The sequence below is a fragment of the Hydrogenophaga sp. genome (genome assembly GCF_050250835.1).
Lineage (GTDB): Bacteria > Pseudomonadota > Gammaproteobacteria > Burkholderiales > Burkholderiaceae_C > Hydrogenophaga.
This window is the reverse complement of record NZ_JBFWNX010000001.1, coordinates 281,441-394,178: the sequence shown is the minus strand read 5'-3', so window position 1 is coordinate 394,178 and position 112,738 is coordinate 281,441. Positions and strand designations below refer to the sequence as shown.

Here is a 112,738-nt window from a genome sequence, read left to right as displayed (position 1 = left end):
GAGCAGGCTGTTCCATTCGATGCCGATGGCGCGCAGGGCGTAGGAAATGACGCCAATGGAAGGCGCCAGCATGAACAGCCACAACACCCCCGCGACCGCAGGCGCCACGGCGTACGGCCAGATCAGCAGGGTCCGGTAGATCAGCGTGGCCTTGACCACCCGGTCGGCAAACACCGCCAGCACCAGCGAGATGCCGATGCCCAGGCTCGCAACCAGCACGGAGAAAACCGCTGTCGTCTTGAACGAAGCCAGGTAGGTGTCGTCATCGAGCAGATTTCGGAAATTCTGCAGACCCACCCACTCGGTGGAAATGCCGAATGCATCCGACTGCTGGAACGATTGCAGCAGCGCCTGGCCTGCTGGCCAGAAGAAAAACACCAGGATGACGAAGACCTGGGGCGCGAGCAAGGCCCATGGCAACCAGCTGGAACGGAAAACGACGCGTTTTTCAGAGGCCATGCGTGCCAATGGCGGTGGGTGGGAGCGGACTCATGCGCTGCGCGCGCAAAACGGGGCGGCATGTGAACCATGCCGCCCCGGCAAGCATACTCAGTTCTTGTTGGCGGCCTCGAATCGGACCAGCAGTTCGTTGCCGCGCTTGACCGCGCTGTCCAAGGCCTCCTTGGCGGATTTCTTGCCAGCCCAGACCTGCTCCAGTTCTTCGTCCTCAATGGCCCGGATCTGCACGAAGTTGCCCAGGCGGATGCCGCGCGACTTTTCCGTGGTCTTGCGGATCATCTGGTTCACGGCGACGTCGGTGCCGGGATTCTGTTTGTAGAAGCCCGACTTTTCGGTGGCTTCGAACGAAGCCAGCGTGATCGGCAGGTAGCCGGTGCGCTGGTGGCTCTTGGCCTGGATCTCGGCATTGGTCAGATAGTTGAAGAACGCGGCCACGCCCTTGTATTCAGGGGCTTTCTTGCCGGCCATCACCCACAGTGAAGCGCCACCGATCACCGTGTTCTGAGGCGCACCGGCCACGTCCGGGTAGTAAGGCAGTGGGGCGATGCCGAAGTCGAACTTGGCGTTTTTCTTGATGCTGGCGTAGGTGGACGAAGACGCCGTGGCCATGGCGCACTCCCCCGAGTAGAACGGCGCGTCGCCCGAGTTGCCCCGGCCTCGGTACACGAACAGTCCCTGCTTGGCCATGTTGGCCAGGTTCTCGATGTGGCGCACGTGCAGCGGGCTGTTAAAGGTGAGGCGCGAACTGGTGCCGCCAAACCCGTTGCCCTTGCTGGCGAACTCGGTGTTGTGCCAGGTGGAGAAGCTCTCCAGCTGGGTCCAGCCCTGCCAGCTCGTGGTGAAGGGACAGCTCACACCGGACGCCTTGAGCTTGGCGGCGGCCAGCACCACCTCCGGCCAGGTCTTGGGCGGCTGGTTGGGGTCGAGGCCGGCCTTCTTGAACAGGTCTTTGTTGTAGTTGAAGATGGTGGTCGAGCTGTTGAGCGGGAAGCTGAGCATCTGCCCGTTGGGCGCGGTGTAGTAACCGACGACCGCGGGAATGTAGGCCTTGGAATCGAATTTGTAGCCCGCATCCGCCATCACCTTGCCCACTGGCACGACCGCACCCTTGGCGGCCATCATGGTGGCGGTGCCCACCTCATACACCTGAAGAATGTGGGGCGCGTTGCCGGCACGGAAGGCCGCCACCGCGGCCGGCATGGTTTCGTCGTAGGTGCCCTTGTAAGTGGGCACGATCTTGAATTCCTTCTGGCTGGCGTTGAAGCCGTTGGCCAGGTCGATCACCCAGTCGTTGAGGCCGCCGGTCATGGAGTGCCACCACTGAATTTCCGTCTGGGCATGGGCGGGGCCGCTCATCAAGGCGGCGAGCGCCAGGGCGCCGGACAGGGGAAGAAGTCGCTTGTGCATGAATGCTCCTAGAGGGGTGTCGGGAACGGGGTAGCGTATGAGTCTTGTGTGACGAAACGATTGCAACGGCGTTTCCTGGCCATGACAACAGGGGTTTCCATAAGAGGGGTGGGTGTATGTTGCGCTGCGGTACCATCCTGGGTTCATCCCTGTCATGCTGGCGACTGCCACACACATGAACGCACCCACGCCGCTCTCGCTGATCGCCACACCCACCGACGAAGCGCCGCGCCTGCGCGAGATTCCCTACAACTACACCTCCTTCTCGGATCGTGAAATCGTCCTGCGTTTGCTGGGCGAGCGCGCCTGGTCGCTGCTGGATGGACTGCGTGGCGAGCGCCGCACCGGGCGCTCGGCCCGAATGTTGTACGAGGTGCTTGGCGACATCTGGGTGGTGCAACGCAATCCCTACTTGCAGGACGACCTGCTGGACAGCGCCAAACGCCGCCAGCAGCTGGTGGAAGCCCTTCACCACCGCCTGGGCGAGGTGCAGAAGCGCCGCACGCCGCAGGACGATGGCGCGCGCGATGCGCTCGTGGCCGAGCTGTTGACCGCGGCCCGCGCGGCAGTGGACCGTTTTGCCCGCTCGTTCGAAGACATGGCAACCCTGCGCCAACGGGCCAACAAGGTGCTGCGCAGGCTCACCGCGCGCGACAACATCAAGTTCGACGGACTCTCGCGCGTCTCCCACGTGACGGACGCGACCGACTGGCGCGTCGAATACCCCTTTGTGGTGCTCACACCCGACACCGAGGGCGAGATGGCCCTGCTGGTCAAAGGTTGCTTCGAACTCGGCCTGACGATCATTCCGCGCGGCGGCGGCACCGGCTACACCGGTGGTGCCATTCCATTGACGTGGAAGAGCGCAGTGATCAACACCGAAAAGCTCGAAGCCATGACCGAGGTCGAATGGGTCGCGGTGCCCGGCCACGACCAGCCGCTGCCCACCATCTGGACAGAGGCAGGCGTGGTCACGCAACGGGTGTCGGATGCAGCCGAACGGGCCGGGCACGTGTTCGCGGTGGACCCGACCAGTGCCGAGGCATCGTGCATCGGAGGCAACATTGCCATGAATGCGGGCGGCAAGAAGGCCGTGCTCTGGGGCACTGCGCTGGACAATCTGGTGAGCTGGCGCATGGTGACGCCCCAGGCGCAATGGCTGGAGGTCACGCGCACCGATCACAACCTGGGCAAGATACATGATGCCGAGGTGGCCAGCTTCGAGCTGAAGTACTTCGAGGCCGATGGCACCACGCCTGTGCGCACCGAACAATTGGCGATTCCAGGCAGGACCTTCCGCAAAGAAGGTCTGGGCAAGGACGTCACCGACAAATTCCTGAGCGGTCTGCCCGGCATTCAGAAAGAAGGCTGCGACGGTCTGATCACCAGCGCGCGCTGGGTGGTGCACCGCATGCCGCAGCACGTGCGCACGGTGTGCCTGGAATTCTTTGGCAACCCGCGCGACTGCGTGCCCTCCATCGTCGACATCAAGGACTTTATGTTCGGCGAGATGAAGCGGCCGGGCGGGGCGATACTGGCCGGCCTGGAACACTTGGACGACCGCTACCTCAAGGCGGTCGGCTATGCCACCAAGAGCAAGCGCGGCACGCTGCCCAAGATGGTGCTCGTTGGCGACATCGTGGGCGACGACGCCGACGCCGTGGCCCGCGCCACCAGCGAGGTGATCCGCCTGGCCAACTCGCGCAGCGGCGAGGGCTTCATTGCCATCAGCCCTGAGGCGCGCAAGAAGTTCTGGCTCGACCGCAAGCGCACCGCGGCCATCAGCAAGCACACCAACGCCTTCAAGATCAACGAGGACGTGGTGATTCCGCTGCCACGCATGGGCGAGTACACCGAAGGCATTGAGCGCATCAACATCGAACTCTCGCTGCGCAACAAGCTCAAGCTGTGCGAGGCACTGGAGAACTTCTTCACCAAGGGTCATCTGCCGTTGGGCAAGACCGACGACGCCAGCGACATTCCCAGTGCCGAACTGCTGGAGGATCGTGTGCAGCAAGCCCTGGCTTTGGTGCGCGGGGTGCGCACGCAATGGACAAGCTGGCTGCGCGACGTGGAAACCCTGTTCCCTCAGTTGCAGGACCACCGCCTGCGCGCGAGCTGGAAGACACAGATCCGCGCACCGCTGCAGCAGATCTTTGCCGGCGCCGCCTTCGGGCCCTTGCTGGCCGAATGCAATGCCATCCACCAGCGCGTGCTCAAAGGCCGCGTGTGGGTGGCGCTGCACATGCACGCGGGTGACGGCAACGTGCACACCAACATCCCGGTCAACAGCGACGACTACGAAATGTTGCAGACCGCGCACGAGGCTGTGGCCCGCATCATGGCGCTGGCGCGCCGGCTTGACGGCGTCATCTCGGGTGAGCACGGCATTGGCATCACCAAGCTGGAGTTCCTCACCGACGCGGAGTTGCAGCCGTTTGCCGAGTACAAGGGCCGCGTCGATCCCGACGGGCGCTTCAACAAGGGCAAGCTGCTGCGCCACGGGCCGGCGGGGGATGCCAACCTGCGCAGCGCCGACCTTTCCAACGCCTACACGCCGAGCTTCGGCCTGATGGGCCACGAATCGCTCATCATGCAGCGCAGCGACATCGGCGCCATAGCCGACAGTGTCAAGGACTGCCTGCGCTGCGGCAAGTGCAAGCCAGTGTGTGCCACGCACGTGCCGCGCGCGAACCTGCTCTATTCGCCGCGCAACAAGATCCTGGCCACCTCGTTGCTGATCGAGGCATTCCTGTACGAAGAACAGACGCGTCGAGGCATCAGCATCAAGCACTGGGAAGAGTTCGAGGACGTGGCCGACCATTGCACGGTCTGCCACAAGTGCCTCTCGCCGTGCCCGGTGAAGATCGACTTCGGCGACGTGACGATGAACATGCGCAACCTGTTGCGCAAGATGGGACAGAAGAGCTTCCGGCCCGGCAACGCCGCTGCCATGTTCTTCCTCAATGCCACCAACCCCGAAACGATCAAGCTCATGCGGGGTGCGATGGTAGGCGTGGGCTTCAAGGCCCAGCGCCTGGCCAACGACCTGTTCAAGCGCCTGGCGCGCAGACAGACCAGCGCACCGCCGGCCACGCTGGGGCCTGCGCCCGTCAAGGAGCAGGTGATTCATTTCATCAACAAGAAGATGCCGGGCGGCCTGCCCAAGAAGACCGCGCGCGCCTTGCTCGACATCGAGGACAAGGACTACGTGCCCATCATCCGCAATCCGGTGGCCACCACGGCCGAGACCGAGGCGGTGTTCTATTTCCCGGGCTGCGGCTCCGAGCGCCTGTTCAGCCAGGTGGGCCTGGCCACGCAGGCCATGCTGTGGCATGCCGGGGTGCAGACCGTGCTGCCGCCGGGCTACCTGTGTTGCGGCTACCCGCAGCGCGGCAGTGGGCAGTTTGACAAGGCGGAAAAGATCATCACCGACAACCGGGTGCTGTTCCACCGCGTGGCCAACACGCTGAACTACCTGGACATCAAGACCGTGGTGGTGAGCTGTGGAACCTGCTACGACCAGCTTCAGGGCTACGAATTCGACAAGATTTTCCCGGGCTGCCGCATCATCGACATTCACGAGTACCTGCTGGAAAAGGGCATCACGCTGGCGACGGGGCAGGGCGGGTACCTCTATCATGACCCCTGCCACACGCCCATGAAGCTGCAGGATCCGATGAAGACCGTCAAGGGCCTGATGGGTGACAACGTGGTTGAAAGCAAGCGCTGCTGCGGGGAATCGGGCACGCTGGGCGTGACCCGGCCCGACGTCTCCACGCAGATTCGCTTCCGCAAGGAAGAGGAAATCCAGAAGGGCGAGGCCGCATTGCGCGAGGCCGGCACCGTGGGCGAGAAAGACAACGTCAAGATATTGACCTCGTGTCCCAGCTGCCTTCAGGGACTGTCCCGTTACACCGATGACCTTCAGAACGGACTGCTTGAGGCCGATTACATCGTCGTGGAGATGGCGCGCCAGATCCTGGGCGAGCAGTGGCTGCCCGAGTACGTGGCCAAGGCCAACGAAGGCGGCATCGAGCGCGTGCTCGTCTGACCACGTCGACAACGGAGACACCCATGGCTGGACTGGACAAAAACACCCCCACACCGGAATCGATCACCTTGCATCAGCAGTCGCGCGTGCTGGAGGTCGGGTTCTCCGATGGCAGCGAATACCGCATTCCCTTCGAACTGATGCGCGTGTTCTCGCCCTCTGCCGAAGTCCAGGGCCACGGCAAGGGCCAGGAAGTGCTGCAGACCGGCAAGCGTGATGTGGATATCGTCGCGCTCGAGCCCGTGGGCAACTACGCGGTGCAGCCGACCTTCAGCGACGGCCACAGTTCCGGCATCTTTTCCTGGGACTACCTGCATTTCCTGGGGTCGAAACAGGCGGAGTTGTGGGCTGATTACAACGCACGCCTGGTGGCCGCGGGCGTGGAGCGCGATGCGCCCATGCCTGAAAAAGGCGGCCACGCCTGTGGAAGCCACTGAGCAGACGGGAGCACCTCATGGCATCGACACATTTCGGGTTCAAGACCGTGGACGAGGGCGAGAAGGCGCGGCACGTGCGCAGCGTGTTCGATTCGGTCGCACCCAGGTACGACGTGATGAACGACCTCATGTCGGCCGGCCTGCACCGCCTGTGGAAGCGTTACACGATCGCGGTGGCCCATCCGCAGCCTGGCGATCAGGTGCTCGACATTGCGGGCGGCACCGGTGACCTGGCGCTGGCTTTTGCACGCAAGGTGGGTGAGAAAGGCCGCGTGGTCCATACGGACATCAACGAAGCCATGCTTCGAGAGGGGCGCACCCGGTTGCTCGATCATGGCGTGGTGCTGCCGACCATGGTCTGTGATGCGGAACACCTGCCCTTCGCCAGCGGCTCCTTTGATCTGGTGTCGGTGGCCTTCGGCTTGCGCAACATGACGCACAAGGAACTTGCGTTGCGCGAGATGTATCGCACGCTCAAGCCGGGGGGCAAATTGCTGGTGCTGGAGTTTTCCCGGGTGGCGAAGCCCCTGGAAAAGGCCTATGACTGGTATTCATTCAACGTGCTGCCCAAACTGGGCAAGCTGGTGGCCAACGACGAGGCCAGCTACCGCTACCTCGCCGAGTCCATCCGCATGCATCCAGGGCAGGAAGCCCTGCGTCAATTGATGCGCGACGCCGGCTTTGGTCATGTGGACGTGCACAATCTGTCGGCGGGCGTGGTGGCGCTGCACGTGGGCATCAAGTGTTGAGTCGAATGTGATATTTCGTTTTCGTAATTTGAAGGGGGCAATGGCATGAACAAGTTGTGGTCGATGGTTCTGGTGTGCGCCATGGCGCTCGGGTCGCAGGACGTGTGGGCCAAGCGCATGGGCGGCGGGCTGTCTTTCGGCAAGCAGTCGGGGAACGTGACGCAGCAGCGCAGCACCACCCCGCCGGCCCAGCAGCAGGCCACACCGGCGCCCGCGCAGAATGCAGCGCGTCCTGCCACGGCCAACCCGGCCGGGGCGGCTGCCACTGCACCGAAGCGGCCCTGGGGTGCCATGCTGGGTGGCTTGGCCGCCGGCCTGGGTCTCGCCTGGCTGGCCTCGGCGCTGGGTTTTGGTGAGGCCTTCGCCCAGTTCCTGCTTTTCGCCTTGCTGGCGGTGGTGGTCATGGCGGTGATCGGCATGGTCATGCGCCGCCGAGCTGCAGGCTCTCAGGGCCTGGCTTACCAGGCCGCTGCCCAGGCCGGCAACTCGCAGTACGACCCGGCCACACCGCGCAGTTACCTGCCACAGAACGTGGGCAACGACGCCTCGGCCCGGCCCTGGGAGCGCAGCGGCCCGGTGGCGCTGGACAACCGGGACGCGCATGGCGGCGGCTCTCTGATCGGCTCCGCGCTCGGTGGCAGCCAGTCCTGGGGTATCCCTGCGGGCTTTGATGTGGAAGGCTTCCTGAGTGCGTCCAAGAAGAACTTCGTGAACCTGCAGGACGCCTGGGACCGCTCCGACATTCCCAGCCTGCGCGCCATGATGACCGACGGCATGCTGGAACAGATCCGAAGCCAGCTCGCCGAGCGCGAGCAAGCCAGCGCTGGCGTGCAGAACAAGACCGAAGTCGTCATGCTCGACGCGCAATTGCTGGGCATCGAGGAAATGGACGACGAATACATGGCCAGCGTTGAATTTTCGGGCCTGATCCGCGAGGACGCTTCTGCTGGCCCCAACCCGTTCCGCGAGGTCTGGAACATCACCCGTCCCAAGAGCGGTTCGGGCGGCTGGCTTGTCGCTGGCGTGCAGGCGCTCCAGTAAGACCATCAAGAGGTGTCAGAATCGGGTGGTCATGAACCATGAACCACCCGTTCCTCCTCCTGCGTCCGGTGCCGGGCCGCTGAACTTTCTGCAGTCGCTGCTGGGGGCCATCCGGCCACCTGAGTGGGTGGTGGACGAACTGCAAAACCGGCTGGTGCTCTTCCTCAACCATGTGTTGATGCAGGAAAAAGCAGCGCAGGAACGCCTGCGTCGCCAGAAGGGCAAGCCCGTGCGCATTCAGTGGGGCGACTTTCACCTCACGCTGGCGCCCACCGCAGCCGGCTTGCTGGAGCGTTGCGCTCCCGACACCAAAGCCGAACTCAGCATGACGCTGACCCAGGCCTCGCCATTCGACCTCGCTCAGAGTCTGCTGGCTGGAGACAAGCCTGGCGTGGACATTCAGGGCGATGTGCAACTGGCGGCCGAAGTGGCCTGGCTGGTGGACAACGTGCGCTGGGACCTGGAGGAAGACCTCTCCCGCGTGCTGGGCGACGCCACCGCCCATACCCTGTCGCGGTTTGCGCGTTCGGCAGCCCAGGCCGTCAAGTCCTTTGTCGACCGATTGCCCGAAGGTTTCCCTCCTCGGTCGCCGAACGCTGCTGCACCTGCCAGCCAACGCCCCGACGGTCCTTCCGCATGACGCGTCTCTTTCGCGGCGCCTTCATCGTCTGGGTGGTGTTGCGCTACGGGCTCGACGAACTCGTGCTCTCCAGCTTTCAGAGACCGGCGCTGCGGCTGCTCACGCGCATCGTCTCCATCGGGCGCAACCTCGATGCGCCGCGCGGCCAACGCCTGCGCGAGGCGCTCGAACGCCTAGGGCCCATCTTCGTCAAATTCGGCCAGGTGCTCTCCACTCGCCGCGACCTGCTTCCGAGCGACATCGCCGACGAACTCGCCCACTTGCAGGATCGGGTGCCGCCCTTCCCCAGTGAGGTGGCCGTGGCGACGATCGAACGCGCTTTCGGCAGGCCATTGTCCGAAGTGTTCACCGATTTCGAACAGGTTCCGGTGGCCAGCGCCTCCATTGCGCAGGTGCACTTTGCCACCCTTCGTGATGGCCGCCACGGTGGACGCGAGGTGGCGGTGAAGGTGTTGCGCCCTCACATGCTTCCGGTGATCGACAAGGACCTGAGCCTGATGCGCATGATGGCCGGCTGGGTCGAGCGCCTTTCCGCCGACGGCAAAAGGCTCAAGCCGCGCGAAGTGGTGGCGGAGTTTGACAAATACCTGCACGACGAACTCGACCTGCTGCGCGAGGCCGCCAATGCGGCCCAGTTGCGCCGCAACATGCAGGGTCTGGACCTGGTGCTCATTCCCGAGATGCTGTGGGACTACTGCCACACCGATGTGATGGTGATGGAGCGCATGCATGGCATTCCGATCAACCGTGTGGACGAGCTGCGTCGCCAGGGGGTGGACATCCCCAAGCTGGCGCGCGATGGCGTCACCATCTTTTTCACGCAGGTGTTCCGCGACGGTTTCTTCCATGCCGACATGCACCCGGGCAACATCCAGGTCAGTACCGAGCCGGGCACCTTCGGGCGTTACATTTCGCTCGATTTCGGCATCGTGGGAACGCTCACGGAGTTCGACAAGGAGTACCTGGCGCAGAACTTCACGGCGTTCTTCCGTCGCGATTACAAGCGCGTGGCCGAGCTCCACATCGAATCCGGCTGGGTGCCTGCCGACACCCGCGTGGACGAACTGGAATCGGCCATCCGGGCGGTGTGCGAACCCTACTTCGACCGGCCGCTGAAAGAAATCTCGCTCGGTCTGGTGCTCATGCGCCTGTTCCAGACCTCTCGGCGATTCCATGTGGAAATCCAGCCGCAACTGGTGCTGTTGCAGAAAACCCTGCTCAACATTGAGGGTCTGGGGCGCGAGCTGGATCCCGAACTGGACCTCTGGAACACCGCCAAGCCCTTCCTGGAGAGCTGGATGATCGAGCAGGTGGGGCCCAGGAAGTTGCTGCAGCAGCTCAAGGCAGAGGCACCGCAATATGCCAAGCTGTTGCCGGCGCTGCCACGCCTGCTGCACGACTATCTGCATCACAAGCCTCACGAACTGCGTCGGGAGATCGACCAGCTCTTGGCTGAACAGCGCCGCACCAACCGGCTGCTGCAGGGTCTCCTCTACGCTGGGCTGGGATTCCTGCTGGGCCTGCTGGCCATGCAGTTCCTGGTGCGCGTGCAACTCTGGTAGCGCCCGACACCCGGGAAGGCGGGGGCAAGGCCCTCAATTTATAATGACGGGTTTTGTTCCACGCCCCGTGCGTGGGGCGTCTGGCGCCGATCTGCGCCCCCATCCTCGTCGCGGGGCTCCCGCTCCCAACCGGTTCACGTCATGCCCATCTATGCCTACAAGTGCGAGTCCTGCGGCCATGCCAAGGACGTGTTGCAGAAAATGTCGGACGATCCCCTCAGTGTCTGCCCCGCGTGCGGGCAGTCCACGTTCCGCAAGCAATTGACCGCCGCCGGCTTCCAGCTCAAGGGCTCGGGCTGGTACGTCACCGATTTCCGCGAGGGGCAAAAGCCGGCAGCGCCAGCCGCTGCCCCGGCGGCCGAGCCCGCCAAGGCCGCGGCGGAACCTGCACCGGCTTCCGGGACTGCGCCTGCGCCTGCGCCTGCAGCGGCCGCCGCGCCCGCGGCGGCACCGCCAGCCGCTGCCCCGGCACCACCGCCTTCGACCACCTGAGCGCGCCCATGCCCTCTTTTCGCAAGTGGCTGTTCTCGGGCCTGCTGGTGCTGGTCCCTCTGATCGTCACCCTTTGGGTGCTCGAGTGGGTGGTCAGCACGCTCGATCAGACCCTGCGCATCCTGCCTTCGAGCTGGCAGCCTGACCAATTGCTGGGAGTGCACATCCCGGGCCTGGGCGTGTTGTTCGCGCTGGTGGTCGTGTTGTCCATCGGCGCGCTGGCCTCCAACATCATCGGCAACAAGCTCGTGCACTGGTGGCACGCGCTGTTGCATCGCATCCCGGTGGTGCGCTCCGTCTACTCGGGCGTCAAGCAAGTGTCCGACACGCTGTTCTCCGAAAAAGGCAACGCGTTTCGCAAGGCGCTGCTGGTGCAATGGCCGCACGAGGGCATGTGGACCATCGCCTTCCTCACCGGCTCGCCCGCGGGCGACGTGTTGCACCAACTCAAGGCGCAGCCCGGTGGCCTGGGCGAGTTCGACGAATTTCTCAGCGTCTACGTGCCGACCACACCCAACCCCACCGGAGGCTATTTCGTCATGGTGCGAAAGAGCGCCTGTGTGGAGTTGCAGATGAGTGTGGACGAGGCGCTCACCTACATCGTGTCCATGGGCGTGATCGTGCCCGGCGGGCCGAGGAATCCGCACTTCCCTGTGGTAGCCGACGGCACCAACCGACCCCTTCCCTGATGTTTCCCGGCAGGCGTGGCCTGCCAATCTGTTGAAAGCAAAATCAAATGGCCATGCGTTCCCACTATTGCGGTCTGGTGACCGAAGCCCAGCTGGGTGAAACCGTCAAGCTCTGTGGCTGGGTCAACCGTCGGCGCGACCATGGTGGCGTGATCTTCATCGACCTGCGCGACCGCGAAGGCTATGTGCAGGTGGTCTGCGACCCCGACCGTGCCGAGATGTTCAAGACCGCTGAAGACGTGCGCAACGAATTCTGTGTTCAGGTCACCGGCCTGGTGCGCGCGCGTCCGGCGGGCACCACCAACGACAAACTCAAGAGTGGCCAGATCGAGGTGCTCTGCCACGAGCTCAAGGTGCTCAACGCGTCGGTTACGCCGCCCTTCCAGCTCGACGACGAAAACCTTTCCGAGACCACGCGCCTCACGCACCGCGTGCTCGATCTGCGCCGTCCGTACATGCAGAACAACCTGATGCTGCGCTACCGTGTGGCCATGGAGGTGCGCAAGTTCCTGGATGCCAACGGTTTCATCGACATCGAGACGCCGATGCTCACCAAGAGCACACCCGAGGGCGCGCGCGACTACCTGGTGCCCAGCCGCGTGCATGCGGGCCATTTCTTTGCATTGCCGCAATCGCCACAGTTGTTCAAGCAGCTGCTCATGGTGGCCGGCTTTGATCGGTACTACCAGATCACCAAGTGTTTCCGCGACGAAGACCTGCGCGCAGACCGCCAGCCCGAGTTCACGCAGATCGACATTGAAACCTCCTTCCTCACCGAAGAGGACATCCGCGACATGTTCCAGGGCATGATCAAGACGGTGTTCCAGAACACGCTTGGGGTCGATCTGGGCGAATTCCCCGTGATGGCCTATGGCGAAGCCATGCAGCGTTTTGGTTCGGACAAGCCCGACCTTCGCGTTCGGCTTGAGTTCACCGAGCTCACCGACGTGATGGCCGATGTGGATTTCAAGGTCTTCTCCGCACCCGCCACCATGAAGGGCGGCCGTGTGGTCGCGCTGTGCGTGCGCGGCGGCGGCGACATGAGCCGCAGCGAGATCGACGCCTACACCGAATTCGTGAAGATCTATGGTGCCAAAGGCCTGGCCTGGATCAAGGTCAATGACCCCGCCAAGGGCCGCGACGGTCTGCAGAGCCCGATCGTGAAGAACCTGCACGACCAGGCGCTGACCGAGGTGCTTTCGCGCACCGGAGCCAAGGCCGGCGACATCATCTTCTTCGGCGCCGACAAGGCCAAGATCGTCAACGACGCCATCGGCGCGCTTCGCTTGAAGGTCGGGCACAGTGAACTTGGCCGTAAGAATGGCTTGTTCGAAGACCGCTGGGCCCCGATGTGGGTGGTGGACTTCCCGATGTTCGAGCACGACGAGGAAGCCGACCGCTGGACGGCGGTGCATCACCCTTTCACGGCACCCAAGGACGGACACGAGGACTGGATGGTCACCGCGCCTGAACGCTGCATTGCCAAGGGATACGACATGGTGCTCAACGGCTGGGAGATCGGTGGCGGCTCGGTGCGGATCCACACCGCCGCTGTGCAGCAGAAGGTGTTCGACGCGCTCAAGATCACGCCCGAAGAAGCCCAGCTCAAGTTCGGCTTCCTGTTGGACGCGCTGCAGTACGGTGCTCCGCCCCACGGCGGCCTGGCGTTCGGCCTGGATCGCATCGTCACCCTCATGACCGGCGCCGAGTCCATTCGCGATGTGATCGCGTTCCCCAAGACGCAGCGCGCCCAGTGCCTGTTGACCCAGGCGCCCAGTCCGGTGGACGAAAAGCAATTGCGCGAGTTGCACATCCGCCTGCGCAACGTCGAGGCCGTCAAGTCCTGACGCACCGCGCGGGAGCAGGACAGAAAGGGCGCAGAAATAGCGCCCTTTTTGCTGGTATCGCACCAGTCTGCGCGGTTATCTTCCGGCAATTTCATTCATCTGAGCGGGTTTGTTAGGATGGCCCTTTAAAAGGAGTCCGCCATGAGCACCCGCAAGACCGAATCCGCCGACCCCAAAGAAAAGCTCGTTGCCGATCTCCAGCGCGTGATCGCCGATGCCGAGGAGCTGATGCAGGCCACCGCCCACCAGACCGAGGGCAAGGTGGCGGAATTGCGCGATCGAATCAACGAGAACCTTCGCGCCGCGCGCCACAAGCTGGCCGATGCGGAAGATGCGATCAAGGAAAAGACCCGCGAAGTGGCGCGGGCCACCGACGACTACGTACACGAACACCCCTGGCGCGCCATTGGCACGGCCGCTGGCGTGGGACTGGTCATCGGTCTCCTGATCGGGCGCCGCTGAACCCGTCACCAGAAAGCCCCATGGCCTCGCCGCAACGCCTCTCGTCGTCGCTGCGCGGTCTCGCCAGCACCGTGCTTGAACTGCTTCAGGTGCGCCTGGAGCTGTTCAGCGTAGAGGCGCAGGAAGAAATTCTGCGCGTGGGCGCGCTGATGGTGTATGGCGCCATCGCCGTGACCTTTCTCAGTCTGGGACTGACATTCCTGGCGCTGCTCATCACCGTGGCCCTTTGGGACAGCCACCGCCTGCTGGCCCTGGGCATCTTTACCGCGCTGTTTTTGTTGACCGGAGGCGTCGCGGCCTGGCTCGCGAGACAGCGGGTCCGGAGTGGCACGCGCCTGTTTTCGGCCAGCATCGAAGAGTTGCGGCAGGATCGGGAGGATTTGGGATCATGAACGCGCGCGCCCGGGTGCTGGCTCGGCGCCGCGAACGTCTGGTTCAGCACTCGTCGCATCTGCGGCGGCAGGCCGGAGCGGAAGTGCGAGACCTGCAAGGTGCCTTTATCTGGATCGAAAGGGCGCAGGACGCGTGGCATTGGGTGCGCGCCAATCCGCTGGTGGTGGCCGGTGCCGTGGGCACGCTGGCACTGTGGCGTCCGCGACGGGCATTGGGATTGGGCGTTCGCGCCTGGTCCCTGTGGCGCTTGGTGCGCCGCGTGATGGCGCTTCGCGCCGCCTTCATTCCCCCGCGCTGAGCGTGCCATGAAAATTCCCCAGTCAGTGCTGGTGGTGATCCATACGCCGGCGCTCGACGTGTTGCTGATCGAGCGGGCTGATGCGCCGGGCTTCTGGCAATCGGTCACAGGCTCCAAGGACACCGAGTCAGAGAGTTTCGAAGCGACGGCCGTGCGCGAGGTGCGCGAAGAAACAGGGCTTGATGCCCGCGCACCCAGCCACGTATTGAGCGACTGGGCACTGGAGAACGTGTACGAGATCTACCCCCAGTGGCGCCACCGTTACGCGAGCGGGATCACGCACAACACCGAACACCTGTTTGGCCTGTGCGTGCCGAAAGCGGTGCCGGTGGTACTCAGTCCGCGCGAGCACCAGGCCCAGATTTGGCTGCCCTGGGCCGAAGCGGCCGAGCGTTGCTTTTCGCCATCCAATGCCGAGGCCATCACCTGGCTGCCTCGGTTTGCCAGGGCGTTCGCCGTGGGTTGACGTCGTGGTGGCATGATTTGCTCATGAGCATTCTGCGTGTCGCCACCTACAACATCCATAAAGGCGTTCAGGGCCTTGGGCCGGCGCGTCGGCTGGAAATTCACAACCTGGCGCATGCGGTGGAGCAGTTCGATGCCGACATCGTCTGCCTGCAAGAGGTGCGCCGCCACCACCGCAAGCTGGAAAAGCGATTCACCCGCTGGCCCGACCTCGATCAGGCCAACTACCTCACGCCTGATGGCTATGAGTCCGTCTACCGCACCAATGCCGTCACCCGCCACGGAGAGCATGGCAATGCCTTGCTCTCACGTTGGCCGGTGCTCGACAGCAAGCATTCCGACGTCTCCGATCACCGCTTCGAGCAGCGAGGCCTGTTGCACGTCCAGCTTTTCATCGAGGGCGTCGACGTGCATGTGGTGGTGGTGCACCTCGGGCTGATCCACGCCAGCCGCGAACGCCAGGTCCAGCGCCTGGGCCAGTACATTGCCACCGAACTCCCCGAGACCGCGCCGCTGATCGTGGCGGGTGACTTCAACGACTGGGGTGCGCAACTCCTGCGGCCAATGGCCGACCTCGGACTGCGCACCTTCGAGGGCATCCGGCTGCCCACCTACCCTTCGCGCCTGCCGCTGCTGCACCTGGACCGCATCTTCGTCCGGGGACTGCGCCCGCTCTCGGCCCAGGTGCCTCATGGCAGGGTGTGGTCCCGCATGTCCGACCACCTGCCGTTGATTGCCGAGCTGGAGCTGTGAGCGCCGACGATCCCGATCGCCCGGCTCGCCGGGCCGCCCCAGGCTCCATGCGGGGTGGCCACCAATTGCTGCTGCTCCAGGGCGGGGCGGAGTTCTTTCCCGCCCTGGTCGAGGCCATGGACGCTGCGCGACAGGTGGTTCACCTCGAAACCTACATCTTCGAATTTGCGGGCTCGGCGCTCACCGTGGCACACGCGCTGGAGCGGGCGGCAAAGCGCGGTGTGGTGGTGCGTCTGGTGATCGACGGCGTGGGCTCTCCCACCATTCCCGCGGACTGGCGCTCGCGTCTCGAGCGCGCGGGCGTGATGCTCTACATTTATGCGCCGCTGGGCCGCTTTGGCCTGCTGTTGCCCAGCCGCTGGCGCCGCCTGCACCGCAAGCTGTGCGTGGTGGACGGCACAGTGGGTTTCTGTGGCGGCATCAACATCATCGACGACCAGGACGACGTCGCGCTGGGCCGCCTGTCCGCGCCCCGGCTCGACTTCAGTCTGCGCGTGGCCGGCCCGCTGGTGCAGGACATGGTGGACACCATGGAGCAACTCTGGTGGCGCCTGCGTGCCGCCAACAAGGCCCGCCAGCGCGAGTTCAAGGCGGCGTGGGATGCGCTGCGCGAGTCGCGTCCGGCCGGCGACTTTTCACGCCTGTTGCGCAAGATCGAAGCTCATGCTGGCGCGGCGGTCGGGCGTGGCTTCCCTGGCCAGAGCGGCGAAACTGCGCCCGCGCCGCTCGGGGTGGACAGCGCGCGCGCCTGCCTGCTGTTGCGCGACAACGTCGGCCACCGTCACGATATCGAACGCGCCTACCTCAAGGCCATCGGCGAGGCGCGCCACGACATCGTGATCGCCAATGCCTACTTCATTCCCGGCCGCAAACTTCGCAAGGCCCTGATGATGGCCGCCGCGCGCGGCGTGCGCGTGCGTCTGCTGCTCCAGGGCAAGTACGAACATTTCCTGCAGTACCGTGCGGCACGGCCGGTGTACCAGCCCTTGCTGGAGGCCGGCATCGAGATTCACGAATACGCTCCCAGCGCGCTGCACGCGAAAGTGGCGGTGGTCGACGAGCGCTGGTGCACCGTGGGCTCCACCAACCTGGATCCCCTGTCGTTGTTGCTGGCCCGTGAGGCCAACGTCATGACGACGGACCGGCGTTTTTCCAGCCTGCTGCAAAGCTACCTCGATGGCATCGTGCTCAACGCGGGGCACACGCTGGAGGTGAAAGCCCTGACCAGCCGACCCTGGCACCAGCGCCTGCTCGACCGCGTGGCCTTTGGCATCATGCGGACCACGCTGTTCCTGACCGGGCATCGCTATTGAAAGCCCACCCACGCCTGAGCCTGAAAACCCCTGAACGTAGGGCGCCATTTCCCCTATGAGGTGTGCCGCCGGGTCCGGTGTTAGCATGCGCCATGCTGATGAAAGCCGAACCCGACATGACCCCCGCCGCCCCTCCAGACGACGACATCGGTGTGCCCGTTTCCGTCAAGATCCGCGAGCGCGTCAAGGCCGCCCGCAAACGCTTCCACTCCAACGACAACATCGCCGAGTTCATCCAGCCCGGAGAGCTGGACAAGCTGCTCGATGAAGTGGCCGAGAAGATGCAAGGGGTGCTCGATGCCATGGTGATCGACACCGAGAACGACCACAACACCAGCGACACCGCGCGCCGCGTGGCCAAGATGTACCTCAAGGAGGTCTTCAACGGGCGCTACGTGAGCGGCCCGAGCGTCACCGAGTTCCCCAACGCCGAGCACCTCAACGAGCTGATGATCGTGGGCCCGATCACGGTGCGCAGTGCCTGCAGCCACCATTTCTGCCCCGTCATCGGCAAGATCTGGATCGGTGTGATGCCCAACGAGCACACCAATGTGATCGGACTGTCCAAGTACGCCCGTCTGGCCGAATGGATCATGGGGCGCCCCCAGATCCAGGAAGAAGCCGTGGTGCAACTGGCCGACCTGATCCAGGAAAAAACCCAGCCCGATGGCCTGGCCATCGTGATGGAGGCCAGCCACTACTGCATGGCCTGGCGTGGCGTGAAGGACATGGACAGCAAGATGATCAACTCGGTCATGCGTGGCGTGTTCCTCAAAGACTCCAACCTCCGGCGAGAATTCCTCGCGCTCATCCCCCGCTGAAATCCACCCCTCGAAGAAGAATCCCATGCTGGTACGCCTGCTCTATGTCAGTCGCGCGGTCGGTAACGACGCCAAGGCCATTGAATCCATTCTGGAGGCCTCGCGTTCGCACAACATGGGCAACGGCATCACCGGCGTGCTCTGCTACGGTGGCGGCGTGTTCCTGCAAGCCATCGAGGGTGGCCGCGGCGCGGTCAATGCGCTCTATAGCCACATCGTGGCCGACCCGCGCCACACTGGTGTCGAGCTGTTGCACTATGAGGAAATCTCCGAACGCCGCTTCGGCGGCTGGACCATGGGGCAGGTCAACCTCTCCAAGCTGAACACCTCCATCGTGCTGAAGTACTCCGAGCGGCCGGAGTTCGATCCCTACGCGGTTTCCGGCAAGGTCTCGCTGGCGCTGCTCGAGGAGCTGATGGCCACCGCCAGCATCATCGGCCGCGCCTGAGCGGTGACGAGCCGGCTCTTGCTGGGCTGCGATTTCACCAGCGCACCCAGCCGCCGAAAACCCATCACCATGGCCGTGGGCCGTGTCGACCGCGGTCGTGTGCTGCTCGATGCCGCAGAGCGGTTCGAGTCCCTCGATGCATGGCGCGACCGGCTGGCTGAGCCGGGCGAATGGGTTGGCGGATTCGACCTTCCCTTCGGCCTGCCGCGCGAACTCGTCACCGCGCTGGGCTGGCCCACCCACTGGGGCGCCTGCGTGGCGCACTACGCAGCGCTCTCACGCCCGGCCATTCGCGACGCCTTCGCCGCTTTCTGCCACGCCCGTCCGGTGGGCGGCAAGTTCGCCCACCGGGCCACGGATGGTCCCGCCGGCTCCAGTCCGAGCATGAAATGGGTCAATCCACCCGTGGCCTTCATGCTGCACGCCGGGGTGCCGCGCCTGATGGCCGCAGGCGTCACCTTGCCCGGTCTTTGGCCGGGCGATGGCACGCGGGTGGGGCTGGAGGCGTATCCGGGCCTGCTGGCGCGCAGCGTGCTCGGCACGGTGTCCTACAAAAGCGACGAAAAGGCCCGCCAGACGCCCGATCGCCTGATCGCGCGCAAGACCCTCGTCAACGCGCTGGAGAACGGGCAGACTCCTCTGCTGGTCGCGTGCGGCCTGCGCCTGCGGCTCACGCATGCCCAGCGCGATGCCCTGGCCGACGACGCCAGCGGCGACAGTCTGGACGCCGTGCTGTGCCTGCTGCAGGCAGCCTGGGCCCTGCACCGGCACGAGGCGGGTCTGCCGCGCTGGGGGCTGCCCGAATTCGACCCGCTCGAAGGCTGGATCGTCAGCGCCTGAAGGCCTTTTCAACCCGCGTGTCTGCGGGGTTGAAAGCCCCTGCCTACAATTTGCTTCGTTCGGCTTCCGTGCCGGACGACAGCGTTCTCAGGGCGGGGTGAGATTCCCCACCGGCGGTGATGGCGGCGTGGCAACACGCCAGCACGAGTGCCGCGAGCGCCCGCGCGCCGGCCTCAGGCCGGCGGGTGGGGTCAGCAGACCCGGTGAGATCCCGGGACCGACGGTAAGGTGTCTGGCAGCAGACACCAGAGTCCGGATGAAAGAGAGCGCGAGCCGTGTGCCTTGGCGGTGCTTGTGCGCCGTTGGCTGGCATTCGTGCTTGTGCGCCCTGATTTTTTGGCCACTCCGGTATGAGGACACCATGAATCAGTCAGAAGCTTCCCCCATCCCTCCCATCGTTCAATTGCCCGGCGGGCTGCGCTTCGCCTTTGTCGAAGCCTCCTGGCACGCCGACATCGTTCACCAGGCGCGCGATGCCTTTTTCGCCGAAATGGAGCGAAATGGCTTTGGTGCCATGGCCATCGACGTGTTCGATGTGCCCGGCGCGTTCGAAATACCGTTGCACGCGCAGCGCCTGGCCCGCTCCGGCCGCTATGCCGCCGTGGTGGGAAGCGCGCTGGTGGTGGATGGCGGCATTTACCGGCATGACTTTGTATCCCAGACGGTGGTGCAGGCGCTCATGGACGTGCAGCTCGATACCGGCGTGCCCATGATCTCGGCGGTGCTCACACCACACCATTTCCACGAGCACGCCGAGCACCGCAAGTACTTCCTGCGTCACTTTGCCGTGAAGGGCACGGAAGCCGCGCAGGCCTGCCTGCAGACCGTGGCCGGCTTGCATCGGCTCGACGCGCGCCTGAGCGCCTGATGCGCTTGCGCCTCCCAGGGTTGATGCCGCTGTCCGCGACCCGTTTGGCCATGGCATGGAAGACGTGAGTTCGGACAACCTGCTGTGCATGCATTCCGGCTCCCCGGGTGCTGGCGGATGATTCAACAGGCATTTGATGCATCATCGGCACTGCGCTGCGTGGCGCCCATGTCGGGTGCTCGACGGAAGTGCATGAATCGAGAGGGACCCTCCCATGAACACAGCCAAGTTGGTCGGCATCATCCTCATCGCGGCCGGCGTCATCGGCCTGGTCTATGGCAGCTTCAGCTACACCAAAGACACATCGGCGGTGAAGCTCGGGCCGGTTGAGCTGACCGTGAAAGAAAAGGAAACGGTCAACGTTCCCGTGTGGGCCGGCGTTGGTGCGATCGTGGTCGGCGGCCTACTGCTCGTGATGGGTGGCAAGAAAGGGTGATGGCGTTGCGCGGGCGGGTGCTGTGCTTGCTGGCCTTCATCTGCGGGGCGGTCGGCGCACAGGCCAGCGAGCGCGATGACGATGTGTACGTGGCGCGCGTGAGTCGCGTGTTCGATGGCGACACACTTTGGGTGAAACCGCTGGCAGGCGGGCGCTACCGCAAGCTGCGCCTGGACGGCATCGACGCGCCGGAAATCTGCCAGGCTGGCGGCACGGTGGCGCGCGATGCGCTCGCCGCTCGCGTGCTGGACCAGGTGGTGCAGGTCAGTGTGCGCCGGTACGACGACTACGGCCGAGGCCTCGCGCGAATCACCCACCAACAAGAAGACGTGGGAGGCTGGCTGGTGGCGCGCGGTGTGGCCTGGTCCTACCGGTGGGGCCGCAGCCTGGGACCCTACGCTCGCCAGGAAGAGGCTTCGCGAAAGGCGGGCCGGGGCGTGGTGGCCGACGCAGCTGCCGAGCTGCCGCGCGATTTTCGCCGTCGGCACGGCCCCTGCGCCTTGCCCTGACGGGCAGGCCTCAGGAGCGGGTTGCGCAGACTTCGCAATGCGGATTGCGGGGCAACGCGATCTGGTGGGAGGCCATGTCCCTGGCGTCCAGCATCAGCAACTGGCCTGAGAGACGCGAGCCCAGACCGGTGAGCAGCTTGAGCGCCTCGGCCGCCTGCATGCTGCCCACGATGCCCACCAGCGGTGCAAAAACGCCCAGAGTCGCGCACCGGGTCTCCTCCAACCCGGCGTTCTCGGGGAACACGCAGGCATAACAGGGCCGATCGGCTTGACGCGTGTCGTACACGCTGAGCTGCCCGTCCATGCGAATGGCGGCGCCCGAGACCAACGGCCTGGCGTGCTTGACGCAAGCGCGGTTGATGGCGTGGCGAATGGCAAAGTGGTCGGTGCAGTCCAGCACCACATCGGCCTCTGGCACCAACTGGTCAAGCAGGACATCGTCGGCGCGTTGCACCAGCGGTGTGACCCGCACGTCTGGGTTGATGGCTGCGATGGCTTCTCGCACCGATTCGGCCTTGGGGTGGCCTATGCGCGCAAGGTTGTGCGCGATCTGACGCTGAAGGTTGGTTTCATCGACCACGTCGTGGTCCACCACTGTGATGCGGCCGACGCCAGCGCTGCCCAGGTACAGTGCCACCGGTGAACCCAGGCCGCCCGCGCCAATGATCAGTGCGTGCGAAGCCAGCAGCCTTTCCTGGCCTTCGATACCGAGTTCATTGAGCAGGATGTGGCGCGAATAGCGCAGAAGCTGGGCGTCGTCCAAGGCAATGCTCCAGGGCGGGCCGGTGCGCGGCCGCCCTGTGTGTGCGTCAGTTTTCTTTCTTCTCGGGCGAACGCACTTCCAGCGTCTTGCTCACCAGCACCGGGCGACCCTTGAGCTGGTTGAGTGCCTGCTGGAGCTGGAAATCCTTGTCGCTGCCGAATTCGGGCACCAGACGCTGGCCAGGGTTCTTGCGGGCTTCCTCTTCCACCCGCTTGCGTGCGGCCTCGCGGGCTTCGTCGCGCTGCTGCTCTTCGGCGCGCCGCGCGTCGGTCATCGGTGCCTCGACCGGGTCCTTGCCATTGCCCAGGTGCTTCTGAAGGTCGGCCTCGCGCGTGCGCAAGGCTGCAAAGACATTGCCTTCGACCGTCTCGTCCACCATCACGTCCGGCACGATGCCCTTGGCCTGGATGGAATTGCCCGAAGGCGTGTAGTAGCGCGCGGTGGTGAGCTTGAGGCCGGTGTCCGCGGTGAGCTGGCGCACCGTCTGCACCGAGCCTTTGCCAAAGGTCTGGCTGCCCAGGATGGTGGCGCGCTTGTGGTCCTGCAGGGCGCCCGCAACGATTTCGCTGGCTGAAGCGGAGCCTTCGTTGACCAGCACCACCAGTGGCACTCGCTTGAGCGCGCCCTTGGTGTTCTCCGTCAGGCGTTTGATGGGATCGGTGCCACCCCTGCGAAGGTAGTGCTGCGGGATCGCCTTATAGATGAACTTGCTGTCCTCGAGCTGGCCGTTGGTGGAAACCACGGTCACGTTCTCCGGCAGGAACACGGCGGACAGAGCCACGGCCGCGTCCAGAAGACCACCCGGGTCGTTGCGCAAGTCCAGCACCAGGCCCTTGAGGTTGGGTTCGGTCTTGTAGATGTCTTCGAGCTTGCGGGCGAAATCTTCGATGGTGCGTTCCTGGAACTGCGAAACGCGCACCCAGGCGTAGCCCGGCTCGACGACGCGCGATTTCACGCTCTGAGTCTTGATTTCCTCGCGCGTGATGGTCACCGGGAAGGTCCGGTCCTCCGCCTTGCGGAAAATGGTCAGCAGCACCTTGGTGCGCGGTTCACCACGCATGAGCTTGACCGCGTCGTTGATGGTGAGGCCCTTGACCGGTGTGTCGTCGATCTTGGTGATCAGGTCGCCCGACTTGAGGCCGGCGCGAAAAGCGGGGGAGTCTTCGATGGGCGAGACGACTTTGACCAGTCCGTCTTCCATGCTGATTTCGATGCCCACACCCACGAAACGGCCGCTGGTGCCTTCGCGGAATTCCTTGTAGGACTTCTTGTCGAAATACTGGGAATGGGGGTCCAGACTGGCCACCATGCCGGAAATGGCCTCGGAAATGAGCTTTTTCTCATCGACCGGCTCCACGTAGTCGGTCTTGACCATGCCGAACACAGCGGCGAGTTGCTGCAACTCTTCCAGTGGCAGGGGCGCGAGTGTGCCGCGTGCGACCGCCTGGAGTTGCACCGTGGTCAATGCCCCGGCCACCGCGCCAATGGCCACCCAGCCTGCGATTTTCAGCTTGTGACTCACCTGTTTTGACATCGAGATACCTCAATTTAGACGCCCGTGCAGGGCCTGCCAGGCCCTGGCGGACCAATATACACCTTGGAGCCCAGCGGGTTGGGTCGGTTCCCCAAGTCCCGCATTGGTTATTCCGCGGCGGCGTGAAGGATCACCCGATCAGGCCTTGCCTTGGGCCGCGACCGAAGCGGCCGCCTTGGCTGCCGCTTCGGCGTCGCCCAGGTAGTAGTGCTTCAGGGGCCGGAGTTCGGCGTCGAGCTCGTAGACGAGCGGGATGCCGTTGGGGATGTTGAGGCCGACGATGTCGGCGTCCGAAATGCCGTCGAGGTACTTCACGAGAGCACGGATGCTGTTGCCGTGCGCGGCCACCACCACGCGTTTGCCCGAGCGGATGGCCGGCGCCATGGCCTCGTTCCAGAACGGGAGGACGCGCGCCACGGTGTCCTTGAGGCATTCGGTCAGCGGGATCTCTTCGGGCTTGAGGCGGTCGTACCTCCGGTCGCCGCGCTCGCTGCGGGGGTCACCGGGTTCCAGCGGCGGCGGTGGGGTGTCGTAGCTGCGGCGCCAGATCAGCACCTGCTCGTCGCCGTACTGGCGTGCCATGTCGGCCTTGTTGAGGCCCTGCAGCGCCCCATAGTGGCGTTCATTGAGTCGCCAGCTGTGCACCACCGGCAGCCAGGTTCGATCCATTTCGTCAAGCACATGCCACAGCGTGCGCGTGGCGCGCTTGAGCACGCTGGTGTAGGCCAGGTCGAAGTCGAATCCCTCGGCCTTGAGCAGGCGACCGCCGGTCTTGGCTTGCTCCAGCCCGGTGGGCGTGAGGTCCACGTCGGTCCAGCCGGTGAAGCGGTTTTCGAGGTTCCAGGTGGATTCGCCGTGGCGGATCAGGACGAGTTTGTGCATGAAGGAAAGCGGGCGTTGAAGGTCGGAAGTCGAGCGAGGCGAGCGGTCATTCTAAAATCCTCCGCTTACTCGAAAGGTGCCTCCGTGAGTTTCTTCATCGAAAACTGGGTTCTTATCGCCGTGGCTTTCGCCGCTGGCGCCATGCTGGTGTGGCCGGCGGTCTCCGCAGGCGGACGCGCCGGGTCGCTCAATACGGCGCAGGCCGTGCAACGCATGAACCGCGAGAAGGCGGTGGTCATCGACGTCAGCGAGCCGAATGAGTTTGTCACCGGGCATGTCATCGGGGCGAAGAACGTGCCGCTGGGTGAACTCGAAGCCAAGCTGCCCGCCACGGTGAAGAACAAGGCCACGCCGCTCATCATGGTGTGCGCCACGGGTGCGCGTTCCAACCGGGGCATGGCCATCGCCAGGAAGCTGGGCTATGCCGACGCCCAATCCCTGACGGGGGGCATGGGTGCCTGGCGAGCGGCCAACCTGCCAGTGGAAAAAGCCTGATCATTCGGTTTTCTCCGCTTTCTGGATGTGTGCCAATGACCAAGGTCAAGATGTTCACCAGCGCTTACTGCCCGTACTGCAGCCGCGCCAAATCGTTGCTGGAGCGCCGGGGCGTGTCGGATCTGGAAGAGATCTATGTGGACGGCCAGCCGGGTCTGCGCTCGCAGATGACCCAGCTCACCGGGCGCACCAGCGTGCCGCAGATCTTCATCGGCGACACGCATGTGGGCGGTTGCGACGACCTGCACGCGCTGGACGGCCGTGGTGGACTGGTGCCCCTGCTTGAAGGCTGAGCGCCCGGACTTTCGCGTCGGCGAGACTGCCATAATCGTTTCTTTGCCCGCTGCGGGATCCATGCCCCGGCGGGCTTGACTTTTTTCCCTCTTTCCGAGACTCACCATGGCAGAAAACCAGGAACCCACCTTCCAGATCCAGCGCGTCTACCTCAAGGAGGCATCGCTGGAGCAGCCCAACTCTCCGGCCATTCTGCTGGAGCAGGAACAGCCTTCGGTGGACATCCAGCTTGGCGTGGAAGCCAGCCCGGTCGCCGACGGGATCTTCGAGGTTTGCGTGACGGCTACGGTCACCACCAAGATCAAGGACCGGACCGTATTCCTGGTGGAAGCCAAGCAGGCCGGTATTTTCGAGATCCGCAACCTGCCCCAGGACCAGATGGGCCCCATCATGGGCATTGCCTGCCCGCAGATCGTGTATCCCTACCTGCGCAGCAATGTGGCCGATCTGGTGCAGCGCGGCGGTTTTCCGCCGGTCCATCTGGCCGAAATCAACTTCCAGGCCATGTACGAACAGCAGCAGGCCCAGGCGGAGCAAGACGCGCCGCGCATCGTCACGCAGTAAGCCTACCCGCCGCCCGACGCAGATCTGATGAACATCGTCGTGCTCGGAGCCGGTGCCTGGGGCACCGCGCTGGCCGTGGGTGCAGCGGCCCAGGAAGGTGAATTCCGCCAGGTCAGTCTGTGGGCCCGTGACGCCCGGCAGGCTGACGAGATGCGCACCCGGCGCGAAAACCACCGGTATCTGCCGGGTGTGGCGCTACCGCCCAACCTCGCGATCACCAGCGGTTCGATGGACGGCAGCTCGATTCCGTGGCCCGATGCCGATCTGCTGGTCATCGCCACACCCATGGCTGGGCTCAGGGGCCTTTTGACCCAGTTGAAGGACCATCCTTCCCCCGTGGCATGGCTCTGCAAGGGCTTCGAGGCGCCGCAGGAAGGCGCCTGGTCCTCAGCCGGTCTGCTGGGCCATGAAGTCCGTGCCCAGGTGGCGCCTCGACTCAAGTCGGGCGTGCTCAGCGGACCCAGTTTCGCCCAGGAAGTGGCGCGCGGACAGCCCACTGCCCTGGTGGCGGCCAGCGAACACGCCTGCGTGCGCGACGTGCTGGTGGCGGCGTTTCACAGTCCGACGCTGCGCGTCTACGCCAACGACGACATCGTGGGTGTGGAGGTGGGCGGTGCGGTGAAAAACGTGCTGGCCATCGCCACCGGCCTGTGCGATGGTCTTGGGCTGGGCCTGAACGCACGCGCCGCGCTGATCACGCGGGGTCTGGCCGAGATGACGCGCCTGGGGCTGGCGCTGGGCGCGCGCGCCGAAACCTTCATGGGCCTCTCTGGGCTGGGCGACCTGGTGCTCACGGCCACCGGTGACCTCTCCCGCAACCGCAAGGTGGGTCAGTTGCTGGCAGAAGGCATGAACCTGCGCCAGGCGTTGGATTCGCTGGGCCATGTGGCCGAAGGCGTTTACACCGCGCGCACCGCCGTGCAACGCGCCCGCCTGCTGGGTGTGGACATGCCGATCAGCGAGGCCGTGGTGGCGCTGCTGGAGGGCAAGCTCAAACCTGCCCAGGCCGTGGCCACGCTCATGGGCCGTGACCCCAAGCAGGAATCGCTCTAGCAGGCTGTTGAAAACCCACCGCTGGAGGCCGCCTGCGATGTGCAGATGAGGCGGCAGGGGGTCTGGATTTGATGACTGCCGCGCTGAGAACTTGATGCCATGCGGCTTGGTAGAGCGTGGCGCTGCGCTTGAGTGGCCTTTGCGACCCTCATCGCGCCCCTTCCTGCAGCGCCAAGCGCGGCATTCGGGCCATTCGAACGAGATTGCTGGCCGTCATGGTCAGCTTGAAGTTCTGATCGACACGCTTGAGGCCACGGTACAAGGTCTGTCGGATGCGTCCCACCGTCTTGCCCCAGCCGAAGTGTTCTTCGATGCGTTTGCGGTTGGTCTGGCTCAGTGCGTAGCCCGCATGGCGAGTCGCGCGCGCGTCGATTGCACTGCCGCCCCAGCGGGTCTCATGACTGGCTACGTGTGGCGTCACGCCCCGCTGACGACAGGCTTGCACGAAGTCCCGCGTGTCATACGCCTTGTCGGCGGCCACTGTCTTGGGATGCTTGCCAGGCACCGTCTCCAGCATGGCCAACGCCGCCGCGCGCTCGCCCATTCCTTTTTTGATCCGCAACGCATCTTGGAAAAATAGTGTGAACAGGCCCTAGATTTCAAAATTGTCGATCAGGCGTGTCTTGCCCAGACGTGCCGCACCCAGCACCACCAATGCATCGCCAGCCTGAGGTGGCTGCAAGTCGGCACGGCGGCGGACCGTGAGGTAGTCGGGTTGCCAGCCGCGTGCGGCCAGTGCCTCCATCGCTCGCGCCTCCAACCCCGGCAGATGGCGCACGAGACCATCGGCAGCCGCCTGCGCATCGCGCCCAAGCGCACGCAGCGCCAGGGAGAGCTGCACGGCTTCGGCGCGCTCGGTCTCGCTCAGGTAACCGTTGCGCGAACTCAGTGCCAGGCCGTCTGCAGCGCGCTGAGTGGGTACGTTCACGATGGTGATGGGCAGTGCAAACTGCTGCACCATGCGTCGTATCACCATCTGCTGCTGGTAGTCTTTCTGGCCGAAAACCGCAAAGCGCGGGCCCTTGGCCTCGGTCAGCACGGTCTGGAACAGCTTCATCACCACGGTACACACGCCAGTGAAGAAGCCGGGGCGGAAATGGCCTTCCAGGATGTCGGCCAGTTCGGCGGGAGGCTGCACCTTGAAGCCTTGAGGCTGCGGGTACATCTCCTTCTCGGAGGGAGCGAACACCACGTCGCAACCCTGGGCGGCGAGCTTGTCGCAATCGGCTTGCAAGGTGCGCGGATAGGTATCGAAGTCTTCGTGCGGCGCGAACTGCAGGCGGTTGACAAAGACACTGGCCACGGTGACATCGCCCAGCGGCTTCGCAGCGCGCACCAGGTCCAGGTGACCGTCGTGCAGATTGCCCATGGTGGGCACGAGGGCGGGGGAGTTGAACGGCCGCAGCGTGGCGCGCAGTTCTTCGATGGTGTGGACGAGCTTCATGGATTGGTTCGAGGGGAAATTGGCGGGAAACACAGACGGGTTGCCATTGCCAGATGGCCGACATTGCCCCTTTCAGGGAGAAGCGCCGAAGGCGCTTCGAAGATGGGTATTCTCACCACGCGTGCATCTGATCGTCGGGAAAGCTGCCGTCCTTGACGGCAGCCACATACGCCGCCATGGCCTCGCGCACACCGCTGGCGCCTTCCATGAAGTTGCGCACGAACTTCGGGTTCTTGCCCAGGTTCACGCCGAGCATGTCGTGCATCACCAGAACCTGGCCAGCGGTGCCCTTGCCCGCGCCGATGCCGATGGTGTGGCAATGGGGGAGTTGCTGCGTGATTTCGGCGGAGAGGGCGGCGGGGACCATCTCCAGCACCAGCATGGTGGCGCCGGCGTCCTGCAGTTCGAGCGCGTGGCGCTTGAGGGTGAGCGCGGCGGCGTCGCCACGTCCCTGCACACGGTAGCCACCCAGTGCATGCACTGTTTGCGGGGTCAGGCCGAGGTGTGCGCAGACAGGGATGCCGCGCTCGACCAGGAAGCGCACGGTTTCGGCCGTCCAGCCGCCGCCTTCCAGCTTGATCATGTGCGCACCCGCGTGCACCAGTTGGGCCGCGCTGCGCATGGCCTGTTCTTTCGATTCGTGATAGCTGCCAAATGGCAGGTCGCCCAGCAGCCAGGCGGTGCCTTGCACCCGGCGCAGGCCGCGCGCCACGCTTTCCACGTGGTAGGCCATGGTCTCCAGCGTCACGCCGGCCGTGCTGGCCAGGCCCTGGCAGACCATGCCCAGCGAGTCGCCTACCAGAATGCACTCGACGCCGGCCGCATCGGCGACCGCCGCAAACGTCGCGTCGTAGGCGGTGAGCATGGTGATTTTTTCGCCGCGCTCACGCAGTTCATTCAGGCGCGGCAGGCTCACGGGCTTGCGCTGAGGCAGGGGTGAGGCCGTGGGCAGCGTGCCATATGGCGTGGCCATGGGCGCGGAGTTGGTGGGGGTGCTCATGCGTGTTTCCCGCGTGGTTCGGGGGTGGGTGAGAATGCGGGACTATAGACCATCCCGTTATGCTTGCGGCCCATGAAACACCTCAGCGAATTCACCTCCTTCGACATCCAGGAACTGGCGCGTGCCGACGTGGCCCGGGCGCTGGCGGAAGATGTGGGAGAGGGAGATCTGACCGCAGCGCTCGTCGATCGCGATCGCAGGGCGCGTGCGCGCATTCTGGCGCGCGAGTCGGCGGTGATCTGCGGCGCGCCGTGGGTCGAGGCGGCGGTGCTCGCGCTCGAGCCCCAGGCCCGGTTGCAGTGGCATGTGGCCGAAGGTGAGCGTTGCGACAAGGACCAGACGGTGCTGACCATCGAGGGTCATGCGCAACCGCTGCTGACGGCCGAGCGCACCGCATTGAACTTCCTGCAACTGCTGTCCGCCGTGTCCACGCAGACAGCGATTTTCGTGGACGCCGTGGCCGGCACGCGGGCTCGCATCGTGGACACGCGCAAGACCCTGCCAGGCCTGCGCCTGGCGCAGAAGTACGCAGTGACAACCGGTGGCGGCGTGAACCACCGCATTGGCCTGTACGACGCTGTGCTGATCAAGGAAAACCACATTGCCGCTGCCGGTGGCGTGGCACAGGTGCTGCAACGGGTGCGCGACACTGCACCCGCTGCCCGCTTCGTGGAGATCGAGGTGGAGACGCTGGCCCAGCTCGACGAAGCCCTGGCGCACGGCGCGACCATGGTGCTGCTCGACAACATGGCCACGACCGACCTGCACGAGGCGGTGCGCCGCAATGCCGGGCGCGCGGTGCTCGAAATTTCGGGCGGCGTCAACCTTCAGACCGTGCGCACCCTTGCAGAAACCGGCGTCGACCGCATTTCCATCGGATCGCTGACCAAGGACATCCGGGCGATCGATTTCTCCATGCGCTTCGAGGCGATCTGAGGCGCCCCTTCTGAAACAGGCAGAACGACATGAACCCCACGACCGACAACAGCAGCGACGTGATCGACGTCGAGTACGAACAACCCGCCTGCCCCACGCAGCACGCCTGGGCGCGTGTGCCGGTCGAGCCTGGTCCCAGGCAGCGTGCCGCGCTCAAGGAGCGCATCCGCGCGCTGCTCAAGGAGCGCAACGCGGTGATGGTGTCGCACTACTACGTGCATCCAGACCTGCAGGATCTCGCCATGGAGACGGGCGGCATCGTGAGCGATTCGCTGGAGATGGCGCGCTTCGGGCGCGACCACCCGGCCACCACGCTGGTGGTTTCAGGCGTGCGCTTCATGGGTGAGACGGCCAAGATCCTGAGCCCGGAGAAGACCGTGCTCATGCCAGACCTGGATGCAAACTGTTCGCTTGACCTGGGTTGCCCGATCGACGAGTTCAGCGCCTTTTGCGATGCGCACCCGGATCGGACCGTGGTGGTGTACGCCAACACCAGCGCGGCGGTGAAGGCGCGTTCGGACTGGCTGGTCACATCGAGCTGCGCGCTGGACATCGTGAGTGCGCTCAAAGACAAAGGCCACAAGATCCTGTGGGCACCCGACAAGCACCTGGGCGCCTACATCCAGCGAGAGACCGGCGCCGACATGGTGATGTGGACCGGTTCCTGCATCGTGCACGACGAGTTCAAGGCGTTCGAACTGGAGGCGCTCAAAAAAGAACATCCCAAAGCCAGGGTGCTGGTGCATCCCGAGAGCCCGGCCGATGTGATCGCACTGGCCGACGCGGTGGGCTCGACCTCGGCCATCCTCAAGGCGGCGCGCGAGATGGATGCCAGCGAGTTCATCGTCGCCACCGACAACGGCATGATGCACATGCTGCGCCAGCAGAACCCGGGCAAGGTGTTCATCGAGGCACCCACCGCTGGCAACAGCGCCACGTGCAAAAGCTGCGCACACTGCCCCTGGATGGCCATGAACGGGCTGGCGGGCGTGGCTCAGGTGCTGGAGAAAGGGCTGAACCGCATCGAGGTGGATGCGGCGCTGATCGAGCGGGCGCGGTTGCCGATCGACCGGATGCTGGCGTTCACCGCGGCACAGCGTGGCGGCCAGCATGCAGGGGCACTGGTGCCCAACATTGGCGCTGCCTGATCCGGGCTGGATTGGATTCGTTCCGTTCGGGTGGCGCTTGTCGAAGCTTTGCCAACGCCTTGGCTGGCTAACCCTTCGACAAGCTCAGGGCGAACGGAGACTGGCTCAGGGCGAACGGAGACTGGCTCAGGGCGAACGGAGACTGGCTCAGGGCGAACGGAGACTGGCGCAGGGCGAACGGAGTCTGGCGCAGGGCTGGCGGAGTTTTATCTCGCCGGCGGCACCAGGATTGTTGGCCTTGCTTCCGGCAGCAGCTCAGGGTAGTCGCGGCTGAAATGCAGGCCCCGGCTCTCGCGGCGCATCATGGCCGACATCACGATCAGGTCGGCGACTTGCACCAGGTTGCGAAGCTCCAGCAGGTCGCGCGTGACGTGGAACTGCGAGTAAAACTCGTGGATTTCCGCCTGCAACAGCGAGATGCGGTGCGCGGCGCGCTCCAGTCGCTTGTTGGTGCGAACGATGCCGACGTAGTCCCACATGAAACGCCGCAACTCGTCCCAGTTGTGCGAGATCACCACGCGCTCGTCCGCGTCGGTCACTCGACTGTCGTCCCACAGCGGCATGGCGGGCGCGGTGGCGGGCGGGGCGGTACGGATGGCGCCAACCGCGCCTTGCGCGAACACCATGCACTCCACCAGCGAGTTGCTGGCCAGCCGGTTGGCGCCGTGCAGGCCGGTGCAGGTGGTCTCACCTACCGCGTACAGGCCGGCGATGCCGGTGCTGCCGGTCAGGTCGGTCACCAGACCGCCGCAGGTGTAGTGCGCCGCCGGCACCACCGGGATCGGCTCCCTGGTGATGTCGATGCCCAGTTCGGCGCAGCGCGCCAGGATGTTGGGGAAGTGCTCGCGCAGGAATTCGGGCGACTGGTGCGAGATGTCCAGGTGCACGCAGTCCAGGCCGTGCTTCTTCATCTCGAAGTCGATCGCGCGGGCCACCACGTCGCGCGGTGCCAGTTCGGCGCGCGGATCGTGATCGGGCATGAAGCGGTGGCCGCCGAGGGAGGCCGGCAACTTGAGCAGGCCGCCTTCGCCGCGCACCGCCTCGGAAATCAGGAAGCTCTTGGCGTGTGGGTGGTACAGGCAGGTGGGGTGGAACTGGATGAACTCCATGTTGCCCACCTGGCAGCCCGCGCGCCAGCCCGCGGCAATGCCGTCGCCGGTCGCGGTGTCGGGGTTGGTGGTGTAGAGGTACACCTTGCCTGCGCCACCGGTAGCCAGCACGGTGTGGGTGGCGCTGAAGGTCACGACCTCGTCGCGCAGGGTGTCGAGCACGTAGGCCCCGTGGCAGCGTTCGGCGGCATGCGGCGCCGGGTCGTGCCCGGGGAGTTTGCGGTCGGTGATGAGGTCGACCAGCATGTGGTGCTCGAACACCTGGATGGCCGGCGTGGCGAGCACGCGCTCGATCAGCGTGGCCTGCACAGCCGCGCCGGTGGCGTCGGCCGCATGCACGATGCGGCGATGGCTGTGGCCGCCCTCGCGGGTAAGGTGCAGTTCGCCGCCCTCGGTGGAAAAGGGCACGCCCAGCTCTTGCAGCCAGGCGATCGCCGCGGGCGCGTTTTCCACGGTGAAACGTGTCGCCTCCAGGTCGCAAAGGCCGGCGCCGGCGACCAGTGTGTCGTCCACGTGCGAGGCGTAGCTGTCACCCTCGGCCAGCACGGCGGCAATGCCGCCCTGAGCCCAGTTGCTGGAACCGTCGGTGAGCGCGCGCTTGGTGACCACCGCCACGCGGTGGGTGGAGGCCAGGTGCAGGGCGGTGGTGAGGCCCGCCAGGCCGCTGCCGATGATGAGGACGTCGAAACGGTGCAGGTCGGTCATGTTGAAGGGCGATGCGAGCCGTCGCCGGGTCGCTCCCAAGGCGGCTCAGCCCCCATGGGGGGCAGCGACCCGCGAGGCGGTGGAGCGTGGGGGCTCATGTTGGGCTGTAAGCGAGGCGCACGTAGATGGGGGCGAAGGCTTCGGCCTGGGTCAGCTCGATGAGCGTTTCCTTGGCGAGCTCCAGCATGGCGATGAAGGTGACCACCAGCACAGGCGAACCGTGCGTGGGATCGAACAGTTCACCGAACTCGACGAACTTGCGCCCCTGCAGGCGGCGCAGCACGATGCTCATGTGCTCGCGAACCGAGAGTTCCTCGCGGCTGATCTTGTGGTGCTGCACCAGCTTGGCGCGCTTGAGGATGTCGCGCCAGGCGCTCTGCAGGTCGATGGCGTTGACGTCGGGAAAGCGTGGCGCCAGCGCCTGTTCCACATAGACCTGGGCGCGCAGAAAATCTCGGCCGTACTGCGGGCAATCGGCCAGACGCTGGGCGGCCAGCTTCATCTGCTCGTATTCCAGCAGGCGGCGCACCAGCTCGGCGCGAGGATCTTCGGGTTCTTCGCCTTCGGCCACCTTCTTGGGTGGCAACAGCATGCGCGACTTGATCTCGATCAGCATCGCCGCCATCAACAGATATTCGGCGGCCAGTTCGAGGTTGCTGGCGCGAATCTCGTCCACGTAAGTGAGGTACTGGCGGGTCACCGCCGCCATCGGGATGTCGAGAATGTTGAAGTTCTGCTTGCGGATCAGGTAGAGCAGCAGGTCCAGCGGTCCTTCGAAGGCCTCCAGGAAGATCTGCAGCGCATCGGGCGGGATGTAGAGATCGCGCGGCATCGCGAACAGCGGCTCGCCATACAGGCGGGCCAGCGCCACGTGGTCCACCACGCTGGGCAGCAACGCATCCAGCCCCTGGGGGGCCTCGTCGAGCATGTGGGGCTCGCCGTTCATGGGCATCGAGTGGGATCAGGCCCCGGGGCTCAGGCGTGGTCGGAGCCGGTCTGGTACACGTAGGGCTGCTGCGGCACCCGGGCGGCTTCGGCCCTGGCCTGGAATTCGCGGTCGATCTGCTTGTCCCACAGCAGCGCGCGGCCCTTGCGCTGCTCCTGCTCCAGCGAAGGCTTTTTCTGCTTGAGCGACTCGATGAACTGGGTCGCGTCGGAGGTGTAGTCGGGGCGGCGGAAGAAGGACATGGTGGGCAGCCGGGGACGGCGCAGGGGAAAGCGGCGATTTTACCGGTCTGCTACTGACAGGTGTGCAGGCGGGCCGCAAAGCCCGATCGCTCGATCAAGGAGCGCGGCTGTTCGTGCAGGCCCACCATGCCGAGCTGTCCGCCTCGCTTGTGCACCGCCTTGTGCAATTGCTCCAGCGCGTCCAGCCCAGTGGTGTCCAGCGAGATCAGATGGCTGGCATCGAGCATCACGTTGACCGGCTCGGGCGAACGATCCACCTCGGCCACGATGAGGTCGATCTTGGCCACGGCGCCAAAGAACAGCGAGCCATAGAGCTTGTAAGTGAGTTGCTGTTCGGTGCGGGCCACCGGCTCGGCGCGGAAGATCGAGCTCTGGCGCCGCACGAACAACACCACCGCCAGCACCAGGCCCAGCTCTACCGCCACCGTGAGGTCGAAGACGATGGTCACCGCGAAGGTGGAGAGCATCATCAGGCGGTAGTGGTTGCTGAATTTCCTCAAGCGCGCGAATTCGCGCCATTCGCCCATGTTCCATGCCACGAAGAGCAACACGCCGGCCAACACCGACAGCGGAATGTGGAAGGCCAGGGGCGCGGCCAGCAGCACCACGGCGGCCAGGGTGAGGGCGTGCACCATGCCGGCCACGGGCGAGGCCGCACCGGAGCGAATGTTGGTGACCGTGCGCGCGATGGTGCCCGTGGCAGGCATGCCGCCAAAGAAAGGCACTACGGCGTTGGCAATGCCCTGGGCCATCAATTCCTGGTTGGGATCGTGCTTGGGCGCGTCGCCCAGCTGGTCGGCCACGCGGGCACACAACAGCGATTCGATGGCGCCCAGCAGGGCGATGGTGAGCGTGGGCGTGACCAGCAACCGCACGGTCTCCCAGGAAAAGTCGGGCAGTTCGAAATGGGGTGCGCCCTGGGGAATCCCGCCGAAACGTGTTCCGATGGTCTCTACCGGAAGCGCCAGCGCCCAGGCCAGCGCGGATAGCGTGACCAGCGCCACCACCGGCCCGGGGATGCGCGAGGTGGCCTTGAGCGCGCTCACGGTCTCGATCGCCTTGAGCTGTCGCCGAAACTGCGAGTCCACCGCCCACAGCCTGGGCCAGACGAACAGGCCCAGCACGCACAGCGTGCCCAGCACAAATGCAAAGACGTTGAAACTCTGGAGGTGCAGCGCCACGGCGTTGATCTGGCCGAAGAAGCTCGCGGGCATCTTCGCGATGTCCAGTCCCAGCAGGTCGCGCACTTGCGAAAGCGCGATCAGCACCGCGATGCCATTGGTGAAGCCGATCACCACGCTCACTGGCACGTAGCGAACAAGCGAACCCAGCCGGAACAGCCCCATGAGGAACAGCAGCACGCCCGCGCTGGCGGTGGCGATCAGCAGATTGGCCACGCCATAGCGTTCGACGATGCCGTAGACGATGACGATGAAGGCGCCGGCGGGGCCTCCGATCTGCATGGAGGTGCCACCCAGGGCCGAAATCAGGAAGCCCGCGATGATGGCCGTCCACAGGCCGGCCTCTGGCTTGAGACCGCTGGCGATGGCAAACGCCATGGCCAGCGGCAGCGCGACGATGCCCACCGTCGCGCCTGCGCCGACATCGCGCACCAGCTTGTCCTGGCTGTAGCCTTTCATGTCCTGCAAGAGGCGTGGACGGAAGGGGGCCAGCGGCGGCAATCCTTGGAACATGGGGCATGTTACCTTTCGCAACCGTTCGCGGAACTGACAGAGAGGTCCTGCAATGGGGTGGGATTACACTGAATTTTCCGTTTTGACGAAGGAAGCGCATGCGAGGTGCGACGAAGCGTGGGTGTCTGGCACTGCTGTGTGCCTCGGCGCTGCTGTTGGCAGCCTGCGACCCGCAGAACATCAGTGAACTCGAAGAAGGCGTCTCCACCGAGGCCGACGTGCGCGAGCGGTTTGGTGCGCCCGAGGCCGTGTGGGAGGCCGAAGACGGAGCGCAGGTCTACGAATACAACCGCCAGCCGGCCGGTCACCGAAACTACATGATTACCATCGGTCCCGACGGCCGCATGGCCGCCATTCGGCAGGTGCTCACGCCGCAGAACTTTGCGCAGGTGGTGCCTGGCATGCCCATGGAGGCAGTGCGTCGCATGCTCGGAAAGCCGATGAAGGTCACGACCTACGACACCCAGCGTGTGACCCACTATGACTGGCGCTACCTCGACGGTCCCAACGCCAGCGATTCGAAGATCTTCACCGTGGTGTTTGACGGCGACCTGAAGGTGGTTTCGACAGGCTCGGTGCGCGACCCGGAGATTGATCCCAAATAAACAGGTGGCTGCGCTCAGGTGGCGCGCAGCCGCCGCCAGTCGTCCAGCGCCGGACGCATCACCAGCAGCAATAGCAGCAGTGCCAGCGGCACGGTGCTGACGAATCCCACGTACTTGAAGCCCAGCGCGCCGGCCAGGCCCCCCACGAAGAAGCAGGCGATCAACTGGCTGTGCACACGCAGGCGCTGTCGATCGGCCAACACCGGCTGAGAACCCGTCAGACGGTTCACGTACAGCAGCTTGCCCAGCTCGATGCCAAGGTCGGTGATCAAGCCGGTCACGTGCGTGGTGCGGATCACCGCGCGCGAGATCTTGGTGATCACCGCGTTCTGCAGGCCCATGATGAAGCACAGCAAAACCACGGTGAGTGGCAGAAACACCGGCGTCATGAACCCGATGGCCGCGCCAAACAGGCCGAAAACCAGCAACGCTGCCGCCTCCAGGATCAGCGGCAGGCCATAGGCGCTGCGCAGCTCGTGGCGCATGCCCCAGTTCACCAGCCAGGCCGTGGTCATGGCGCCGCTCAGAAACGCCAGCACCGCACCCACGCCGGCCAGCGCCAGCGAGAAATGGCCCAGCACCAGGTGATCGGCGACGGAGGAGACCATGCCGGTCATGTGCGAGGTGTATTGCCCCACAGCCAGAAAGCCGCCGGCATTGGCCGCACCCGCCACGAAGGCCAGCACCGAGCCGAGTTTCAGGTCGGTCTGCGGCGAGCGCTGCAGACTGGTGAAATTGCGGATCGGCTTGAACAAGGGGCCGCTCAGCGCACGCGCATGCCGGGCGTGGCGCCCGGCCAGGGGTTGAGGATGTGGATGCCCGGCTCGGCCTTTTCGTCGGCGTGGCTGGCGGCCAGCACCATGCCTTCGCTCACGCCGAACTTCATCTTTCGCGGCGCCAGGTTGGCCACCATCACGGTGAGCTTGCCCACCAGGTCTTCGGGCGCATAGGCGCTGGCGATGCCGCTGAATACGTTGCGCATGCGGCCTTCGCCCACATCGAGGGTGAGGCGCAGCAGCTTGGTGGAGCCTTCCACCGGTTCGCAATTCACGATCTGCGCGATGCGCAGGTCGATCTTGCCGAAGTCGTCGATGGTGATGGTGTCGGCGATGGGTTCGCCGCCGGGCACCGTGGCCGCCACGGCGGGCGCCGGTGGTGGTTCGAACAGCGCTTCGAGCTGTTTCGCGTCCACCCGTTGCATCAGGTGCTGGTAGGCGTTGATCGCGTGGCCCTTGCCGAGCAGGCGCGCGGTATCGGCAAACGCCAGCGGAGGCGATTGCAGGAATGACTCCACCTGCGCGGCGAGCGCCGGCAGCACCGGCTTGAGGTACAGCGTGAGCAGGCGGAAGGCCTCGATGCAGGTGGTGCACACGTCGTGCAGGCGACCATCCATGCCTTCCTGCTTGGCCAGTTCCCAGGGCTTGTTCTGGTCCACGTAGGCGTTCACGCGGTCGGCCAGCAGCATGATCTCGCGCAGGGCCTTGCCGTATTCACGTTCGGCATACAGCTCGGCCACAGAAGGGGCCGCGCTCTGCAGGTGGTCGATCAGGGCGTCGCCATCGGCGGACACTTCGCCCAGCTTCCCCTCGAAGCGTTTGGCGATGAAGCCCGCCGCGCGCGAGGCGATGTTGATGTACTTGCCGATCAGGTCGCTGTTGACCCGGGCCATGAAATCTTCTGGCGTGAAGTCCACGTCTTCATTGCGGGCGCTGAGCTTGGCGGCCAGGTAGTACCGCAACCACTCGGGGTTCATGCCCAGGCTGAGGTACTTCAGGGGATCGAGGCCGGTGCCTCGGCTCTTGCTCATCTTCTCGCCGTTGTTGATGGTGAGGAAACCGTGCACGAACACCGCGGTGGGCACCTTGCGCCCGCTGAACTTCAGCATCGCCGGCCAGAACAGCGTGTGGAAGGTGATGATGTCCTTGCCGATAAAGTGGTACTGCTCGGTGGTGGGGTCGGACATGAAGGCATCAAAGTCGCGCCCGGTCTTGTCGAACAGGTTCTTCAGCGACGCCAGGTAGCCGATGGGCGCGTCCAGCCACACATAGAAGTACTTGCCGGGCGCGTCTGGAATCTCGATGCCGAAGTAGGGGGCGTCGCGGCTGATGTCCCAGTCGCCGAGCTTGGTCTTGCCGGCGTCATCGGGCTCGATCCACTCACTGATCTTGTTGAGTACTTCGGGCTGCACTGCCCCGCTCTGCGTCCACTGGTCGAGGAATTCGAGGCAGCGCGGATCGGACAGCTTGAAGAAAAAGTGCTCGGATTGCCGCAGCTCCGGCCGTGCGCCGGAGAGAGCGGAGTAGGGGCTGATCAGGTCGGTCGGGCTGTACACCTTGCCGCAGACCTCGCAGTTGTCGCCGTACTGGTCCTTGGCATGGCAATTGGGGCATTCGCCCTTGATGAACCGGTCGGGCAGGAACATGTTCTTCTCGGGGTCGAAGAACTGCTCGATGGTGCGTGTTTCGATCAGCCCGTTGGCCTTGAGTGCGCGGTACACGTCCTGCGCCAGTGTGTGGTTTTCCGGCGCGTCGGTGCTGTGCCAGTTGTCAAAGCCGATGTGGAAACCGTCGAGATAGGGCTTGCGGCCGGCAGCGATGTCGGCCACGAACGCCTGAGGTGTCTTGCCGGCCTTGTCGGCCGCGATCATGATCGGCGCGCCGTGCGCGTCGTCGGCGCAGACGAAGTTCACCTCGTGGCCCTGCATGCGCTGGAACCGCACCCAGATGTCTGCCTGGATGTACTCCATGATGTGGCCGATGTGGAAATGACCGTTGGCGTAGGGCAGGGCGGTGGTGACGAACAGGCGTCGCGGCTGGCTCATGGGAGGGGCTTTCTGTCGGGGAACCCGTGATTTTACGGGCCGATGCCCTCATGGCGCCTGTGTGTATGCCCTGCGCCTGGGTGGGAAGTTAGACTTGCCCCCGCTTGCCCAAATACCGGCACCCCCACTTCCCCTCTGGAGACCGTTTCCCATGGCCGTTGATTCCCAGGCGCTGCTGACCGCGCTGCAAGCCGTGACCGACCCGAACACGGGCAAGGACTTCGTGTCCACCAAGGCACTCAAGAACCTGCAGGCCACCGACGGCGACGTGGCCTTTGATCTGGAGATGGGCTACCCGGCCAAGAGCCAGATTCCGGCCCTGCGCCGGGCGTTGATTGCTGCGGCCAAATCGGTGGCGGGCGTGGACAACGTGTCGGTCAACGTCACGACCAGGATCACCGCCCACGCGGTGCAGCGCGGCGTGCAGCTCATGCCCAACGTCAAGAACATCATCGCGGTGGCCTCCGGCAAGGGGGGCGTCGGCAAGAGCACCACCGCGGTCAACCTGGCGCTGGCACTGGCCGCCGAGGGCGCGAAGGTTGGCATCCTGGATGCCGACATCTACGGACCGAGCCAGCCCATGATGATGGGCGTGGAAGGCCGGCCCGAGAGCGAAGACGGCAAGACCATGGAGCCGCTGGAGAACTACGGCGTGCAGGTGATTTCCATCGGCTTCCTCATCGACCGCGACGAAGCCATGATCTGGCGCGGCCCCATGGCCACACAGGCGCTGGAGCAGCTGCTGCGCCAGACCAACTGGAAAGACCTCGATTACCTCATCGTCGACATGCCCCCCGGCACGGGCGATATCCAGCTCACCCTTTCTCAGCGCGTGCCACTCACCGGCGCGGTGATCGTCACCACGCCGCAGGACATTGCCCTGCTGGACGCGCGCAAGGGCATCAAGATGTTCGAGAAGGTGGGCGTGCCCATTCTGGGTATCGTGGAAAACATGGCTGTGCATGTGTGCGAGAAGTGCGGCCATGTAGAGCACATCTTCGGCGTGGACGGCGGCAAGAACATGGCGGCCGAGTACGGCATGGATTACCTGGGCGCGCTGCCGCTGAACATGAGCATCCGCGTTCAGGCCGACAGCGGCATGCCCACCGTGGTGGCCGACCCCGAAGGCGAAATCGCTGGCCTGTACAAGACGGTGGCGCGGCAGGTGGCCATCAAGATCGCGGCCAAGGCCAAGGACTTTTCGTCGAAATTCCCGTCGATCAAGGTATCGAAGGACACCTGATGGTGGCCGGGTCTCGGCCCGGTGGCCGACTCACTTTCTTTTGCTTCGCCAAGAGCGCCCCTGTGCTGCTCAGCCCGGCCAGATGGCGGGGGATCGGAGTCGGGTTCGGACTCCCTCTCCCTCTCCCTCTCCCTCTCCCTCTGGGAGAGGGTTGGGGTGAGGGCCGCTTGCCCAAAACTTGATCGATGGCTCAAGCGGCCCCGCTTTCCTTTTCCCTCAACCGGAACCGCTGGATTTTCCCGGTCGCTGTCTTCGGCAGTTCGGGCAGGAACTCGATGAAGCGCGGGTACTTGTAGGGCGCGAGCTTTTCCTTCACGAAGGCCTGCAGCTCGGCTTCCGTGGCTTGCGATCCGGCCTTGAGCACCACGAAGGCCTTGGTCTTGGTCAGGCCGTCGGCGTCCTGTTTGCCGATCACGGCGGCTTCGAGCACCGCCGGGTGTTGCACCAGGGTGGCCTCCACTTCAAACGGGCTCACATAGATGCCGCTGACTTTCAGCATGTCGTCGTTGCGACCCGCGTAGGTGCAGTAGCCGTCGGCGTCGCGCGTGTACTTGTCGCCGGCCTTGGTCCAGCCGCCCTGGAAGGTGTCGCGGCTTTTGTCGCGGTTGTTCCAGTACATCAGCGCGGCGCTCGGACCACGAATGAAGAGGTCACCGATTTCGCCGTCGGGCACGGGCTTGCCGTCTTCACCGCGCAGCTCGATCTCGTAGCCCGGCACCGGCTTGCCCGTGGTCCCGTATCGCACGTCGCCAGGCCGGTTGGAGAGGAAAACGTGCAGCATTTCGGTGGAGCCGATGCCGTCGATGATTTCCACGCCGAAGTGGTTCGTCCAGCGCTGGCCGATGTCTTGCGGCAAGGCTTCGCCGGCCGACGAACACAGGCGCAAGGCGACGTCGCTCTTCTTCGGCAGGTCCGGGCTGGCCAGCATGCCGCCATAGCCCGTGGGAGCACCGTAAAACACCGTAGGTTTCAGATCTACGAAGCGCTTGAAGCAGGCCTGCGGTGTGGGCCGCTCGGCCATGAGCACCACGCTGGCCCCCACACTCAGCGGAAAGCTCAGCGCGTTGCCCAGGCCGTAGGCGAAGAACAGTTTGGCGGCAGAGAACACCAGGTCGTCCTCGCACAGGCCCAGCACGGCCTTGCCATAGAGCTCAGCCGTCCAGTACAGATTGGCCTGTGTGTGCACAGTGCCTTTGGGTGCGCCAGTGGAGCCGCTGGAGTAGAGCCAGAATGCGGGCTCGTCGCCGTGCGTGTCGGCCGCTCCAGCTGGCTCGCTCTGCGCCACCAGTTTGGCGAAATCGTGTGCGCCTTCAGGCAAGTCACCGCTGGCGCGCGAGACGATGAGGTGTTGCACCTCGTTGGGCCTGGAGGCCAGTGCGGTCTGCAACGTGGGCAGCAGCGCTGCCGACACCAGCACGGCATGTGCCCGGCTGTTGGCCAGCATGTAGGCGTAATCCTGGGCGGTGAGCAACGTGTTCACCGCCACCGGCACCACGCCCGCGTGCAGCGCGCCGAGAAAGGCCACCACCCAGTCGCTGCTGTCGTGCATGAGCAGCAGCACGCGCTCCTCGCGCCGCAGGCCCAGCGCAGACAGCGCACCCGAGAAGCGCTGCACCTGATCGGCGAGCTGGCCGTAGGTGATCGACCCCTGGTCGTCGATCAGCGCCGTTTTCTGCGCGCGGCCGGCATTGAGTTCGAGCAGGTGGCGCGCGAAATTGAAGCGTTCGGGCGGTGTGTTGGTGGCGTGGTGGCTCATGGGTGTCTCCTGCGTGTTCCTGCAAATTCCCCGTTCGGGCTGAGCCTGTCGAAACCCAGCGCTAGCCGGGTCTGGATGCCTTTCGACAGGCGCAGGGCGAACGGTGAGGTGGGGTATTTCAGAGCTTCAGAGCGTAGGCAGATGCAGCCAGCACGTCCAGCGCGGCGCTGCTGGCCTGCACGGCGCTGCGGCGGTGGTAGAAGGCCAGTGCGCGCAAGCCACCCAGCTCTTCGCCGCCGCCCGCGCGGCCCGGGCCACCGTGCAACGACATCGGCATCACGTTGCCGTGGCCGCTCTGGCTGGCCGCCACATCGGGCGAGATGGCGTGCACGCGGCCGTGGGCGGAACCCAGTTCGAGCGCGGCGCTGGCGATGAAGGCGGGATCGGCGCTGTAGACCGAACACACCAGCGAACCCTCGCCACGGCGGATGAGTTCATGGGCCTGTTCGATGCTGTCGTAGGCCATGAGCGTGGCCACGGGGCCGAACACCTCCACCTCATGCAACACCTTCGCCTTGGCGGGTTCGCGCGATCCCAGCAACACCGGCGCCACGCAAGCCGCCACAGCCGCGTCGGCATCCACCAGCGCCGCGCCGCTGCCGTCGAACAGCACCTCGGCTTCGGTGCGCAGCTTCGCGATACCTTTGATCACGCTCGCCTTCTGTTCCTGGCTCACCAGTGAGCCCATGCGCACGGTTTCATTGCGCGGGTTGCCCACGCTGGTTTTCGTGAGCTTCGCGCCGATGGCCTGCGCGGCGGCGTCGTACAACGCGCGCGGCACGAACACACGGCGGATCGCGGTGCACTTCTGGCCCGCCTTCACCGTCATCTCGCGCGCCACTTCACTCACCAGCAAATTGAAGGCTTCGCTGTCGGCTGTGGCGGCGGGATCGAGCAGCGCGCTGTTGAGGCTGTCGGCTTCGATGTTGCAACGCACGGACCGCTCGGCCACGGCGGGGTGGCTGCGGATGACGCGCGCCGTGTCGGCCGAACCGGTGAACGACACCACATCGAAAGGCTGCAGCTGATCCATCAAGCCGGCGGACGAGCCACACACCACCGAAAGCGCACCCGGCGGCAGGATGTTCGCGTCGATCACGTCCTTCACCATGCGCTGCGTGAGCCAGGCCGTGGCGGTGGCGGGTTTCACGATCACCGGCACGCCAGAGAGCAGGGCGGGCGCGGCCTTTTCCCACAAGCCCCAGCTCGGGAAGTTGAACGCGTTGATGAACAGCGCCACGCCGTGCGTGGGCTGCAGAATGTGCTGGGTCTGGAACACCGGGTCCTTGCCCATGCGGATGCGATCGCCATCGAGCAAGGCGCGAGCCTCGCCGAGGGCCTCTCCCTGCTTCGCGTAGTAGCCCAGGGTGAAGATGCCGCCGTCGATATCGACCGCCGAATCTTTCGCCGTGGTGCCCGAGTTGGCGGTGGCGATCTCGTAGTAGGCATCCCGGTTGGCCTGCAGCACTTTCACGATGGCCGCCAGCAGGCCGGCGCGCTGGCCGTACGTCAGCGCGCGCAGCGCCGTGCCGCCGTGTTCGCGGGCGAAGTGGAAACCCTGGGCCAGGTCTAGCCCGGCGTTGCCCACGCGCACCAGCTCGGTGCCCAGCACGGGATCGAACAGGGGGGTGCCGGCATCGTTGGTGGTGTGCCATTGGCCGCCCAGGTGGTTGGGAAGCAGTGGGGTCGTGGTCATCGTGTCTCCGAAAAAATGGGCCTCGGGTCGCAGGGGCTGTTCGAGGTCGGCGAATGGCGCTATAAATGCACTATCTTGCCTGCCGCAAATTGTGCATTAAAGTGCATGTTTGCCGAATTGGCAAGGCCTCCGAGGGTTATCCCTCCAGCCACGACTCCTTTGAAAGCCTTGTTCGCATGGACGCTGCCGACCCCAGTGTGATGGCCTCCGCCGCAAGCCGGCCTGCCGATCCTGCTCCTGAGGAACCTCGGCATCCCTTCCTGGTTTCGCTCGGAGAGCGGGTACGCACCCTGCGCTCGCGCCGGGGCATGACGCGCAAGGCCGTGGCGCTCGCCGCCGACGTCTCCGAGCGCCATCTGGCCAATCTCGAATACGGTACCGGCAACGCCTCCATCCTCGTGCTGTTGCAAGTGGCTCAGGCGTTGCAGTGTTCACTTGCCGAGCTGCTGGGTGATGTGAGCACAAGCTCACCGGAGTGGCTACTGATTCGTGAACTGCTGGAAAAGCGAAGCGAAGCCGACCTGCGGCGCGCGCGCATTGCCATCGGCGGGCTGCTGGGCGGTGGCGCCATGCCGGGCGACGACCCCGGACGCAAGGCCCGCATTGCGCTGATCGGCTTGCGCGGCGCAGGCAAGTCCACGCTGGGCCAGCGCCTGGCCGACGACCTGGGCTTTGCCTTTGTCGAGCTGAGCCGCGAGATCGAGAAATTCGCCGGCTGCAGCATCAACGAGATCCACGCCCTTTATGGCACGCCGGCCTATCGCCGCTATGAACGCCGCGCCCTGGAAGAAACCATCCAGATCTACCCCGAGGTGGTGATTGCGACGCCCGGTGGCCTGGTGTCGGACGCCGCCAATTTCAACCTGCTGCTTTCGCACTGCACCACGGTGTGGCTGCAGGCCGAAGCCGCCGACCACATGGGACGCGTGGCCGCCCAGGGAGACATGCGGCCCATGGCCGCAAGCCGCGAAGCCATGGAGGACCTCAAGCGCATCCTGGCTGGGCGTTCGGCCTTCTATTCCAAGGCCGACATGAGCTTCAACACCAGTGCCTACCCGCTGGACGAGGCTTTCGTGGCTTTGCGCGATCAGGTGCGGGAGCTGATCGCCTCGCCTGCATAACATGCAGAAAAGTGCATTGACGTTTTTAAGTTTGTGAATTATTATTCACATCAACAGGTTCGAACCGGCAGGCCATAGTGGCCGGCTCCGGGCCTGATCCCGCCGCAGCTGCCACGGCTGCCTGAGACCACCGCCCCGGAGACATGACCATGAGCGCCAACCCCATCGCCACGCCGACCACCGTCGACTACCGCACCGACCCCAGCCAATACCGCCACTGGAAGCTGTCTTTCGACGGCGCCATTGCCACCCTGGCGGTGGACATCAACGAAGACGCCGGCATCCGTCCCGGCTACAAGCTCAAGCTCAACAGTTACGACCTGGGCGTGGACATCGAACTGCACGATGCCCTCAACCGTGTGCGTTTCGAACATCCGGAAGTTCGCACCGTGGTCGTCACCAGTGCCAAAGACCGCGTGTTCTGCTCTGGTGCCAACATCTTCATGCTGGGCCTCTCCAGCCACGCCTGGAAGGTGAACTTCTGCAAGTTCACCAACGAGACGCGCAATGGCATCGAGGACTCGTCCAGGCACAGCGGCCTGAAGTTTGTGGCCGCGCTCAACGGCGCCTGTGCCGGCGGTGGTTATGAACTGGCCCTGGCCTGCGACGAGATCGTGCTGGTGGACGACCGCTCCTCTTCGGTGTCTCTGCCCGAGGTGCCGCTGCTGGGCGTGTTGCCCGGCACCGGTGGCCTGACCCGCGTGACCGACAAGCGCCATGTGCGCCACGACCTCGCCGACATCTTCTGCACCACGAGCGAAGGCGTGCGTGGCAAGAAGGCCGTGGACTGGCGCCTGGTCGACTCCATCGCCAAGCCACAGCAATTTGCCGCGCATGTGAATGAACGCGCCGCTGCCCTGGCCGTCAAGAGCGACCGGCCTGCTGCTGGCAAGGGCGTGGCGTTGCCCCGCATCGAGCGCACGGACAGCGCCGATGGCCTCGCCTATGCGTTGGTGGACGTCTCGTTGGACCGCGCCAGGCGCAGTGCCACGATCACGGTGAAAGCCCCTGCCGGAGTGCAGCCCAAGGACATCGCTGGCATCGAGGCGGCTGGCGCCTCCTGGTGGCCACTGCAGATGGCGCGCGAGCTGGATGACGCCATCCTCTGTCTGCGCACCAACGAACTCGACATCGGCACCTGGCTGATCAAGACCGAAGGCGATGCCGCTGCGGTGCTGACCAGCGACGCGCTGATGCTGGCGAACAAGGACCACTGGCTGGTGCGGGAGACGCTCGGCCTCATGCGTCGCACCTTCGCGCGTCTGGATGTGTCCTCGCGCAGCCTGTTCGCGCTGATCGAATCCGGCTCGTGCTTCGCTGGTTCGCTGGCCGAGCTGGCGTTCTGCGCCGACCGTGCCTACATGCTCGCCCTGCCCGACGACGCGGATGCCGCGCCGAAGCTGCAACTCGACGAGTTCAACTTTGGCTACCTCCCGATGGTCAACGACCAGTCTCGCCTGCAACGCCGCTTTTACGAAGAAGTGGAGCCGCTGGAGGCCGCACGTGGCGCCATCGGCAAGGCGCTGGACGCCGACGCCGCGTTCGAACTCGGCCTGGTGACCGCCGCGCTCGACGACATTGACTGGGACGACGAAGTGCGCATGGCGCGCGAAGAGCGTGCCTCCATGTCACCCGATGCGCTCACCGGTCTGGAAGCCAACCTGCGTTTCGCGCAGAAGGAAAACATGGCCACCCGCATCTTTGGCCGCCTCACCGCCTGGCAAAACTGGATCTTCATCCGCCCCAACGCCGTCGGCGAAAAGGGTGCGCTCAAGGTCTACGGAAAAGGCGACAAGGCCGCTTTTGATTTCAATCGCGTCTGACCCCGAAGCCCGTACTGATCCCAAAGCCCGTTCGGACTGAGCCTGTCGAAGCCCCACCAGCCTGCATTGCGCAATCCCTTCGACAAGCTCAGGGCGAACAGAGAAGTGAAATACCACCCAGGAGCCACCATGTCCACGATCAACTACAGCGAAAAAATCCCCAACAACGTCAACCTGAGCGAAGACCGCACGCTGCAAAGAGCGCTTGAAGGCTGGCAACCGAATTTCGTGAACTGGTGGGACGATGTCGGTCCCGACGGTTCCACCGCTTACGAGGTCTACCTGCGCACCGCCGTCAGCGTGGACCCGCAGGGATGGGCGCAGTTCGGGCACGTGAAGATGCGTGACTACCGCTGGGGCATCTTCCTGAACCCGGGTGACGCCAACCGCGAAATTCACTTTGGCGATCACAAGGGCGAGAAGGCCTGGCAGGACGTGCCCGGCGAACACCGCGCCAACCTGCGCCGCATCATCGTCACGCAGGGCGACACCGAGCCGGCGTCGGTGGAGCAGCAGCGCCACCTGGGCCTGACCGCGCCCAGCATGTACGACCTGCGCAACCTCTACCAGATCAACGTGGAAGAAGGCCGCCACCTGTGGGCCATGGTGTACCTGTTGCACAAGCACTTCGGTCGTGACGGTCGCGAGGAGGCCGAGGCACTTTTGCAGCGTCAGTCAGGCGATCAGGACAACCCGCGCATCCTGGGCGCGTTCAACGAGAAGACGCCCGACTGGCTGGCGTTCTTCATGTTCACGTACTTCACGGACCGTGACGGCAAGTTCCAGCTCTCCGCGCTGGCCGAAAGCGCCTTCGACCCGCTGGCACGCACCACCAAGTTCATGCTGACCGAAGAGGCCCACCACATGTTCGTGGGCGAGAGTGGTGTCTCTCGCGTGCTCTCGCGCACGGCACAGGTGATGAACGAGCTCAAGACCGACGACCCGCAGAAGGTGCGTGCCGCCGGTTGCATCGACCTGGGCACCATCCAGCGTTACCTGAATTTCCACTACAGCGTCACCATCGACCTGTTCGGTGCCGATCAGTCGAGCAATGCCGCCATCTTCTACAGCTCGGGGCTCAAGGGACGCTACGAAGAAGGCAAGCGCACCGACGACCACGTGCTCAAGGGCCAGACCTACAAAGTGCTTGAAGTTCAGAATGGCCAGCTCGTCGAGAAAGACGTTCCCATGCTCAACGCGCTCAACGAAGTACTGCGCGACGACTTCATCAAAGACTCGGTGGCAGGCGTGAACCGCTGGAACAAGGTGCTGGAAAAAGCCGGCATCCCCACCCGCCTGACCGTGCCGCACAAGGCCTTCAACCGGCAGATCGGCGCACTGGCCGGCATCAAGATGTCGCCCGATGGCCGCGTGGTCAGCGAGGCCGAATGGGCTGCGAAGAAAGGAGAGTGGCTGCCGACGCCGGAAGATTTCGCCTTCGTCGCTTCGCTCATGGGCCGCGTGGTCGATCCGGGCAAGTTCGCGGGCTGGATCGCGCCGCCTGTCATGGGTATCAACCGCCAGCCGGTCGATTTTGAGTATGTAAGGTTCAATTGACCCCCCCGCGCCGCGCCTGCGGCGCGTCACCCCCCAGGGGGCAATGCTTGCGGGCCGGGAAACCCGGACCCGCGGCATTCTCGAATTGCTTCACCTCTCTCCTACACTGTCTCGATCCATGGAGACAACCTCATGAACGCTGTTGCCGAAGTCGCTGTCATTCAGCAGCACCTGATCGATCCCGAGATCTGTATCCGGTGCAACACCTGCGAGGCCACTTGTCCGGTGCAGGCGATCACGCACGACGACCGCAACTACGTGGTCGATCCCGAGAAGTGCAACCTGTGCATGGCCTGCATCTCGCCATGCCCCACGGGCTCCATCGACAACTGGCGAACCATGCCGCGCGTGCGGGCGTACACACCTGAGGAACAGCTCACCTGGGACGAGTTGCCGGCCGAACTGCCGCCTGAAGAATTCGAAGGTGTTGCGGATGCGGATTCTTCCGTTCGGGCGGAGCCTGTCGAAGCCCCCGCCAGCCAGCCCGACCCCACCGGCCAGGACCTCTTCATCGCCTCGGCCTTCGGTGCCACGCTGCCGCCCTGGTCGGCTGCGCACGCTTACACCAACCTCTACGGACCCAAGGCCGCGCAGAAGACCGTGACCGCGACCGTGACCGGCAATGTGCGTGTGACTGAAGTTGGAAAAACCGCCGGCGGCGACTACGACACCCACCACATCGTGCTGGATTTCGGCACCATGCCCTTCCCGGTGCTCGAAGGCCAGAGCATCGGCGTCGTGCCACCGGGCACGGACGACAAGGGCCGCGCGCACCATGCGCGCCAGTACAGCATCGCCAGCCCGCGCAACGGCGAGCGGCCGGGCTACAACAACCTCTCGCTCACCATCAAGCGCGTGCTTGAGGACCACCAGGGTCAGCCGGTGCGTGGTGTGGCGAGCAACTTCATGTGCGATCTCAAGGTGGGCGACAAGGTGGAGGTGATCGGGCCCTTCGGCACCAGCTTCCTCATGCCCAACCACCCGAAGAGTCACATCGTGATGATCTGTACCGGCACCGGCAGCGCGCCCATGCGCGCCATGACCGAGTGGCGCCGGCGCCTGCGTGCCTCGGGCAAGTTCGAAGGCGGCAAGCTCATGCTGTTCTTTGGCGCGCGCACGCAGGAAGAGCTGCCATATTTCGGCCCGCTGCAAAGCCTGCCCAAGGATTTCATCGACACCAGTTTCGCGTTCAGCCGCACGCCCGGTGCCCCCAAACGCTATGTGCAGGACGCCATGCGCGAGCGCGCCGCCGACCTCGCGGTGCTGCTGCAGGACCCGAACACCTTCTTCTACGTGTGCGGGCTCAAGAGCATGGAAGAGGGCGTGGTGCTGGCGCTGCGCGACGTGGCGCAGGGTGCGGGTCTGAACTGGGACACCATTGGCGCCTCGCTCAAGCGCGAAGGGCGTCTGCATCTGGAAACCTACTAGGGGCTCCCCGCGCCGCGCCTGCGGCGCCTCACCCCTCAGGGGCGACACCCGAGACCCGGCAAAGCCGGTTCCTCGATGGCCCCGATGCGTCCGCTGGCTGGATGGCTTACATTGCGGTCTTGTTATGAAGAATACACATACCCCGGTATTCGCACGCAGCCGTCCCGCCATCGAAGTGGACGTGGTGATGCGGCGTGAGCCGGTCAATGGGCCCATGAGCCGCTGGCAGCCCTGGCGATGGGTGTTGGCCGACGTGGTGCTGCGCTCGGAGCCCGACGACACCGGGCCTGCCGACCCGAACGAAGCGCACGAACCGCAGGCGGTGGAACCGGTGGCCGCCACGGAATCGAGTGCGCAGGCGGCGCACTGGCTGTTTCCCCGCTTCAGGGTGGAGTTGTTTCGCGACGATGCCGAGGGTTACTTCCTGAACCTCAATTCCCCGAACCCCTGCTTCTGGGTGTTCTGGCGCGCCGACGAAGCGCGCCTGCTCGACGGCGAGGCGATGGCCGTGCCGCAGATCGTGACGCTGAGCTACCACGACGCGGGCCGCTGGCTTGACGCGCAAGAGCGCGTGGACCAGGTGCCCGCGCCCGCCGAGGTGGTGGAGTGGTTGCGCGGCTTCGTCGACGCCACCTACCAGCCCGAGCCGAAGAAACGCAAGCGCCCCGACAGCTTCAAGCCGCTCACCGACCGCTTCGGGCAGCCGGTGCGCATCTCCACCGAAAAACACGGCATAGGCCAAAAGACATGACACTGCGCATTGGCATCAGCGCCCGCCTGTTGCACAACCCGCCGCTGGGTCTGGGGCTGCCCCAGAAGCGGCTGCAGTTTCTTGAGAGCACCATGGCGCACTGGATCATGGCGCATCGGGCCATCGCATTGATGGTGCCCTTTATCGACGACGAAAGCCCCCTGTCGATCAACCGCGCCCCGATGGCCGAGATTGTCGCCCTTCTGGATGGACTGGTCTTGCAAGGCGGGATCGACATCTGCCCGGAAACCTATGGCGCCAAGCTGCGCGATCCTGCCTGGGCGGGAGACGTGATCCGCGACCGCTCTGAACTGGCCTTGCTGCGCGGTTTTATCGAGGCTGGCAAACCGGTGCTCGGCGTGTGCCGTGGCGCACAGCTCATCAATGTCTACTTTGGTGGCAGTCTGGTGCAGGACATTCCGACTCAGCGCCCGGGTTCGGTACAGCATCAGGACACGGAGCATTACGACCGGCTGATGCACGACGTGACGTTTGAAGAAGGATCTTCCCTGCACCAGCTGTATGGCGGTGGCGCGCCGCATCGTGTCACCAGCATCCACCACCAGTGCGTTGACCGGCTGGGGGAGGGCCTCGTGGTCGAAGCCTGGAGCCCCAAGGACGGCATCGTTGAGGCCGTCCGTCACCAGGGGCCCGGCTATGTGCTGGGGGTGCAGTGGCATCCCGAATTTCATCTCTCCCCTGGTGAGGAAACCCAGGGGCTGCTTGACAGCGGTCCGATGATGATGGACTTCCTTCGTGCGGCGCGTGCGCGGGCTGAACGCCATCTGGATGGCCGTGCCGAGGTGCACGCAGGTGTTGCCCTGCCCAAACGCGCATGACGACCGAAGACCGCCATTTTTTCTCTCGCTGGTCACGCCGCAAGGAGCAGGCGCGCGCCGGCGAACCCCTGCCGCCCGAGCCGACAATCGAGTCCGCTGCGCCGGTCGCGCCCGTGGCGGTGGCCAAGGCCGTGGTGGAGGCACCGCCGGTGGCCGCGCCTTCAGAGGAACCGCGCGCCGGGCAGGCGCCCGCGCCAACGCTGGAAGATGTGGCACGCCTCACGCCCGAATCCGACTTTTCGTCCTTTGTTGCTCGTGGCGTGCCGAGCGATGTGCGCAACGCTGCGGTGAAGAAGTTGTTCACCGATCCCCGCTACAACGTGATGGACGGCCTGGACATCTACATTGACGATTACTCCAAGCCAAGCCCCCTGTCCGTGGCCGACATGGCCAGGATGGTGGGCGCACAGTTCCTCAAGCTGGTAGACGACCCCGAGGACAAGCCCAAGGTGGTGGTGCGCCAGGAAAGTGAAAAAACGTCGGAAACCCAGCCTGACCAGCCTGCGGCCGAAAACGCTGCCGAGCCCCGCGAAACGATCGCCTCCGATTCCGAATTCCCCAAGACCCACGATGACCACGCTGATCTGCAATTGCAACCAGACGATGCCCTTGAACCCCGAGGTTCTGGGGCAGGCACTGGATGAAGACCTGACGCTGCACACCACACTGTGTCGCCGGGATGCGCCCGCTTTTCAGAGAGCCTGCCGCAGCCAGGACGAGCTGGTGGTGGCCTGCACGCAGGAGAGTCGCCTGTTCATCGAGCTCTCGGAACAGACCGAGGGCGCCGTGCCGCTGGACGTGCGACCGATACATTTCGTCAACATCCGTGAGACCGGAGGCTGGAGCCGCGAGGCCGCGCAAGCCACCCCGAAAATGGCCGCACTGCTCGCCGCCGCCCGACTGCCGGATGCTGAGCCCGTGTCCACCGTCACCTACAAGAGCGCGGGAAGGGTGCTGATCGTTGGCGCGCTTGACGCCAGTGAACGCCTTGCCGCAATGGTGGCCGACACGCTGGAGGTGACCCTCATGGCCACAGGCGGCGCTGGCATGCAGGCACGTCAGTACCCCGTGATCGCGGGCGAACTGCAAAAGGTGCACGGCTGGCTTGGTGCGTTCGACGTGCAATGGCAGACCGACAACCCGATCGACCTCGATCTGTGTACCCGTTGCAACGCCTGCCTGGCGGTGTGTCCAGAGGATGCCATCGGTCTTGACTACCAGATCGACATGGACAAATGCCGCAGCCACCGTGCGTGTGTGAAGGCCTGCGAGGCGGTGGGCGCGATCAACTTCCAGCGCGAACCGCAAAAGCACAGCGAGCAGTTCGATATCGTTCTTGACCTGAGCGAGTCGCCGGCGTTCGAGCAACATGCGCACCCGCAAGGCTACTTTCACCTGCCCGGTGGTCTGCAGGACTCGAATGCCATGACCACGGTCATCAAGCTGCGCGATCTTGTGGGCGAATTCGAAAAGCCCAGGTTCTTTTCCTACAAGCAGAAGCTCTGCGCACACGGCCGCAACGAAACCGTGGGCTGCAATGCCTGCGTCGAGGTGTGTTCGGCGCTGGCCATCAGCAGCGAGATCAAGCGCAACCAGATCGTCGTCAATCCCAACCTCTGCGTGGGTTGCGGTGCCTGCACCACAGTTTGTCCCACCGGTGCGCTCTCGTACGCCTATCCGCGCGCCAGCGAACAGGGGGTGAAACTGCGCACGGTGCTCGCCACTTACGCCAAGGCCGGTGGCAAGGATGCGGCCTTGCTGCTGCACAGCCAGGAGGCCGGTGTCGCGCTGGTCGATGAACTGGGCCGTGCAGCGTCGCTTGACAAAAAGACCGTGCGCGGAGTGCCCGCGCGTGTGATCCCGCTGCCGCTCTGGCACACCGCATCCGTCGGGCTCGATGTGTGGCTTTCTGCCTTTGCTTACGGGGCTTCGCAGGTCTGGGTGCTCATGACCGGTGAAGAGGCGCCGCAATACCGCAACGCGTTGCGCGAGCAGATGGCGGTGGCACAGGCGTTGCTGAGCGGCCTGGGTTACAGCGGCCAGCATTTCCGCCTGATCGAGGCGAGAGACGCGAATGCCCTCGACAGCGCGCTCGACGTGGCGCCCGCACAGAGCGTCAAGCGCCGGGCCACATTTGCCCTCCAGGCCGAGAAACGCGCCACGGTCGAGCTCGCGCTGGATCACCTGATGCAGGACAGTGCGGCCAATCGCCCCGCCGCAGAATCCATCGCCCTGCCATCGGCATCTCTGCTGGGCACGATCGAGGTCAACAAGGACACCTGCACCCTGTGCCTGAGCTGCGTGAGCGCCTGCCCGGCGAGCGCGTTGCAGGACAACACCGAGAGACCTCAGCTGCGCTTCATCGAGAAGAACTGCGTGCAGTGCGGCTTGTGCGCCAGCACCTGTCCGGAAGACGCCATCACCTTGCTGCCGCGCCTGTTGCTGGGCGAGCAGCGCAAGCAGTTGCGCGTGCTCAACGAAGCGCAACCCTACCAGTGCATCCGTTGCAGCAAACCTTTTGGGACCTTGAAGGGCATCGAGGTGATGCTGGCCAAGCTCTCGGGGCATGCCATGTTCCAGGGAGAGGCGCTGGAGCGTTTGAAAATGTGTGGCGATTGCCGCGTGGTGGACCTGTACTCCAACCCCGGTGAAACCCGCATCACCGATCTCTGAACCCGCTTGACCACATGAACAGCAATGCCATTCCCGTCTCGTCCGCACTGGACGAAGAAACCGCCCGTGCCGAAGTCTATGGCTTGCTGGCAGCGTTGTACTACGCGCCGCCCGTGCCGGAGTTGATGGCGCAATTGCGCGTGGCGGTGACGGAGGCGCCAGCGGCCGGCGGCTTTCTGGAAGAGCCCTGGCGCGCATTCGTGGCGGCGGCGCGCGCGATGGACGACGACGCGGTGGCGAACGAGTACGACGCGCTCTTTGGTGGCGTGGGCAAGCCTGAGGTGTACCTGTTCGGCTCGCACTACCTGAGTGGTTTCCTGAACGAGAAGCCGCTGGCTGCACTGCGCAGCGACCTGGCCGAACTCGGCCTGGCCCGCGACGAGGCCATGCCCGAGACCGAGGACCATGTGGCGTATGTCAGCGAAGTCATGCGCTACCTGATCGCTGGCGACGAAGTGGAAGTGGCCAACCTCACGCAGCAACAAAAGTTCTTCACCACGCACGTGCTGCCGTGGGTGCCACAAATGTGCGATGCGATCGCTGCGCACCCCAAGGCCCGGTTCTATGGAGCCCTGGCGGGGTTCACCCGGGCTTTCGTGAGCGTGGAGGCTCAGGGCTTCGACATGCTGGCTTGATCGGGGCTCCCCGAAGCTTTCTCAGAGTCCTCCAGGTCGACCATTGCCTGTGCGCGCAGCCTCAGGTGCCCGAGGTTCGGTCAACAACCGCACGGTGAACGCGGCGCCAGAGGCATCTGGGCGGTTGTCCGCACTGATGCTGCCGCCATAGCGCTCCACCAGCCCCTGGCTGATCCAAAGGCCCAGGCCGTTGCCGTCGTTCTTCGTCGTGAAGAAGGGGCGGAACAAGCGATCGCGGACTTCTGTTGACAGCCCCTTACCGCTGTCCTCCACCACCAGCATGGCTCCCGCCGCGTCGCCGTCCTCCGACCCCTGCGGCCACCAGTCGCGCGTGAGCAGCTTCAAGGCTCCACCCTGCGGCATCGCCTGGATCGCATTGATCAGCAGGTTGATGATCACCTGCTGCAATTCCTGCCGGTTGCAGCCCACCTGGCGGGTGGCCTGGAAATCGCGTTCCACGGCAATGCTGGTCTGCGCCAGGAGGTGACCCACCAGCACCAGGCAGTCTTCCATGGTGCGGTTCAGGTCGAGCGCTTCTACGTAGCCCGCGTACTCCGTGGGCCTGGCGTATTGGAGCAGCTGGGTCACGATGATGCGCATGCGATCCACCTGTTCGTCCAGCAGCTTGAGCTCGGATCGCACCGGTGCGCTCGCTTCGCCCAGGGTCTCGCGCATCAGGTCCAGATTGCCCTGCATCACCGCGATCGGGTTGTTGATCTCGTGCGCGATGCTTGCCGTGAGCTGGCCGATGGCGGCGAGCTTCTCGCTCTTCACCAGTTGCTGTTGCGCCAGTTGAAGCGAGGCGTTGCTTGCCTCCAGTTCCTGCGTGCGTTCGGCCACCTTGTGGTCCAGTTCCTGGCCCCAGCGCTGCAAGGCCGCCGTCTTGTCGTCGATCACGTCGAGCAACTGGTCCAGATGGCCTGCCAGCGCGCCCAGCTCATCGCGCGCTGGCAGCAGGCCCACGCGTGCCTGCGGCTGGCCTTCTTCCACCAGTTGCATGGTGCGGTTCATGCGCTCGACAGGCTGGAAGATGCTGCGAGCCCATCGAAGCGAGAACCAGGCCGACAACGCCATCACCACCAGAAAGATCAGGCCGATGGCTGCCAGCATGGCGTAGCGCACCAGGCGAAACGGCGCTTCCAGGTAGCCCACATACAACATGCCGATGCGCTGCTCCCCAGCGTCCAGCAGCGGCTCGTACGCCGAGACGTACCAGTCGTTGACCACGAAGGCGCGGTCCAGCCAGGTCTGGCCCTGGCCCAGCACTGCGTCACGCACGGTTTGAGACACGCGCGTGCCAATGGCGCGCTGGTCCTGGAACAGGCGCACGTTGGTGGTGATGCGCACGTCGTCCATGAACAGCGTGGCGGTGCCCTGGCTTCCGAAGGGCAGCGCGCCTTCGGGGTAGACGATGCGGTTGATGTGGTCGATGAAGTCCAGGTTCTGGTTGAGCAGCAGGCCGCCCGCGAGCAGCGCGAGGGTACGGCCGTTGGCATCCAGCACGGGGTGGGTGGCCAACATCACCATGGCACGGTGCTCGACATCGCGCGTGGCGGGTGCGGCATTGCGCGTGGCCACCAGCGGGATGCGCAGACGTGGCATCAGGTGGGGAGCGAGTGCGGCCAGTTCGTCGGGTTCCAGCACCAGCAGGCGCGCCTTCTGGGAGCGTCCCAAAGCTTCTGGCATGGCGGGTATGGGCGCGACGGCATCGCCAGCGCTCAACCCCGGCGGCACCGCGCGCGCGATCGGTTGGCCCTGCGGGTCGTAGAGCAGCAGGAAATCCAGCCCGAGTCGTTCGCGGGCGAGCGCGAGCTGGTCGCTCAAACCGGTCCACTGCCCGGAGGGGCTTGCCGGCCTGAGCGCGGCAAAGAGCGCCTGCGACCCGGCCACACCCTGCGTGCCCGACCCCACTTCGCTGAGCACTTGTTCGAAATAGCCGTGCGCTACAGCCAGGTCGCTGCGCACCTTGGTGATCAGCAGGCGGTCGTAGGCCGCACTGCCCCAGAGTGCAAGGGCCAGCACGAGCAGAGGGAATGCCACCAGCAGCGGCAGCAGTGCCATGGCCAGCAGCTTGTTGCGGACCGAGCCAGCCAGCCAGCGGGGTGTGCGCCAGAAGGTCATGCCGGTGGTCGCGCGGCGCGCGGCGGCCATGTCTTCACAGGTGGTTCCACTCCGCGACACGGCGTTCCAGCGTGCGGCGCGAGACGCCGAGCAACTGAGCCGCACGAGTCTTGTCGCCCTGCACCGAGTCGAGCACGTTGAGGATGTGCATCTTCTCCAGGGTGTGCAGGTCGGTCGGCATCGCGGGCGCGACGCCGATCTCGGACACTGGCTTCACGCCGGGGTAGAGGGCCGACACGTTGAGGCTGCCCAGGATCAGCGAGCGTTCGAGCAGGTTGCGCAGCTCGCGCACATTGCCCGGCCAGTCGTACTGACGCAGGAAATCCATCTCCTGTTCGCTGATGGAGAGCGGTTCCACGCCAAGTGAAGGTGCGAGCTGTGCGATGAAGTGCGCCACGAGTTCGGCAATGTCTTCCTTGTGCTCACGCAGGGGCGGCAGTGTGAGGTCCACCACCTGCAGGCGGAAAAACAAATCCTTGCGAAAACGCCCGGCGGCCACCTCTTCGCTGAGCTGGCGGTTGGTGGCCGCGACGATGCGCAGATTCAGCGGCACGAGCTGTTCGCTGCCCACCGGCCGAATCTTCAGGTCTTCGATGGCGCGCAGCAAGGTGGCCTGGATGGAGAGTGGCAGTTCGGCGATTTCGTCGAGAAACAGGGTGCCGCCCTGCGCGTAGTGGAACAGGCCATCGCGCGCGCGGCTGGCGCCACTGAAGGCGCCCTTGGCGTGGCCGAACAGCTCGCTCTCGATCAGCTCGGGCGAGACGGCGGCGCAGTTGACTGGTACGAAAGGCCCGGCGGCGCGGCTGCTGAGCGCGTGCAATTCGCGCGCCACCAGTTCCTTGCCGGTGCCCGATTCGCCTTGCAGCAGCACGGTGCTGTTGACGGGTGCGACGCGTTCGATCGACTGAACCAGGCGCTGCATGGCCGGCGACGAGCCCACCAGCGCATTGCGCCCCGGAGTGCTGCTCACCGCACGCCGCAGCACGAAGTTCTCGCGCCGCAGGCGAGAGCGCTCGTAACAGTGCTTCACCGCATTGAGGATCTGCGGCACGCGGAAGGGTTTGAGGATGAAGTCGGAGGCGCCCGCGCGCAGTGCCTCGATGGCGGTGTCCAGGTCGGCGAACGCGGTGATCAGGATGACCTCGCCATTGAAGCCTTGCTCGCGCAATTCCTTGAGCCAGGCCACGCCGCTCTTGCCAGGCAGGGAGATGTCCAGGATCACCAGGTCCACATGGTGGCCGCGCAGCCATTGCGCCCCTTCTTCTGCGCTGCCCGCGCTCATGACGAAATGACAGCGCGGCGCGAGTGTCTTGACCAGGAAGTTGAGCATGCCCTGCTCGTCGTCCACGATCAGGATCGACCAGTCGGGCCAGCCTTCCAGGTTCTTTTCAGGGGATGGGGGGAAAAACGAGGTCTGCACCCGGGAGGATTCTACGGACGAAGCCTACCAATTCACTGGGGTATTGGGCGAAATCCCACGCCCTCACGCGGTGATGGCGTGCGCCGATGCCTGGCTCTGTTGCGACAACTTGTCGCAGCGTGACCGGACAGCTTGGCGCAGCGTCCTGGTCGCCGTGTCGGCTTCATAGGGTTATCCCTCGACGTGATGGGGTGGTGCACCGTGAGATGAGTACCAAAGCAAGTAGGGCTGAGATGACCATCCCATGGCACGCTTCTGGCTATGAAATCGGGAGCGCTCGCGCATGTTGCGCTGCGACATGGGGGGATGAGAATGGATTGCATCTTGCGCGGGCCGCTGCGCTGCGGGGCCGCTTGCACGGGCTGTGGGGGACGGTTAGATTCCACGTATGCAAAAGGTCCGCATGTTGTCTTGCGGAGCCCGTTCAACCAGGAGACATGCATGTCCAAGTCCCCACGATCCACGCCCGAAGAAGGCCGTCCCAACCTCCAGCGCCGCACCCTGTTTGCCGGCGCATCCACGGTGGGCGCGCTGGCGGCAGCAGCCACCCTGCTGCCCCGGGTGTCACCTGAAGAAGCGGCTGCTGTCGAACCCAGGCCCGCGCCCACCAAGGGCGGTGGTTACAGCCTGAGCGATCACGTCAAGCAGTATTACCAGACCACCCGCATCTGAGCGAACAGGAGTCCCCCATGTTGCTGACCAAAAAGTCCTCCTCTGGCGCGCACGCGCCGCGCTCTTCCTCTGGCTTCGTTCACAAACTCCAGCGCGGCCTGTCGTCGGCGCTGCCCACCATGGACCGGCGTGGTTTTCTGCGCCGCTCCGGCCTGGGCGTTGGCGTGGGCCTGGCGGCCTCGCAGCTCACGCTGGTGAAGAAGGCTCAGGCGGCTTCCGGCAAATCCATCGACGGCACCGGCAAGATCGAAGTCAAGCGCACGGTCTGCACGCACTGCTCGGTGGGGTGCGCCACCGATGCGATCGTGGAGAACGGCGTGTGGGTGCGCCAGGAACCGGTGTTCGATTCACCCATCAACCTCGGCGCCCACTGTGCCAAGGGCGCGGCCCTTCGCGAGCATGGCCATGGCGAATACCGCCTGCGCTACCCGATGAAGCTGGTGAACGGCAAGTACCAGCGCATCAGCTGGGACGTCGCGCTCAATGAAATCACCGCGAAGATGAAGGAGTTGCGCGAGGCCAGCGGCCCCGATTCGGTGTACTTCGTGGGCTCGTCCAAGCACAACAACGAACAGGCGTACCTCATGCGCAAGTTCGTGAGCTTCTGGGGCACGAACAACTGCGACCACCAGGCGCGCATCTGCCACTCCACCACGGTGGCCGGCGTGGCCAACACCTGGGGTTATGGCGCCATGACCAATTCGTACAACGACATGCAGAACAGCAAGTGCGCGTTGTACATCGGCTCCAACGCCGCCGAGGCGCACCCGGTCTCGCTGCTGCACATGCTGCACGCCAAGGAAAACGGCTGCAAGATGATCGTGGTCGATCCGCGCTTCACGCGCACGGCGGCCAAGGCCGACGAATACGTGCGCATCCGCTCCGGCACAGACATTCCGTTTCTCTTCGGCATCCTGTACCACGTCTTCAAGAACGGCTGGGAAGACAAGCAGTACATCAACGACCGCGTCTACGGCATGGAGGACGTCAGGAAGGACGTCATGGCCAAGTGGACGCCAGCGGCTGTGGAAGAGGCCTGTGGCGTCAAGGAAGAACAGATGTTCAAGGTGGCCAAGATGATGGCGGAAGCCAAGCCGGCCACCATTGTCTGGTGCATGGGCCAGACGCAGCACACCATTGGCAACGCCATGGTGCGTGCTTCGTGCATCCTGCAGCTTGCCCTGGGCAACGTGGGCAAGACCGGTGGCGGCACCAACATCTTCCGTGGTCACGACAACGTGCAGGGTGCGACCGATGTCGGCCCCAATCCCGATTCACTGCCCGGGTACTACGGCCTGGCTGCTGGCTCCTGGAAGCACTTTGCCAGCGTCTGGGGTGTGGACTACGAGTGGATCAAGAAGCAGTACGCCGAAGGCATGATGGAGAAGCCTGGCATCACGGTCTCGCGCTGGATCGACGGTGTGCTGGAGAACAACGAGCTCATTGACCAGGGCCCCAACCTTCGCGGTGTGTTCTTCTGGGGCCATGCGCCCAACTCTCAGTCGCGTGGCCTGGAGATGAAGCGCGCGATGGACAAGCTCGACCTGCTCGTGGTGGTGGACCCCTACCCATCGGCCACGGCGTCGATGGCGGCCATGCCCGGCAAGCCCGAGGACCTCAACCCCAACCGCGCGGTGTACCTGCTGCCGGCGGCCACGCAGTTCGAGACGAGTGGCTCGGTCACGGCGTCGAACCGCTCCATCCAGTGGCGCGAGAAGGTGATCGAGCCGCTGTGGGAGAGCCGCAGCGACCACATGATCATGCACCAGTTCGCCGAAAAGCTGGGCTTTGCCGCCGAGTTCTCGAAGAACTTCAAGATGCAGAAGGTCAAGGGCATGGACGAGCCCGTCATCGAGGACGTGCTGCGCGAGATCAACGCCTCGGTCTGGACGATTGGCTACACCGGCCAGAGCCCGGAACGGCTGAAGGCCCACATGCGCAACATGAGCGCATTCGACATCAAGTCGCTCAAGTGCAAGGGCAAGGTGGTGGACAAGGAAACCGGCTACGACATGAGCGGCGACTACTTCGGTCTGCCGTGGCCCTGTTTCGGCACCGCTGCCATCAAGCACCCGGGTTCGCCCAACCTCTACAGCACCGAGCGCCACGTGATGGATGGGGGCGGCAACTTCCGCGCCAACTTCGGCGTGGAGCGCGACGGCAAGAGCCTGCTGGCCGAAGACGGCTCCCACTCGCTGGGCGCCGAGATCACCACCGGGTACCCCGAGTTCGACCATGTGCTGCTCAAGAAGCTGGGCTGGTGGGGCGACCTGACCGCCGACGAGCAGAAGGCCGCCGAGGGCAAGAACTGGAAGACCGACCTCTCCGGTGGCATCCAGCGCGTGTGCATGGCGCATGGCTGCCATCCGTTTGGCAACGCCAAGGCCCGCGCCGTGGTGTGGAACTTCCCGGATGCGATTCCGCAGCACCGCGAGCCGCTTTACGGCACGCGTCCCGACCTGATCGCCAAGTACCCCAGCCACGACGACCAGAAGACCCGCTGGCGCCTGCCCATCCTCTACAAGTCGCTGCAGGCGAAGAACGTCGAGGAGAAGATGCACGAGAAATTCCCGCTCATCATGACCTCGGGCCGCCTGGTCGAGTACGAGGGCGGTGGCGAGGAAACCCGCTCCAACCCCTGGCTGGCCGAGCTGCAGCAGGAAATGTTCGTCGAGCTCAACCCGGCGGCCGCGGCGGCGCGCAGCATCCGCAATGGCGAGCGTGTGTGGGTCACCACCCCAACCGGTGCGCGGCTGAATGTGCAGGCGCTGGTGACCGAGCGCGTGGGACCGGACACCGTGTTCCTGCCGTTCCACTTCTCCGGACGCTGGCAAGGCACGGACATGAAGCCCTACTACCCCGACGGTGCCTTCCCCGTCGTGCGCGGCGAGGCGGTCAACACCGGCACGACCTATGGTTACGACATCGTCACGATGATGCAGGAAACCAAGTCCACGATCTGCAACGTCGAAAAAGCATAAGCCCAGGAGACCGACATGGCACGAATGAAATTCATCTGTGACGCGGAACGCTGCATCGAATGCAACGGCTGCGTCACCGCCTGCAAGAACGAGCACGAAGTCCCCTGGGGCGTGAACCGCCGCCGCGTGGTGACCCTCAACGATGGCGTGCCCGGTGAGAAGTCGATCTCGGTGGCCTGCATGCACTGCAGCGACGCGCCTTGCATGGCGGTCTGCCCGGTCAACTGCTTCTACCGTACAGACGAAGGCGTGGTGCTGCACGACAAGGACGTCTGCATCGGCTGCGGCTACTGCTCCTATGCCTGCCCCTTCGGTGCGCCGCAGTTCCCGTCGCAAGGCACCTTCGGTGTGCGCGGCAAGATGGACAAGTGCACCTTCTGCGCTGGCGGCCCCGAGGCCCATGGCAGCCAGAACGAATTCGAGAAGTACGGGCGCAACCGCCTGGCCGAAGGCAAGCTGCCGGCCTGCGCCGAGATGTGCTCGACCAAGGCCCTGCTTGCCGGTGACGGTGATGTGGTGGCCGACATCTTCCGCAACCGCGTGCTGCAGCGTGGCAAGGGCGCCGAAGTGTGGGGCTGGGGAACCGCTTACGGCACCGCACAGGGGACCAAGTCATGATCAGGCGCCTGACCATCTCCACCTTGCTGGCCGCTGCCGCGCTGATCCTGAGCGCGTGTGGGGACCAACCCCAGGAAATGAACGCAGCCGGCGTCAAGCAGGACGGTGCGCCCTACCAGGGCGTGGGCCAGAGCCAGTACGCGCAGACCGGCTGGAAGCCCGGCGACAAGGCCAGCTGGGAGCAGCAGCTCAAGACGCGCGCGCAGTACGGACAGAATGACTACACCCGCATGGGCAACAAGTAAGGCCGAACCATGTCCACTTCGTTGTTGACACGTGGCTTGAGCCGCCTGATTTCACCCGTGTTCTGGTCGGCGGCCGTGCTGGCCCTCAGCGCTGGCTGGGCCAACGCCCAGGCCCTGAAGGTGGAGCCTGCGCAGGAAGACCCCGCGCCAGCCGCCGCCCAACCGGCCCAGCAGCAGGGCGGCATCCGCAGCGCGAACATCTTCGAGATCGCGCCCGATGCCAGCACCGACCCCAAGTACGGCGAGCAGACCAACGCGCAACGCGGCCAGGTGCAGCCCGGCAACAACGCCCCCATGTGGCGCGATGTGGGCAAGGGCGTGACCGGTACCACCAGCCTGCCCTACCTGGAGGCGGGCAACCTCATCCAGCCGTTCGCGCAGTACCCCGGCGCACGCCTGACAAACGCCGGCGAAGCCTGGCGCCAGGTGCGCAACGACTGGATCATCCCGTACGGCGGCTCGCTGCTGCTGATCGTGATGGTGGCGATCGCGCTGTTCTACATGGCCAAGGGTGCCCTGGACGTTCACGGCCAGCCCACAGGCCGGGTGATCGAACGCTTCACCTACCTGGAGCGCTCCGCCCACTGGCTCAACGCGATTGCATTTGTGGCACTCGCCATTTCCGGCATCGTCATGGCGTTCGGCAAGTTCTTCCTGCTGCCCATCATCGGCAGCACGCTGTTTGGCTGGCTGACCTACGCGCTGAAGAACCTGCACAACTTCGCCGGCCCGCTGTTCGCCGTTTCGCTGGTGATCGTCATCGTCACCTTCATCAAGGACAACCTGCCCGCCAAGGGCGACCTCACCTGGCTGCTCAAGGGCGGTGGCCTGCTCAGTGGAGAAGAGGTGCCTTCGCACCGCTTCAACGCGGGGGAGAAAGTGGTGTTCTGGGCCGGCGTGTTCTTCTTCGGACTGATCGTGGTGGGCTCAGGTGTCTTTCTTGACAAGCTGGTGCCCTCGGTCGAATACACCCGAGGCAACATGCAGGTGGCGCACATGATCCACGCCAGCGCTGCGGTGCTGATGATGTGTCTCTTCATGGGGCACATTTACCTGGGCACCATCGGCATGAAAGGCGCCTACAAGGCCATGAAGACCGGCTATGTGGACGAGACATGGGCCAAGGAACACCACGAACTCTGGTACGACGACATCAAGGCCGGAAAGATCCCCGCCCAGCGCAGCGCCAATGGCCCGACCGACACCGGTCAGACGGTCAAGGTCTGAGTCCGATGATGGTCACCCACCGCAACGATCCGAGACAAGGAAACCCCATGAAACGCAGCCTGCTGTGTCTCTCCCTGCTGCTGGCCTTTGCTGCCCACGCCAAGCTGCCCGCACCGCCGCCCCCGACCGATGAAGCCAAGGCCAAGGCGGCCGAAGCCGCTGCCAGGACGGCCTGGAGCACCAAGGTGGGCGGTTACAAGCTCTGCATGGCGATGGACAAGGCCGCGAGCAACTACTTCAAGACGGCTGCTGCTGCGGGCAAATCCGTGAAGCCCGCCGAGGCAGCGGCGCCTTGCGTCGATCCCGGCCCGTTTGCCTACGTACCGCCCAAGCCGGCAGAAGCCGCCGGTGCGCATTCCCCTGCCGCCACGGCAGTGAGCCCACCGAGCACCCAGGCGCCTGCGGGTGCCGCCACTCCCGCCAAGAAATGACCGTGTCGGCTTGAGGGCCGAAAACCCTTGCCGACGCCTCGCCAGGGCCGCACCTCCGGGTGGCGGCCCTTTTCATGCGTTAGTCTTCGATCCATGCCCTTGCCCCAACTGACCCAGGCCCGCGCGCCGCTGACCCGCGAAGTCGAGGTCATGAACGAGCTCGGCCAGCGCGAGACCATCTTCATACCCGCCGAGCGCGATCTCACGCTGTACGTGGACAAGCGAGAGCTCGTGACGCTCATGACACTGGGCGCGCATCCGGAGTGGCTGGTGCTCGGGTATCTGCTCAACCAGCGCCTGATCGCCTCCATCGACGAGATCGAATCGGTCACCGTGGACTGGGACGTGAACGCAGCGTCGGTAAAGACCCGCCACGGGATCGACCACATCGAGGAGCGCACGTCCCGACGCGTGGTCACCACCGGCTGTGGCCAGGGCAGCGTGTTCGGCCACCTCATGGACGAAATCGACAACATCCGCCTGCCGGCAGACGCCGGGTTGAAGCAGTCGGAGCTCTACGCCATCGTCAACGCGATACGACTCAAGGAGAGCACCTACAAGTCGGCGGGTTCAGTGCATGCTTGCGCGCTGTTCTGCGGGGAAGCGTTGCAACTGTTCGTGGAAGACGTGGGGCGCCACAACGCGGTGGACACCATCGCGGGCTGGATGTCACTGCAACAGGCGCCCACCGCCCCCGGCGAAAAGATCTTCTACACCACCGGTCGCCTCACCAGCGAGATGGTCATCAAGTCGGCCCAGATGGGCGTGGCCGTGGTGGTCTCGCGCAGCGGCATCACTCAGATGGGGCTGGACGTGGCCCAGCGGGTGGGCCTGTGCGCCATCGGGCGTGCGACCAACAGGCACTTCCTCTGTTACACCCATCCACAGCGACTGAAACTCGACGCGGTGCCCCCCGCATCGCCGGTCGGCCGCGAGCGCGCCGCCAGCTCGCCCTGACAAGGCGGGGGCCGTGGGTTCGGACATAAACTCGGTGACCCCTTACCGAGATTCCTCCATGAGCCGAGCCCTCCACGTCATTGACCACCCCCTGGTGCAGCACAAGCTGACCCTGATGCGCCGCAAGGACACCAGCACCAAGAGTTTCCGCGAGCTGGTGCACGAACTCAGTGCGCTCCTGGCCTACGAGCTCACGCGCGAGATGCCCATGCAGGACATCGAGATCGAGACCCCGCTGGAGAAGATGACATCGCGCGTGATTGATGGCAAGAAAGTCGTGCTGGCTTCCATCCTGCGTGCGGGCAACGGTTTTCTGGACGGCATGTTGCAGGTGATCCCGGGCGCGCGCGTGGGCCACATCGGCCTGTACCGCGACCCGGCCACGCTGCAGGCAGTGGAGTACTACTTCAAGATGCCGCAGGACATGCACGAGCGAGACGTGATCGTGCTCGACCCCATGCTCGCCACCGGCAACTCGGCCGTGGCCGCCGTGGACCGGTTGAAAAAGACCGGGCCGCGCTCGATCCGCTTCGTGTGCCTGGTCACTTGCCCGCAGGGGCTCAAGACCTTCCACGATGCGCACCCTGACGTGCCTGTCTACACGCCAGCGGTGGATCGCGGCCTGAACGATCACGGCTACATCGTCCCCGGCCTGGGCGATGCCGGCGACCGCATCTTTGGCACGAAGTAGGGCTCCCCCCGCGCCACGCCTGCGGCCTGGCAAAGCCAGTTCCGCGGCGCTCTGAACCCATCCACTTCGCGCCGGTCCGATGTGTGGAATTTGCAGATGCGATAAGGTCCAAAAATGAATACCCCCCCTGCCTCGCTCCCGATCCGCTTCTGGACCCTGGGCTGGACTTCCCTGGTGCGCGACTGGCGCGCTGGTGAGTTGCGCCTGCTGTTGCTGGCGGTGACGCTTGCGGTCGCCGCGCTCACGGCCGTGGGATTTTTTGCCGATCGTCTGCAGAACGGTCTCACTCGGGATGCCCGCGCCCTGATTGGCGGCGACGCAGTGGTGAGCAGCGACAACGCGCCGCCGGCGAGCTTTGAGACGCAGGCGCGGGCGCTCGGCCTCACCACCACGCTGACCCTGGGCTTCCCCACCATGGGCCGCGCGCGCGATGAAGAAGGTGGTGCGGCCCGCCTGGTGGCGCTGAAGGCGGTGGGCGAGGGCTATCCGCTGCGCGGGGCCCTGCGCGTGGCCGAGGCGCCCGGTTCGCCCGACGCCGACACGCGTGAGATTCCCGCACCGGGCACGGCCTGGGTCGACGCGGCCCTGCTGGTGGCGCTCGACCTGAAGATGGGCGACCCGCTGCTGCTCGGCGACACCTCGTTCCGGATCGCACGCATCATTGTGGTGGAGCCCGACCGGGGCGCAGGCTTCATGAACTTTGCCCCGCGCGTGATGATTGCAGACAGCGACCTCGCGGCCACTGGCCTGGTGCAACCGGCCAGCCGCCTGAACTACCGGCTCGCCGTGGCCGGCGCCGATGCGCGGGTGGCGCAATTCAGCCGCTGGGTGGACGAGGAAATGAAGAAGCCGGGCGTGCGTGGCATGCGGCTCGAATCGCTGGAGGGCGGTCGCCCCGAGATGCAGCAGACGCTGGTGCGGGCCGAGAAGTTCCTCAACCTCGTGGCCCTGCTGGCTGCGCTGCTGTGTGCTGTGGCGGTGGCCATTGCTGCACGCGGTTTCGCGCAGCGGCACCTGGACGACTGCGCCATGCTGCGCGTGCTCGGCCTCTCGCAGGGCACCATGGCGCGCGCCTATACGCTGGAATTCGTGCTGATTGGCCTGGTCGCCAGTGCGCTGGGGGTGCTCATTGGCTATGGGGTGCACCACGCCTTCGTGCTGCTGCTCGCTGGCCTGGTGGAGGCAAGCCTGCCGCCGCCAGGCATGGCGCCAGTGCTGCTCGGTCTGGGCATGGGACTTACGCTCATGCTCGCCTTCGGCCTGCCGCCGGTGCTGCAACTGGCGCAGGTGCCGCCGTTGCGCGTGATCCGCCGCGATGTGGGCCAGCTCAAGCCCGCCACGCTCGCCGTGCTCGGCCTGGGCATGTTTGGCTTTGCAGCGCTGTTGCTGGCTGCCAGCCGCGATCTGCTGCTCGGCGCCATCGCCGTGGGTGGCTTTGCTGGCGCCGTGCTGCTGTTCGCCGCGACCAGCTACGCGGCCGTGCGCATGCTGCGCGCCAGCGTGAACGAAGCCACCGCGCCGCGCGCGCTGGTGATGGCCACGCGCCAGCTTTCTGCGCGCCCGGCCTATGCCGTGGTGCAGATCAGCGCGCTCGCGGTGGGTCTTCTTGCGCTGGTGCTGCTGGTGCTGCTGCGCACCGACCTCATCGCCAGCTGGCGCAATGCCACCCCGCCAGATGCCCCGAACCGCTTCGTGATCAATGTGCAGCCCGAGCAGGGCGAAGCTTTCCAGCAAGCCTTGCGCATGGCCGGTGTGCAGCGCTTCGACTGGTACCCCATGATCCGGGGTCGCCTGGTGCGCATCAATGGCCAGAGCGTCAACCCCGAGGACTTCACCAGCGACCGTGCGCAGCGCCTGGTGGACCGCGAGTTCAACCTCTCCAACACCGCCACGCTGCCCGACCACAACCCGGTGAGCGCCGGGCGCTGGATCGACAACGAAGCCGACGCGCTGAGCGTGGAAGAAGGGCTGGCCGAAGAGCTGGGCCTGAAACTGGGCGACCGCCTGGGCTTCGACATCGCCGGCCAGATCACCGAGGGCCGCATCACCAGCCTGCGCAAAGTGGACTGGGGCTCCATGCGGGTGAATTTTTTCGTGGTGTTTCCCGTGGCTCAGGTGCCCGACGTGCCGGTGAGCTACATCAGCGCGTTCCGCGCGCCCGAGGTGGCCGGCGGCGTGTCGAACGGTTTCGACAACGCCCTGGTGCGTCAGTTTCCGAACATCACCAACGTTGACATGAGTCAGACCATCGCGCAGGTGCAGCGCGTGCTGGGCCAGGTGATCAGCGCGGTGGAGTTCCTCTTCGCCTTCACACTCGCCGCTGGCCTGGTGGTGCTGCTCTCGGCCATCACCGCCACGCGCGGCGAGCGCGAACGCGAGTTTGCGATTCTTCGCGCTGTCGGCGCGGGCTCTCGACTGTTGCGGCAGGTGCAACGCATCGAACTGCTGGGCGTGGGCCTGCTGGCCGGTTTCCTTGCATCGGTGGTGGCCGTGGCGGTGGGCTGGGCGCTGGCGCGCTTCGTGTTTCAGTTTTCCTGGACCGCCTCGCCCTGGGTGCCACTGGGTGGCGCCATCGCTGGTGCGCTGCTCGCCCTCATGGCAGGCTGGTGGGGTTTGCGCAGCGTGCTGCGCACGCCGGTGGTGGAGACGCTTCGCAAGGCAGCCACATGAACGCCCCCATCCACCAACCCCAGGAGCCCGCGCGATTTGAAACGCCGTTTGAGTGGATCGGCGGTGAGGAGCGGGTGCGTGCGCTGGTCGACCGCTTCTACGACCTCATGGACATCGAGCCTGGCTACCGCGAATTGCGCGCGGTGCACGGCAGCACGCTGGACAACGCCCGCCAGCGGCTGTTCTGGTTTCTCTGTGGCTGGATGGGTGGGCCGCAGCTCTACACAGAGCAGTTCGGCCATCCGCGCCTGCGAATGCGCCACATGCCGTTTGCCATTGGCATTGTCGAGCGCGACCAGTGGCTGGCGTGCATGGATCAGGCCATGGGTGAGACCGGCGTGGAACCGGCGTTGCGCGAACGGCTGCGCTCCAGCTTCTTCCAGACCGCCGACTGGATGCGCAACTCGCCTGGCTAGCCGCTCAGAGCGGGCCGAAGTCCGTGTCGCTCGGGGCGTGTGCAGAGCTCATGTAGAGCTTGAGGGTGATCGAGTCGCCATCCTGTTCCCACAGGCGCCCCTGGATCGTGAACTGCCGGCCAGAAAATCGCACCACATCGCCTTGCACGGGGGGAACCTCATGCCCATTCCAGAATGCCGGAACAGTGATCGACGAACGCCGTATCCAGGCCTGGTCATCGGCGCCGAATACCAGGACCACTCGCGGGGTGGGCAGGCTCATGTTGCTTCCTCTGGCGGGCCACCATGGCCCATGAGGGGGAGCTTAGCGCAGCACCGCCCACCCGGGTGTTACTTGATGCTGGCGCGCACCTTTTCGATCTCGGCGCGGTAAATGGTGACGATGGCCTGGTCGTACGAGGCGGCGAACTTGTCCGCCACCGGCTTGGTGAGTTCCCGCATCTTCTCCAGCGTGGCGGCAGGTACGTCGTTGATCAGCATCCCCTTGGCCTCGAGTTCCTTGCGGGCGCCGCCGGCCGCTTCTCGGCTCAGCTTCTTCTGGAATTCTCCCGCCTCCACCGCCGCTTCGCGCACGATCTTCTGCTCTTCAGGCGAGAGCCGGTCCCAGGTGCGCTTGCTGATGACCACCGGGTTGGCGGTGTAGACGTGGTTGGTGACGCTCAGGTACTTCTGCACCTCGTTGAACTTGCTGGTCAGCACCACGGAGAACGGATTTTCCTGGGCATCCATGGCCTTCGATTCCAGCGCACCATACAACTCCGGGAAGGCCATGGGCACCGGGTTGGCGCCCAAGGCACCGAAGCTCTCAAGGAACATGGGGTTGGGAATCACCCGCAGCTTCAGGCCCTTGAGGTCTTCGACGTTGACGATCGGCCTGCGGCTGTTGGTGAAATTGCGGAAGCCGGTTTCCCAGAAAGCCAGGCCCACCATGCCCCGGTCGGCCAGCCTGGCACCCAGAGCCTGGCCAAAGGGACCGGCCACCAGCGCATCGACCTGTTCGGCCTTGGTGAACGAGAAGGGAATGTCGAGCAGTGTGTATTCCTTGATCACGCCGCCCATGATGGTGGCCGAGGGCAGCGTCATGTCCTGAACGCCGCCCTGCACGGCGCTCAGTTGCTGGGCTTCACCGCCGACCACGCCGCCACCGAGTTCCTGCACCTTGATCTTGCCGCCGCTCCTGGCGGACACGATCTCTGCAAACTTCTGCACCCCCAGGGAGATGGGGTGGCCTGGCTGCACCACGTGGCCAAAGCGGATGATCCGCTCCTGGGATTGCGCCTGGGCGCTCACGCCGAAGGCCGCCAGGGTGGCGGCGAGCATCCAATCACGAACTTTCGCGATGGGTCTCCTGGTGGGTGGAAATGGCCCGTGGGCCGCGTTGAAACCTGGTCGAATCAGACGGCCTCTGCAGAGGCGGCGGAGTGGCACAGCGTGTACAGCGCACCGAGCGTGCCGCCGTCTGCCCCGTGTGCCTGCAAAGCGGTCTCGGAAAGATCGGTGGTCTGGATGCTGCGCAGCACATCAAGGTCGTAGCCCACGATGACCAGCACCCAGTCAGCCACACGATCACCGCCCCGGATCTGCTGCTCTCGCGTGGGGGCGATGGGTGGCGTCTCGTGGCGCAGCAAGTGAGCGCCCACGCAGCCAGGTTGTGCGGCAAGGGCGCCCAGGCGCTCGGACAGAGCGCCTGCCAAGCGTGCCTCTGATCCGCCGCGAGGGGAAAACCGGATCGTGAGTGCGTGCCTGGCCACTGCGCCACCGGCAGAGGCCAGCACACGGCACTGGCTGCGCACCATGTTGCGATGGTGCGGCATCATGCGGGTCGACCAGGGGGAGGGCGCGTTCAGCCGCTCCAGGTAGGCCGCAGACTGGAGCACCTCGTACGCGTCAAGCTCGTACATCTGAAAAATCTCTTCGCCCCCGCTGGCGCTGGCCCAGCGCGTGCCCCGGCGAAAGCCCGGGATCGCCATGCGCTCCGGGAAGTGCTCGTGCGAATGCCAGTGTTCAAACTCCGCGCGCTGCTCCGTGGCCATGTCCCACCACATGGCGAGCGCCGCCTGTCCAAGAAGAGCCATCGCGTGCCGACCTTTCCATCGTTGATGTTCAAGGTGGCGAATGCTGCCACAAAGTTGAATGGTGTTCAATAAAAATATACCATTCAAAAATTGAACATTCAGGAGTCAACCCATGAGTGGAGCACTCGAAAAATCACTGTCGATCCTCGAATACCTGACGGAATACCCCGACGGTGTGGCACTCGCGCAGATCGCCACCGAACTCAACCAGTTGCGCAGCGGGTGCCATCGAACGCTGCAGGAACTCATCAAGTACGGCTACGTGCGGCAGTTGCCGGTGCGCGGTGAATACGCGCTGACCACCAAGATGGCGTCCATGGGTCTGAGTTTTCTCGGCAAGTCCGGCGTGGTTGACATCGCGCAGCCTGTCATCAACCGACTGGCTTCGGTGACCGAGGAGCTCGTGCGTCTCGCCATCGTCGACGGAGAACGGCTGACCCTGGTGGCGAAAGCTCAGGGAGCGAAGTCCGGGCTGCTGTACGACCCTGACATGGGCATTGACCTTCGCCTTTCCTGCAGCGCAGCCGGACAGGCCTGGCTGATGACTCTGCCGGAAGATGTGGCCATCGAATACGTAACTCGGCAAGGGCTGGGAGTGCCCAAGCACTACGGTCCCAACGCGCCCACCAGCGTGCGGGCCTTCCTCAAGATCCTGGACGAGCACCGCAAGCGCGGCTTCAGCGTCATCCAGGACGCCTATGCGCCCGGCATGAGCTCCATGGCCGCACCGATCCACAAAGGTGACGAAGCGACCTCGGGCGTGATCGTGATCGCCGGACCCACGTCGCGTCTGAGTCTCAAGCGCATGCTGCAGTTCGGTCCGGCCTTGCTGCGCGCGGCGGAAGAACTGGCACTCGCGTCGAATGCCTCGCCCCTGCTCAAGTCCGCCAACGTGGGCACCTGGGGCAACGTCTCGGAGAAAGTGGCCACTGGCCGCGGAATGTCCCGACGATGAGCGCCACCGCCCCAGTGCCCGTCTGCGCGATCCCCGTCCAGGACATCCTGGGGGAAACGCCGCTCTGGTGCGACCAGACCCAGTCTTTGCTGTGGCTGGACATCGACGGCGGCAAGTTGCAGCGCTTCCATCCCGCCTCGGGTCGACACGACATGTTTGGTTTCGACGCCAGGTTCGTCGGCTCGCTGGCCCTGACCCACCAGCCCCAGTGCGTGCTGCTGGCGCTGGACCTCGCCCTACACGTGTTCGACATGGGAACCGGCCAGTTGCGGCTGGTGTGCCAGGTCGAACCGCCGGAGAACGACAACCGGCTCAATGACGGGCGCTGCGACGCCTTCGGCAATTTCTGGGTGGGCACCATGGACAACCAGTTGCACCGGCCTCAGGGGGCCTTCTACCGGGTGGATGCCAAGGGCCAGGCCCACCGGCTCTTTGCCGACGTGATCGTCTCCAACACCGTGGCCTTCTCGCCCGCGCAGGACCGGCTGTATTTCTCCGACACGCGCCGTTTCGTGACCTGGCAGTTCGACATGGACCCGGTGGCCGGCACGCTGGCCCATCGCCAGGTGTTCGTGGACCACAGCCCGTCGCGCGACCGGCCTGACGGCGCCTGCGTGGACGCCGAAGGCTTTGTCTGGAACGCGATCTTTGCAGGCAGCCGCGTGGTGCGCTTCACGCCCGACGGCCAAATCGACCGTGTCATCGAGTTGCCAGTCACCAACCCGAGCTGCGTCTGTCTTGGCGGCCCCGATCTGCGCACGCTGTACATCACCACCGCCCGCAAGTTCCTGAACCGGGCGCAACTCCGCGCCGAGCCCTTGGCAGGCAGCGTGCTGTCTGTTGAAGTGGATGTGCCTGGCCTGCTGGAACACCGCTATCCAGCCCCACGGCCCTGAGTGTCTTTCAGCCCGGGCGCAGCAGCACCACCAGCGCCCCGGCGCCGCCCTCGGCCGGGCGTGCCTGCACAAAGGCCATCACCTCGTTCTTTTGCACCAGCCAGCGCAGCACGCGCTGCTTGAGCACCGGCGTGCGTCCCGGTGAGCCCAGGCCCTTGCCATGCACCACGCGCACGCAGCGCAGACCGTTCTGGTGGGCTTCGCGAATGAATCGGCCGAGGGCTTCTCGGGCCTCGTCGGTGCGCAGGCCGTGCAGGTCGATCTGGCGCTGAATGCTCCAGCCGCCCTCGCGCAGCTTGCGCACCACCGCGGGCCCCAGGCCGGGGCGGCGGTAGCTCAGGAGTTCATCGGTGTGCAAAAGGGTTTCGACGTCGAAGTCATCCGACAGGGCCTCGCGCATCACGGCGGCCTCGTCGCGCTGGCGCTGCACCGGCTGGGGGTCGACCGGCACGCGGCGCGGCGGAATGCGCCCCTTGTCCGCCAGCGGTCGCACCGGGCCGACGGCCAGCGCAAACAACTTCTGCTCGCGCTCGCGGCGAAGTTGCACCATGCGTTCGGCCGCCTGCCGGCTGGCCTCGGCGGCGGCCTGCTCGGCCATGGCGCGCTTGAATGCCTTGAGTTCGGCCAGCGTGCGGACTTTCATCCGTCCATTGTCGCTGGCCTCAGACCAACCCCATTTCTGCCATGGACGCCGCTTGCTCACTCGTGACGATGAAGTGATCGAGGACGCGCACGTCCACCAGCCCCAGCGCTGCCTTGAGCGTGGCGGTGAGGGTCTCGTCGGCACGCGATGGCTGTGCCACTCCGCTCGGGTGGTTGTGGGCCAGCACCACCGCCGCGCAATGGTGGTGCAAGGCGCGCAGCACCACCTCGCGCGGGTAGACGCTGGTCTGCGTGAGTGTGCCGCGAAACAGTTCTTCCAGCGCAATCAGGCGATTCTGGTTGTCCAGAAACATCACGGCGAAGACCTCGTGGTGGCGCCCGCCGAGCTGCAGTTGAAGGTAGTCGCGCACCGCCTGAGGGCTGTCGAACACCGGGCTTTGCTGGAGCCGATGGGCCAGTGCGCGTCGCGCCAGCTCCAGCACTGCGACCATTTCCGCCCGTTTGGCTGGTCCCAGCCCTTTGATCTGGCGCAGCGCGTCAGCGCCGGTGTGCAGCAGCCCGCCCATGCCGCCGAAGCGGTCCAGCAACTCCTGCGCGAGTTGCACCACGTGTTTGCCGGGGATGCCGGTGCGCAGCAACAGCGCCAGAAGCTCGGCGTCGCTGAGCGCCGCAGCGCCGCGCGCCAGCAGCTTCTCGCGCGGGCGCGCGTCGATTGGCAGGCTCTTGAGCCCGGGTGTCAGAAGGCCTTCCATCTTGGTTTTCTCCCTGTTGGAGCCTGCTTTTTACAATAGGCCCTGTTCCCACTACTCCCCCGCCCATGCCCCAAGTCCAAGAAGGCTCCTTTCTCACCCTGCACTACCGCATGTCCGGGCCGCAGGGGCAGGTGATCATCGACACCTTTGGCGGCCAGCCCGCCACGCTCAGCCTGGGTGCGGGCGATCTTTCGCCCGCCATCGAACAGCGTCTGCTGGGCCTGGAGGAGGGCGTACAGACGGTGATTGAGCTCGGTGCCGGCGAGGCGTTTGGCGAACGCCAGCCCGAGATGGTGCAGTGGGTGGCGCGCAAGCTGCTCAACGAGCTGGGTGACCCGCACGAACAGTACGCGGTGGGCGACGTGGTGCAATTCCCCACGCCCGATGGCTTGGGCAGCTACGCCGGCGCCGCCGTGGAGGTGCGAGAAGACGGCGCGGTGCTGTTCGATTTCAACCACCCGCTGGCGGGGCAGCCCGTGCGCTTCGAAGTTCAACTGATCGGGATACTTTGATGGCCGAATCCCAGGAAATCGTCCTTGCTGAACCCAGGGGCTTCTGCGCGGGCGTGGACCGCGCCATCGAGATCGTGGAACGTGCCATCGCGAAGTTTGGCCGACCCATCTACGTGCGCCACGAGATCGTGCACAACACCTACGTGGTCAACGACCTCAAGGCCAAGGGCGCCATCTTCATCGAGGACCTGGCCGAGGTGCCGCCCGGCGCCACGCTGGTGTTCTCTGCTCACGGGGTGAGCAAGGCAATCCAGGAAGAGGCCAGGGAGCGCGGTTTTCACGTGTTCGACGCCACCTGTCCGCTGGTGACCAAGGTGCACGTGGAGGTGGCCAAGCTGCACCGCGAAGGCTTCGAGTTCATCATGATCGGTCACAAGGGACACCCCGAGGTGGAAGGCACCATGGGCCAGCTCGACAGCGGCATCCACCTGGTGGAAGACGTGAGCGACGTGGCTCGCGTGGCGCCAGCGCAGACGCAGAAGCTCGCAGTGGTCACGCAGACCACGCTCTCGGTGGATGACGCCGCGCAGATTCTGAATGCGGTGAAGGCGCGTTTCCCGCAGGTGCGAGAACCCAAGCAGCAGGACATCTGCTACGCCACGCAGAACCGGCAGGACGCCGTCAAGCTGCTCAGCCCGCAGGTGGACATCGTCATCGTGGTCGGCAGCCCGACCAGTTCCAACAGCAACCGACTGCGTGAAGTGGCGATCAAGCTGGGTACCACCAGCCACATGGTCGACAGCGCTGACGAGCTGCAGGCCGAGTGGTTTGTCGGCAAACGCCGCGTGGGCCTCACCGCCGGAGCTTCGGCGCCCGAAATCCTGGTGCGCCAGGTGATCGACCGCATCAAGGCCATGGGAGCCATTTCCGTGCGCACGATGGATGGCCTGACCGAGACGATCAAATTTCCGTTGCCCAAGGGACTCAAGTCCGAAGGCGGCGATGCCGCTCCACTCCAGCACCTGCGCTGAACCGCGCCAAGCCTCCAACGGGGGCGCAAAACTACAATCGCCGCATGCTAGACATCGTTCAACTGAGAAAAGACCTTGACGCCGTCGTGGCGCGCCTGGAAACCCGCAAGCAGCCACAGCCGTATCTGGATGTGGATGCCTTTCGCGCGCTGGAGACCGAGCGCAAGGCACTGCAGACCCGCACCGAAGACCTGCAGAGTCAGCGCAACACGCTTTCCAGACAGATCGGTCAGCTCAAGGCCAAGGGTGAAAGCGCGGACGCGGTGATGGCTCAGGTGGCGTCGTTCAAGGCCGAACTCGAAGCCTCCGGCGTGCGGCTGGAAGCCATCCAGACCGAGTTGCAGGCGTTGCTGCTGGCCGTGCCCAACCTGCCGCATGCCAGCGTGCCCGTGGGCAGTGACGAACATGGCAACGTGGAACTGCGCCGCTGGGGCGCGCCACGCGCCTTCGATTTCGAGCTGCGCGACCACGTCGACATCGGCGAAAAGCTGGGGCTCGATTTCGAAACCGGTTCCAGGCTCGCGGGCTCGCGTTTCACCTTCATGCGCGGCCCCATTGCCCGGCTGCACCGCGCGCTTGCCCAGTTCATGCTGGATGTACAGACCCAGGAGCACGGCTACACCGAGTGCTACACCCCCTACATCGTCAACGCCGAGACGCTGCACGGCACTGGCCAGTTGCCCAAGTTCGAGGGTGACCTGTTCGCGGTGAAGAAGGGCGGCCAGGAAGGTGAGGAAGTGCCCGACACCCAGGCGCTCTACCTCATTCCCACCAGCGAGGTCACGCTGACCAACGTGGTGCGGGACACCGTGCTGGCCGAAAGCGAGTTGCCGATCCGCATGACCGCGCACACACCTTGCTTCCGCTCCGAGGCCGGCAGCGCCGGGCGCGACACGCGCGGCATGATCCGCCAGCACCAGTTCGACAAGGTCGAGATGGTGCAGATCGTGCATCCTGAGAGAAGCTATGAGGCGCTGGAGGACATGACCCGTCACGCAGAGGCGGTGCTGCAGAAACTGGGCCTGCCCTACCGCGTGATGGCGCTGTGCACTGGCGACATGGGCTTTGGCGCCAGCCGCACGCACGACCTGGAGGTGTGGGTGCCCGCGCAAGGCACGTACCGCGAGATCAGCTCGGTCTCCAACTGCGAAGCTTTCCAGGCGCGCCGTCTGCAAGCCCGCTTCAAGAACGCCCAGGGCAAGAACGAACTGGTGCACACGCTCAATGGCTCAGGCCTCGCGGTGGGCCGTGCGCTGGTGGCCGTGCTGGAGAATTTTCAGAACGCCGACGGCAGCGTCTCCGTGCCCGAGGTGCTGCGCCCCTACATGGGCGGGCTGGAGCGCTTGACCCCTGCCTGAGTTCATTGGCCAGAACCTCCAGTCACTGGATCACCCACGCAAAGCATCGCCGCTGAAAACCATGCCCAGCCAACGCCGCCACCCCTTTCGCATCTTCCTTGCGCTGATCCTGCTGACCTTGCTGACCACAGCTTGTGCGGTGCGGGAAAAGCGGCTGTACCAGGGGGTCCAGTTGCCTGGGAGCCAGGTGGCGGTGGTGAAGGCGCAGGACCCTTCACAGGTCGGTGGTGGATCGGTGCGCTTCTTCCTGGGGTTCGAGTCCTTCATGAAAGACGGCGACGCGCAACGCACGTTCGTCAATGACATGTGGAGCGGCTACCCCACCAGTGTGGAAACGCTGCCGGGCGACTACACCATCATTGCCTATTGCGCCAGCGGAGGCTTTTTCGCCCACCCGTCGATCAAGCTCAGACTGGTGGCCGGAAAAACCTACACCTTGCGGTGCGGCTTCACGCCCAACGACGTGAACCGATTCCTGGTCTCCCTGGACTCCGTCAGTTAAGTCGCCGACGACCTGTTCCAGTGTGGAGCGCGCGCAAATGGATGGACATTGCCACGCTATGCTGGCGCCATGTGCAATCTCTACGGGTCCACCAAGCTCGCTGGCATCCGCAAATACTGGCGGCCGACGAATGACCTCGCCTGGGATGGCGGGATCGTTGCCCCGCGCAAGCCAGGTGCATTCATCCGTCGAGCGGTTGACGATGTGGGCTATGCGCAGGAACTGGTGGTCGGCCGCTGGGGCCTGATCCCGTGGTTCTCCAAGACCGCCGACATCAAGTTCTCGACGAACAATGCCCGCAGCGAAGAGCTGGCCGCCAAGGCCACTTTCAAGCATCCCTGGGCTCGCGGGCAGCGGTGCATCATCCCCGCCGACTGGTTCGACGAACCGAACTGGGAGAGCGGTAAAAATGTGTGGTGGCGCTTTCGCCGCACCAATGGAGAGCCCTGGGGCCTGGCTGGTCTGTGGAACACCTGGACTGACAAAGCCACGGGCGAGATCCACGAGAGCTACACCATGCTCACGATCCACGCCAACAGCCATCCCCTGATGAGCCGCATGCACAGGCCCGACCTGGATCCAGAGACGAAGCAACCGCTGCCCTTCGAGTTGCAGGACAAGCGCAGCGTGATCCCGATCGAGCAGGGCGATGTGGACCAGTGGCTGGCGGGGACCGTGCAGGAGGCTCAAGACTTGCTGCGCCTCGCACCCGTTGACGTGTTCGACGCAGGGCCGTCGGTGCCGACAGGGGTGAACATCCCCTTGCTCGATAGCGATTCGTCGTAGCGTTGCTGCCCTGGCTTGCTCCAGCCCTTGCAGACAGGCTGCGGGTAGGGGGCGAAAGGGACTGTTGTCGTGAGACTTGCCGCACGCGGAGGCCAAAGGGCTCGGTCGTCTCTTGAGGGACATCCAGCCACATGGGAAGGCCGCAGTAGTGGCAGCAACCGTCTTGCCTCGGGAATGAGGCCAGGCGGGCTCGGCGGATCGTGGATTTGCTCATGGGGAACTCCGTGATTGGTGGGGTCCCCGTTGCCCGGATCGGGCTATGGCGGGCATCGTCGCTGAAGGCGCTATCGATGGGCTGGTCCTCAAAGTCTCCAGCGGTGTCGGACGACCGTCCGGCAGCCGTTGAGTTCTGCATCTGCAGTCGAGATGCGTCCACCAGCAAAATTCCTTCAACAAGGAAGGACATATGGATGGACAAAACAAAAAAGCGGCCCGGAGGCCGCAAGTTTGCTGGTGTCGTGGCGGAGAGGGTGGGATTCGAACCCACGGTACGTTGAAAACGTACACGGGATTTCGAGTCCCGCGCATTCGACCACTCTGCCACCTCTCCGTGTTCGAAGCCTGCGATTCTAGCAGGAGGCTTCGTGCGGCCGTCGGTTCGGCGTCCGGTGCTGGCCGGTGAGACAATGCGCGCACCTGTGCTTGCCCTCAGTGGCCCTTCATGCTCGTCGATACCCAACCCGCCACTTACCAGCACGTGCCCGCCTCACCGGAGGTGCGGGATACCTGGGTCGTCTCTCACCTTATCGGCGTGCTCATGGACAACGTGGGGCCGTCGCTGCTGGCCACTGCGCTGGCATTGCCCGTCCTGGTCTATCTCATGGCGGGGCATGTGGATGGCTGGGCGCTGGCGGTGTGGGCGGTGCTCATGCTGCTGATGCTGATCTACCGCTATCGGCTCATCGGCATTTACCGCTTGCGCTACGACAGCCTGGAAGGCCCGCAGCGCATGAATTTCGTGGAGCATTACCGCTGGACCTGGACCGCCTCGGCGTTCCTGTGGGGCGGGCCGGTGATCCTGAGCTACCAGCAGGCGCCGCAGGCGGTTCAGTTCATCTGCGGCCTGGTGGTGCTGGGCCATGGCCTGCTCACGCTCACTTCGTTCAGTGCCTTTCTGCCGGTGTTCCGCCACTACGCGGGCACATTGATCCTTTCAGTTTCCGTGGGCCTGGTCTACCACACCATCCGGCTGGTCGACAGGCCTGGAACGATCCAGGTGGGGCTGGTGTTGCTGGCGCTGTTGCTGGTGTTCTGGGGCTTGCTGGTGATGGCGGGTCGGCGCCTGCATGATGTTCACCGATCCAGTTTCGAGCTGCAGTTTTCCAACCAGGAGCTCATTGATTCGCTGACGCTGCAGACGCGCGCTTCGCTGCGCGCTGTGGCCACAAAAAACCGCTTCCTGGCTTCCGCCGCGCACGATCTGCGCCAGCCGGTTCATGCGCTGAGCCTGTACGCCGACTGGCTGGCCACCGAACCCGAGATGGCTCGAGACATCGCGCCGCGCATCCTGCAGTCGACCCGCGCGATCAATGAGCTGTTCGACTCGCTGTTCGACCTCACCCGCATCGACGCAGGCAACTACAAGGTGCGGTTGCAGCACGTCGACGTGCGCAAGCTGTTCGCCGATCTTTCGCTGCAGTTCGAGCCGGTGGCGGTGGGCAAGTCGCTGCGGTTGCGCACGCACGCCCGACCCTGCACGATCTGGTCCGACCCCGTGGTGCTGCGCCGAATTCTGGGCAACTTGCTGTCCAATGCGCTGCGCCACACCCACCAGGGTGGCGTCTTGCTGGGATTGCGCCAGCGAGAAGGCATGCTGGTGTTCGAGGTGTGGGACACCGGCGTGGGCATTGCGCGCGAACACCAGCAGGCGATCTTTCAGGAATTTTTCCGGGTGTCCCAGCACCAGGGCACCGAGGACAGCCTGGGCCTGGGGCTGACCATCGTTTCCAAGCTCACGTCGCTCATGGGCTACCAGTTGGCGCTCAATTCGGAGGCCAGCCGTGGCAGCGTGTTCCGGGTGATCCTGCCTGCGTTCACGCAGCAGGAGCCGGCAGCGGCGCCGGGCGCGGAGGAGGCTTAGAGGTCCAGGAGGCCGGCGGTTCGGGCCAGGTGACTGGCCTGCGAACGGCTCTTCACGTTCAGCCGGCGAAACAGCCGCCACAAATGCACCTTGACGGTGTGCTCGCTGATCTGGAGCTGCTCGGCGATGTCGCGGTTGCTCAGGCCCCGGTCCAGCATCACCAGCAACTGCTTCTGACGCTTGGAGAGTTTTTCCGGGATGGTCGGCGCATTTTCGTCTTCCACCTCGTCTGCCAGGAATTCGCGCAGCACCTTGGCGATCTGGGCCGCGCCGGCCGATTTTTCCACGTAGGCGTCGGCGCCGGCTTCACGTGCCAGGTCTTCGTAGTCGGACGATGGGGAGGCTGAGAGCACGATCAGGGAGGTGTCGGGCAACATCTGGCGCACTTCGAGCACGCCCGAGACGCCGTTGGTGTCGGGCAGCTTCAGGTCCAGGCAGACCAACTCAGGCTCACCATGCTCGGTAATGGCTTTGCTCACCGCGGCCAGACGCTCCAGTTCGACCACCTGCGTGGACGCCCTGAGGCGGCGAAGCAGCATGACGACGGCTTCTCGCATCAGCGGATGGTCGTCAATTACAAAAATACTCATGTCTGGCGCGCGGTAATAAGGGGTTTCAATTCGACAGCATATAGAGATCGGTACCGCTTGGCGATAGCTGGCGCCTTTCAAAGGCAGTCGTTCTTTTTACTTTCGCACGGTTTCTTTGCCGGGGATTCGAACTCACTGCCTCAAAATCGCCTGGATCTCTGGCTGAGGAACGAATGTACATGACTCAGGAACACGCGGGGGTAGATTTTCCACGAATCTTGGGTGGGGCCTGGCGCGTTGGCCGCTTCAGGCCGCGGGGGGCTGAAAATGCGCCAGGGCCGCGGCCAAGGCATCGGGGTCGGCCTGCTCGGCCAATTGGGGTTGCATCGAATCCAATGCTGCAACGCCAAGTTGTTGGAGGCCGGCAATGGCCTGGGCTGCCTGGCGCGGTGTTTCAAAGCCTCTGCTTTGCAACAGCAATTGCCCGGCGGCGTCCAGCAGCTTGAAGTAGAACAGGCCGTCGCTCTCGCGGTATTGCTTGAACGCGGGCGCGGCGGTTTTGACCGACTTTTCCTTCGTCCCGGTCGGGGCGCTGTCGAGCCGGCGCAGACCCACCGCGTCGCGCAGCCGTGCGGTGAAGGGGGTGGCGATGGCGCGTGCCTTGCGGGCGCCGGCCTGCAGGGTTTTCTCGATGCGGGCGGGGTCCTGAATCAATTGTTCGTAGATCACACGCATGGGCGCGATCTCGCGATCGAGCCGTTCGAACACCGCCTGCTTGGCGTCGCCCCAGGCGATGCCGTCGGCGTAGGCACGGGCCAGTGCGGCGGTTTCCTCGGCCGAGGCGAAGGCCTGGTACAGCTGGAACAGGGCCGAGCCCTCGGTGGATTTGGCCTCGCCGGGCGCGCGCGAGTCGGTCACGATGCCCATGATGAGCTTCTTCAATTGCTCGCGCGGCGCGAACAGCGGGATGGTGTTGTCGTAGCTCTTGCTCATCTTGCGGCCGTCGAGGCCGGGCAGGGTGGCCACGTGTTCCTCGATGACGGCTTCGGGCAGCGTGAAATGTTCGCCATAGAGGTGGTTGAAGCTGGCGGCCATGTCGCGCGCCATTTCAATGTGCTGGATCTGGTCGCGGCCCACTGGCACCTGGTGTGCGTTGAACATCAGGATGTCTGCGCCCATGAGCACCGGGTACATGAACAAGCCGGCCGTCACGCCGGCGTCGGGGTCCACGCCAGCAGCGGTGTTCTTGTCCACCGAGGCCTTGTAGGCGTGGGCGCGGTTGAGCACGCCCTTGCCCGTCACGCAGGTGAGCAGCCAGGTGAGTTCGGGAATTTCAGGGATGTCGGACTGGCGGTAGAAGGTCACGCGCTCCGGGTCGAGCCCGCAGGCCAGCCAGGTGGCGGCAATTTCCAGCGTCGAGCGCTGCACGCGCGCCGGCTCGCCCACCTTGATGAGGGCGTGGTAGTCGGCCAGAAAGTAGAAACTTTCCACCTCGGCCAGGCGGCTGGCGCGCACGGTGGGTCGGATGGCACCCACGTAGTTGCCCAGGTGGGGCGTGCCCGAGGTGGTGATGCCGGTGAGGACGCGTTGGGTTTTCATGAACGGATTCGGATCAGAGCAGCAGCAGGCGAACAGGCGTGAGCAGCACTTCGATGGCGCTGCCGGTGAGCATCATGAGCGGGCGCAGCCAGAGGTTGCCCACCACGCCGGTGATGACCAGCGCCATGACGATGAAGAAGCCCCAAGGTTCTGCGCGAGACACCAGCTCGGCCTGCTTCCAGGGCAGCAGGCCCACCAGGATTCGGCCGCCGTCCAGCGGTGGCAGCGGGAAAAGATTGAAAGCGAACATCACCAGGTTCACGAGCAGGCCGGCCTGGCACATCTTGAGGAAGAAAGGTTCTTCCACTCCCGCAGAAAGCAGCAGATAGAACAGCACGGTCCAGCCGATCGCCTGCAACAGGTTGGCGCCGGGGCCCGCCAGGGCGACCCAGATCATGTCGCGCTTGGGATTGCGCAGGCGCCCGAAATTCACCGGGACCGGTTTGGCGTAGCCGAACAGGAAAGCGCCTGAGGTGGCGAAATACAGCAGCAGCGGCATGGCGATGGTGCCAAGCGGGTCGATGTGCTTGATGGGGTTGAGGGTGATGCGCCCCAGCATCTCGGCGGTGTTGTCGCCAAAACGCTTGGCGGCGTAGCCATGCGCCGCCTCGTGCAGCGTGATGGCGAACAGCACCGGGATGGCGTAGAGGGCGACGGTCTGAACAATCTGGGCGAAATCCATGGGGTGGGGCGGCGTCGGGCAAACGCGTATTGTCCCAGAGCGCGCGGCTACAGGCCGAGCGCCGCCAGCGAGCCCTGGCCGGTGCGCAGCACCTCGGGCTCGCCACCGGTGCCCATGGGCGTGAGGTCGATCACCGTGGTGGGCTCCAGCGCACAGGCGCCCGCGCCGATCACACCGGCCAGTTCGTGCTCAAGACGCTCGCGGATATCGTGCGCGTCGTTCAGTGGCTCGGTCTCTTCAGGCAGGATCAGCGTGGTGGCCAGCAAGGGCGCGTTGTGCAGGTCCAGCAAGGCTTGCAGGGTCCGGTGCTCGGGCACGCGCAGGCCGATGGTCTTGCGAGACGGATGGCTGACGCGCCGGGGCACTTCTTTGCTGGCCTCCAGGATGAAGGTGTAGGCGCCGGGCGTGGCCAGCTTGAGCAGGCGGTACTGCCGGTTGTCCACCCGCGCGTAGCTGGCAAGTTCGCTCAGGTCGCGGCAGAGCAGGGTGAGGTGGTGCTTGTCGTCCACCTGCCGGATGCGGCGCAGGCGGTCGGCGGCGGCCTTGTCGTCCAGGTGGCAGACCAGGGCGTAGCTGGAATCGGTGGGCACGGCCAGCACGCCGCCGCGTTCCAGCAACTGCACCGCCTGTTTGAGCAGTCGCGGTTGCGGGTTCTCGGGATGGACGTCGAAGTACTGGGACATGGCTGGGCGCGAACCTACTGGATGCGCGACTCCAGCAGTTCCCAGACCGGCGTCACGCTGCCTGGCAGGTCGGGCAGCAGGCCGAGGTCGGTGTGGCTCTCTTCGGGGCTGTGGAAGTCGCTGCCGCGTGAGGCGGCGAGTCCGAATTCCTGGCAGTAGCCGGCGTACTTCACGTAATCGGCCTGGCCATGTGCGCCGGTCATCACCTCCACGCCCCGGCCGCCATGGGCCTTGAACTCGGTGAACAGCGCGAATTCTTCGGTGGGCGTGAGCTTGTAGCGCCCAGGGTGGGCGATCACGGCCACGCCGCCGGCGCCGGTGATCCAGCGCACCGCGTCGCCCAGCGCTGCCCAGCGGTGCGGCACAAAGCCGGGCTTGCCCTCGGTGATGTACTTGCGGAACACCTCGTTGGTGTCCTTGGCGGCGCCGATCTCCACCAGATAGCGCGCGAAGTGCGAGCGCGAGATCAGTTCGGGGTTGCCCACGTATTTCAGCGCCCCTTCATAGACTCCCGGCAGGCCCAGGCGGGCGAGATCGTCGCTCATTTCGCGTGCGCGCTCTTCGCGTCCGCCGCGCGTGGCGCGCAAGCCTGTAAGCAGGGCTTCGTTCCTGTGGTCCATGCCCAGGCCGACGATGTGCACCGTGATGCCGGCAAATGAAACCGAGATTTCCGTGCCGGTGAGGTAGGACAGGCCCAGCTCGCGGGCGGCTGCCATGGCGCGGTCCTGGCCGCCCAGTTCGTCGTGATCGGTCAGGGCCCAGAGTTCCACCCCATTGGCCTTGGCGCGCTGCGCCAGCGCCTCGGGCGTGAGGGTGCCGTCGGAAACGACGGAGTGGCAGTGCAGGTCGGCGTTGGTCAGGGTGTTCACCGTGTCATTCTAGGTTTTGCAGAATCACCGTGCTTCGCCGCGGCTACCCCGTGTTGCGCAACCCGGCCGCAATGCCGTTGATGGAGATGTGGATGCCGCGCCGCACCCGCTCGTCGCGGTCGGCCTGGTTCTCGCCGGCCCGGTAGCGCCGCACCAGCTCCACCTGCAGGTGGTGCAGCGGGTCGATGTAAGGAAAGCGATGGCGCATGGAGCGCTGCAGCGCGGCGTTGTTCACCAGGCGCTGCTTTTCGCCGGTGATGAGCGCCAGCGCTGCAGCAGTGCGGTGCCACTCGGATTCGATGGCGGCAAACACTTTGGTGCGCAGGCGCTTGTCGTCCACCAGTTCGGCATAGCGCGAGGCCAGCGCCAGGTCGCTCTTGGCCAGCACCATGTCCATGTTGGAGAGCAGCGTGCTGAAGAAAGGCCACTGCTTCACCATCTTCTGCAGCAGCGCCTTCTGGGCCGCCACGCCCTTGGCGCCATCGCGGTGCAGGAAGGCATGCACCGCCGAGCCGAAGCCGTACCAGCCCGGCAGCGTGAGTCGGCACTGGCCCCAGCTGAATCCCCAGGGAATGGCGCGCAGGTCTTCAATCTTCTGCGTGGCCTTGCGCGAGGCGGGGCGCGATCCGATGTTGAGCTCGGCAATTTCGCGGATTGGCGTGGCGGCAAAGAAGTATTCGGCGAAGCGTGGCGTGTCGTACACCAGCGCTCGGTAGGCCGTCATGCTCTGGCGCGAGATTTCGTCGGCTGCTTCCAGAAAGGCTTTGGGTGCAGCACGCGTGGGTTGCAGCAAGGTGGCCTCAAGTGTGGCAGCCACCAGCGTTTCCAGGTTGCGCCGGCCGATCTCGGGGTTGGCGTACTTGGAGCCGATCACTTCGCCCTGTTCGGTCAGGCGGATCTGCCCGCGCACCGTGCCCGGCGGCTGCGCAAGGATGGCCTGGTAGCTCGGGCCGCCGCCGCGGCCCACGGTGCCGCCCCTGCCATGGAACATCCGCAACTGGATGGCTGGCGGGCTTTCCTCGTTCAGCTTGTCGAACAGCTCGACCAGCGCGATCTCTGCGCGGTACAGCTCCCAGTTGCTGGTGAAGATGCCGCCGTCCTTGTTGCTGTCGGAGTAACCGAGCATGATGTCCTGCTCGCAGTAGCCGTCTGCCGAGCCGCGCTGCACCATGGCCCGTACGCCAGGCAATGCGTAGTACTCGCGCATGATGGGTGCCGCATTGCGCAGATCCTCTATGGTTTCGAACAGCGGCACCACGATCAGGTCGCTGGTCGCGTCGGCATCGAGCGTGCCGCGCATCAGGCCGGCTTCTTTTTGCAACAGCAGCACTTCGAGCAGATCGCTCACCGTCTCGGTGTGGCTGATGATGGCGTGGCGGATGGCCTGGGGGCCAAAGCGCTGGCGCCCGCTGCGTGCGGTGTCGAAGATGGCGAGTTCGCCCAGCGCATGCGCCGAGTAGGTGACGCCGGGCACGCGCAGCGGCCGTGCGTCGTTGAGCTGGCGCAGCAGCACGGCGCGCTTGCTCATTTCGTCCAGCGTCGAGTAGCTCGCTTCGATGCGCGCTGCGGCGAGCAGCTCGGCCACCACCTCCTCGTGCTTGTCCGAACTCTGGCGCAGGTCCACCGTGGCGAGATGAAAGCCGAACACCTGCACCGCGCGCATCAGCGGCGCCAGCCGGGCTCGGGCCAGCGCCTCGCCGTGGTGGGCCTTGAGCGATGCCTCGATGGTGCGCAGGTCCACCAGCAGTTCGTCCGGGCTTGTGTAGGGATCCTGCGGGGCCACGGCGTGGCGCGCCGCTTCACCTCCGGTGAGCCGCCTGAGCGTGGCAGCCAGGCGCGCGTACATGCCGGTGAGCGCGCGCCGGTAGGGTTCGTCCTGGCGGTGCGCGTTGGTGTCGGGCGATCGCTCGGCCAGCGCCTGCATGGCCGGGCTCACGCTGGTCAGCATGGCAGAGACGGAAAGCTCGGCGCCCAGGTGGTGCAACTGCGTGAGGTGGTGGCGCAGCACCATCTCGGCCTGGCTGTTCAGCGCAAGTTCCAGCGTCGGCGCGGTCACGTTGGGGTTGCCGTCGCGGTCGCCGCCGATCCACTGGCCCATGCGCAGGAAGGGCGCAATCTCGACTTGGCCCAGGCCGTCTTCGAGTTCGCGGTAGAGGCGCGGAATCTGGCTCAGGAAGGTCGCCTCGTAATAGCTCAGCGCATTCTCGATCTCGTCAGCCACCGTGAGCTTGGTGAAGCGCAGCAAGCGCGTCTGCCAGAGCTGCGTCACCCGAGCACGAATCTGCGCCTCGTTGTCACTGCGTTCGCGCGGCAGGATGTCGCGCTCGTCGCGCTCGGCCAGCAGGCGTGCGATGGCGCGCTCGGCGTCCAGGATGCTCTTGCGCTGCACCTCGGTGGGGTGCGCGGTGAGCACGGGCGAGATGTGGCTCTGCGCCAGCGTGTGCACCACCTCGGCCGGCGCGATGCCGGCCTTGTGCAGGCGTTGCAGGGTGCGCGCCAGGCTGCCTTCCTGCAGGTCACCCGCGCGCTCGTGCACCGCGCGGCGGCGGATGTGGTGGCGATCTTCTGCGAGGTTCGCCAGATGGCTGAAATAGGTGAAGGCGCGGATCACGCTCACTGTCTGGTCGCCGCTCAGCCCCTTGAGCAGCTTCTTCAGCGCCTTGTCGGCCGACTGGTCGTCGTGCCGCCGGAACGCCACCGATAGCTGGCGGATCTGTTCGATCAGGTCGTAGGCGGCCTGGCCTTCCTGCTCGCGGATCACGTCTCCCAGGATGCGTCCGAGCAGTCGGATGTCCTCGATCAGCGGCTGATCCTTGTCGGTGCGGTTGGGCTTGCGCGTCATGGCAGGGGGAGGAAGGAGTGAGGCCGGCGCTGCGGCAAACGACCATGCTAGCATCCAAAATCATCCTTCCAGTTACCAGCCGGGTACCGAATCACGCAGGTGTTCCGGCCCGGCAGACGCACCCTCTGCCCATGTCCACCAGTGCTGCTCCACAGGCCATCACCATCGCCACCCGCGAAAGCCGGCTCGCCTTGTGGCAGGCCGAGCACGTCAAGGCGCTGCTGGAAAGACTGGGCCACCGTGTGACGCTGCTGGGCATGACGACGCTGGGCGACCAGATTCTGGACCGAAGCTTGTCCAAGGTGGGTGGCAAGGGCCTCTTCGTCAAGGAACTCGAAGTCGCGCTGGAAGAAGGACGTGCCGACATGGCCGTGCATTCGCTCAAAGACGTTCCCATGGATCTGCCGGGCGGTTTTGCACTGGCCTGCGTGATGGAGCGCGAGGACCCACGAGATACCTGGGTGTCGCCGCATTGTGCGGGCCTGGCCGAACTGCCCGCCCAGGCGGTGGTCGGCACCTCCAGCCTGCGCCGCCTTGTGCTGCTGCGCGAAGCACTGGACCAGGCGGGCCGGACCGACGTGCGCATCGAACCGTTGCGCGGCAACCTGGACACCCGACTGCGCAAGCTCGACGAAGGCCAGTACCACGCCATCGTGCTCGCAGCCGCCGGGCTCAAGCGCCTGGGTCTGGCGGCTCGCATCCGTCACATTTTTGAACCTGCCGAATCGCTGCCCGCTGCCGGCCAGGGCGCGCTGGGCATCGAGGTGCGGGCGGATCGCGCCGATCTGCTGGCCGCCCTAGCGCCGCTGGCGCACGCGCCTACTTGGCAGCGCGTGGCGGCCGAGCGCACGGTCTCGCGTTCCATGGGAGGCAGTTGCTCGATGCCGCTGGCGGCGTATGCGGAATGGGGCGAGGCCGGCCAGTTGCGGCTGCAAGCGGCCTGGGGCGATCCCGAAGGCCGGCAGTCGGTGGTCCGCGTCGAGGGCCAGTCGGCGGTGCGGTCCCTGGCGGACGCCGAGGCACTGGGCCAGCGTGTGGCGGGCGACCTGCGCGCGGCGGGTGCGAAGCCGCCGCTGGCGGAGGCCTGATTCCTTGGCTTCGACCCCACGACCGGCGGCCGATGCACGTCGGCTGGAACGACTCATCGTCACGCGCCCGATGCCTGAGGCCCAGGCCTGGGTGAGCGCCTTGCAGGCGCAAGGCTGGCCGGCCCACGCGCTGCCTCTCATCCACCTCGGGCCACCCGACACGTCCGACGAGCGGGCTCGCCTGGAACACTGGCGCACGCACTGGTCCCAGGCCGACGCCATCCTGTTCGTGAGCGGTGCGGCGGTGAGCCATTTCTTTGCGGCCGGCGTCGCATCGCCGGTGCCCAATCTGCGCACGCGCTTCTGGGCGCCAGGACCAGGCACTGCCAGGCTGCTCGCTCAAGCACTGGATACCCTGGGCATGGACGCCGACCGGATCGACTCCCCCGCAGCCGACGCGGCTCAGTTCGACTCCGAGCACCTGTGGCCCCAGGTGGCCACGCAAGTGGGGCCGGGTCGCCTCGTGCTGATCGTTCGTGGCGCCTCGCCAGGCCGGAGCATGCCGGACGTGAGCGACGTCGCCGGCAACGGGCGCGACTGGCTGATCCGGCAATGCCTTGCACTGGGCGCGCAGGTCGAAGGCTGCGTGGCCTACGTGCGGCGCCCGCCCGGGTTCACGCTCGCCGATGAAGCCCTGATCCGTTCGGCCAGCGAAGCCGGTAGCGCGTGGTTGTTCAGCAGTTCCGAAGCACTGTTGCCGCTGCGCGACCTCCAGCCCTCCCCGGACTGGTCGCACACCACGGCGCTCGTCACGCACCCTCGAATCGGCGAGAACGCGCGAGAGGCTGGTTTCACCCGGGTGTTGGTGACACGGCCTGCGCTGAGCGACGTGCTGAGCGCCCTAGAATCGACATGGAACCGACCATGAGCGCAACGCCTCCCGACCTCACTCCGCCTCCGCCAGCCGAACCGGCTGTCTCCAGTCCCTCCGCGCCCGTGGCGGCACCGCCCCCTCCGCCGCGTGTCGGGCGGGGCGTGGCCTTGCTGGGTGTCACGCTGGCGGTGCTGGCGCTCGTGCTCGGTGGCCTGCTCTGGCAGAAGTTCAACCTGACCCAGCAGGAAATGGCCCGCCGCGCACTGGAATCCGCCAACCTGGCGAGTGACGCGCGCCGCTACGCCGAGCAGGCCGAGGCGCTCACGCAGGAATTGCAGGCCCGCCTCGCGGTGGCCGAGCTGCGCCTGTCCGAAGTGAGCCTGCAGCGCAGCCAGCTCGAAGAACTCATGCTCTCGCTCTCGCGCTCGCGCGACGACAACCTCGTGCAGGACCTGGAGTCGGCGGTTCGGTTGGCGCAGCAGCACGCCCAGCTCACAGGCAGTGCGCAGCCCTTGATTTCCGCCTTGCAGGCGGCCGACCAACGCATTGCCCGTGCCGCCCAGCCGCGCCTGAATCCGGTGCAGAGGGCAATCGCGCGAGACATCGACCGCATTCGCGGTGCCGCGCTGGCCGACATCCCCGCGCTCGTCCAGCAACTCGACGAACTGGCCCGCCAGATCGACGACTGGCCGCTGCTCAACCAGGTCGGCCCCGGCCACCCGGTGATGGTGCCCAAAACGATGGCGCGCAAAGCGGCTGCGGTGGCACCCGCGCCAGCGTCCGCACCTCCTGCGGTCGAGCCTGCGCTCGAGGGCCGCGCGAACGAGCCGACCGCTGACGGCACGCCACCGGGCTGGGGTGCGCGTCTATCCATCTGGTGGGCGGGCCTGTGGGAGCGCATGTTGGCCGATGTCTCGCGCAGCAGCCGCGAGCTCGTGCGCGTCAGCCGCATCGACCGCCCCGAGGCCCTCCTGCTCGCGCCCGACCAGGCGCTTTTCCTGCGCGAGAACCTCAAGCTCAAGCTGCTCAATGCGCGGCTTGGCCTGCTGGCCCGTCACATGCGCTCCAGCCAGGCAGACCTGATCGCGGTGGAATCGGCACTGGCGCGTTACTTCGACACCTCGGCCGCGCCCATCGCGCAGGCCCAGGGTACCCTGAGTCGTCTTCGCAAAGAGTTGGTCGAGAGCGACCTGCCTCGACCAGAAGAAACCCTGGCGGCGCTGAACGCGGCCGCTGGAGGACGCTGATGGCTGCGCGGTTAGGCGGTGCCATGCGCAGCGTGTTCTGGCTGCTCGGGCTGGCAGCCCTGGCGGTGGCGCTGGCGCTGCTCGTGGGCCGCAACGAAGCCTCGCTCACGCTGTTCTGGTCGCCTTACCGCTTCGACGTTTCCTTCAACTTTGCCGTCTTCTGCCTGATCGTCGGCTTTGTGCTCCTGTATGTCGCCCTGCGAGCCTTCGCGATGCTGCGCGACCTGCCAGCCCAGGCTCAGCGCTGGCGCAGCCAGCAGATCGAGCGCGTGGTCGTGGGCCATGTGCTCGACGCGCTCTCCCACCAGCTTGCCGGGCGCTTCGTTCGGGCCCAGTCCGCCGCACAGCAGGCGGTGGATCAACTCCGGACCGTGCCCTCAGGACAGTGGCCACGCCGAGACCAGATGCAATTGCTCGCCCATCTGCTGGTGGCCGAGAGCGCTCAATCGCTCCAGAACCGCGATCGGCGCGATGAAAATCTGCAGGCCGCGCTCAGCCCCCGGCTCGCCCGAAGTGCGCCCGATGCGCGCGAAGGCGCGTTGCTGCGCGCGGTGCGCTGGGCTGTGGAGGACCGCGATGGCGACGCTGCACGCAGCCGCCTTGCCGAACTTCCCCAGGGCGCAGGCCGACGCATCGTCGCGCTGCGCCTGAAGCTGCGCATCGCACGTCTGGGTGGGGCTTCCGGCGAAGCCCTGGAAACCGCGCGCCTGTTGGCCAAGCACCGCGCCTTTTCTCCCGAGGCATCGCGCAGCATCGTGCGCGGGCTCGCGCTCGATGCGCTGAACGAAGCGCACGACCTCGCCCAGCTGGATGCGGTCTGGAACGACCTCGACGCCGACGAGCGCACCATGCCCGAACTGGCTCTGGCCGCGGCCCGTCGTGCCAACCTGCTCGCGGAAGGCGAGCGAATCGACGGCAACCAAGAAACGGATCGACTGGCCGCAGCGCAACGCGTGCGTGCCTGGCTGGACCCGCTGTGGCCGATCTTTGACACCCTGAACCCCGCCCAGCAACGCCACTTGGTCCTGGCTCTCGAGCCCGGTCTTGACCAGCTGGACGCAGCAGGGTTGGCGCAATTGGAGCAATTGCAACGCCAGATGCCGCAGAACCCCAACCTGCAGTACCTGGCCGGCCAGGCCTGCCTGCGTCGTCAGTTGTGGGGCAAGGCTGCGCAAATGCTGGGACAGGCCAGCCACAGCCTGCGCGATCCCGGCCTGTTGCGCCGAGCCTGGCGGGGCCTGGCGGAACTGGCCGAAGAACGCGGAGACGCAGCCGCTGCGCAGGCGGCGTGGAAACACGCAGCGCTGCTGGACTGAAGACACCCCCCTGCGCCGCCGACGCGGCATCTCTGGACGCAGGCACGCGCTCTAAAAAATGGGATGTGACGCCAGGAGGAAGACTGGCGCCGCATGAAGCCGCGCCAACCGAGAAACAGCAAGGGTCCGGCCATGCCGGCCCAAGCTGTCGTCCCCCCCCCCAGCGCCGACAGGCGCGCCAGAGAGGGGGGAAGCCGCGTCAGCGGCGCAGAGGGGAGTTACCCTTCAAACGGCAGCGTCATGTTGCGCAGGTCCTTGCGCGTTTCCACCAGCACCAGAGGACCTTCGTCGATCACCACTGGCGGGCGGGGCTCGCGCGGCACATGGATCGGCTTGGGTTCGGCGGCGATGGCAGCCTGCACCTGAGCCACCTTGTGCGCGTCGGAGTTGACCCACTCCAGACCGCTGGCCTGGGCCACCTGCTGGAGTTCGTCGATCGACAGTGCATACGACTGCACTTTGGGCAGCGCCCGCGCGGTCGGGGCTGCAGGCGACTGCACGACCTGCGCTGCCACTGGCGGCGCGGGGCGGGGGCGAGGGGCCACCGCGACCGGTGCGACCGGCTCCACAAGGGGCACAGGTGCGACGACCGGCGCCACAGCCTCCACCGGGACGCGGGGAGATGCCGCTTCCGCCGAGGGGGTGTTCTGACTCACTGGCGCAGCGTCCTGGGTGGGCATGCTGAAGTAGCTGCGCACCGGTGCTTCGTAGGCGGCCGCCGCGGCTTCATCGGCCGGGGATTCGTAGGCCATCGGTTGTGTCACCGGGGCATCCGTGTCGGCTTCGGCTGGCGTTTCGGTTTCGCGTGGAGCGCGCTCGCGGCGATCACGTCCATAGCGATCGCGGTTGCGGTTGCGGCCCGTGCGCGGTGCGCCCGTTTCGGCCTCGCCTTCACGCGGTGCGGCATCGAGGGCCGCGTCGGCGCCCGCTTCGTTGGCGGCGAGATCCGGGGAGGATTCCGTTCGAGCAGCGGCGATGACGTCCTGACCCTGCTCACTGCCTGTGCGGCGGCGGTTGTCGCCGCGCGGGCGACGCTCGCGGCGCTGTCCCTCGGCTTGCTCGGGCGCCTGACCTTCAGCGGTCGGCGCGGCCACGGGCAACGCGGCAACTGCGCCGCTGGCTTCCACCGGTGCTGCGTCTCGGCGGCCCTCGCCGCGACCCTCGCGGCGGTTGCGGCCCTCGCCACGGCCCTCGCCACGAGGCTCATTGCGGCGGCCTTCACCGCGGCCTTCAACACCGCGGCCTTCACCGCGGCCCTCGCCACGACCTTCCACCGGGCGGCCCTCACTACCACGGCCACCGCGGCTACCTTCGCGGCCCTCGCGCGATCCACGGCCTTCCGAGCCGCCGTTGCGGCCACCGCGACCTCGACCATCACGACCAACATCACGGCGGCCATCGGCGCGTTCTTCACGCGCACCGCTTTTGCCCGTGGCTGGCGGCACCACGATCGGCGTGGTGGGCTTGGCGGGCGCCGTTTCGGCGCCGAACAGGCTTTTGAGCCGGCCGAAGAAGCCCTTTTCGGCTGTCGCGGGGGCGGGCGCCACCGGTGCCGGCTTGGCCAGCTGGGGCGCGGCAGCCACGGGAGCCACCGCAGTCTCGGGGCGCGGTGCGGCCACGGGGGCAGGACCATCGGGCAGCACGCCCTTGATCACCGGCTCCTGCTTGTTGGTGCGTTCCTGGCTGCGGCGCGTGAAGCTGGCGACGTCGTCCACTTCCTCGGCCATCTTGTAGCTCGCGTCCAGGTTGTCCAGGCGCGGGTCGTCGTGCTTCAGGCGTTCGAGCTTGTAGTTGGGTGTGTCCAGCGACTTGTTGGGCACCAGCAGCACACTGATGCGCTGCTTGAGTTCGATCTTGGTGATCTCGGTGCGTTTTTCATTGAGCAGGAAACTGGCCACTTCAACCGGCACCTGCACCAGCACGGCGGCCGTGCTGTCCTTGAGCGACTCCTCCTGGATGATGCGCAGGATCTGCAGCGCCGAGCTTTCGGTGTCGCGGATATGGCCTGAGCCCCCGCAACGCGGGCAGGGGATGGAAGCGCCTTCGTTGAGCGCGGGTTTCAGGCGCTGGCGGCTCATTTCGAGCAGGCCGAACTTGCTGATGGCGCCGAACTGCACGCGTGCACGGTCCTGGCGCAGCGCGTCGCGCAGGCGGTTTTCCACTTCGCGGCGGTTCTTCGACTCTTCCATGTCGATGAAGTCGATCACGACCAGGCCACCCAGGTCGCGCAGGCGGGCCTGTCGCGCCACCTCGTCGGCGGCTTCCAGGTTGGTGCGGGTCGCGGTTTCCTCGATGTCGCCGCCTTTGATGGCGCGCGCCGAGTTCACGTCCACCGCCACCAGCGCTTCGGTCTGGTCGATCACGATGGCGCCGCCCGACGGCAGGTTCACCGTGCGGCTGTAGGCGGTCTCGATCTGGTGCTCGATCTGGAAGCGCGAGAACAGCGGTGCGTCGTCGCGGTAGCGCTTCACGCGGTGCCCATGCTCGGGCATCACGTGGCTCATGAACTGATGAGCCTGTTCGAAGATGTCGTCGGTGTCGATCAGGATCTCGCCGATGTCGCTGTTGAAGTAGTCGCGGATCGCACGGATCACCAGGCTCGATTCCTGGTAGATCAGGAAGGCGCCCTTGGCACCCTGGGTGGCGCCGTCGATGGCGTTCCAGAGTTTGAGCAGGTAGTTCAGGTCCCATTGCAGCTCGGCTGCATCGCGGCCAATGCCGGCGGTGCGCGCGATGATGCTCATGCCATTGGGGTATTCGAGCTGATCGAGGGCCTGCTTGAGTTCCTGCCGGTCCTCGCCCTCGATGCGACGGCTCACACCGCCGCCGCGCGGGTTGTTGGGCATCAGCACCACATAGCGGCCGGCCAGGCTCACGAAGGTGGTGAGCGCCGCGCCCTTGTTGCCGCGTTCTTCCTTCTCCACCTGCACCAGCAGTTCCTGGCCTTCGCGGATCACGTCGTTGATGCGGGCCTGGTTGACCGAGACGCCGGCGGCGAAATACTGGCGAGAGATTTCCTTGAACGGCAGGAAGCCGTGGCGTTCTTCGCCGTAGTCGACAAAGCAGGCTTCCAGCGAGGGTTCGACCCGGGTGACCACCGCTTTGTAGATGTTGCCCTTGCGCTGTTCGCGCCCTTCGATTTCGATTTCGTAGTCGAGCAGCTTTTGCCCGTCCACGATCGCCAGGCGGCGCTCTTCGGCCTGCGTGGCGTTGATCAACATGCGTTTCATGATGCGTTTTCCTTCGTTCCAGCACACAACAGCGCCCGGGCCTTGGGCCCGAAGCGCCAACTCGCCGTGAACCTGCGGGAAAAGCGAACGAAGGGAGGAATTGCCGGAGAGCCGTTGACCCGCGGTTCGCGGGAGGCGTTCAACACAGGCGGGCACCGGGGTGCCGCGCGTCGAACCGCCAGGTCAGGGCGTAGGCGCGTGGAGTTGGGTGAACAGGGATGGCTCGATGGCTGTCAGCGACATGGATCTGGCCGGTCTCACTCTGATTTCACTTGTGTCCTCGCCCAGCCTCGTTCCGAGGCTGGGCGATTGGGGTATTCCGTATTCGGGTTCGCGTTTTCTTCAGCGGATTCGCCCGCAGCTTCGACCGATCCTGCGCCGTGCCTGGTTGACGCTGCAATGCGACAGTCAGGGGCGCCAGAACCGGGTGCTGAGGGTGGCAACCCACCCGCGTTTGGCCTCTTGCCCGGCAAGAACAGGCCTCTGCCCACGGTGACTGGCTTAAACTCAAAGCAAATCAATCACTTACGGCACACGACGGGTGTGGCGCATTATAGTCAGCTCCCCGCCCTTTGTGGTGGCCAAATTCCGCATCATGCCCAGCCAGCCGCCCCCTGCGGAAGTCCGACTGATCACCGTCGACGAAGAGTCGGCGGGCCAGCGCCTGGACAATTTCCTTATCCGCATGCTCAAGGGTGTGCCCAAATCGCACATTTACCGCATCATTCGGTCGGGTGAGGTGCGCCGCAACAAAGGGCGCGTGGGAGCCGATGACCGGGTCGCGCCCGGCGATCTGCTGCGAATTCCGCCGATTCGGCTTTCCGAGCGCGCCGAGGAAAAGGCGGCCAATCCTGCGCCCGCGCGCGAATTCCCCCTGATCCACGAAGACGATGCCTTTCTGGCGATCGACAAGCCCGCTGGCGTGGCCGTGCATGGCGGCAGCGGGGTGAGCTTCGGCGTGATCGAGCAAATTCGACAGGCTCGCCCGCAAGCCCGTTTCCTTGAATTGGTGCACCGGCTCGACCGCGAAACCAGTGGTGTGCTGCTGATTGCCAAGAAAAAGAGCGCGCTCAAGGCATTGCAGGATCAATTCCGCGAGCGTTCCACGGGCAAGACCTATCTGGCGCTGGTCAAGGGTGCCTGGCCGGCCCGGTTGAAGGTGCTCGACCAGCCTCTGCACAAGTTCTTGCTGCCCGATGGCGAGCGGCGCGTGAGGGTGACCGGCCGCGAAGACCCCGATGGCATGCGCTCGGTGACACTGGTGAAGGTGGCGTCCCGATGGCAGGCATCGCCGGGTGAGCCGGCCGCCATTTCACCCGATGGATTCACGCTCCTGGAAGTCACCATCAAGACCGGACGCACCCACCAGATCCGGGTGCATCTCGCCAGCGCCGGTCACCCGATTGTGGGCGACGACAAATACGGGGATTTCGAACTGAACCGCCAATTGCAGCGCTCAGGATTGAAGCGCATGTTCCTTCACGCCTGGCGCCTCGCATTGGTGCATCCGGTCGCGGCGACGCCAATCGAGTTACAAACTGAATTACCTCCGGAGCTCCAGGTCTGGCTGGCGTCGCTGAAACCTCATTAGAATTGCGCCTGCATCGCTGGGATGCAATGGACAATTCAAGCAGCGACCCCGCAATAAAGGACATTCACCATGGCAACGTATTCCGAACTGATGGCGCAGGCCCAGAACCTGATGGCGCAGGCCGAACAGGCTCGCAAGAACGAGATTTCTTCCGTGATTGCCGACATCAAGGCCAAGATGAAGCAATTCGGCATTACCGCCGCCGATCTGGGCGGCAGCGCCGGCGCGGGCAAGAAATCAGGAAAATCCAAATCCGGCGCTCCTGCCAAATACCGGGGACCCAATGGCGAACTCTGGGCCGGTGGCCCGGGGCGCAAGCCCGAGTGGGTGCGTGCCGTGCTGGCTTCCGGCAAGAGCCTGGACAGCTACCTCATCTGAAGCTTCCATCGCCCGCGCATGCAAAGGCCCGCTCTGGCGGGCCTTTGTCTTTGGTAACCTCGACGGCATGTACCGGATTCTCGTCGTCTGCATGGGCAACATCTGCCGCTCACCCCTGGCCGAGAGCGTGATGCAGGCCGATCTGGCGCGCCTGCAGCTCACGCATTCGGTGGAGGTCGATTCGGCCGGCACCTATGGCGGTCACCAGGGCGAGAAGCCCGATCGCCGGGCCATCGAACTGGCGCGATCGCGTGGCTATGCCCAGATCGAGACGCAGCGCGCCCGCCGCGTGCGCACCCAGGACTTTGAATCCTTCGACCTGATCCTGGCCATGGACCGGCACAACCTGGACCACCTGCGCCAGCAATGCCCGCCTGACCAGCAGCACAAGCTGCACCTGTTCCTGAACTACGCGGGCCTTGCGGCTCCCGACGAGGTGCCAGATCCGTACTACGGCAACGCTGAAGGCTTTTCGGCGGTGCTGGATTTGTGCGAAAGGGGCAGCCAGGGCGTGTTGCGGCGCGTGGCGCTCGAACTGGCCTGAGCGTGGCTGATCAAGGCTGCTGGTAGTAGCCGCGATACCAGTTCACGAAGCGCGCAATGCCTTCCTGCAGCGGAGTGGCCGGTGCAAACCCCACCCAGTCGCGCAGGGCATCGGTGCTGGCGTAGGTGGCGGGAACGTCGCCGTCCTGCATCGGCAGGAATTCTTTGACGGCCTGGCGGCCTAGTGCGGTCTCGATGCAGCCGATGAAATTCAGCAGGGGCACCGGGTCGTGGTTGCCGATGTTGAACACGCGATAGGGCGCGTCGCCGGTGGATGCCGGCGTGGCTGGCTTGTCGAGCACGCGGACCACGCCTTCGACGATGTCGTCGATGTAGGTGAAGTCGCGCTTCATGTCGCCATGGTTGAACACCTGGATTGGCCGGCCTTCGAGCACCGCCCTGGTGAAGCTGAAATAAGCCATGTCGGGCCTGCCCCATGGACCGTACACGGTGAAGAAGCGCAGACCTGTGGTGGGCAACTCATAGAGGTGGCTGTAGGTGTGCGCCATCAGCTCGTTGGCCTTCTTGGTCGCGGCGTACAGGCTCACCGGGTGGTCCACCGCGTCGGTCTCCTCGAACGGCATCTTGGTGTTGCCGCCGTACACGCTGGAGCTTGACGCGTAGACGAGGTGCTGCGGTCGCTGGGCGCGGCAGCCTTCGAGGACATGGCCAAAGCCAGCGAGGTTGCTGTCCAGGTACGCCATGGGGTGGCTGATGGAGTACCGCACGCCGGCCTGCGCGGCCAGGTGCACCACGGCGTCAAAGCGAGGCCCGGCGAAAAGCTGCGCCATGGCGGCGCGGTTGGCCACGTCGAGCTGTTGAAAGCTGAAGCCCGGATGCCCGCTCAACGATTGCAGACGCGCCCGCTTGAGCGAGACGTCGTAGTAGTCGTTGAGGTTGTCAATGCCCAGCACCGTGTCGCCCCGTGCCAGCAGGCGCAGGGCGGTGTGCATGCCGATGAAGCCGGCCGCGCCGGTGAGGAGGATGTGCATGGTGGCGGTATGTTAGCCGCCGGGTCACCTCGTCCTATTGCCAGATCACCTTCTTTCCGGACGTTTCCCACGCTTCGTAGTTCTTCGAATACAGGTCTTCGATGCGGTTGCGCTTGACCTTGAAGGTGGGCGTGATGATGTCGTTGTCCACCGTCCACGCGGTGGTCACCACCACGAGGCACTGCAGCTGCTCGTGCGGATCGAGCGTGGCATTGATGGCCCTGAGGTGGCTGGCCAGCGAGGCTTCGAGTTCGGCGCGTGCGCCAGCGTCCGCCACGCGGGTCACTGCATCGGCGTTGAGCATGACGATGCCCAGCGGCTGGCCGAGGTTGGCGCCCGTGACCACGCAGGCTTCCACCGCGTCGTGCATGACCAGCTTGTCTTCGATCGGCGCGGGCGCCACGTATTTGCCCTTGCCGGTCTTGAAGAGGTCCTTGACGCGGCCGGTGATGCGCAGCAGGCCCTGCGCGTCGATGCTGCCCTTGTCGCCAGTCTTGAGCCAGCCGTCTTCGGTGAAGCACTCGCGGCTTTTCTCGGGTTCTTTGTAGTAACCCATCATCAGCGCCTGACTGCGCATCTGAACTTCGCCGGTCTGTGGATCCAGGCGTTGCTCCACGCCTTCGTAGACCGGCCCTACCGTGCCCTGCTGGTTCTTGCCCGGTTCGGTGATGTGGGAGAGCGCGAGGTTTTCGGTCATGCCATAGCCTTCGTTGATGTGCAGGCCCAGCTTGCTGTACCACTGCAGCAGCGCAACCGGCATGGGCGCGGCGCCGCCAGCGGCGAACTTGCATTGGTCCAGTCCCAGCGCCTTCATGACCTTCTTGCGCACGATGCCGCCCAGGATGGGAATACCGAGCAGGCGATTGAGCTTGGCCGGTGGCATCTTGTGGTGGATGCCTTGCTGGAACTTGACCCACAGGCGCGGCACCGAGAAAAAGATGGTGGGGCGAGCGCGTTGCAGGTCGGCGGCGAAGGTGTCGAGCGATTCGGCGAAATACACGTGCATGCCGGTGCGCAGCCAGCCGTGTTCAACCAGCATGCGCTCCACCACATGGGCGAGCGGAAGGTAAGACAGCATGCGGTCTTCGCCCGACATGGGGATGCGTTTCAAGCCGGCGTCGAGCGCCCAGGCGAAGTTGCCGAAGCTGTGCATCACACCCTTGGGCATGCCGGTGGTGCCGGAGGTGTAGATGAGCGTGGCGAGGTCGCTGGCGCCGCGTACCGGCTGGCCCTGCAAGGGCGCATTGCGCGCGCAGATCGCGTCCCAGCTTTCGTAGTTCTTGACCGCGTCGTCCGGTGAGAGCGCATAGCTGATGCAGGGCATGCCCGCCGGAACGCCGGGCTTCATGCCTTCCCAGCCGTCCAGCTTGCCCACGAAGCAGGCCTTGGCTTCACTGTGCGTGAGGATCTGCCGCACCGTCTCGGCCGCCAGCGTGGGATACAGCGGCACCGACACGTGCCCCGCCATCCAGATCGCCAGGTCGCTCATCATCCACCAGGCGCAGTTCTTCGAAAGGATGGCTACCTTGGAGCCGGGCTCCCAACCCTGCGATTGCAGGTGGGTGGCCATGCGGCGCACCTGTTCACCGATCTGGCCCCACGTGAAATCTTGCACCACGCCGCCGCCCATGGGTTGTGTGAGCGCCACGCGGTTGGGCGCGGTCTTCTCCCAGTGGTACAGGCGCTGCAGGGCCAGCAGTTCGGGCGCAACTTGGCTCATGGGGGATGTCTCCTTTTGGAATGCGAAGGAGAGAATCTACCCCGGGCAGACCGGGCTGTTTAGAGGGGTTTACCTGCAAGGCCCGACGGCAGCTCAGTCCGTGAATCGCACCGTCAGGCGGTTCAGAGGTGGCGTGAAGTGCGCCGACCACTGTTCGCCCGGTTGCACCGGCCAGGCGTCGGTCCAGGTGCCGGTGGTGACCACGTCGCCCGCTCGCAGGTCGGGCGCGCCGGGGCAGGTGCGCAGGGTGTTGAGGAAGTCGAGCAAGGCACGCAGAGGGCTGTCGAGCACGTTGGCGCCCTGGCCGCGTTCCATGGTTTCGCCGTTTTTCTGCAGCGCGACCTGGGCGCTGGCGAGCAGCGCATCCAGCTTGAGCGCATGGTCTGCCAGGGCGCGCACCGGTGTGCGCCGGCCCACCAGCAGGCGCGCATGCAGGGCGCCATCGGCCACGGTATCGGCTGGCAGGAACTTCCAGTCCGGCAGGTGCGACTGCACCACCTCGAACCCGGGGGCCACCCAGTCGATGGCGTCGAAGAGTTGTTCCAGGGTGGCGCCGGGCGCGGGAGTGGCGTTCATGCCGAAAACGGTCTCGGGCTCCAGGCGTGGCTGGCAGGTGCGGGCCAGTGAAACGGTGCCTTCGCCTTCGCAATACGTGAGCGTGGTGTCCCAAACGCTGCCCCAGATGGGTGCAAAAACGTTGTAGCGTGGCCAGATGTTGCGGTTGGTGAAGCCCACCTTGAAGCCGCGTGGCTGCTCGCCGCGAGCCATGCGCAGTTGCCTCACCTCCAGCTGGCGGGCGTACGCGGCGTCGAGTCCGAAGCCGGCGTCGGTGGAGAGCGGCGCGGCCCAGAGGCGGCCCTGGTCCTGGTGGTCGAGCAGGGATTGGGGGGTCATGCCCGCATCATATTTAGGTGGCGCCTTTCGCACGCCCGAACAGCCGATGCACCTGGGCGCGGATCCACTGGTGCGCGGGATCGCGTGCGGTGCTCTCGTGCCAGACCAGCCGCACCTCGTAGCTCGGTGCAGCCGCGCGCGGCAGTTCCCACACGCGCAGATCGCGGCGCTGGCCCAGGTTGGCCGCGTACATCTGCGGCACGATGGTGAGCAGGTCGGTGCTGAGCGCGAGATCGGGCAGGGCGCCGAAGTGGCGGGCGCGCAGCACGATGCGTTCGGACAGCTTCATGCGCAGCAACATTTTCTCCACGCTGCCATGGAAGGTGGCGGTGGGCGAGGCCACCACAAGCGAGGCTTCGGCGAGCTGGCGCGCGCTCAGAGTGCGGCCCACCTTGCCCGAGGCGGGCCGCCAGCTGGTCGAGGTCAGCGCCACGTAGTGCTCGCGGAACAGCAGGTCGGAGCGCACACCTCGATGGCGCGGCTGCAGGATGCCGATGGCGAAGTCGATGTCGCGCGATTCGAGCGCGGCAGGGACGTCTTCGGCCGCCACCGAGACGTTGGTCAGGTGCGCCTGGGGCGCCTGCTGGCGCAACGTGGCGGCCAGCTCCGGCAGGAACATGATCTCGCCCAGATCCGACAGCGACAGGCGCCAGCGCATTTCCGTGTGCGCAGGGTCGAACCGGTCGCGCACCATCACGGCGCTTTCCAGCAATTGCAGTTGCGCCTGCACCTCGGGCGCCAGGCGTTCGCACAGGCGGGTGGGCTTGAGCCCGCCAGGAGCACGCACGAACAGGTCGTCCTGGAAGTACTCACGCAGGCGCGCCAGTGCATTGCTGGTGGCTGGCTGCGAGAGTGCCAGGGCCTTGCCGGCGGCCGTGACGGAGCCACTTCGGTGGATCGCGACGAGCACACGCAGGAGGTTCAGATCGAGTTGCCTGAAGTTCATCTGGAGGGAGTGGTCGAGGCCTAAGGGTTCACCCGGATTATTGACATCGTGAATGTGCCACATCCGATCAATCCATTGGTCAGATGGTGGGCGGCCCCTTAAATTCCCGATCACAAAGACAGGAGACCCCCGTTTGGAACGTTCATTTCAAAGCGAAATCGAGGCGCTGAAGCTCGGCCACGGCGAGACCTTCCAGGGTGAAGGCATCCTGGCCGTGACCAAGGCGTTGTTGCAATCGGGGGTGACCTACGTGGGAGGCTACCAGGGCTCGCCGATCTCGCACCTGCTTGACGTGATGGTGCAGGCCAAACCCTACATGGACGAACTCGGCGTGCATGTGGAAGCCTGCACCAACGAGAGTTCTGCGGCAGCGATGCTGGCCGCGTCCATCATGTACCCGGTGCGCGGTGCGGTGACCTGGAAGTCGGTGGTCGGCACCAACGTGGCGTCCGACGCGCTCTCCAACCTGGCTTCGCCCGGCGTGCTGGGCGGGGCGCTCATCGTGGTGGGTGAAGATTACGGTGAAGGCGCCAGCGTGATCCAGGAACGCACGCACGCCTTTGCGATGAAGTCGGCCCTGTGGCTCATGGATCCGCGTCCGAACCTGCCCACGATCGTGCGCATGGTCGAGAAGTCTTTCGAGCTTTCCGAGGCCTCGAACACGCCCGTGATGATGGAGCTGCGCATCCGCGCGTGCCACGTGCAGGGTAGCTTCGTGGCCAGCGACAACATTGCGCCCGCCATCTCCAGCCGCCTGCTGCAGCAGGAAGCGGCCTCGTTCAGCTACGACCGCCTCTCGCACCCGCCGTCCACCTTCCGGCACGAGAAGCAAAAATACGAAGTGCGCATGCCGGCGGCGCGAAAGTTCATTGCCGATGCCGGGCTCAACGAGCTGTTCGATGGCAAACATGCGGAGGTCGGTCTGATCGTCCAGGGTGGCCTGTACAACACCACCATACGCGCTTTGCAGCAGGTCGGACTGGCCGATGCCCGTGGTCGCACCGACCTGCCGCTGCTGGTGCTCAACGTCGTCTACCCGCTGGTGCCTGAACAGATCGCGGCGTTCTGTGCAGGCAAGCGTGCGGTGCTGGTGATCGAGGAAGGCCAACCCGAGTTCATCGAACAGGACATCGCCACGCAGCTGCGTCGCGCTGACCTGCAGACCCGTCTGCACGGCAAGGACCTGCTGCCCATGGGCGGCGAATACACGGCCGAGATCCTCGTCCAGGGCATCACCGCATTCGTCGGCGAGCATCTGCCGCAGGTGGACACCTCGGTCGCACGGGGATTCAGCACCGAGCTGGCCGCGGTGAAGCAGCGCGCACTCACCGAACTGGGTGGCCAGGTGCCCCCGCGCCCGCCAAACTTCTGCACCGGTTGCCCCGAGCGCCCGGTGTTCGCGGCGCTCAAGCTGGTCGAGCGCGACGTGGGCAAACTGCACATCTCCACCGACATCGGCTGCCATTCCTTTGCCACCTTCGAGCCGTTCTCTTTCGGCAATTCCATCCTCGGCTACGGCATGAGCATGGCATCGAGCGCGGCAGTGAAGAACTTTTCCGCCAGGCGGCCCATCGCCATCATGGGCGACGGCGGCTTCTGGCACAACGGGCTGCTCTCGGGCGTGAGTTCGACCTTGCTCAATCAGGGCGACGGGGTGCTGGTGATCATGAAGAACGGCTACACCTCGGCCACGGGCACTCAGGAGACCATGTCCTCGCCCCTGTCCGAAGCCAAACGTGTGGCCGAAGGATCGAGTGCCACAGCCAACGAGATGACGATCGAGAACACGCTCAAGGGCATGGGCGTGAAGTGGGTGAAGACGGTGCACAACTACCGCGTGTCCCAGGTGCGCGACCTGCTCAAGGACGCGGTGAACTCGCCCTTCATGGGACTGAAGGTGGTGATCGCCGAGGGCGAATGCCAGCTGGAGCGCCAGCGCCGCCTCAAGCCCATTCGCGCGCGGCGGTTGAAGGAAGGTCTGCGCAGCGTGCGCACACGCTACGGTGTGGACGAGGACACCTGCACCGGTGACCACTCCTGCATCCGGCTCTCGGGCTGCCCCACGTTGACCGTGAAACCCTCCAGCGACCCGCTGCGCCGCGAGCCGGTGGCACACGTCACCAATGGTTGCGTGGGTTGCGGCCTGTGCGGCGAGGTGGCCGATGCGGCCGTACTCTGCCCATCCTTCCACAAGATCGAGATCGTCACCCATCCGAACTGGTGGGACCGTCTCACCGACCGTTTCAACCGCTTCTTCATCGGCCTGCTGCAGCCGGCCTGAGCCATGACGACTTCACAAGACAATGCCTTCGGCATCCTGATTGCCGCACTCGGCGGCGAGGGTGGCGGCGTGCTGGCCGACTGGCTGGTGCAGTGCGCCCGCAACCAGGGTTTGCCGGTGCAGGCCACTTCCGTGCCCGGCGTGGCGCAGCGCACCGGTGCCACCAGCTACTACATCGAGCTGTTGCGCGCGCCACTGGCGGATGGCACACGGCCTGTCTTTGGCCTCACGCCGGTGGCGGGCCGTGTGGACGTGGTGGTAGCCAGCGAACTTCTGGAAGCTGCGCGCATGATCGAGCGCGGATTTGTCACCCACCGCACCACGCTGCTCGCTTCGACCCACCGCGTCTATACGACGCTGGAGAAGATGCACATGGCCGATGGTCGGCAGGACGCGAAGCGTCTGGTCGGTGCGGCGCAGGCGCTGGCGCAACGTGCCGTGCTGTTCGACATGGAGGCCGTGACCGTGAAGGCCGGCACCGTGATCTCCGCCGTGATGTTTGGCGCCCTCGCTGGCGCAGGCGTGCTGCCCTGGCCACGCGAGGTGTGTGAGGACGTGATTCGCGCGTCGGGCAAGGGCGTGCAGGCGAGCCTGGCCGGGTTCTCTGCGGCCCACGACGAGGCGCAACAGCCCACCGCGGTGATTCCGGAAGTGGCAGGCGACGCGCGACAGGTTCTGAGCGAGGCCAGACTTCCAGCCCACGTGCAGCAAGCCTGGGCCGCGCGCCTGCAGGGCTGGCCGCCTGCCGTGCAGACGCTTGCCGCGCACGGTGCGCTGCGCTGCCGCGACTACCAGAATGATGCCTACGCCACCGCCTTTTTCGACCATGTGCAGGCGCTGGTCGACGCATCGACGCCATCCGCCAGCGATGCGCTGGAAGAGGGCGTTCGCCAGCTCGCGCTGTGGATGTGTTTTGAAGACGTGATCCGCGTGGCCGACCTCAAGACGCGACGCAACCGGTATGCGCGCGTGGCCAGCGAAGCGCAGGCGAAAAAGGGCGACATCGTGCGCGTGACGGAGCACTTCAAGCCGGGTATTGACGAAGTCGCTGCCGTGCTGCCGCGCGCGCTGGGCGAAGGCCTCATGAAGCTGGCACGTCGGCGCGGCTGGCTCGGCAAGGCGCACGTGGGCATGCACATCCGCTCCACCAGCCTTTGGGGGTATCTCCTGCTGCGCAGCCTGGCCCGCCTTCGTCCACTGCGCCCTCGCTCGCTTCGCTACGCCCAGGAGCACGAAACCCTGGCCGTCTGGCTCGCGGCCATGCGCCAGGTGCTGCCTCAGTCACCGCCGCTGGCGCTGGCGCTCGCCGGACTGCCTCAGGTGCTCAAGGGCTATGGAGAAACGCAGGCGCGTGGGCGGCTGAACTATGCGCGCCTCTGGGCCCAGCATGTCGCGCCATCGCTCACGTCCGAACTGGATGCATCGACGGCCGCGAATGCGCTGCGCGAAGCGCTCAAGGCCACGCTGGCCGATCCAGAAGGCAAGCTCAACAGTGGGCAACGGCCTGACGCTGGCGGCACACAAACCATGTTCTGGGCGGATCGGCCCAGACGCGGCAAACCCCTCACCCCCGCCGCATGAGCGAACGCCGCCTGCGAATGCCCTTGAAGAAAACCTCAACCAGGAGACAGACATGAAAAAAGCTTTCCAACCCGCCCTGCGTTCCGTCGCCGTCGCCACTCTGTTGCTGGGTGCGCTCGGCGCCCAGGCGCAGGACAAGCCGGTCGAGATGAAGTTCGCGCACTGGTTGCCGGCCTCGCATCCGCTGGCCAGACTGGGCTTCGAGCCCTGGGCCAAATCGGTCGAAGCGGCGTCCAGGGGTTCGATCAAGGTGGCCTTGTTTCCTGCACAACAGCTTGGCAAAGCCGCAGATCACTACGATATGGCGCGCGACGGCATCGCGGAGATGACCTGGGTCAACCCCGGCTACCAGGCCGGCCGCTTTCCCATCGTCGCCGCCGGTGAACTGCCGTTCCTGATTGCCAAGCCCGGACCGGGCTCTGCAGCGCTCGACCAGTGGTACCGCAAGTACGCCGCCGCCGAGATGAAGGATGTGAAGTTCTGCTTCGCGCACGTGCACGTGGGCACCTTCCACTCCAAGAAGCCCATCACCGAACCGGGTCAGCTCAAGGGCATGAAGATCCGCTCGGCCAATGGCACCGTGGCGCAGACCATGTCGCTGCTGGGCGCGACCAACGTGCAGGTGTCTGCCCCCGAGTCGCGCGATGCGCTGGAAAAGGGACTGGCCGATGCCATCACCTTCCCGTGGAATTCCATCGTCACCTTCGGCATCGACAAGGCCGTGAAGTTCCACAGCGACATGCGCCTCTACACCTCGGACTTCGTCTGGGTCATGAACAAGCCCTGGTACGACAAGCTGGCCGCCGGTCAGAAAAAGGTGATCGACGACCACTGCAACAACGAGTGGGCCGGCAAGGTGGGCGGTGCCTGGGGCGACGAGGAAGACTCGGGCCAGGGCAAGCTGGAGAAGACCGCCGGTCACACCATCGTGCCGATCTCGCCTGCACAGCTGGACGTGTGGAAGAAGGCGGTGGAGCCGGTGTACGGCCAGTGGATGAAGGCGGCCGATGGCGCGGGCGTGCCTGGGCAGGCCGCGCTGGATGACCTGCGCAAGGAACTGGCGGCGCGCAAGGCCTCCAACTGATGAAACGGCTGTTCTCGGCCATCGAGACGGTGGCCGCGCTCACGCTGCTGCTGGTGGCGGTGCTCACGGCCGGCAACGTGCTGGTGCGCTACGCGTTCAGCACTCAGATCCCCGACTGGTTCGACGGCTCGCAGATGCTTCAGGGCATTGCCATGTTCTGGGGCATTGCGCTGGCCACTTACTACGGAACCCACATTGGCGTGGACATCGTGTGGGAGCACCTGAAACCCGCCGGCCAGCGCCGCGTGGACCTGGTGGCCACCGCCATCACGGCAGCTTTCATGATCCCGCTGGCCTGTATGGTGTGGGTCAAGGTGGCCGGCACGGGCAGCCAGGGCACCATGGACCTGCGGTTGCCGCTGCAGTGGTTCTACAGCGTGGCCGCCGTGGGCGCCACGGTGGCTGCGGTGCTGGCACTGGTGCGCCTGTGGCAGCTCTGGCGGGGACGTGCGGCAGAACCCGATCCGCTGGAAGACGATGTACCCGGAGCCGCCCATGGATCGTGATCTGGTGGCCCTGCTGGGTTTCGTGGCCATGTTCGGCCTCATGGCCTTGCGTGTGCCGATCGGCATCGCGATGGGCATTGCCGGCGTGGGCGGATTCGCACTGCTCACCAGTGCCACACCTGCGTTGAACCTGCTGGCCAACGTGCCGTTGTCGGTGCTGACCGACTACAACCTCAGCGTCATTCCCATGTTCATCCTGATGGGTGCCTTCGCCTCCCACTCGGGCATGAGCACCGAACTTTTCGTGGCGGGCCGGGCCTGGCTCGGACACCGGCGTGGCGGCCTGGCGCTGGCGTCCATTGCGGCATGCGGCGGCTTCTCGGCCATCAACGGATCGTCGGTGGCCACAGCGGCCACCATGACCCAGGTGGCGTTGCCCGAGATGCGGCGCGCTGGCTACAACCCTGGTTTTTCGGCCGGTCTCATCGCGGCTGGTGGTACGTTGGGCATCATGATTCCACCCTCGGTGATCCTGGTGCTCTACGGCATCATGACCGAGACCGACATCACCAGGCTGTTCGCGGCTGGCATCATCCCCGGCATCATGGCCGTGGTTTTCTACAGCGCGGTGGTGGCGGTGGTGGCGCGCCTGCGTCCCGATGCCCTGCCACGTGGCGAGCGCCATGGCTGGGCCGAGCGTTTCGATTCACTGCGTTCGCTGTGGGCGGTGGTGCTGCTGTTCGTCTTCGTGCTCGGCGGCATCTACGGTGGGCTTTTCACGGTGCAGGAGGCAGCAGGCATTGGCGCCATGGGCACACTGCTCATTGGCGTGGTGCGTCGGCGTCTGGGCTGGCGGCAGATCAAGGCCGCGCTCATCGGGGCCTTGCGGGTGTCCTCGGCCATCATGATGATCGTGGTGGGGGCGTACCTGTTCGGCTACTTCCTCACCATCACGCAGTTCACGCAGAACGCGGTGGAGTATCTGGTGAACCTGCCGGTGGGTCCCTACGGTGTGCTTGCGCTCATCATGGTGGGTTACCTCATTCTTGGCGCGGTAATGGACGAACTCGCCATGATCCTGCTCACCGTGCCCATCGTGTTCCCGGCCATGATGCAGCTCGGTTTCGACCCGGTGTGGTTCGGGGTGATCGTGGTGATGGCGGTGACTTTCGGCATGATCTGCCCGCCCGTGGGCATGAACGTGTTCGTCATCAACTCCATCGCCCGCGATGTGCCGCTGGGAGCCATCTACAAGGGCACCATGCCGTTCATTGCGGTGGACGTGGTGCGTCTGCTGATCCTGTGCGCGTTCCCCGCGATTTCATTGTGGCTGCCGGGGTTCATCGAGTAGGGGCAAGGCGTTAAGCTGCGCCCCATGAACACCACCCCGCTCGAACTCCTCGAACTCGTCACTGGCGGCGATCCGGCCGCCACGCCAGTTGCTTCCATCATCGTCCTGCACGGCCTGGGGGCCGACGGCAACGACTTCGTGCCCATCGCGCAGGAGCTCGGCCTGGGCCCCATTGGCCCGGTGCGCTGCGTGTTTCCGAGTGCGCCGGTGCGACCGGTCACGCTCAATGGCGGCTACCGCATGCGCGCCTGGTACGACATCTTTCCGGCCCCGAGCCAGCCGGGTGCGCTGCGTCCGGAGGACGAGCCCGGCCTGCGCCAGTCCTGCGCGCTCGTGCAGGCCTTGCTCGACCGCGAGGCCACGCGCGGCGTGCCGGCCAATCGCACCGTGCTCATGGGCTTCTCGCAGGGTTGTGCCATGACGCTCATGGCTGGCCTGCGCGCGCCGCAGCGGCTGGCTGGCCTGGTGGGGCTTTCGGGCTACCTGCCGCTGGCGGACACCACGGCCGCCGAACGCAGCGCAGCCAACCGCGATGTGCCCATCTTCCTCGCGCACGGCGAGCACGACCCCATGGTGGTGCTGGATCGTGGCCTGGCCACGCGCGATGTGCTGCAGTCCCTCGGCCATGACGTGGACTGGCACAGCTACCCGATGGAGCATTCGGTGTGCGCCGAGGAGGTGGAAGACCTCAACGGCTGGTTGCTGCGGGTGCTCTTGGCCTGAGCGCGCCGAGCAGCCGCGTCATATCCCTGCCATACAGAATGAGCGCCAGCGCCAGCAGGATCAGCGGCATCGCCACGAACACCCAGCCGGTCAGTTGCTCACCACCGAGCAGCACGCCCACGCACAGCGCCACCACGGGGTTCACAAAGGAATAGCTGCCCGCCAGAGCGGCCGAGGTGTTCTTGAGCAACCACAGGTAGGCGTTGAGCGTGACCATGGTGCCCATGACCACCAGGTAGAGCCAGGCCAGCGCCGAGGCCAGCGAAACCTGGGTCCAGGCCACATCGTGCGAACCGGGTTCGACGGCCCAGGCCACCGCCAGCCCCAGCAGGCCTCCCAGCAGCCATTGCGCGGCCGATGCCATGGCTGGCGCGGGCAGGTCGAGCCGGCGGGAGGCGTAGGAACCCAGGCTCCAGGCCAGCGGCGCGCCGAACGCGCAGAGCGTGCCGGCCAGCGTGGTGGAAAAGTCGCCTTCCAGCGCCAGCAGCGCCGCGCCAGTGGCGCCCAGCGCGAGACCGATCCAGCTGGTGACCGGCACGCGCTCGCCGCCCCAGCGCGTCCACAGCGCAAGCCACATTGGCATGGTGGTCACCACCGTGGCCATGAGCCCGGAGCCGATGCCCAACTTTTGCGCCAGCACCACCAGCCCCATGGCCGCAAAGGCCATGAGCGAACCTATGAGCGCGCTGGAACGCCATTGCGCCGCTGTCGGCCAGGCCAGGCCTTGCCAGCGCGCAATGGCCAGCATGAGCAAACCTGCCAGCAAGAAACGCGCGCCATTCATCAACAGCGGAGGCAGCGTCTGCATCGCCACGTCGAGCGCGAAGTAGGTCGTGCCCCAGACGAGATACACGATGAGCAGCGCTCCGCCCAGCTTCCATGTTTGGCGATCCAGGGCAATGGGGTTGAAAATGGATGGCATATCCGGCTTTGCGTAGGATAATTTCCGGCGAATCGCCGTGATTCCGTATTTTGAACAGAATTTCGCCGCCATGCAAGCAAATATTCAGCTCGATGACACAGACGCCAGAATTCTTACGGCCTTGAGCCGTGACAGCCGTCGTTCCTACGCCGATGTGGCCTCCGAGGTGGGCCTGTCCACCGCCGCCGTGCACGAACGCGTGAAAAAGATGATCGAGCGCGGTGTGATCGAACGCTTCTCGCTCAGCGTGGATCCCGACCACGTGGGCCTGCGATTCACCGCCTTCGTGGCGATCCGCAACGACGGCGGCGTGCACTGCCGCGAGGTGGCGCCGCGCCTGCGCGAACTGCCCGAAGTGCTGGAGCTGCACAGCGTGGCCGGCGAGTTCGACTTCCTCGCCAAGATCCGGACCACCCATGCGCGCGCGCTGGAGGAAGTGCTTTACCAGATCAAGGCGATTCCCGGGGTGGCGCGCACCACCAGCACCGTCGTTCTCAACACCGAGTTCGAGGACCGACCGTTGAGCTTGGGCGTCCCCCCCGCGCCGCCTTCGGCGTCGCCCCCCCAGGGGGGCGTCACCAGTGGCCCGGCGAAGCCGGTTCCACGGTGACTCTGGAGGAGTCACGCTGCGCCGGACACACCGGAGCCGCCGGGCTGCCGCCTACCGCGGCGTGGTGACCAGCTGCATTGCCAGCCGGTTGTGCCGCTCCACCAGTGGGCCCAGGTCCACCGTGGTGAGTTGCCCGTCGCGCACCACCACCCGGCCATTGACCACGGTGTGCGCCGCCATGGGGCTGGCGCAGAGCAGCAGGCTGGCCACCGGGTCGTGTACCGCGCCGCCAGCGAAGCCGAACGTGCGCAGGTCGAACAGCGCGAGATCGGCGCACATGCCGGGCGCGAGGTGGCCCACGTCTTTACGGCCCAGCACCTTTGCGCCGCCGCGAGTGGCGATGTGCAGGGCGTCGCGCGCGGTCATCTCGGCCGGGCCGAGGTCGCAGCCGAAGAAGGCCTTGCCCTCGCGCGTTTCCGGTGGTTGCAAGGCGCGGCCCACACGCGCCAGCAGCAGGGCCTGGCGCGCTTCGTTGACCATGTGCGCGCCGTCGTTGCTGGCGCTGCCGTCAACGCCCAGGCCGACGGGCACGCCCGCATTGATCATGCGGCGCACAGGCGCGATGCCAGAGGCCAGGCGCATGTTGCTGCACGGACAGTGGGCCACCCCGGTGCGGCTGGCGGCAAAGAGGGAAATGCCTTCGTCGTCGAGCTTCACGCAGTGCGCGTGCCACACGTCGTCGCCGAGCCAGCCGAGTTCCTGCGCGTACTGCGCGGGCGTCTTGTTGAACTTTTCGCGGCTGTAGGCAATGTCGTGGTCGTTCTCCGCCAGGTGGGTGTGCAGCCGCACCCCCAGGCCCTGGAAGGAACGCGCGAGTGCGGCGCTCTCCCTCATCAAGGCGGGGCTCACGGAAAACGGCGAGCAGGGCGCCAGCGCCACCTGCAGCATGGCGCCATGGCTGGCGTCGTGCCAGGTCTCGATGAGACGCTGGCTGTCTTTCAGGATCGCGTCTTCCTTCTCCACCACCGAGTCCGGTGGCAAACCGCCCGCGCTCGCGTCCACGCTCATGCTGCCGCGCGTGGCGAGGAACCGCATGCCGATGGCCTGCGCGGCCTCGATGCTGTCTTCGAGTCGCACGCCATTGGGGTAGATGTAGA

Annotated in this window: 105 protein-coding genes, 1 tRNA gene, 1 pseudogene and 1 riboswitch (2 of these 108 cut by a window edge); of the genes and pseudogenes, 70 read left to right on the top strand and 37 right to left on the bottom strand. The window is 65.3% G+C overall.

Annotation, left to right across the window (positions count from 1 at the left end; translation table 11 throughout):
• Both ugpA and ugpB read right to left on the bottom strand, forming a co-directional pair.
• A protein-coding gene (ugpA, locus tag AB7F11_RS01820; protein ID WP_428288261.1) for a sn-glycerol-3-phosphate ABC transporter permease UgpA crosses the window boundary here: on the bottom strand, positions 1–459 show its 5' portion. It extends 429 nt beyond the left edge of the window; only the first 459 of its 888 coding nucleotides appear in the window; the start codon lies at positions 457–459; its stop codon lies off the left edge, out of view.
• Between the two features lie 90 nt (positions 460–549).
• Positions 550–1,866: a sn-glycerol-3-phosphate ABC transporter substrate-binding protein UgpB gene (gene ugpB, locus AB7F11_RS01815; protein WP_428288262.1), complete on the bottom strand. Its 1,317-nt coding sequence runs from the start codon at positions 1,864–1,866 to the stop codon at positions 550–552.
• 175 nt (positions 1,867–2,041) lie between these two features.
• On the opposite strand from ugpB, the gene AB7F11_RS01810 reads away from it, so the two are divergent.
• From AB7F11_RS01810 to AB7F11_RS01710, 21 genes are all read left to right on the top strand, one after another.
• Complete coding sequence (locus tag AB7F11_RS01810; protein WP_428288263.1) at positions 2,042–5,920, top strand: DUF3683 domain-containing protein; 3,879 nt, start codon at positions 2,042–2,044, stop codon at positions 5,918–5,920.
• 23 nt (positions 5,921–5,943) lie between these two features.
• Positions 5,944–6,357, top strand: a complete 414-nt coding sequence (locus AB7F11_RS01805) for a gamma-butyrobetaine hydroxylase-like domain-containing protein (RefSeq protein WP_428288264.1) — start codon at positions 5,944–5,946, stop codon at positions 6,355–6,357.
• A 17-nt stretch (positions 6,358–6,374) separates the two neighbouring features.
• The gene (ubiE, locus tag AB7F11_RS01800) at positions 6,375–7,106 is read left to right on the top strand and encodes a bifunctional demethylmenaquinone methyltransferase/2-methoxy-6-polyprenyl-1,4-benzoquinol methylase UbiE (protein ID WP_428288265.1); all 732 of its coding nucleotides are present in this window, start codon (positions 6,375–6,377) and stop codon (positions 7,104–7,106) included.
• Between the two features lie 45 nt (positions 7,107–7,151).
• Complete coding sequence (locus AB7F11_RS01795) at positions 7,152–8,147, top strand: Tim44 domain-containing protein (protein ID WP_428288266.1); 996 nt, start codon at positions 7,152–7,154, stop codon at positions 8,145–8,147.
• 31 nt (positions 8,148–8,178) lie between these two features.
• The gene (locus AB7F11_RS01790; protein ID WP_428288267.1) at positions 8,179–8,787 is read left to right on the top strand and encodes a ubiquinone biosynthesis accessory factor UbiJ; all 609 of its coding nucleotides are present in this window, start codon (positions 8,179–8,181) and stop codon (positions 8,785–8,787) included.
• The gene (ubiB, locus tag AB7F11_RS01785) at positions 8,784–10,349 is read left to right on the top strand and encodes a ubiquinone biosynthesis regulatory protein kinase UbiB (RefSeq protein ID WP_428288268.1); all 1,566 of its coding nucleotides are present in this window, start codon (positions 8,784–8,786) and stop codon (positions 10,347–10,349) included. Before AB7F11_RS01790 ends, ubiB begins: the two co-directional genes overlap by 4 nt.
• A 141-nt stretch (positions 10,350–10,490) precedes the next feature.
• A complete protein-coding gene (locus tag AB7F11_RS01780; protein ID WP_428288269.1) occupies positions 10,491–10,841 on the top strand; it encodes an FmdB family zinc ribbon protein in 351 nt (116 codons plus the stop codon).
• An 8-nt stretch (positions 10,842–10,849) separates the two neighbouring features.
• Positions 10,850–11,530, top strand: coding sequence for a DUF502 domain-containing protein (locus tag AB7F11_RS01775; RefSeq protein WP_428288270.1), 681 nt, complete (start codon positions 10,850–10,852; stop codon positions 11,528–11,530).
• 47 nt (positions 11,531–11,577) lie between these two features.
• Positions 11,578–13,377 carry an aspartate--tRNA ligase gene (gene aspS, locus AB7F11_RS01770; protein ID WP_428288271.1) on the top strand — a complete coding sequence of 600 codons (1,800 nt, stop codon included), beginning with the start codon at positions 11,578–11,580 and terminating at the stop codon, positions 13,375–13,377.
• 141 nt (positions 13,378–13,518) lie between these two features.
• The gene (locus AB7F11_RS01765) at positions 13,519–13,839 is read left to right on the top strand and encodes a DUF883 family protein (protein WP_428288272.1); all 321 of its coding nucleotides are present in this window, start codon (positions 13,519–13,521) and stop codon (positions 13,837–13,839) included.
• A 20-nt stretch (positions 13,840–13,859) separates the two neighbouring features.
• Positions 13,860–14,231 carry a phage holin family protein gene (locus tag AB7F11_RS01760; protein WP_428288273.1) on the top strand — a complete coding sequence of 124 codons (372 nt, stop codon included), beginning with the start codon at positions 13,860–13,862 and terminating at the stop codon, positions 14,229–14,231.
• Positions 14,228–14,530: a YqjK family protein gene (locus AB7F11_RS01755; RefSeq protein WP_428288274.1), complete on the top strand. Its 303-nt coding sequence runs from the start codon at positions 14,228–14,230 to the stop codon at positions 14,528–14,530. Before AB7F11_RS01760 ends, AB7F11_RS01755 begins: the two co-directional genes overlap by 4 nt.
• Before the next feature lie 7 nt (positions 14,531–14,537).
• Positions 14,538–14,996, top strand: a complete 459-nt coding sequence (gene nudB, locus AB7F11_RS01750; RefSeq protein WP_428288275.1) for a dihydroneopterin triphosphate diphosphatase — start codon at positions 14,538–14,540, stop codon at positions 14,994–14,996.
• A 23-nt stretch (positions 14,997–15,019) separates the two neighbouring features.
• Positions 15,020–15,748 (top strand): endonuclease/exonuclease/phosphatase family protein, encoded by a 729-nt coding sequence (locus AB7F11_RS01745; RefSeq protein ID WP_428288276.1) that lies wholly within the window; start codon positions 15,020–15,022, stop codon positions 15,746–15,748.
• Between the two features lie 47 nt (positions 15,749–15,795).
• Entirely contained in the window at positions 15,796–17,061 is a 1,266-nt protein-coding gene (gene clsB / locus AB7F11_RS01740) for a cardiolipin synthase ClsB (RefSeq protein ID WP_428288338.1), read from the top strand.
• Between the two features lie 92 nt (positions 17,062–17,153).
• A complete protein-coding gene (gene folE, locus AB7F11_RS01735; protein WP_428299796.1) occupies positions 17,154–17,882 on the top strand; it encodes a GTP cyclohydrolase I in 729 nt (242 codons plus the stop codon).
• Between the two features lie 25 nt (positions 17,883–17,907).
• Positions 17,908–18,330, top strand: coding sequence for a BLUF domain-containing protein (locus tag AB7F11_RS01730; protein WP_428288278.1), 423 nt, complete (start codon positions 17,908–17,910; stop codon positions 18,328–18,330).
• A 69-nt stretch (positions 18,331–18,399) separates the two neighbouring features.
• Positions 18,400–19,170, top strand: coding sequence for a DUF429 domain-containing protein (locus tag AB7F11_RS01725; RefSeq protein WP_428288339.1), 771 nt, complete (start codon positions 18,400–18,402; stop codon positions 19,168–19,170).
• A 79-nt stretch (positions 19,171–19,249) separates the two neighbouring features.
• Positions 19,250–19,442: riboswitch (FMN riboswitch) on the top strand.
• 89 nt (positions 19,443–19,531) lie between these two features.
• A complete protein-coding gene (locus AB7F11_RS01720; protein WP_428288279.1) occupies positions 19,532–20,038 on the top strand; it encodes a 6,7-dimethyl-8-ribityllumazine synthase in 507 nt (168 codons plus the stop codon).
• Positions 20,039–20,252: 214 nt separating this feature from the next.
• Positions 20,253–20,474: a hypothetical protein gene (locus AB7F11_RS01715; RefSeq protein WP_086122757.1), complete on the top strand. Its 222-nt coding sequence runs from the start codon at positions 20,253–20,255 to the stop codon at positions 20,472–20,474.
• Positions 20,474–20,983: a thermonuclease family protein gene (locus tag AB7F11_RS01710; RefSeq protein WP_428288280.1), complete on the top strand. Its 510-nt coding sequence runs from the start codon at positions 20,474–20,476 to the stop codon at positions 20,981–20,983. Before AB7F11_RS01715 ends, AB7F11_RS01710 begins: the two co-directional genes overlap by 1 nt.
• Before the next feature lie 10 nt (positions 20,984–20,993).
• Here AB7F11_RS01710 and AB7F11_RS01705 read toward each other — a convergent pair whose 3' ends face one another.
• From AB7F11_RS01705 to gpmA, 3 genes are all read right to left on the bottom strand, one after another.
• Positions 20,994–21,746 (bottom strand): HesA/MoeB/ThiF family protein, encoded by a 753-nt coding sequence (locus AB7F11_RS01705; protein ID WP_428288281.1) that lies wholly within the window; start codon positions 21,744–21,746, stop codon positions 20,994–20,996.
• Between the two features lie 46 nt (positions 21,747–21,792).
• The gene (locus AB7F11_RS01700; RefSeq protein WP_428288340.1) at positions 21,793–23,268 is read right to left on the bottom strand and encodes a S41 family peptidase; all 1,476 of its coding nucleotides are present in this window, start codon (positions 23,266–23,268) and stop codon (positions 21,793–21,795) included.
• 150 nt (positions 23,269–23,418) lie between these two features.
• Complete coding sequence (gene gpmA, locus AB7F11_RS01695) at positions 23,419–24,162, bottom strand: 2,3-diphosphoglycerate-dependent phosphoglycerate mutase (RefSeq protein ID WP_428288282.1); 744 nt, start codon at positions 24,160–24,162, stop codon at positions 23,419–23,421.
• A gap of 84 nt (positions 24,163–24,246) precedes the next feature.
• On the opposite strand from gpmA, the gene AB7F11_RS01690 reads away from it, so the two are divergent.
• The 4 genes from AB7F11_RS01690 to AB7F11_RS01675 all read left to right on the top strand — a co-directional run bounded on the left by AB7F11_RS01690 (position 24,247) and on the right by AB7F11_RS01675 (position 26,568).
• Positions 24,247–24,657, top strand: a complete 411-nt coding sequence (locus AB7F11_RS01690) for a rhodanese-like domain-containing protein (RefSeq protein ID WP_428288283.1) — start codon at positions 24,247–24,249, stop codon at positions 24,655–24,657.
• 35 nt (positions 24,658–24,692) lie between these two features.
• Entirely contained in the window at positions 24,693–24,950 is a 258-nt protein-coding gene (gene grxC, locus AB7F11_RS01685; protein ID WP_428288284.1) for a glutaredoxin 3, read from the top strand.
• Between the two features lie 106 nt (positions 24,951–25,056).
• Entirely contained in the window at positions 25,057–25,515 is a 459-nt protein-coding gene (gene secB / locus AB7F11_RS01680; RefSeq protein ID WP_428288285.1) for a protein-export chaperone SecB, read from the top strand.
• A 27-nt stretch (positions 25,516–25,542) separates the two neighbouring features.
• On the top strand, positions 25,543–26,568 hold the full coding sequence (locus AB7F11_RS01675) for an NAD(P)H-dependent glycerol-3-phosphate dehydrogenase (protein ID WP_428288286.1): 1,026 nt from the start codon (positions 25,543–25,545) through the stop codon (positions 26,566–26,568).
• A gap of 148 nt (positions 26,569–26,716) precedes the next feature.
• Here AB7F11_RS01675 and AB7F11_RS01670 read toward each other — a convergent pair.
• The 3 genes and pseudogenes from AB7F11_RS01670 to panB form a co-directional block, all read right to left on the bottom strand.
• A pseudogene (locus tag AB7F11_RS01670) lies at positions 26,717–27,115 on the bottom strand (transposase); the annotation flags it as partial.
• Between the two features lie 45 nt (positions 27,116–27,160).
• Positions 27,161–28,012 (bottom strand): pantoate--beta-alanine ligase, encoded by an 852-nt coding sequence (gene panC / locus AB7F11_RS01665; RefSeq protein WP_428288287.1) that lies wholly within the window; start codon positions 28,010–28,012, stop codon positions 27,161–27,163.
• Between the two features lie 112 nt (positions 28,013–28,124).
• Positions 28,125–29,012 carry a 3-methyl-2-oxobutanoate hydroxymethyltransferase gene (gene panB / locus AB7F11_RS01660; protein WP_428288288.1) on the bottom strand — a complete coding sequence of 296 codons (888 nt, stop codon included), beginning with the start codon at positions 29,010–29,012 and terminating at the stop codon, positions 28,125–28,127.
• A gap of 72 nt (positions 29,013–29,084) precedes the next feature.
• Here panB and nadC point away from each other — a divergent pair, with 72 nt between their 5' ends.
• Positions 29,085–29,948 (top strand): carboxylating nicotinate-nucleotide diphosphorylase, encoded by an 864-nt coding sequence (gene nadC, locus AB7F11_RS01655; RefSeq protein ID WP_428288289.1) that lies wholly within the window; start codon positions 29,085–29,087, stop codon positions 29,946–29,948.
• A gap of 29 nt (positions 29,949–29,977) precedes the next feature.
• On the top strand, positions 29,978–31,096 hold the full coding sequence (gene nadA / locus AB7F11_RS01650; protein WP_428288290.1) for a quinolinate synthase NadA: 1,119 nt from the start codon (positions 29,978–29,980) through the stop codon (positions 31,094–31,096).
• 206 nt (positions 31,097–31,302) lie between these two features.
• Here nadA and nadB read toward each other — a convergent pair whose 3' ends face one another.
• From nadB to AB7F11_RS01630, 4 genes are all read right to left on the bottom strand, one after another.
• A complete protein-coding gene (gene nadB / locus AB7F11_RS01645; RefSeq protein WP_428288291.1) occupies positions 31,303–32,910 on the bottom strand; it encodes an L-aspartate oxidase in 1,608 nt (535 codons plus the stop codon).
• A gap of 94 nt (positions 32,911–33,004) precedes the next feature.
• Positions 33,005–33,856: a segregation and condensation protein A gene (locus AB7F11_RS01640; RefSeq protein WP_428288292.1), complete on the bottom strand. Its 852-nt coding sequence runs from the start codon at positions 33,854–33,856 to the stop codon at positions 33,005–33,007.
• A gap of 29 nt (positions 33,857–33,885) precedes the next feature.
• On the bottom strand, positions 33,886–34,098 hold the full coding sequence (locus tag AB7F11_RS01635) for a DUF3460 family protein (protein ID WP_428288293.1): 213 nt from the start codon (positions 34,096–34,098) through the stop codon (positions 33,886–33,888).
• A gap of 50 nt (positions 34,099–34,148) precedes the next feature.
• Complete coding sequence (locus tag AB7F11_RS01630; protein WP_428288294.1) at positions 34,149–35,792, bottom strand: SulP family inorganic anion transporter; 1,644 nt, start codon at positions 35,790–35,792, stop codon at positions 34,149–34,151.
• 98 nt (positions 35,793–35,890) lie between these two features.
• Between AB7F11_RS01630 and bamE the strand changes: the two genes are divergently transcribed.
• Entirely contained in the window at positions 35,891–36,397 is a 507-nt protein-coding gene (bamE, locus tag AB7F11_RS01625) for an outer membrane protein assembly factor BamE domain-containing protein (protein WP_428288295.1), read from the top strand.
• A 14-nt stretch (positions 36,398–36,411) separates the two neighbouring features.
• Here bamE and AB7F11_RS01620 read toward each other — a convergent pair whose 3' ends face one another.
• Together AB7F11_RS01620 and metG are read right to left on the bottom strand one after the other, a co-directional pair.
• The gene (locus AB7F11_RS01620) at positions 36,412–37,152 is read right to left on the bottom strand and encodes a YoaK family protein (RefSeq protein ID WP_428288296.1); all 741 of its coding nucleotides are present in this window, start codon (positions 37,150–37,152) and stop codon (positions 36,412–36,414) included.
• Positions 37,153–37,160: 8 nt separating this feature from the next.
• Positions 37,161–39,218: a methionine--tRNA ligase gene (gene metG, locus AB7F11_RS01615; protein WP_428288297.1), complete on the bottom strand. Its 2,058-nt coding sequence runs from the start codon at positions 39,216–39,218 to the stop codon at positions 37,161–37,163.
• Positions 39,219–39,369: 151 nt separating this feature from the next.
• Between metG and apbC the strand changes: the two genes are divergently transcribed.
• Positions 39,370–40,461 carry an iron-sulfur cluster carrier protein ApbC gene (apbC, locus tag AB7F11_RS01610; protein ID WP_428288298.1) on the top strand — a complete coding sequence of 364 codons (1,092 nt, stop codon included), beginning with the start codon at positions 39,370–39,372 and terminating at the stop codon, positions 40,459–40,461.
• Positions 40,462–40,651: 190 nt separating this feature from the next.
• Here the strand turns inward: apbC and AB7F11_RS01605 are convergent, their stop codons facing one another.
• Complete coding sequence (locus AB7F11_RS01605; protein ID WP_428288299.1) at positions 40,652–42,217, bottom strand: benzoate-CoA ligase family protein; 1,566 nt, start codon at positions 42,215–42,217, stop codon at positions 40,652–40,654.
• A gap of 118 nt (positions 42,218–42,335) precedes the next feature.
• Positions 42,336–43,913: a 3,4-dehydroadipyl-CoA semialdehyde dehydrogenase gene (locus AB7F11_RS01600; protein WP_428288300.1), complete on the bottom strand. Its 1,578-nt coding sequence runs from the start codon at positions 43,911–43,913 to the stop codon at positions 42,336–42,338.
• A gap of 200 nt (positions 43,914–44,113) precedes the next feature.
• On the opposite strand from AB7F11_RS01600, the gene AB7F11_RS01595 reads away from it, so the two are divergent.
• From AB7F11_RS01595 to AB7F11_RS01555, 9 genes are all read left to right on the top strand, one after another.
• Positions 44,114–45,034, top strand: a complete 921-nt coding sequence (locus AB7F11_RS01595; protein WP_428288341.1) for a helix-turn-helix transcriptional regulator — start codon at positions 44,114–44,116, stop codon at positions 45,032–45,034.
• Between the two features lie 149 nt (positions 45,035–45,183).
• Positions 45,184–46,857 (top strand): 2,3-epoxybenzoyl-CoA dihydrolase, encoded by a 1,674-nt coding sequence (gene boxC / locus AB7F11_RS01590; protein WP_428288301.1) that lies wholly within the window; start codon positions 45,184–45,186, stop codon positions 46,855–46,857.
• Between the two features lie 129 nt (positions 46,858–46,986).
• Entirely contained in the window at positions 46,987–48,414 is a 1,428-nt protein-coding gene (boxB, locus tag AB7F11_RS01585; protein WP_428288302.1) for a benzoyl-CoA 2,3-epoxidase subunit BoxB, read from the top strand.
• A 132-nt stretch (positions 48,415–48,546) separates the two neighbouring features.
• A complete protein-coding gene (boxA, locus tag AB7F11_RS01580; RefSeq protein WP_428288303.1) occupies positions 48,547–49,842 on the top strand; it encodes a benzoyl-CoA 2,3-epoxidase subunit BoxA in 1,296 nt (431 codons plus the stop codon).
• A gap of 124 nt (positions 49,843–49,966) precedes the next feature.
• On the top strand, positions 49,967–50,593 hold the full coding sequence (locus AB7F11_RS01575; protein ID WP_428288304.1) for a DUF3305 domain-containing protein: 627 nt from the start codon (positions 49,967–49,969) through the stop codon (positions 50,591–50,593).
• Entirely contained in the window at positions 50,590–51,432 is an 843-nt protein-coding gene (locus AB7F11_RS01570) for a gamma-glutamyl-gamma-aminobutyrate hydrolase family protein (RefSeq protein ID WP_428288305.1), read from the top strand. Before AB7F11_RS01575 ends, AB7F11_RS01570 begins: the two co-directional genes overlap by 4 nt.
• On the top strand, positions 51,429–52,076 hold the full coding sequence (locus tag AB7F11_RS01565; protein WP_428288306.1) for a DUF3306 domain-containing protein: 648 nt from the start codon (positions 51,429–51,431) through the stop codon (positions 52,074–52,076). The genes AB7F11_RS01570 and AB7F11_RS01565 overlap by 4 nt, the downstream gene beginning before the upstream one ends.
• On the top strand, positions 52,003–54,105 hold the full coding sequence (locus AB7F11_RS01560) for a 4Fe-4S binding protein (protein WP_428288307.1): 2,103 nt from the start codon (positions 52,003–52,005) through the stop codon (positions 54,103–54,105). Before AB7F11_RS01565 ends, AB7F11_RS01560 begins: the two co-directional genes overlap by 74 nt.
• 14 nt (positions 54,106–54,119) lie before the next feature.
• The gene (locus AB7F11_RS01555) at positions 54,120–54,740 is read left to right on the top strand and encodes a TorD/DmsD family molecular chaperone (RefSeq protein ID WP_428288308.1); all 621 of its coding nucleotides are present in this window, start codon (positions 54,120–54,122) and stop codon (positions 54,738–54,740) included.
• 21 nt (positions 54,741–54,761) lie between these two features.
• Here the strand turns inward: AB7F11_RS01555 and AB7F11_RS01550 are convergent, their stop codons facing one another.
• Both AB7F11_RS01550 and AB7F11_RS01545 read right to left on the bottom strand, forming a co-directional pair.
• On the bottom strand, positions 54,762–56,891 hold the full coding sequence (locus AB7F11_RS01550; protein WP_428288309.1) for a sensor histidine kinase: 2,130 nt from the start codon (positions 56,889–56,891) through the stop codon (positions 54,762–54,764).
• A 4-nt stretch (positions 56,892–56,895) separates the two neighbouring features.
• Positions 56,896–58,281, bottom strand: coding sequence for a sigma-54-dependent transcriptional regulator (locus AB7F11_RS01545; protein ID WP_428288310.1), 1,386 nt, complete (start codon positions 58,279–58,281; stop codon positions 56,896–56,898).
• 441 nt (positions 58,282–58,722) lie between these two features.
• On the opposite strand from AB7F11_RS01545, the gene AB7F11_RS01540 reads away from it, so the two are divergent.
• The 10 genes from AB7F11_RS01540 (at position 58,723) to AB7F11_RS01495 (ending at position 69,189) form a co-directional block, all read left to right on the top strand.
• Positions 58,723–58,953 (top strand): formate dehydrogenase, encoded by a 231-nt coding sequence (locus AB7F11_RS01540; RefSeq protein ID WP_428288311.1) that lies wholly within the window; start codon positions 58,723–58,725, stop codon positions 58,951–58,953.
• A gap of 17 nt (positions 58,954–58,970) precedes the next feature.
• The gene (locus AB7F11_RS01535; RefSeq protein ID WP_428288312.1) at positions 58,971–61,934 is read left to right on the top strand and encodes a formate dehydrogenase subunit alpha; all 2,964 of its coding nucleotides are present in this window, start codon (positions 58,971–58,973) and stop codon (positions 61,932–61,934) included.
• Between the two features lie 15 nt (positions 61,935–61,949).
• On the top strand, positions 61,950–62,552 hold the full coding sequence (gene fdh3B, locus AB7F11_RS01530; RefSeq protein ID WP_291128167.1) for a formate dehydrogenase FDH3 subunit beta: 603 nt from the start codon (positions 61,950–61,952) through the stop codon (positions 62,550–62,552).
• Positions 62,549–62,797 carry a hypothetical protein gene (locus tag AB7F11_RS01525; RefSeq protein ID WP_428288313.1) on the top strand — a complete coding sequence of 83 codons (249 nt, stop codon included), beginning with the start codon at positions 62,549–62,551 and terminating at the stop codon, positions 62,795–62,797. Before fdh3B ends, AB7F11_RS01525 begins: the two co-directional genes overlap by 4 nt.
• A 9-nt stretch (positions 62,798–62,806) precedes the next feature.
• A complete protein-coding gene (locus AB7F11_RS01520) occupies positions 62,807–64,024 on the top strand; it encodes a formate dehydrogenase subunit gamma (RefSeq protein ID WP_428288314.1) in 1,218 nt (405 codons plus the stop codon).
• 47 nt (positions 64,025–64,071) lie between these two features.
• Positions 64,072–64,455: a hypothetical protein gene (locus tag AB7F11_RS01515; protein WP_428288315.1), complete on the top strand. Its 384-nt coding sequence runs from the start codon at positions 64,072–64,074 to the stop codon at positions 64,453–64,455.
• A gap of 93 nt (positions 64,456–64,548) precedes the next feature.
• Positions 64,549–65,412, top strand: coding sequence for a formate dehydrogenase accessory sulfurtransferase FdhD (locus AB7F11_RS01510; protein WP_428288316.1), 864 nt, complete (start codon positions 64,549–64,551; stop codon positions 65,410–65,412).
• A 58-nt stretch (positions 65,413–65,470) separates the two neighbouring features.
• Complete coding sequence (gene upp / locus AB7F11_RS01505) at positions 65,471–66,103, top strand: uracil phosphoribosyltransferase (RefSeq protein ID WP_428288317.1); 633 nt, start codon at positions 65,471–65,473, stop codon at positions 66,101–66,103.
• A gap of 114 nt (positions 66,104–66,217) precedes the next feature.
• Positions 66,218–68,773 carry an ABC transporter permease gene (locus tag AB7F11_RS01500; protein WP_428288318.1) on the top strand — a complete coding sequence of 852 codons (2,556 nt, stop codon included), beginning with the start codon at positions 66,218–66,220 and terminating at the stop codon, positions 68,771–68,773.
• The gene (locus AB7F11_RS01495) at positions 68,770–69,189 is read left to right on the top strand and encodes a group II truncated hemoglobin (protein ID WP_428288319.1); all 420 of its coding nucleotides are present in this window, start codon (positions 68,770–68,772) and stop codon (positions 69,187–69,189) included. Before AB7F11_RS01500 ends, AB7F11_RS01495 begins: the two co-directional genes overlap by 4 nt.
• A 4-nt stretch (positions 69,190–69,193) precedes the next feature.
• On the opposite strand, the gene AB7F11_RS01490 is transcribed toward AB7F11_RS01495, so the two are convergent.
• From AB7F11_RS01490 to AB7F11_RS01480, 3 genes are all read right to left on the bottom strand, one after another.
• Positions 69,194–69,451 (bottom strand): hypothetical protein, encoded by a 258-nt coding sequence (locus AB7F11_RS01490; protein ID WP_428288320.1) that lies wholly within the window; start codon positions 69,449–69,451, stop codon positions 69,194–69,196.
• A 68-nt stretch (positions 69,452–69,519) separates the two neighbouring features.
• Positions 69,520–70,509 (bottom strand): TRAP transporter substrate-binding protein, encoded by a 990-nt coding sequence (locus tag AB7F11_RS01485; protein WP_428288321.1) that lies wholly within the window; start codon positions 70,507–70,509, stop codon positions 69,520–69,522.
• Between the two features lie 74 nt (positions 70,510–70,583).
• Positions 70,584–71,264, bottom strand: a complete 681-nt coding sequence (locus AB7F11_RS01480; protein WP_428288322.1) for a hypothetical protein — start codon at positions 71,262–71,264, stop codon at positions 70,584–70,586.
• A gap of 112 nt (positions 71,265–71,376) precedes the next feature.
• Between AB7F11_RS01480 and AB7F11_RS01475 the strand changes: the two genes are divergently transcribed.
• Both AB7F11_RS01475 and AB7F11_RS01470 read left to right on the top strand, forming a co-directional pair.
• Positions 71,377–72,219: an IclR family transcriptional regulator gene (locus AB7F11_RS01475; protein WP_428288323.1), complete on the top strand. Its 843-nt coding sequence runs from the start codon at positions 71,377–71,379 to the stop codon at positions 72,217–72,219.
• A complete protein-coding gene (locus AB7F11_RS01470; RefSeq protein WP_428288324.1) occupies positions 72,216–73,115 on the top strand; it encodes an SMP-30/gluconolactonase/LRE family protein in 900 nt (299 codons plus the stop codon). Before AB7F11_RS01475 ends, AB7F11_RS01470 begins: the two co-directional genes overlap by 4 nt.
• Before the next feature lie 7 nt (positions 73,116–73,122).
• Here AB7F11_RS01470 and AB7F11_RS01465 read toward each other — a convergent pair whose 3' ends face one another.
• Positions 73,123–73,758, bottom strand: coding sequence for a Smr/MutS family protein (locus AB7F11_RS01465; protein WP_428288325.1), 636 nt, complete (start codon positions 73,756–73,758; stop codon positions 73,123–73,125).
• A 19-nt stretch (positions 73,759–73,777) separates the two neighbouring features.
• The gene (radC, locus tag AB7F11_RS01460; RefSeq protein ID WP_428288326.1) at positions 73,778–74,470 is read right to left on the bottom strand and encodes a RadC family protein; all 693 of its coding nucleotides are present in this window, start codon (positions 74,468–74,470) and stop codon (positions 73,778–73,780) included.
• Positions 74,471–74,535: 65 nt separating this feature from the next.
• On the opposite strand from radC, the gene AB7F11_RS01455 reads away from it, so the two are divergent.
• From AB7F11_RS01455 to AB7F11_RS01435, 5 genes are all read left to right on the top strand, one after another.
• Positions 74,536–74,982, top strand: coding sequence for an FKBP-type peptidyl-prolyl cis-trans isomerase (locus tag AB7F11_RS01455; protein ID WP_428288327.1), 447 nt, complete (start codon positions 74,536–74,538; stop codon positions 74,980–74,982).
• A complete protein-coding gene (gene ispH / locus AB7F11_RS01450) occupies positions 74,982–75,953 on the top strand; it encodes a 4-hydroxy-3-methylbut-2-enyl diphosphate reductase (RefSeq protein WP_428288328.1) in 972 nt (323 codons plus the stop codon). Before AB7F11_RS01455 ends, ispH begins: the two co-directional genes overlap by 1 nt.
• A gap of 44 nt (positions 75,954–75,997) precedes the next feature.
• Positions 75,998–77,311, top strand: coding sequence for a serine--tRNA ligase (gene serS / locus AB7F11_RS01445; protein ID WP_428288329.1), 1,314 nt, complete (start codon positions 75,998–76,000; stop codon positions 77,309–77,311).
• Positions 77,312–77,372: 61 nt separating this feature from the next.
• Complete coding sequence (locus AB7F11_RS01440; RefSeq protein ID WP_428299797.1) at positions 77,373–77,813, top strand: hypothetical protein; 441 nt, start codon at positions 77,373–77,375, stop codon at positions 77,811–77,813.
• Positions 77,814–77,882: 69 nt separating this feature from the next.
• Positions 77,883–78,599 carry an SOS response-associated peptidase gene (locus AB7F11_RS01435; protein WP_428299798.1) on the top strand — a complete coding sequence of 239 codons (717 nt, stop codon included), beginning with the start codon at positions 77,883–77,885 and terminating at the stop codon, positions 78,597–78,599.
• Positions 78,600–79,058: 459 nt separating this feature from the next.
• Here the strand turns inward: AB7F11_RS01435 and AB7F11_RS01430 are convergent.
• Positions 79,059–79,149: transfer RNA gene (locus AB7F11_RS01430), tRNA-Ser, on the bottom strand.
• Between the two features lie 111 nt (positions 79,150–79,260).
• Here AB7F11_RS01430 and AB7F11_RS01425 point away from each other — a divergent pair.
• Entirely contained in the window at positions 79,261–80,679 is a 1,419-nt protein-coding gene (locus tag AB7F11_RS01425; RefSeq protein WP_428291542.1) for a sensor histidine kinase, read from the top strand.
• On the opposite strand, the gene AB7F11_RS01420 is transcribed toward AB7F11_RS01425, so the two are convergent.
• From AB7F11_RS01420 to ppc, 6 genes are all read right to left on the bottom strand, one after another.
• Complete coding sequence (locus AB7F11_RS01420) at positions 80,676–81,269, bottom strand: LuxR C-terminal-related transcriptional regulator (RefSeq protein WP_428299799.1); 594 nt, start codon at positions 81,267–81,269, stop codon at positions 80,676–80,678. The genes AB7F11_RS01425 and AB7F11_RS01420 overlap by 4 nt on opposite strands.
• 246 nt (positions 81,270–81,515) lie before the next feature.
• Positions 81,516–82,808, bottom strand: coding sequence for a tryptophan--tRNA ligase (locus tag AB7F11_RS01415; protein ID WP_428291540.1), 1,293 nt, complete (start codon positions 82,806–82,808; stop codon positions 81,516–81,518).
• 13 nt (positions 82,809–82,821) lie between these two features.
• Positions 82,822–83,490 carry a site-2 protease family protein gene (locus AB7F11_RS01410; protein ID WP_428291539.1) on the bottom strand — a complete coding sequence of 223 codons (669 nt, stop codon included), beginning with the start codon at positions 83,488–83,490 and terminating at the stop codon, positions 82,822–82,824.
• Positions 83,491–83,537: 47 nt separating this feature from the next.
• The gene (locus AB7F11_RS01405; protein WP_428291538.1) at positions 83,538–84,173 is read right to left on the bottom strand and encodes an L-threonylcarbamoyladenylate synthase; all 636 of its coding nucleotides are present in this window, start codon (positions 84,171–84,173) and stop codon (positions 83,538–83,540) included.
• 14 nt (positions 84,174–84,187) lie between these two features.
• The gene (locus AB7F11_RS01400; protein ID WP_428291537.1) at positions 84,188–85,042 is read right to left on the bottom strand and encodes a 3',5'-nucleoside bisphosphate phosphatase; all 855 of its coding nucleotides are present in this window, start codon (positions 85,040–85,042) and stop codon (positions 84,188–84,190) included.
• A gap of 43 nt (positions 85,043–85,085) precedes the next feature.
• On the bottom strand, positions 85,086–87,884 hold the full coding sequence (gene ppc / locus AB7F11_RS01395) for a phosphoenolpyruvate carboxylase (RefSeq protein WP_428291536.1): 2,799 nt from the start codon (positions 87,882–87,884) through the stop codon (positions 85,086–85,088).
• Between the two features lie 131 nt (positions 87,885–88,015).
• Here ppc and hemC point away from each other — a divergent pair, with 131 nt between their 5' ends.
• The 4 genes from hemC to AB7F11_RS01375 are packed head-to-tail and all read left to right on the top strand — an operon-like array spanning position 88,016 to position 92,349.
• Entirely contained in the window at positions 88,016–88,972 is a 957-nt protein-coding gene (hemC, locus tag AB7F11_RS01390) for a hydroxymethylbilane synthase (protein ID WP_428299800.1), read from the top strand.
• Between the two features lie 4 nt (positions 88,973–88,976).
• Positions 88,977–89,840 carry a uroporphyrinogen-III synthase gene (locus AB7F11_RS01385; protein ID WP_428291534.1) on the top strand — a complete coding sequence of 288 codons (864 nt, stop codon included), beginning with the start codon at positions 88,977–88,979 and terminating at the stop codon, positions 89,838–89,840.
• On the top strand, positions 89,837–91,033 hold the full coding sequence (locus AB7F11_RS01380) for a uroporphyrinogen-III C-methyltransferase (protein WP_428291533.1): 1,197 nt from the start codon (positions 89,837–89,839) through the stop codon (positions 91,031–91,033). The genes AB7F11_RS01385 and AB7F11_RS01380 overlap by 4 nt, the downstream gene beginning before the upstream one ends.
• A gap of 23 nt (positions 91,034–91,056) precedes the next feature.
• Positions 91,057–92,349, top strand: a complete 1,293-nt coding sequence (locus AB7F11_RS01375) for a heme biosynthesis protein HemY (protein ID WP_428299825.1) — start codon at positions 91,057–91,059, stop codon at positions 92,347–92,349.
• A gap of 218 nt (positions 92,350–92,567) precedes the next feature.
• Here AB7F11_RS01375 and AB7F11_RS01370 read toward each other — a convergent pair whose 3' ends face one another.
• Entirely contained in the window at positions 92,568–95,579 is a 3,012-nt protein-coding gene (locus AB7F11_RS01370) for an Rne/Rng family ribonuclease (RefSeq protein ID WP_428299801.1), read from the bottom strand.
• A gap of 595 nt (positions 95,580–96,174) precedes the next feature.
• Between AB7F11_RS01370 and AB7F11_RS01365 the strand changes: the two genes are divergently transcribed.
• From AB7F11_RS01365 to AB7F11_RS01355, 3 genes are all read left to right on the top strand, one after another.
• Positions 96,175–97,170 carry an RluA family pseudouridine synthase gene (locus tag AB7F11_RS01365; RefSeq protein WP_428289866.1) on the top strand — a complete coding sequence of 332 codons (996 nt, stop codon included), beginning with the start codon at positions 96,175–96,177 and terminating at the stop codon, positions 97,168–97,170.
• 69 nt (positions 97,171–97,239) lie between these two features.
• Positions 97,240–97,548, top strand: a complete 309-nt coding sequence (locus AB7F11_RS01360) for an H-NS family nucleoid-associated regulatory protein (protein ID WP_428289867.1) — start codon at positions 97,240–97,242, stop codon at positions 97,546–97,548.
• A gap of 67 nt (positions 97,549–97,615) precedes the next feature.
• Positions 97,616–98,092, top strand: a complete 477-nt coding sequence (locus AB7F11_RS01355; RefSeq protein ID WP_428289868.1) for a low molecular weight protein-tyrosine-phosphatase — start codon at positions 97,616–97,618, stop codon at positions 98,090–98,092.
• 10 nt (positions 98,093–98,102) lie between these two features.
• On the opposite strand, the gene AB7F11_RS01350 is transcribed toward AB7F11_RS01355, so the two are convergent.
• The 4 genes from AB7F11_RS01350 to AB7F11_RS01335 all read right to left on the bottom strand — a co-directional run bounded on the left by AB7F11_RS01350 (position 98,103) and on the right by AB7F11_RS01335 (position 102,643).
• A complete protein-coding gene (locus AB7F11_RS01350) occupies positions 98,103–99,083 on the bottom strand; it encodes an NAD-dependent epimerase (protein ID WP_428289869.1) in 981 nt (326 codons plus the stop codon).
• Positions 99,084–99,117: 34 nt separating this feature from the next.
• Positions 99,118–100,803 carry an AMP-binding protein gene (locus AB7F11_RS01345; protein WP_428289870.1) on the bottom strand — a complete coding sequence of 562 codons (1,686 nt, stop codon included), beginning with the start codon at positions 100,801–100,803 and terminating at the stop codon, positions 99,118–99,120.
• Between the two features lie 93 nt (positions 100,804–100,896).
• Positions 100,897–101,697: a 2-keto-4-pentenoate hydratase gene (locus AB7F11_RS01340; RefSeq protein WP_428289871.1), complete on the bottom strand. Its 801-nt coding sequence runs from the start codon at positions 101,695–101,697 to the stop codon at positions 100,897–100,899.
• A gap of 13 nt (positions 101,698–101,710) precedes the next feature.
• A complete protein-coding gene (locus AB7F11_RS01335; RefSeq protein ID WP_428289872.1) occupies positions 101,711–102,643 on the bottom strand; it encodes a LysR family transcriptional regulator in 933 nt (310 codons plus the stop codon).
• 133 nt (positions 102,644–102,776) lie between these two features.
• Here AB7F11_RS01335 and AB7F11_RS01330 point away from each other — a divergent pair, with 133 nt between their 5' ends.
• Genes AB7F11_RS01330 through AB7F11_RS01305 form a run of 6 tightly spaced genes read left to right on the top strand, consistent with a single transcriptional unit; the run spans position 102,777 to position 110,109 of the window.
• On the top strand, positions 102,777–104,924 hold the full coding sequence (locus tag AB7F11_RS01330; RefSeq protein WP_428289873.1) for a thiamine pyrophosphate-dependent enzyme: 2,148 nt from the start codon (positions 102,777–102,779) through the stop codon (positions 104,922–104,924).
• 3 nt (positions 104,925–104,927) lie between these two features.
• A complete protein-coding gene (locus AB7F11_RS01325; RefSeq protein ID WP_428289874.1) occupies positions 104,928–106,505 on the top strand; it encodes an indolepyruvate oxidoreductase subunit beta family protein in 1,578 nt (525 codons plus the stop codon).
• 52 nt (positions 106,506–106,557) lie between these two features.
• A complete protein-coding gene (locus AB7F11_RS01320) occupies positions 106,558–107,589 on the top strand; it encodes a TRAP transporter substrate-binding protein (RefSeq protein ID WP_428289875.1) in 1,032 nt (343 codons plus the stop codon).
• Positions 107,589–108,095, top strand: a complete 507-nt coding sequence (locus AB7F11_RS01315; RefSeq protein ID WP_428289876.1) for a TRAP transporter small permease — start codon at positions 107,589–107,591, stop codon at positions 108,093–108,095. The genes AB7F11_RS01320 and AB7F11_RS01315 overlap by 1 nt, the downstream gene beginning before the upstream one ends.
• A complete protein-coding gene (locus AB7F11_RS01310; protein ID WP_428289877.1) occupies positions 108,085–109,386 on the top strand; it encodes a TRAP transporter large permease in 1,302 nt (433 codons plus the stop codon). Before AB7F11_RS01315 ends, AB7F11_RS01310 begins: the two co-directional genes overlap by 11 nt.
• Before the next feature lie 24 nt (positions 109,387–109,410).
• Positions 109,411–110,109 (top strand): alpha/beta hydrolase, encoded by a 699-nt coding sequence (locus AB7F11_RS01305; RefSeq protein WP_428289878.1) that lies wholly within the window; start codon positions 109,411–109,413, stop codon positions 110,107–110,109.
• Here the strand turns inward: AB7F11_RS01305 and AB7F11_RS01300 are convergent.
• Positions 110,075–111,031: an EamA family transporter gene (locus AB7F11_RS01300; protein WP_428289879.1), complete on the bottom strand. Its 957-nt coding sequence runs from the start codon at positions 111,029–111,031 to the stop codon at positions 110,075–110,077. The genes AB7F11_RS01305 and AB7F11_RS01300 overlap by 35 nt on opposite strands.
• A gap of 70 nt (positions 111,032–111,101) precedes the next feature.
• Between AB7F11_RS01300 and AB7F11_RS01295 the strand changes: the two genes are divergently transcribed.
• Positions 111,102–111,641, top strand: a complete 540-nt coding sequence (locus tag AB7F11_RS01295; RefSeq protein ID WP_428289880.1) for an Lrp/AsnC family transcriptional regulator — start codon at positions 111,102–111,104, stop codon at positions 111,639–111,641.
• Between the two features lie 51 nt (positions 111,642–111,692).
• Here AB7F11_RS01295 and AB7F11_RS01290 read toward each other — a convergent pair whose 3' ends face one another.
• Positions 111,693–112,738: the 3' portion of an 8-oxoguanine deaminase gene (locus AB7F11_RS01290; RefSeq protein ID WP_428299802.1), read on the bottom strand. Its footprint extends 409 nt past the window's final position; only the last 1,046 of its 1,455 coding nucleotides appear in the window; its start codon lies off the right edge, out of view; its stop codon occupies positions 111,693–111,695.

Coding starts and splice junctions, on each gene's coding strand:
- ugpB (WP_428288262.1), bottom strand. CDS start 1,866: ATGCACAAGCGACTTCTTCCCCTGTCCGGCGCCCTGGCGCTCGCCGCC.
- AB7F11_RS01810 (WP_428288263.1), top strand. CDS start 2,042: ATGAACGCACCCACGCCGCTCTCGCTGATCGCCACACCCACCGACGAA.
- AB7F11_RS01805 (WP_428288264.1), top strand. CDS start 5,944: ATGGCTGGACTGGACAAAAACACCCCCACACCGGAATCGATCACCTTG.
- ubiE (WP_428288265.1), top strand. CDS start 6,375: ATGGCATCGACACATTTCGGGTTCAAGACCGTGGACGAGGGCGAGAAG.
- AB7F11_RS01795 (WP_428288266.1), top strand. CDS start 7,152: ATGAACAAGTTGTGGTCGATGGTTCTGGTGTGCGCCATGGCGCTCGGG.
- AB7F11_RS01790 (WP_428288267.1), top strand. CDS start 8,179: ATGAACCATGAACCACCCGTTCCTCCTCCTGCGTCCGGTGCCGGGCCG.
- ubiB (WP_428288268.1), top strand. CDS start 8,784: ATGACGCGTCTCTTTCGCGGCGCCTTCATCGTCTGGGTGGTGTTGCGC.
- AB7F11_RS01780 (WP_428288269.1), top strand. CDS start 10,491: ATGCCCATCTATGCCTACAAGTGCGAGTCCTGCGGCCATGCCAAGGAC.
- AB7F11_RS01775 (WP_428288270.1), top strand. CDS start 10,850: ATGCCCTCTTTTCGCAAGTGGCTGTTCTCGGGCCTGCTGGTGCTGGTC.
- aspS (WP_428288271.1), top strand. CDS start 11,578: ATGGCCATGCGTTCCCACTATTGCGGTCTGGTGACCGAAGCCCAGCTG.
- AB7F11_RS01765 (WP_428288272.1), top strand. CDS start 13,519: ATGAGCACCCGCAAGACCGAATCCGCCGACCCCAAAGAAAAGCTCGTT.
- AB7F11_RS01760 (WP_428288273.1), top strand. CDS start 13,860: ATGGCCTCGCCGCAACGCCTCTCGTCGTCGCTGCGCGGTCTCGCCAGC.
- AB7F11_RS01755 (WP_428288274.1), top strand. CDS start 14,228: ATGAACGCGCGCGCCCGGGTGCTGGCTCGGCGCCGCGAACGTCTGGTT.
- nudB (WP_428288275.1), top strand. CDS start 14,538: ATGAAAATTCCCCAGTCAGTGCTGGTGGTGATCCATACGCCGGCGCTC.
- AB7F11_RS01745 (WP_428288276.1), top strand. CDS start 15,020: ATGAGCATTCTGCGTGTCGCCACCTACAACATCCATAAAGGCGTTCAG.
- clsB (WP_428288338.1), top strand. CDS start 15,796: ATGCGGGGTGGCCACCAATTGCTGCTGCTCCAGGGCGGGGCGGAGTTC.
- folE (WP_428299796.1), top strand. CDS start 17,154: ATGCTGATGAAAGCCGAACCCGACATGACCCCCGCCGCCCCTCCAGAC.
- AB7F11_RS01730 (WP_428288278.1), top strand. CDS start 17,908: ATGCTGGTACGCCTGCTCTATGTCAGTCGCGCGGTCGGTAACGACGCC.
- AB7F11_RS01725 (WP_428288339.1), top strand. CDS start 18,400: ATGGCCGTGGGCCGTGTCGACCGCGGTCGTGTGCTGCTCGATGCCGCA.
- AB7F11_RS01720 (WP_428288279.1), top strand. CDS start 19,532: ATGAATCAGTCAGAAGCTTCCCCCATCCCTCCCATCGTTCAATTGCCC.
- AB7F11_RS01715 (WP_086122757.1), top strand. CDS start 20,253: ATGAACACAGCCAAGTTGGTCGGCATCATCCTCATCGCGGCCGGCGTC.
- AB7F11_RS01710 (WP_428288280.1), top strand. CDS start 20,474: ATGGCGTTGCGCGGGCGGGTGCTGTGCTTGCTGGCCTTCATCTGCGGG.
- gpmA (WP_428288282.1), bottom strand. CDS start 24,162: ATGCACAAACTCGTCCTGATCCGCCACGGCGAATCCACCTGGAACCTC.
- grxC (WP_428288284.1), top strand. CDS start 24,693: ATGACCAAGGTCAAGATGTTCACCAGCGCTTACTGCCCGTACTGCAGC.
- secB (WP_428288285.1), top strand. CDS start 25,057: ATGGCAGAAAACCAGGAACCCACCTTCCAGATCCAGCGCGTCTACCTC.
- AB7F11_RS01675 (WP_428288286.1), top strand. CDS start 25,543: ATGAACATCGTCGTGCTCGGAGCCGGTGCCTGGGGCACCGCGCTGGCC.
- panC (WP_428288287.1), bottom strand. CDS start 28,012: ATGAAGCTCGTCCACACCATCGAAGAACTGCGCGCCACGCTGCGGCCG.
- panB (WP_428288288.1), bottom strand. CDS start 29,012: ATGAGCACCCCCACCAACTCCGCGCCCATGGCCACGCCATATGGCACG.
- nadC (WP_428288289.1), top strand. CDS start 29,085: ATGAAACACCTCAGCGAATTCACCTCCTTCGACATCCAGGAACTGGCG.
- nadA (WP_428288290.1), top strand. CDS start 29,978: ATGAACCCCACGACCGACAACAGCAGCGACGTGATCGACGTCGAGTAC.
- nadB (WP_428288291.1), bottom strand. CDS start 32,910: ATGACCGACCTGCACCGTTTCGACGTCCTCATCATCGGCAGCGGCCTG.
- AB7F11_RS01640 (WP_428288292.1), bottom strand. CDS start 33,856: ATGAACGGCGAGCCCCACATGCTCGACGAGGCCCCCCAGGGGCTGGAT.
- AB7F11_RS01635 (WP_428288293.1), bottom strand. CDS start 34,098: ATGTCCTTCTTCCGCCGCCCCGACTACACCTCCGACGCGACCCAGTTC.
- AB7F11_RS01630 (WP_428288294.1), bottom strand. CDS start 35,792: ATGTTCCAAGGATTGCCGCCGCTGGCCCCCTTCCGTCCACGCCTCTTG.
- bamE (WP_428288295.1), top strand. CDS start 35,891: ATGCGAGGTGCGACGAAGCGTGGGTGTCTGGCACTGCTGTGTGCCTCG.
- metG (WP_428288297.1), bottom strand. CDS start 39,218: ATGAGCCAGCCGCGACGCCTGTTCGTCACCACCGCCCTGCCCTACGCC.
- apbC (WP_428288298.1), top strand. CDS start 39,370: ATGGCCGTTGATTCCCAGGCGCTGCTGACCGCGCTGCAAGCCGTGACC.
- AB7F11_RS01605 (WP_428288299.1), bottom strand. CDS start 42,217: ATGAGCCACCACGCCACCAACACACCGCCCGAACGCTTCAATTTCGCG.
- AB7F11_RS01600 (WP_428288300.1), bottom strand. CDS start 43,913: ATGACCACGACCCCACTGCTTCCCAACCACCTGGGCGGCCAATGGCAC.
- AB7F11_RS01595 (WP_428288341.1), top strand. CDS start 44,114: ATGGCCTCCGCCGCAAGCCGGCCTGCCGATCCTGCTCCTGAGGAACCT.
- boxC (WP_428288301.1), top strand. CDS start 45,184: ATGAGCGCCAACCCCATCGCCACGCCGACCACCGTCGACTACCGCACC.
- boxB (WP_428288302.1), top strand. CDS start 46,987: ATGTCCACGATCAACTACAGCGAAAAAATCCCCAACAACGTCAACCTG.
- boxA (WP_428288303.1), top strand. CDS start 48,547: ATGAACGCTGTTGCCGAAGTCGCTGTCATTCAGCAGCACCTGATCGAT.
- AB7F11_RS01575 (WP_428288304.1), top strand. CDS start 49,967: ATGAAGAATACACATACCCCGGTATTCGCACGCAGCCGTCCCGCCATC.
- AB7F11_RS01570 (WP_428288305.1), top strand. CDS start 50,590: ATGACACTGCGCATTGGCATCAGCGCCCGCCTGTTGCACAACCCGCCG.
- AB7F11_RS01565 (WP_428288306.1), top strand. CDS start 51,429: ATGACGACCGAAGACCGCCATTTTTTCTCTCGCTGGTCACGCCGCAAG.
- AB7F11_RS01560 (WP_428288307.1), top strand. CDS start 52,003: ATGACCACGCTGATCTGCAATTGCAACCAGACGATGCCCTTGAACCCC.
- AB7F11_RS01555 (WP_428288308.1), top strand. CDS start 54,120: ATGAACAGCAATGCCATTCCCGTCTCGTCCGCACTGGACGAAGAAACC.
- AB7F11_RS01550 (WP_428288309.1), bottom strand. CDS start 56,891: ATGGCCGCCGCGCGCCGCGCGACCACCGGCATGACCTTCTGGCGCACA.
- AB7F11_RS01540 (WP_428288311.1), top strand. CDS start 58,723: ATGTCCAAGTCCCCACGATCCACGCCCGAAGAAGGCCGTCCCAACCTC.
- AB7F11_RS01535 (WP_428288312.1), top strand. CDS start 58,971: ATGTTGCTGACCAAAAAGTCCTCCTCTGGCGCGCACGCGCCGCGCTCT.
- fdh3B (WP_291128167.1), top strand. CDS start 61,950: ATGGCACGAATGAAATTCATCTGTGACGCGGAACGCTGCATCGAATGC.
- AB7F11_RS01525 (WP_428288313.1), top strand. CDS start 62,549: ATGATCAGGCGCCTGACCATCTCCACCTTGCTGGCCGCTGCCGCGCTG.
- AB7F11_RS01520 (WP_428288314.1), top strand. CDS start 62,807: ATGTCCACTTCGTTGTTGACACGTGGCTTGAGCCGCCTGATTTCACCC.
- AB7F11_RS01515 (WP_428288315.1), top strand. CDS start 64,072: ATGAAACGCAGCCTGCTGTGTCTCTCCCTGCTGCTGGCCTTTGCTGCC.
- AB7F11_RS01510 (WP_428288316.1), top strand. CDS start 64,549: ATGCCCTTGCCCCAACTGACCCAGGCCCGCGCGCCGCTGACCCGCGAA.
- upp (WP_428288317.1), top strand. CDS start 65,471: ATGAGCCGAGCCCTCCACGTCATTGACCACCCCCTGGTGCAGCACAAG.
- AB7F11_RS01500 (WP_428288318.1), top strand. CDS start 66,218: ATGAATACCCCCCCTGCCTCGCTCCCGATCCGCTTCTGGACCCTGGGC.
- AB7F11_RS01495 (WP_428288319.1), top strand. CDS start 68,770: ATGAACGCCCCCATCCACCAACCCCAGGAGCCCGCGCGATTTGAAACG.
- AB7F11_RS01490 (WP_428288320.1), bottom strand. CDS start 69,451: ATGAGCCTGCCCACCCCGCGAGTGGTCCTGGTATTCGGCGCCGATGAC.
- AB7F11_RS01485 (WP_428288321.1), bottom strand. CDS start 70,509: ATGCTCGCCGCCACCCTGGCGGCCTTCGGCGTGAGCGCCCAGGCGCAA.
- AB7F11_RS01480 (WP_428288322.1), bottom strand. CDS start 71,264: ATGGCTCTTCTTGGACAGGCGGCGCTCGCCATGTGGTGGGACATGGCC.
- AB7F11_RS01475 (WP_428288323.1), top strand. CDS start 71,377: ATGAGTGGAGCACTCGAAAAATCACTGTCGATCCTCGAATACCTGACG.
- AB7F11_RS01470 (WP_428288324.1), top strand. CDS start 72,216: ATGAGCGCCACCGCCCCAGTGCCCGTCTGCGCGATCCCCGTCCAGGAC.
- AB7F11_RS01465 (WP_428288325.1), bottom strand. CDS start 73,758: ATGAAAGTCCGCACGCTGGCCGAACTCAAGGCATTCAAGCGCGCCATG.
- radC (WP_428288326.1), bottom strand. CDS start 74,470: ATGGAAGGCCTTCTGACACCCGGGCTCAAGAGCCTGCCAATCGACGCG.
- AB7F11_RS01455 (WP_428288327.1), top strand. CDS start 74,536: ATGCCCCAAGTCCAAGAAGGCTCCTTTCTCACCCTGCACTACCGCATG.
- ispH (WP_428288328.1), top strand. CDS start 74,982: ATGGCCGAATCCCAGGAAATCGTCCTTGCTGAACCCAGGGGCTTCTGC.
- serS (WP_428288329.1), top strand. CDS start 75,998: ATGCTAGACATCGTTCAACTGAGAAAAGACCTTGACGCCGTCGTGGCG.
- AB7F11_RS01440 (WP_428299797.1), top strand. CDS start 77,373: ATGCCCAGCCAACGCCGCCACCCCTTTCGCATCTTCCTTGCGCTGATC.
- AB7F11_RS01435 (WP_428299798.1), top strand. CDS start 77,883: ATGTGCAATCTCTACGGGTCCACCAAGCTCGCTGGCATCCGCAAATAC.
- AB7F11_RS01425 (WP_428291542.1), top strand. CDS start 79,261: ATGCTCGTCGATACCCAACCCGCCACTTACCAGCACGTGCCCGCCTCA.
- AB7F11_RS01420 (WP_428299799.1), bottom strand. CDS start 81,269: ATGAGTATTTTTGTAATTGACGACCATCCGCTGATGCGAGAAGCCGTC.
- AB7F11_RS01415 (WP_428291540.1), bottom strand. CDS start 82,808: ATGAAAACCCAACGCGTCCTCACCGGCATCACCACCTCGGGCACGCCC.
- AB7F11_RS01410 (WP_428291539.1), bottom strand. CDS start 83,490: ATGGATTTCGCCCAGATTGTTCAGACCGTCGCCCTCTACGCCATCCCG.
- AB7F11_RS01405 (WP_428291538.1), bottom strand. CDS start 84,173: ATGTCCCAGTACTTCGACGTCCATCCCGAGAACCCGCAACCGCGACTG.
- ppc (WP_428291536.1), bottom strand. CDS start 87,884: ATGACGCGCAAGCCCAACCGCACCGACAAGGATCAGCCGCTGATCGAG.
- hemC (WP_428299800.1), top strand. CDS start 88,016: ATGTCCACCAGTGCTGCTCCACAGGCCATCACCATCGCCACCCGCGAA.
- AB7F11_RS01380 (WP_428291533.1), top strand. CDS start 89,837: ATGAGCGCAACGCCTCCCGACCTCACTCCGCCTCCGCCAGCCGAACCG.
- AB7F11_RS01375 (WP_428299825.1), top strand. CDS start 91,057: ATGCGCAGCGTGTTCTGGCTGCTCGGGCTGGCAGCCCTGGCGGTGGCG.
- AB7F11_RS01370 (WP_428299801.1), bottom strand. CDS start 95,579: ATGAAACGCATGTTGATCAACGCCACGCAGGCCGAAGAGCGCCGCCTG.
- AB7F11_RS01365 (WP_428289866.1), top strand. CDS start 96,175: ATGCCCAGCCAGCCGCCCCCTGCGGAAGTCCGACTGATCACCGTCGAC.
- AB7F11_RS01360 (WP_428289867.1), top strand. CDS start 97,240: ATGGCAACGTATTCCGAACTGATGGCGCAGGCCCAGAACCTGATGGCG.
- AB7F11_RS01355 (WP_428289868.1), top strand. CDS start 97,616: ATGTACCGGATTCTCGTCGTCTGCATGGGCAACATCTGCCGCTCACCC.
- AB7F11_RS01350 (WP_428289869.1), bottom strand. CDS start 99,083: ATGCACATCCTCCTCACCGGCGCGGCCGGCTTCATCGGCATGCACACC.
- AB7F11_RS01345 (WP_428289870.1), bottom strand. CDS start 100,803: ATGAGCCAAGTTGCGCCCGAACTGCTGGCCCTGCAGCGCCTGTACCAC.
- AB7F11_RS01340 (WP_428289871.1), bottom strand. CDS start 101,697: ATGACCCCCCAATCCCTGCTCGACCACCAGGACCAGGGCCGCCTCTGG.
- AB7F11_RS01335 (WP_428289872.1), bottom strand. CDS start 102,643: ATGAACTTCAGGCAACTCGATCTGAACCTCCTGCGTGTGCTCGTCGCG.
- AB7F11_RS01325 (WP_428289874.1), top strand. CDS start 104,928: ATGACGACTTCACAAGACAATGCCTTCGGCATCCTGATTGCCGCACTC.
- AB7F11_RS01320 (WP_428289875.1), top strand. CDS start 106,558: ATGAAAAAAGCTTTCCAACCCGCCCTGCGTTCCGTCGCCGTCGCCACT.
- AB7F11_RS01315 (WP_428289876.1), top strand. CDS start 107,589: ATGAAACGGCTGTTCTCGGCCATCGAGACGGTGGCCGCGCTCACGCTG.
- AB7F11_RS01310 (WP_428289877.1), top strand. CDS start 108,085: ATGGATCGTGATCTGGTGGCCCTGCTGGGTTTCGTGGCCATGTTCGGC.
- AB7F11_RS01305 (WP_428289878.1), top strand. CDS start 109,411: ATGAACACCACCCCGCTCGAACTCCTCGAACTCGTCACTGGCGGCGAT.
- AB7F11_RS01300 (WP_428289879.1), bottom strand. CDS start 111,031: ATGCCATCCATTTTCAACCCCATTGCCCTGGATCGCCAAACATGGAAG.
- AB7F11_RS01295 (WP_428289880.1), top strand. CDS start 111,102: ATGCAAGCAAATATTCAGCTCGATGACACAGACGCCAGAATTCTTACG.